This is a genomic window from Bacillus sp. JJ1562 (assembly GCF_036962705.1).
In the GTDB taxonomy this organism is placed as follows: domain Bacteria; phylum Bacillota; class Bacilli; order Bacillales; family Bacillaceae_L; genus Ferdinandcohnia.
Window position 1 is genome coordinate 47339 of the sequence record NZ_JBALOQ010000034.1, and the last position, 91558, is coordinate 138896.

Genomic DNA, 91558 nt, shown 5'->3' on the forward strand with positions numbered 1-91558 from the left:
CTATGATGGGTGGATTTGGCCCTCAGGGACCTGGTGGCGGACCTATGATGGGTGGTTTCCGGCCCTCAAGGTAGATAAGCAAATAAAGGTGTCTCAATAGAGGCACCTTTTATATTAAGCCATTAACCATCTCTGAAACTTATCGAATTGCTCACTTGCGTCCTTCAGCCCAAGTTCATAAAGATTGGTTAATTTTTCAGGATTTCTTTCAACACGTCCTACTTCAAGTGGTTCAGTTGGACTAAACAAAAAAATCCTCCCCGCCTTTTCTTCTTGATCTAAATACGCAAGTGTTTCATTATAACGCTTATATCGTGTCTCCATTGCTTTTACCAGATTAGGATATTGCTTAAAAGAGCGTCTGATAAACCAGGTCATATTTGATTTCTTTTTCGAATAACCACGATTTCGAGTTAAAATCACGACATTTTTTGAATAGCCATCCTGCTGTGCTTTTATCAATGGAATCGGATCCGTGATGCCACCATCTAATAATTTCTGCCCTTTAAATTCAATAATAGGTGCAACAAAAGGCAATGAGCTTGAAGCCCGAATTACTTTTAGCATGTCATTTCCATAATCCTCTTTTTTAAAATATGTCGGCTCCCCTGTTTCACAATCGGTTGTTCCCACCACAAATTCTTCTCTTGATTGATAAAAAGCATTATAGTCATATGGTACATGCTTATTAGGGATCTCATCAAAAATAAAATCCATCCCAAATAACTGCCTATGCTTTACAAAATTACGGAATGATAAATAGTTTGGATGATTAATAAAATCAATATTAACCGTACGATTTCTTCCCAATTGTCTGGAAAGATAAGACGCTGCCATACACGCTCCAGCAGATACGCCGATGACATATGGAAAATATAAATTCTGTTCCATGAAATGTTCAAGGATGCCTGCTGTGTACACGCCACGCATTCCCCCACCTTCTAAAACCAATCCTACATCTTTCACTTTTTTCTCTCCCTTTAAACTGAGGCTTATTAATTAACTATAAAAAAATTTACAAGGGTTGTCACATTTTTTACAAAAATTTATAATAGAATATCATTGAAAACGCTTTACACAAAAACAAAAGTAAGGCAAAATATAAAAAAATGGTTTTTTTGTAAAAAAAAGCACTTTGTGATCAATAATGAAGATTCATAGAATGCGATGGAGGGTGACATTATGAAAATTGCAGAAATTGGGGATATTATTGAGTTCAGAGAGGGCCTTAAAGGCATCGTGGAAAAGGTGAACGAAAACTCGGTTATTGTAGACTTAACATATATGGACAATTATAGAGATCTAGAATTAGAGAGTCGTACAGTTGTCAATCATAAAAACTATAGGATTGTCACAACAATCTAAATGAAAGGGAGCTGATTCAATAATCGGCTCCCTTGTTGTATCTATGCCCCTAATGATTTATTTTTCATATATTTAGGTTGAATCGATGTTAGAAATTTAGATTTTGAGAACGAGTAGATTAATAGTGACGTCCAGATACATAAGAAAGTAACGAAATGAACCTTTGAGAAATGCTCATGATATAAAAATACTCCCAATAAAAGATTGATTGTTGGAGAAATATATTGAAGAATTCCAACAACAGAAAGTGGAATTCTGTTTGCTCCAGCTGCAAACCAAAGTAATGGTAATGCTGTTATGACCCCTGCCCCCATTAGCAATAACTGCACATCAATGCTTGCTCCTGAAAAGGAATCGACTCCTCCCTTAAAAAGAACCGCCAAATAAATAAGTGCGATCGGCGCAACCACCATTGTTTCCATCGCTAAGCCAATCAACGAATCAAGCTTTGCAAGCTTCTTTGTTAACCCATAAAAACCAAAGCTTAATGCAAGTGTAATAGCAACCCATGGAAAACTTCCATATTGAAAAGTTAAAATAAGAACTCCAATACCGGCTAACGCAAATGAAATCCCTTGCCAAAACAATAGTCGTTCTTTAAGAACAATGATACCTAGTAGAACGCTGACCAAAGGGTTGATGTAATACCCAAGACTCGCATCTATAATATGGTTCGTATTGACCGCCCAAATATAAGTAGCCCAGTTGACTGTTATGAGGATGGATGAAGCCACAATCCCAATTAGTTTGAATTTGTTTTTAAAAATCTCTTTTAGGTTAGTTATGAATTGCTTCCCTTTTTTTGAAACAAGAATGATCATAAGCACAAAAGCAAGTGACCAAACAATCCGATGTGCAAGAATTTCGACTGCCGGCATATGGTCGATTAATTTCCAATAAAGAGGCAATACTCCCCATGCGATATAGGCAATCGTGGTGTACAGGATTCCTAGCTTATATTCCCTCATGTCATCTTGACCCATAATGATCCTTCTTTCCAATTCATTTTATGTCATTTCAAATACGCTTTGGCGTATTTACGCCCGATTTTTTTCGAGTTTGCTCGAAAAATTTCCTTTGAAAAATCGTGGCATCCACCGGAAGAATTAACTTTATTCGGTCGATCCATCGACTTAATAAAGTTAATTATATTTCGGTTACCGATATTTCACAATGAAAATGAATTAGAAATTTGGGCTTTTATGTACTACGAGACTTCTGGGAGACAACATATTCCATTTTTAGGAAATTGTTGGTGCTCCAAACCTTCTGGAAGGACACCTTATTACATTTTTTAGGAAATTGATGGTGCTCCAAACCTTCTGGAAGGACACCATATTCCATCTTTCAGGAGATTGATGGTGCTCCAAACCCTCTGGAGGGATAATGAATTCCATTTTTCAGGATGTTGTTGACACTCCAAACACTTTGGAGAGACACCACATCCCATTTTACAGGCGGTTGATGGTACTCATTGGAAAACACCCAACCATAAAAACGCACACACCCCAATCTAGAGTGTGTGCGCCAGCTTCTTGCTATTCCTTTGTATCCTTCCCTGCTTCATCAGCTAACTGTTCAAAGGATTTCACTTTCCCATGCGGATTTTGCGATTGCTTGCGAACTGTCCATTGACGCTCTTGTTGACGTTTTGACTGTGTCATACCTAATCTCTCCTTCTTTCAATTCATCATCATTAGGATGAGTCGTCGCCAGATATTTATTCTAAAAAAATTACCCTCATGATAAAATGAACAGCAACATAACTTAACAAAAGAGGCAGACACAAATGCAAAAAAACTTTATTCTACTTTTAATACTTGTACATTTATTACTAGCGGTAAGTTTTCTATCCGACCTTCTATTTTGGGTCATGTTTACGATTTCTTTTTTCCTGTTATCTTTAGCATCGCTCCGATACGGAAAATTTGAGTACCCAAACTTTTCAATTTCAAATATTGCGATCGCTATCCTTTCCGGACTTCTAATGTACAGTCTCTTTTATATTGGAAAAATAGGCTCCGCAATCCTTTTTCAAAATGAATTAACTAATGTTGCTACTTTATATATGAGGATTCAGCCCCAGCTCACTTGGCATTATGTTGCACTATTTCTTGTCATCATTCCAGGTGAGGAGCTATTTTGGAGAGGCTTTATCCAGAGGAATATTGAGGCAAAATTCGAGAATAAGCTACTTGTAATCGTTATTTCCTCTCTTCTATATATGTCTGCAAATATTTATACCCTTAATCCGCTTTTCTTGCTTGCGACATTTGCTGGTGGAGTGGTTTGGGGAGCATTATATATGTGGAATCGTAATATCTTGTTAACAATCCTATCTCACCTTGTGTTTAACCTATTTTTGCTCGTGCTTTTCCCTATCTTTTAGAAGAGGAGATCCCACATGAAAAGACATAAAACAAGGAGATCGAAGAATGGAAAGTATACCTTCTCCGATTTCCTGGCCGATGTATTTTTCGCGATTCCTGAAATCATCATTTTTCCATTTCGTATCATTTTTTACCTTATTAGAGGCCTTTTTAGGAATATATTTGATTTCTTAAATTAAACTATAGTGTTTATTTTTAATTGGTGGTTTAACATTTTCAGGTATTCCTGCAATATATGGCTTATCTTTTGATAAAAAGTAAAACTCTTCTTTTGCTCTTTCCAGTACATTATCTTTATTTAGTAATAAATCATACGCGGTTAATGCCATTGTTTGTGAGGCAAAATGCATTCCCTTGAAACCAATTGATGAACCAAAAGAAGCTGTTGCCTGCCATGAATGTAATTGTACTCCAACAGGCGCACATGTTGTGAAGATTGTCCCCACAGGTGTAATCCAGCTTACATCTCCAACATCAGTTGAACCAGGTAAAGTTTTACCCTTTGTTTGTTTATCATTTTGATAGGTTACTGGGAAGAGTTCATTGGTTCCACTTAGTGCAGTTTTTACGATGTTCAAATCTACTGTCTTAACTAATTCCTTAGCAAATTTCTCTTCTTCAACAGTAAACACTAAAGGGTCCGCTAGTTTCATATTTTCATGCATGAGGTCATTTAAAGCTTCGTTAGGAAGTGTGTCATATGCCAAAGCTTCAATTTCTGAGCTAACCTCTGTTTCTGTCATAAGAGCTGCCCCTTTAGCAATATTTTTAACCCTTCTAAGTATGTCCTCAACTTGTTCTTTTGTGGAAGCCCTTAAATAGTACCAAACACTTGCATGCTCTGGGACAATATTTGGAGCAAGACCCCCATTTGTAATAACATAATGAATTCTTGTACCGTCTACAACGTGCTCTCGTAAATAGTTTGTGCCGACATTCATTAATTCAACAGCATCAAGTGCACTTCTCCCAGCATGTGGCGAAGAAGCAGCATGTGCTGGAATACCTTTAAAATGAAACTTAATTGACACCATTGCTTGCATGCTCATATTTACCACCATGTTTGATGTCCATGGATGCCAAGTTAAAGCACAATCCAAATCGTCAAAGACGCCATCCTTTGCCATAAACGTTTTACCAGACAAAACTTCTTCAGCTGGACAGCCATAATAACGAATAGTACCAGTTAGTTTATATTCTTCCATTGCTTTTTTTAAAGCTACCACAACTTCTACACCTGCGGTTCCAAGTAAATTATGGCCGCAGCCGTGACCTGGGCCGTCTGGTTCAACTTGTTCTTGAACAGTTCTGACGGTTTGGGAAAGCCCAGGTAACGCATCGTATTCGCCTAATATCCCAATTATTGGTTTTCCTGAACCATATTCAGCAACAAAAGCTGTAGGAATTCCCCCAATCGAGGCTTTAATACGAAATCCTTCTTCTTTTAATTTTGAGGCTTGCAAATCACTAGCATAGCTTTCTTCGTAAGCAACTTCTGGATGCTCCCAGATCTTTTTTGCCATTTCAGTAAATTCAGACCGATCTTTTTTTATCCATTGTAATATATCTAGTTTACTCATCATTTACATCCATTAAATATGGATTTTCACCCCTTTCTCAAAATTCAACCTCTGCTAGATCGATAGCAACGCATTATTTATTTTTCTCTTGTTTCTTGATTTTCTCTAAAAGTATACAAAAAACAACTGTTCCGAGTATGCAGACAAATGTTTGTAAAGGACGGGGTACAGGACCAAGATTCACAAAAAGACCGAACGCAATTCCAATTACTCCAAATAATGGTTTCTTTATAGCGAATTGAGCAATAACTCCTCCAAAAATAGCCGGAAGGACTAAGCTTAGGTTATTAATAATTGATTCTGGCAATATAGTAAGGATGTATGAACCGCCTAGTATTGTTAAAATAACAACTATAACATTCACGATTGATGCCGTCCCAATTGCTAATGAAGCAGTGATCTCACCCTTTTTGGTTCCTGGTTCTGCACCAACTACACGTTGAGCAACCGATGCGCAAGGAAGACACATATTTCCAATATTACCTATTGTAAAGGCTTGATATGTTCCAGAAACACCTAAAACAGGATAATAGCTAATTGGTTCCAGCACCCAAACAAACATAATAATAGCTGCATACGCTGCCAAACCTGAAATAATAGGCGACCACCCAGGATGATATCCAAGAACGAAAGAAAGATAAAGGGGCACAATTACACTTAATGCAATGACTGCCCATATTGTTAGACGCCCCCAAAAATGAGACCTTAATTGGAAGGTGTCAAAATCCATTGCTGTAGCCTGTGTACCTGACATAGCTTGATTTAAGGATAAATTATTTTCCTCTCTATTAGCTTGCATTTAGTTCTCCTACCTTTCATTAAGAAATAATGACACCAGCAATCATACCGACAATAATAACCAGTCCTAATGACCATTCTTTTAACCATATCAATTGGGATTTATCACCTATCCAATTTATGATAGGCATCGTAATAAAGGCAACTATAAATACTATGAATTCCCTTAGACCTTTTACCATTTCTCCCCCACCTAGGTAACTAAAAGCCCCTATCATGGCAGCAACAGAAACTATACTTAACATCTTGACATTTTTTGGATTAGATTCTGCTTTTTTCTGTATTTTTCCCAGTGACTTTGTAAATAGAGCTACAAATAACATCCAGCCCATCCCGCCTACACACATTACCCATACAGCACTCGTAAAAGCTTGTAGCGTATAGTCAGGTGATCCTAAATCAACCCCAGCGGCTTGTGAACCAATACTTGCACCAACTGTTTCGATTGCGGCTGAACCAATAATAGCCATTCGTATTAATGTAATGGGATTTCCAATTAAAGCCATCATGGAAATAGCAATAACAAGGATTGCTATTGCTGGTCCAATAGCACTAATCGCACCGGCCCTTATCGCAGACTTTACCTCTGAAGAAGACATACCGACAGATTGACTTGTTTTTGTTGCAAGTCGAATAAAAGTGATACTTTGAAAGATGACGATACCAACTATTAGTACAGCGAAAATCCATAGTGGTAAGCTGTTTGCTGTTTTCATTACCGTTTCCAAATTCAAAATAATCTTCCTCCTTTTCAATTATTTTTCAATTAATAGACTAATCGCAAATCTTTCATACTACCTCCTCCTCAAAAAAGTAAGCGCATTCAAAAAATCTGAATTAAAAATTCTGTATTTTCTAATTTTTATAGTAATTTATTGAATCAACTATTACAATGTATTATATTACATATATAATTCAGAAAAGACGGAACTTTCTATACTTTCTATTATTGTGGAGGCTAATATGACTACAAATCAACTGCTTCTTACCTATTTAGAAAAAGGGTTTGATAAATCTTCTTATGAAATTTGGGTACAAAAACCACATGATACTTCCTTTCAACTTATGTACCAAAAAGGAAACTTGAAAAAAGAAAATATTAACCTCTTAAAATTGAATCGCAATGACAAATACAATATCTTTACAGATGATGCGTATTTATATATATCATTTTCTTATCTTAACGGGTATCAAGTGCTCCTTCGCTCCAACTGTATTACTTCTCCCTTTGATGAAAGAGATTTGGATTATTTATCTATTTGCTTCGAGCTTTTGGACGCTAAAAGCCAGATTCAATCAAAAGATGCGGAACTTGATGTTTTGATTGAGGGAATACGCTCTGTCTCTTCATCCCTTGTTCTTGATGATCTATTAGAGAAAATTATAAAAAATGCATTGTCAGTAATACCCGTGGCAAATGCAGGATATCTTCAACTTTATGATCCTAGTGAAAAGATCATTATTACGAAAACAAGTGTTGGATTTGAACCAATCATCGGGAAGCTTAAAATGAATGTTGGGGAATCTATTACAGGGATGGTTTTTAAGGAAGGGAAACCATTAATCTACCATTCTACGGAACAAATTTTTAAAAAAATGAGCGAAAACTCCATTTCTCCAGAAAACTTACAGATTATCAACGCTTCTTCAAAAGGAAAAATTATTCAAGCCATTGTTAGTGTACCCATTTCCATTGGGGACAGGCGGATCGGTGTGATGACCATTCATCAATTTGATAAGAAAGGGAAATTTACTGAAGGTGATGTACAACTTTTACAAGGATTTGCTTCACAGGTAGCAATTGCTATCCAAAATGCACGTCTATATACAGAAGTAAAGGAAAAATTACAAGAGCTTTCAAAAAGAAATGAAGTCCACAATACACTCATAAAATTTTCATTACAAAATAAAGGTTTAAAGACAATCGTAAAAGAAATAGGAAAAATGATAAATGGAAATGTTTCTTTTTATGATTATTTAGAAAATGATTGGTACCATAATCAAGCGGGGCAAAAGAATTATTTTAGCGTTGATGAAATTTCTAGAATATTTAAACACAGAAGATATGCCGCTTTTGTAGAAATGCGGAAGCCAATCGAAGAAAAATATTATTTATATCCAATCATCAATGGTACCATTTTTCTTGGTTGTTTTATTTTACCCTATTCTAATACTTTATCGGTTATCGAGCGGATTGTAATTGAGCAAGGAGGGGCAATACTCGCCCTTGAACTTGTTAAAAAACATACATTAGAAGAAATCTATTATAAGAAAACACATGAATTTTTTAATGAGGTCATTCGAACCAGGGAACCAGAGATACTCTTAGCAAAAAGAAAAGAATTCAACCTAAATCCTTCCAATACTTTTTTTGTCGTTGTTATTGAGCTTGTGAATTATAAGGATTTATATAAGCTTGGTGCAGATATTCATAGTATCATCTCATTGATTAAAAAGAATATTCTACAGGTGAGTCTCATCTATGGATTTCATAATAAAATCATTCTACTCGTTTCATTAGCTGACAGTTCTTTAATTGATGATTCAATAAAGAGACTGAAAACCATTATTCATGACTGGACCAAAAATAACGACTCATTCGTATGTGTGGGGATTGGTTCAAATAAACAGGGAGCCTATCACATAGGGAAAAGTTATGAAGAAGCAAAGAAATCAGTTGCATATCTAGTCAATAAAAAAGAAACAGGTATCATTACCTATGAAAGTATCGGGGTTAATCGTTTATTTATTAATCAGGACACAAATGAAATAAAGGAATTCATACATGGCTTTTTCCAACCCCTAAACACCGCAAGGTCAAGAAAAAATGACCTAGAACTGACATTGTTAACATATATAAAGCTAAATAAGTCCATTAACGAAACAGCGAAAAGTCTTCATATTCATATTAATACATTATATCAACGTCTTAAAAAAATAGAGGACATTCTAAACTTAAGTTTTAATGATCCAAAGGACTTTCTGAAAATCCAATTAGCCTGTCACCTAAAAGAATCATTTGCTTACTCTGAGGAGGTTCATTAATTAATTTTTGGTGAACAATAAAATAAAGAAATAAAGGGGTTTGCTTACTAACCTCTTTATTTCTTTGGAAGTCGTTTCATTGGTCTTGCCAATAGAACTAATAATATCAAACTCATATACCCAAACAATGGATATAAAAAGGAAATCAGTGATCCATATCCTAACTGGCTAATAACATAAGCGATAGATAAGATAATGAACACAATCAATATTGACGGTAATTTGATAATATTTATTAATTGACGCTCAAGCCCAAATAAATTCCCAATCACTGACGTAAAAATTTCTCCATAAATTACAAGGATATATAACCAAAAAAAGGCAGACATGAAGTTTTTCATAACTTCAGCCATTGGAATCTCGAAACTTTCTACGTTTGGTAGCGCCGACAAGGAAATATGACTCGTTATTAAAATTAGACACAGTGCGCCACCGCCAATCAACCCGCCCCATCTTAATGCTTTTTCATTATCCATTTCTTTAGCAAGTGGAACTAAAACTGGCATTGCCATTGCTAGGTTAAAAGCTGCATATAGGAATGGCGAAATCATCCATTTAAAGCTTTGTGACTCGATATCAGGTGTTCTTAATAGACTTGATGCATCCGTAATAATGACTTCTACTGCTAAAACAACACTAAAAAATATCATAATTGGCACAACAAACATGTTTACACCAAACAAACCTTTGACCCCATAAGTCAAAACAAAAATAGAAAGGGCACTTGTCACAACAATCCCGAGCTGGTAGGACAGCCCTAGTTGTTCGTGAAAGACTGCACCCGCTCCCGAAAGCATAACCGAAGTTACCCCAATTAACACAAGAAGCATAAGTGCATTCACAATGAATCCAATTTTTCTCCCAAATAAATATTCATTAAATTCCTTGTAAGAGTCAGCTTGAATCCGGTTGGCAATGATCATGATTCGAGTCCCCAACCATATAAACAAGAATCCGCTGATTCCGATTCCAATCAAACCGTACATACCGTATTGGGTAAAAAATTCAACAATTTCTCGACCTGTTGCAAAACCTGCTCCTACGATTGTTCCTACATAAACAGCACCGATTTGAAATGCTGCCCCCCAACTCCCTCGCACAAATAGCCACCTCATTCTTCTGTCTTACTTGATGTATATGTACAAGTTATACAATTAAGACGAGCTATTCTTTCGAAACCTGAGGAAAAAATTTCTAGTACTTTTTACTTGAAAGTCAAAATTGGTCAAAGTATAATATAGTCATAAGGTCAAAGATAGTCAAACAAACCACAAGACCTATTTTAATCAAATACGCCTTGGCGTATTTGCCGCCCGATTTTAGGCCCACAGGAAGTGGGTCATAAAGACGTTGCCACAGGATGTGGCGTTCTTAGTCTTTGATCTTACTGATCGAAAAATTTCCTTTGAAAAATCGTGGCATCCGCCGGAGGCTTTAACTTTATACAGTGGGGTCTAAACTCCACTGTATAAAGTTAATTTAATGGTCAAAGATAGTCAAAACCAAGGAGGTAGTTGTTTATGATTTGTCAAGCATGTAATAAAAATGAGGCTACAGTTCAGTTACACCTTCATGTGAACCATGACAAGCGACAAATTCAGCTTTGCAGTGAGTGCTTTGCGAAGGAGAAGAACAACATGAAAATACCTTCAGGAATGAACGGTTTCCCTAATTTCTCATTTGATGACTTATTTAAAGGCAATGCCTTTGGTCAACAAATGGGCATCAATCAACAACAAACACAACCAAAACACGGTGGAAATGGCGGAGGTCTTCTCGATCACTTTGGTCGTAACCTTACTCAAATGGCGAACGCTGGACTTATTGACCCAGTGATTGGCCGTGATGAAGAAATTAAGCGTGTTATTGAAATATTAAACCGCCGTAATAAAAACAACCCTGTTCTAATTGGGGAGCCGGGTGTAGGTAAAACTGCGATTGCTGAAGGATTAGCCCTACAAATTGCTGAAGGAAAAGCACCAAGTAAACTTTCTAATAAACAAGTATACTTACTTGATGTCGCATCGCTTGTTGCGAACACTGGTATTCGGGGTCAATTTGAAGATAGAATGAAGCAGCTCATTGCTGAGCTTCAAAAACGCAAAAACATTATCTTATTTATCGATGAAATTCACCTAATTGTTGGCGCAGGTTCTGCAGAAGGTTCAATGGATGCAGGTAATATCTTAAAACCAGCCCTTGCTCGTGGAGAGCTCCAACTCGTCGGTGCCACAACCCTAAAAGAATACCGACAAATTGAAAAAGATGCTGCATTAGAGCGTCGTTTCCAACCGGTTACTGTGGATGAACCAACTATTGATGAAGCCATTCAAATTCTTGAAGGTATAAAAGGAAGATATGAAGATTTCCATAGTGTAAAATATACAGATGAAGCAATTCGTGCCTGTGTAACATTATCACATCGATACATTCAGGACCGCTTCTTACCAGATAAAGCAATTGACTTACTTGATGAAGCTGGTTCAAAAATGAATCTTCAATCTAGTGGTTCAGATCCAAAAGATATCAAAGAAGAGCTTGCTAAAATTGCAACAGAAAAAGAAAAAGCTGCTGGGGAAGAAAACTATGAATTAGCAGCAAAATTAAGACATCAAGAAATTCTGCTTGAAAAGCAATTAAATAATCCAGAAAACAAAGAAGAGCATATTATTGATGTTGCTAACATCCAACAAATTATCGAAAAGAAAACAGGTATTCCTGTAGGTAAGCTACAAGAAAATGAACAACAAAAAATGAAGCATCTAGCTGAAAACCTTGCGAAAAAAGTCATTGGTCAAGAAGAAGCAGTATCGAAGGTTGCGAAAGCCGTTCGTCGTAGCCGTGCGGGTTTGAAGGCTAAAAATCGACCAATTGGTTCCTTCCTTTTCGTTGGACCAACTGGTGTCGGTAAAACAGAGTTAACTAAGACACTTGCTGAAGAATTGTTCGGTTCGAAGGATGCAATGATTAGACTCGACATGAGTGAGTACATGGAGAAACACTCAGTATCTAAAATCATTGGTTCACCTCCTGGTTATGTCGGCCATGAGGAAGCTGGTCAATTAACTGAAAAAGTTCGTCGTAACCCTTATAGCATCATCCTTTTAGATGAAATTGAAAAGGCACATCCAGATGTTCAGCATATGTTCCTCCAAATTTTAGAGGATGGCCGATTAACGGACAGTCAAGGTCGTACAGTAAGCTTTAAGGATTCAGTAATCATCATGACAAGTAATGCTGGTGTTGGTGGTCCTAAGAAAATCACTGTTGGCTTTGAAAAAGCCGAAACAGATGTTTATAAGGAATCATCCATCCTTGATTCACTTGGTTCCTTCTTTAAGCCAGAGTTCTTAAATAGATTTGATGCCATCATTGATTTCAAACAACTTCAAAAAGAACACTTACTACAAATTGTCGATCTTATGTTACAGGAACTTGAAACAACACTAAAAGAACAAGATGTAACAATCACTGTTGGCGATGAAGCGAAACAAAAATTAGCTGAACTTGGTTACCATCCGGCCTTTGGTGCACGTCCATTACGTCGTGTCATCCAAGAACAGCTTGAAGACCAAATCACAGATATTCTTTTAGAAAATGATGACCAAACAAGCTTAATCGTGACAGTCGAAGATAATAAGATTGTCGTAAAATAATTCTCCATAAAAATGCAGAGCCTCATTGAGCTCTGCATTTTTTTAAATCGATTTTGTATTCAATTCATTCACTTTTATTGATGTCTTTCGATTTGAGAACATGCTATGCAACACCATTCCACCTGAAATGATCAAAAGCCCAATGAAGGAATACATAGTTGGAATAGGTGCACTTAGTAAAAGAACCTCACCAAAGATTACAAATATAATCTGGGTTGCCTGAGTCGCTTCGACCGCTGCTAGTTTATTTTGATCATGCTTTACAAGCTCAGTTGCAAAAAAGAAAAGCACGGTCGCAATAATCCCAGAAGAAATCCCGACGATAAAGGATTGAAATACTTGAGATTTACTTGGGAGTCCAACTGTCGCAGCACCGAATCCGGCAATGATTAACCAAAACGGAGTCGATGCGAGAGTCATTCCAAGAACACGTTGAAAGGTATCAAAATCATTTTTACAATGCTCCATCATTTTTCGATTACCTAATGGATATGCAAAAGCAGCCACAACTACAGGAAGAATACCCACTAGAATCATCTCTAATCCAATACCTCCATCTGCTTCCTGAAGTTGGATTAAGACAATCCCCATAAAAATAAAACTAGAAAAAATAAGTCCCTTGACCGGGATTTGTTCACGGATTTTTCGCATACCATTTTCCGTTTCTACTGTTTTATAGAAAAAAGGAACAACAAGAAGACCAGCTATAATGACAAATTGCCATGTTCCTGCAACCAACCAACCTGGCCCAGAAGCAGCTGCAAATGTAAGTGGCGCATAAAATAAACCAAACCCAATCGTACTCCACAAAATCCATTTAACAGGATTCGTTTTTAGCTCACGAAGCAGTTCCTTCATATTCCCTCTTAAAAGAACGATCCCGATTAGAAACGGCAGCATAAAAAAATATCGCAATGAAGAGCTCCACAGCCAACTTCCACCTGAAAGTTCCATCGAGCGATTTAGAATAAACGTTACCGCAAAAAATAATGACGAGATGATTCCAATAAGTATCGCTTTCATTTCTTACCCCTTCCAAATTACAGTAACTCAAACTTTAAGACTATATACATCTTCATCGACAAAGCCTTTTATGATTTCGCCTGTTCTCGTAAATCCTGCGTTTGTATACACATGGATGGCTGCTTTATTTGTAGGAATAACCGATAAGTAAATCTCATCACAATAGGGCAATATCCTTATCATTTCTGAAATAATTTCCTTCACCGCTGCGGTTCCATAACCCTTTCCCTGATATTTATAATCAATCATAATCCTACATAGTTCAAAACGATTTCGTTCATTATCGAGGCCAAACATGGTAAATCCAATTAACAGAGTTCCATCATAAATTGCCTTCGTTACCCAACCAGGTTGGACTTTTGCTTGGGCAAGTGAAAAAACATTCGAGCTAACCCATTTTTCGAACAAAGAAAACTCTTTATCCTCTGATTTCAACTTAATGACATCAAGCAAATTTTCCATCGTGACATCACGTAAAATGATTCTTTTCATTTACCTCCCCCATTTTAGGCACCACGATTGGTAAAAATATTCTAATAATTCATTTTATCATAAAGACTTGCTCTGCTTTTACATTAAATCCTTCTTTTTCTAATAAATCACGCAAAATATTATTCGACACTGACATATTTGCTACGGTTCTTGCAACATGAAGACTTGTTTGACCAAATACCATTTTTAAAAGCTCCCTTACAATGTCTTCTTTTTGTTCATGCAATGGATCGGCCTCACATTGGAATAGAATAATAGATTGAAGCTCCCCTTCCTCATTAAACAGCCTTTTAAAAATTGCATAACCAACAATTGCTTCGTCTTCATCCAATGTAAGGATTAATTCACCGTCACGTGCATTATTCCACTGCGTTTGCCACGGAACCATTGCTGTATAGAATGGAACTTGTAAAGCGTCAATTGGAATTCCTTTTATGAAAGTAAATTGATTTTTTTCAGAAAGAAAGGCTTCCTTCGATAATTGACCTGTATGCTGTAAATGAACTAATTCATCTATAATTTTGTAGCCGACCTTTTCGTATAAGGAAATGGCTGTTTCATTTTCTTTAATAGCTTCAAGTGTAGCAATCTCTACACCTTCCTCTTCATAGATTACTAGAACAGCTTCGATTAGCTTCTTGCCAACACCCTTCCCACGGTATTCAGGGTCAACTCCTGTTCCACCATTCCAAGAAACCTTCTTGCCGTTAATGAGGCGAATCCCGTTTAAAATAAGACCTACTGGCCGATCCCCATCATAGGCAATGACTGAAAGGGTCGGAGAAAGCCCTTCCAAAATCAGTCTTCTTGTAAAAAGATCAGCCGTTGTAGTCATATCAAAATAATATCCTTCAAACCCCTTATTCCAAGCTACTACTGCATCCTCAAGCGTACATTCAGATAACCGTTTTATTGTAATCATGTGTATATCTCCTTTTCCAAAAAGAAGTAATTTAGTTGATTAATTTAATCATATTTTAGGCATGCATACAAGTAATTTTTGGAAGTTTTAATAATCACATCTTTCCCCTGGCTTTAAACCTTTTTAAGAAATATACATTAGTCAACACATATCAGGTCAAACCGTTCATTTCCTTCACAAAAATTCTCATGTCTGTCATCTACCATACCCGAACCTCATATATATTAATGAGGTGGAAAACATGTCCATTATTCCAAAAGTGTTCTTATTTATGTCCTTTTTCTTATTGTTTTTAAATGGGTCGTCATTGGGGTTTATTTTGTATAATCTAAGGTTTGACTCTTTATTTGGGTACGGCTTTTTCATTTTTACGAGTTTAGTGGGAGCTGTTTTTGCGTCAATCGCCGAAGAGCCAGGTACGCAAAAGAGGTTTTATTGTAGATACTGCTTATACGGAAACTTGCTTGTCATTCTTTTCCCACTTTATTTTCATTGGGTTGCGCATTCGGTTTTTCCCATACTAATTGAAACTTTTCTTTAACTAAAAAAGTGCCACAATTGATGTGACACTTTTTCATTCTTATGAATCCTGATCCGTTAAAATAAGTGGGCCGTCCTGTGTGATAGCTAATGTGTGTTCATATTGTGCGGATAAGCCGCCATCGATGGTACGTGCGGTCCAACCGTTTTTATCCATTTTCGATTGCCATTTACCGACATTCACCATCGGTTCAATTGTGAAAACCATACCTTCTTTTAAACGTAATCCTTTGTTTGGAAGACCATAGTGTAAAACCTGAGGCTCTTCATGCATTGTTGGTCCAATTCCATGTCCAATAAAATCACGAACTACTGAGAAGCCTTCACCCTCTGTATAGGATTGAATGGCGTGGCCAATGTCTCCAAGTCGGTTACCAATTACAGCTTGTTCAATCCCCTTATACATAGCTGTTTTGGTAACATCGAGAAGTTTCTCCGCTTTTGGAGAAATTTCACCGACACCATATGACCATGCAGAATCAGCAAGTGCGCCCCCAAGGTTCACCACCATATCGATTGTCACGATATCTCCACTCTTCAATGGAGCCTTTCTAGGGAATCCATGACAAATTTCATCGTTTATTGATGCACATGTTGCATATTTATAGCCCTTATAGCCTTTTTGTTCAGGCGTAGCACCATTCTTTTTAATAAAATCCTCAGCAAAGCTGTCAATCTCTAGACTCGTAATTCCAGGCTGAATCAATTTGCGAATTTCCTTATGGCATGCTGCCAAAATTTGTCCCGCTTCGCGCATTAATTCAATTTCTCTTTTTGTTTTTAAATGAATCATGAAAACACCCTCAATTTCAATTTGATGTTTTTATTATATCCTTAATAGCTCATTTTTGCATAAACTAGACTTTAAATTTATTCAGTCAGGCTAAAATCCCGACTGAATTTAATGAACTCAGACTAAAAACGTCAATTCCTGTGGCAACGTCTTTATGACCCACTTCATGTCGGCCTAAAATTCGGGCGCAAATACGTCAACGCGTATTTGATTTGTTCAATTTGCACAAAAAGGACTGTGGAAACACCCACAGTCCTTACGTTTTACAGTTGTTTGTCGTCTACACTATTTAGCCATGCTTCAATTTCACCAACTACAGATTGAACCGTACCTTCTTCAAATGGAGAAAGTAAATTTGCGACCTTCACTAGCTCTGTGAAAGGCTTACTTCCGCCTTGTTTGCATAGGTGAATATAATCTGCCCATGCTTCATCATGGTTTTCTCTTGATTTTTTCCAGAATTGGAACGCACAAATTTGTGCTAATGTATAGTCAATATAGTAGAATGCAGTTGTGTAAATATGGCTTTGACGCTGCCAGAAACCGCCTTCCTCGAGATACTCGTTGCCATCATAATCGCGAAGTGGCATATATTTTTTCTCGATTTCTCTCCATGCTTTATTGCGTTCAGTAGGTGTGCTTTGTGGATTTTCATACACAAAGTGTTGGAATTCATCCACTGCAACACCATATGGTAAGAATAATAATGCCTCACTTAAATGATTAAACTTGTATTTATCTGTATCTTCTTTAAAGAATAACTCCATCCATGGCCATGTGAAGAATTCCATACTCATCGAATGGATTTCTGCTGCTTCATATGTTGGCCAATTGTATTCAGGAACGTCGTAATGTCTGCTTGAATAGACTTGGAAAGCGTGTCCCGCCTCATGTGTTAACACATCGATATCTCCTGATGTTCCATTAAAGTTTGAGAAAATATATGGTGCTTGGTAATCGCTAATATACGTACAGTAGCCTCCACCAGCCTTCCCTTTTTTCGCTACAAGGTCCATTAAATTCGAGTCAATCATGTAATTGAAGAATTCTTTTGTTTCTTCAGATAGTTCTTCATACATTTTCTTCCCATTTTCGATGATCCATTCTGGGTCTCCCTTCGGTACAGCATTACCAGACTTAAAACTGAATGATTCATCGTAGTATTTTAAGCTATCAAGGCCAATGCGTTCTGCTTGGCGTTCTCTTAGTTTCACCGCTAATGGAACGATATGGTCCTTCACTTGCTTTCTGAAGTTTGCTACCATTTCTGCATTGTAATCGGTTCTTGATAATCTTACATATGCAAGCTCAACGAAGTTTTTATACCCTAATTTTTGTGCAATCCGAGTACGAACCTTAACAAGCTGGTCATAAATATCATCGAATTTTTCTTGATGCTCCTTGAAGAATGCGAAACGAACTTCATTTGCCTTTTTACGCATATCACGATCGGTTGATTCAGTAAATGGTTGTAGCTGTGCTAAAGTACGTTCTTCCCCTTCGAACATAATTTTCGCTGAGGCAACTAGTTTAGTATATTCAGATGAAAGCTTGTTTTCTAATTGTAGATCCTCAACTACCTCTGGCGAGAAAGTTTTAATCTGTGTCTCCGCAAAATCAAAGAGCTGCTTACCCCATTTGTTTTCTAAATCAGTTCGGAATTTTGAATTAACAAGAGCATCATAGTACTTAGTTATTAAGCCTTGCAACAATGGTTGAGTTTCATCAAGATAATCTTGTTCTTCCTTGTAAAATTCATCATTCGTATCAATTGTATGTCTGATATAGCAAATGTTAAAAGCTGTTTCAACTGTTCGTTGTATCGCAATGATTTCATTCATTGCATCATCTTGCTCGGCGTATGTTGCTGCACTCTTAAATTTTTCAAGTGCAACATGAAATGTTTGCTCCACTTCGTCCATCTTAGGACGTACATACTTAAAATCGTTAAAATTCATAATAGGCTCCCCATTTCAATAAGAGATTTGAAAATATGTATACTCTTTCATTGTAAACCACTTCTACATAATTTTTCCACAACGAAATCTTCGCGAGAAATTGATAAATTTCGCTAAAATTTTTACTTTGATTGTCGATATAAAGGATAGTAGAATTATAGATTCGATAAATATATGGACACTACTCTCGTAACATCCATGAAAGTACAGGTGATAAAAATTGGATAAATCGTCATTAATAGGTGTAATACTCGGTTTTATAGCCGTCTTTGTAGGTATGGTATTAAAAGGAGTCTCCTTTTCTGCCCTGCTCAATCCCGCTGCCATTTTAATTATTGTCATAGGAACCATTGCAGCCGTCACAATTGCCTTTCCAACCAGTGAATTAAAAAGAGTCCCACAATTATTTGGGGTACTTTTTAAAGAAAAAAAAATGTTATCTGTTGAGGAACTGATTCCGATGTTCTCAAATTGGGCCACCATTGCCCGTAAGGAAGGACTCTTAGCACTTGAAGTAAAAGTAGCTGAAGTCGAAGATCCATTTTTAAAAAACGGATTAAGTATGGCAGTTGATGGTCAAAGTGCAGAATTTATCCGTGATGTGATGTCGGAAGAAATTGAAGCAATGGAAGAACGTCATTTATCTGGGGCTGCTATTTTCTCGCAAGCAGGAACATATGCACCAACCTTAGGGGTTCTAGGTGCTGTTGTTGGGCTTATCGCAGCATTAAGTCATATGGATAATACCGATGAATTAGGAAAAGCAATATCAGCCGCGTTCATTGCAACAATGCTGGGGATTTTCACAGGATATGTGCTATGGCATCCATTCGCAAATAAGTTAAAACAAAAATCAAAGCAAGAAATAAAAATCAAGGAAGTAATGATTGAAGGCGTATTATCTGTTCTCGAAGGTCAATCACCACGTGCAATCGAACAAAAGCTTTCAATGTATCTATCGAAAAAAGACCGCGGGAAGGTTTTGACTGAAGGTGAAATGATAGATGGCTAGAAAAAAACGAAAAACAAAACACGATGAGCATGTGGATGAATCATGGTTGGTGCCTTATGCCGATATATTAACATTATTGCTCGCTCTGTTCATTGTTCTTTTTGCTGCAAGTAATGTGGATGCTCAGAAATTCCAACAGCTCGCAAGCTCCTTTAATAATGTTTTTAGCGGCGGTACATCATTTTTAGAATATGAGAGTCCGGTGCCTGTTGAAATTGATAATGCTGCAATCGATAATGAGAAAGAGAAAGAGAAAGAAAAAGAGAAAGAAAAACAAGAACAAGAAGAACTAAAGGAATTACAAAAAAAGATCAATGGCTATATCACCGATAATGGTTTAGATTTAAGTCTTAAAACCCGTTTAGCAGATGAAGGGTTACTCGTTACGATTCAGGATGGTGCTTTCTTTAATCCAGGAAGCGCAGAGGTCAGATCAGAGGATATTAAGCTAGCTCGTGAAATTTCAGAGCTTTTGGTGATGAACCCACCTCGTAATATCATTGTTAGTGGACATACCGATACTGTTCCAATGAATAATCATGAATTTAATAGCAACTGGCATTTAAGTGTCATGCGTGCGGTTAATTTTATGAGTCTTTTATTAGAAAATAAACAACTTGATCCGAGACTTTTTAGTGCTCGTGGTCTTGGTGAGTATGAGCCTGTTGCGACAAACGAAACAGCTGAAGGACGGAAACTTAATCGACGTGTTGAGGTTTTAATCCAGCCGAATGTAGAACAGCCAAAATAATTTAGATAAGCGCAAGTGGCCCGCTTATCGGCTTGTGACCTCGAGCCGATGGCTTCTGAAGCTAGACATATGAAGGCCCACGGAATTTTTCATCCGTGGGCTTTTTATTTACCAAATAACCTTCCAATTTTCATCAACAGTAGCTTCAATTGTTCCTCTTTCCAAAATGTAATTCGCGATAAGTTCAGACATATCAAGAGGGATATCCTTAATAATTGGCTTATCCTTGAACATGATATATTCCCCACCACCACCTGCCCGGTAGTTATTCATGACGACATCATATTCTTCATCATGTTGAATTGGATCGCCTTTTAAGGATAACTCTATGACACGCTTGCCAATGGGCTTTGAAATATCGAAAATATAATTAATTCCTTCCCACATATCATAATTGTAATGCTGTGGCTTTGGTGTTGTGAAGGATGGATTTACAGTCACATCGCCATTTTCAACCATAAAATAGCTGGCACTTCTTTCTAATGCTTCTTTGATGTCCTTACCGCTAATTCGAATCACAGTTAACGTGTTTGGATAAATATAATTGGAGACAATATCTCTCATCGTAATATTTGTTGGAAACCCTTTTGTGACATTATTAAAAAGGGCTGTATTTGAAATCGATACTTTTGCAACATCCATTTGTACTTTATTAATAAATTCAACGAGTGGATGATCCTTTATGCGAGCTTTTAGTGGATCCTCAATTGTCATATTACCGATTACCTTACCGATTGGTTGATCCAACCATTCCTGTGTCACAGCTTCATATTCTTTTACTAACTGAAGGGAGCTCTCGTCCATTTCTATTTCATTAACAAAAATGAGTTCAGGATTTGAATCGGAAATCGTCCACCTATCATTATTTTTCGTAAGTGTTAGCGTAACTTTACCAATTGCTTGGCCGTTAAAGCTCGGTTGCACAATCGGCACACCGTTTACTTTGCCAGCAAGTGACCGATGTTGGTGACCTGTTAATAATAGGTCAATACCCTCAATCTCCTCACAAATCCGATATCCCTGGTTCTCCCCCGTCTGCTTTTCAGTAGGTTGACCAGTTTCAAGATCTGCTTCAAATCCCCCATGATAGGAAACAATCATTACATCCGGATTTTCCTGTTTACGAATTTCTTCCACCCATTTTTTCGTCGATTCAAAGGCATCATCAAACGTAAACCCTTTAATATATTCAGGATTCTCCCAATTCGGGATATAGTGTGTGGTAACACCAAGAATCGCAGCCTTAACCCCATCTTCAAGCTCAACCAGAATATAAGGCTTTCCGATAAATGGCTCCCCTTTTTCATTTAAAATATTTGCAGAAAGCCATGGAAAATCGGATTCTTTTATGGCTTTTTGTAACACTTCCATTCCATAATTGAATTCATGATTTCCAATTACTGCTGCATCGTAATTTAGATCATTTAATAGTGTAATCATTGGATTTTGTTTATGATTATTTGAACGTACATAATGATAGGTTAAAGGTGTTCCTTGAATTAAGTCTCCATTATCGATAAGGATTGTGTTCCTATTCCGACTTCTCTCTTGTTTAATGACAGTCGCAATTTTACCAAGCCCAAGACCTACAGTCTCATTGCTCCCGTAATTAATCGGAAAAATATTGCCGTGAATATCACTGGTTTCAAGAATTGTAATTGTAATAGAGTTCATCTTCGTTACCTCTTTTGTATAGGGTCCATACTAGTATACACAAAAATTATTAATTTGAAGTGAAAGAAATTGTAAACTTCCCCATAACAAAACCCACTTTTGGGTAAAGTGGGTTTTGTTATTATTGAGTACTAAACTGTCAGAATCGCTTCCACTCTCTTAATCTCATCAAATCCAAGGACTAGCTCCGAACCTCTCGCATTTGCCTCAATTTGTTCCGGATTTGTTGCACCAACAAGAGTACTCGCGATATTATGCTGTCTTAAAATCCATGATAGGGCTAATTCAGGTAAGGTAACTCCTAGTTCATTTGAAAATTCCTCAAGCCGATCTAGCTTCGTTGAGACGATCCCATCAATGATGTTTTTCACCCATGAATTTAACTGGGAGTTTGCTCCCCTACTTCCACTAGGAATGGAGCCTCCTCTATATTTTCCTGTTAATACACCTTGTGCCAGCGGAGAATAGACCACCTGTGAAATACCATTCTTTTCACAAACTGGAATAATTTCATCCTCAATATCACGATGCAGCATATTGTATTGAGGTTGGTTGACAATGATTCGATCTAATAAATATTTATCCGCAATTGCAATCGCTTCTTGAATTTGAGCGGCAGTCCACTCACTTACACCTACATACAGAATTTTCCCCTGACGAATCAAATCGTCAATTGCGCGTAAGGTCTCATCCAGTGGAGTCTCCTCGTCATAACGATGACAGTAAAAGACATCCACATAATCCAAATCCATCCGTTTTAAACTTGCATGCACTTGCTCGATGACATGTTTTCTTGATAATCCCTTGTCGTTAGGTCCATCCCCCATCGCTCCAAATGCCTTTGTTGTTATACAATAGGATTCCCTTGGGTATTCTTTTAACGCACTTGCTAATATTCGCTCCGCTTCCCCACGCTCATATACATTTGCCGAATCAAAAAAATTTATCCCAAGTTCATATGCTTTATGAACGGTTTTCGCTGCCATTTTTTCATCTACAGTTTTACCAAAAGTTAACCAGCTTCCTAGACTGATTTCACTTACCTTAAGCCCCGAACGACCTAACCTTCTGTATTTCATGTCATGCCTCCTCCTTACTTCGCAAATACTGTCTTACTATTAAATTTATCAGAAATTTCTAACAAGGTAAAGTGAATGTAAGGAAAATTAATATTGCGTTTTCTGTCTTGATTTCCTACATTAATATTGAATTTTCACTTTACAAATATGGAAAAAAGGTTTTTCATAGAGGAAAGGATTAAAATGACCAAAAGGGAAGTCAACAAAGGGGAAGAAAATAATATGCTCGCAGCAAAAACACAGGCCACTCGTCCAGAAGCAGATGCGAACAAAACGCTTTACGGGATCTTATTCATTATTGGATTTTGTCATATGCTTAATGACTCGATTCAAGCCATCATCCCTGCGATGTTTCCAATTTTAGAACGTTCGATGGGGTTGTCGTTTACACAGCTTGGATTAATATCCTTCGCATTGCAGATTGTAGCATCAGTTGCTCAACCGGTTGTTGGGTGGTATACAGATAAGAAACCAATGCCCTATGCTTTACCAATCGGACTGACCTCCACCTTTTTCGGGGTAATTGGATTGGCATTTGCACCTAACTTTACAACCATTATTCTATCTGTCCTATTCATCGGGGTCGGATCTGCCGTTTTCCATCCTGAGGGCTCCCGCGTTGCCTACATGGCGGCTGGTGACAGACGTGGATTGGCACAATCCATTTATCAGGTTGGCGGAAACTCGGGGCAGGCTCTTGCACCTGTAATTACTGCATTGATTCTCGTCCCACTTGGACAATTTGGGGCAATTTGGTTTTCGTTAGTTGCAGCACTGGCAGTTGGTTTACTTGTATATATCGCAGGCTGGTATGCTCGAACTCTTAAAACAATTGAGATTCAAAAGAAAGTGAAAAAAGCTGTTTCAGCAGTACCACGAAACATGAAAGCTATTAAACTAGCATTGATTGTACTTGTATTATTCGTTTTTGCACGTACGTGGTATATGTCAAGCATCACTAACTTTTACTCATTTTATGTTATCGAAAAATATGGATATACCATTTCTCAAGCACAGATTTATATTTTCCTATTCTTAGCAACTGGCGCACTAGGAACCTTCTTTGGCGGACCACTTGCAGATAGATTTGGAAAGCGGAATGTCATAATCGTATCCCTATTGGGAACAGCACCGTTAGCCCTACTCTTGCCATTTGTCGGACCACATGTTGCGATTGTGCTCGTAACGGTGATCGGTTTCATCCTATTATCAAGCTTCTCCGTCTCTGTTGTGTACGCGCAGGAATTAATGCCAGGAAAAATTGGAATGATGTCAGGGTTAATCGTTGGGCTTGCCTTCGGTATGGGAGCTATCGGTGGTGTTGCAATTGGTTCAATTATTGATGCAATCGGTTTGACACCAACCATCATTATGATGGGCTTCCTACCATTGCTAGGATTCTTGGCCTTTTTATTGCCATCCGATCAAAAAATAAATGAATGGAACAATGCTTGATTTTATTTAGAAGGACGCTCCCCTGAGCGTCCTTTTTCTATGGACTATCTAGGTTCTTTCCCCTAAGACTTATACCACGTGACATCCCCAAAAAAATAAACAATCCACCTTGATGAATTGTTTGAGATTGACCATTTATGATTTGTAGCTGACTTTTTGAAGTGCGAAAAATAACATGACTCGTTTTAAAAACTGACGAAATAGTGAATGGTTTCGTTCTGCCGCTTCTGCTCGTTGATAGATATTTATAAGTTCATCAAGTTCTTGACTACATTCAATTGTTTCATTACTTGTAAACCCCGTACTATTAGCGATTGTGATCATTTCTTCTCTTTTTCTATTAATTTCCTCTAATAGTATCTGTTTGTAATCTACACGTATGGTTTCCAAAACTTTCACTCCTTTATTCACTCGTTAGAAAATTCTAACGCCGCATACAACTATCGTATGCCAACCAATACTACCATTGGTGCATCCCCCTAGTTGCTACTCTATGAATTATTACAAAATCTACTATTTATGTAAATAGATTCGCAAAAATAGACATTTTTTTCTTAAAAAATTTTACAAAAATGTGTACGTAACCGCTTTCATTTTATGTTTCGTGTTTTTTCGACAATCGAAATATACGCAAAACCGACATATAATATGTAATAAAAAAAACCTATAGGTAATAAACCTATAGGTCTAAACATTTTTTCATTTAATTCTGTCGATATGTGTGACGCGGAATTCCTTCGCTTCTAGTTTCCGTTTGATACTATGAATCTTTTCTTCTCCAAGAGAACCAGGTAGATTTAAAATAATTCGGCGGAGATATTTTTCACCATTATCTAGCGTGAGCATGCCGTCTATATTAATATCTTGAATCAGAGATACAAGCTCTTTAATTGCACCCTTATGTTCAATCGTAGCGATTGTTAACGTATATCCTCCTGTTTTCATACCAAAAGAATCCTCAAGAACATCCATTACATTCGCATGTGTGATGATCCCCTGAAACTCTTTTTCAGCATCCAACACCGCAATAAACGGCAAGCGACGAATCGTTAAAAACGTTTTAAAAAAGGAATCTTCCTCGTAAACAAACGCATCTCTGCTTTCAACAAGTGTAGATATATTCGCGTTTGCATCTCCATTTTTTTCATATAAATACTCTAAAATATCGACTTTATAGATTAACCCTTCAAATGCTACACCATTTTTCGATAATACTGGCACTGAACGATAACCCGTTTCATTTAAAAATTGAAGGGCTTGTTGAATTGTAAATTTGTCATCACAATATTTCACATCTAGTTTTTGGACAAAATTATAGCGAATTTTCATTTTCACCACTCCTCATTATAAGAAAGAATTCCTAATTACCTTTATTATATGCATTAAAAAGACAGTATTCCAATGAACAAAAATGTAACATATTTGCCTTTGAGTGTAAAGAATATTCTTAATATTTAAATTTAAAAAAGACTTTATGGAAAAGCTCCATAAAGCCCTATCATTCTTACTTAGTTTTGAGCGAATTCTGGGTCTTGGAATGGATGTGCTACCCAACCAGCTGGGTCAATAAATAAACGTACTGCAACCACTTCACGGTCGTCCATTAAAGTAAAGAAGTGAGGCGTGTCAACAGGTACAGAAATAACATCTCCTGCTTCAAGTTCTACATCAAAGTAGCCAGTGTCACCGCTGCCTTTAATAATAAAAATTCCATGACCGGCTACAATTGCACGAACTTCATCCTCTGTGTGAACATGGACTTGTTCAAATTTCTTTAGGAGTTCATCCAGGTTTGGAGTTGCATCAGATAATGCGATGACATCCCATTTTTGGTATCCATTGCGCTCGCCAAGGGATTTGATTTCTTCTTCATAGATGGACAGAATTTGCTCTTTTTGTTCATCATTGATTTTGCAGTTTCCTCTTAATTCTGCAGGTAGTTTACTAGTGTCCCAGTGCTCATAAAGAACACCTTGTTCTTGTAAGAATGCTGCAACACGCTCTTGACCCTCTAATCTTTCACCTGTATTACGGAATTTAATATTTGCCATTTTCTCCACCTCTTTATTTTATTTTCAAACCCTGATTTGCAAGGGGTTTAGTGCTAATAGTTTCAAATGATAGCTAAACAGGAATTCATATGCTTCTAAATGTTTTTTTGCATCGAATGCATTTTTTGCCCAGACTGTGATACCGTGATTTCGAATTAGGACTGCACCAAAGTCACCGTTAACATGCTCACTAAACTTTCGAGCAAGTGTCGGGATATCAGCGTTATTTTTGATGATTGGAATTCTTATTTCAGCATCCTCCTCCCATAATCCAAGAGCCTTAATAATTTCTTGACCTTTAAAAACAACCTCACCCTTATCAGCATATAGCTCAGAAATGACATTGTTATCAACGGTATGGACATGGAGGCTACAGCCTGCATTTGTTTTGTTATAGATTTCAACATGTAAAAGTGTTTCTGCTGAGGGCTTTAGATGAGTTGAAGTAACAGGGTATCCCGCCCCATCTACTAATAAAAAATCCTCGGCGGTTCTTTTCTTCTTATCCTTCCCACTTGCGGTTACAAGAAAGGTAATCGGATGATCGGAGACCTTGATTGCCAGATTTCCACTCGTCCCCATGAACCAATCACGGCTTGCAAGTTCATCCTTGATATCCGCAAGCTCTGCCCATTGTTTGATATTAAGCATTGGAGACAACCTCCTTTTTCAAAATCTCAATTACATCAAAAAAGGAATGGAAGGGTGAATATTCAATCCCCAATTCTTCACATTTTTCAATTAAAAAATCTCTAGCAATTACCTTATCCGCATGCTTTGCCGCCTGAAGATCAGTAATCGAATCGCCAATGACGATTTTATATTCATCTTGATTTGTAAGCTTACGAATCAAGCTTGGCTTACAGCAGCCACACTCATTTGTGCACTCATCATCGCAAGTATACGGCCATAAAATTTTAATTTTCTCATTCGAAAAATCAGATTTATTGCAGTAAATTTGCTCCTTCGCAATGAGACCTTCTAGCAATGGCTCAACAAAAAAGTCAATCCCACCACTGACGATGTAAAGCTGAATTCCTTGTTCTTTTGTATATGCAACAAACTCCTTAAAGCCTTCTCGAATTTCAGCGTGGTTTAGGATATACTCCGTAATCTCTCCCCTCCAGTCTGAAGGCAAAAGAGAAAACATTTTACTAACACCCTCTTGTATTGGGATTTCCTGTGTGAGCACTTGATCCTTGATTTTCTCCCAACCTGACGGGGCAAATTTTTTCATAATGGCTATAATGTTATCGGTATTTGTGATTGTGCCATCAAAATCACAGAAGATTATTGGTTTGTTCATAGCTGTACCTCTTTGTACCCCCATAAATCAATTGCTTGTTTTAGCTCAGGGGAATTTTGTGCAAATTCAACAAGTGACTTTCCTGTTAAGACTGCATCGACGGCGGCATTAAATGCTTTACCACCACCAACGGCACCGTCTGGATGTCCATGAACACCCCCACCTGCATTAATCACACTATCTTTTCCAAAATCATTGATAAGCAGTGGTACTAAGCCTGGATGAATGCCAGCTGATGGAACAGGAAATGAAGGCTTAAATGACTTATCAGTTTTTGTTAATTCTGATGCAATCGCTAGTGTCTGCTCTCTTTCAAGAGCAACGCTACCGTATGGTGAAGGGAATAAGACAAGGTCTGCCCCAGCATATCTAAGCAATTTTCCTAGTAATAGTTTATTTGAAAATCCATAAAACTCTGATGGTGTGAGTGTTCCACTTACGGCTGGGTGAGCCATAATTGGTATCGAAACTTGCGGATCCTCCACTAAACTTTGAAGCGCATCGATGCCATAAGCAAAAACGTTAAACAATAATAGGTCAGCGCCAAGCTCTACTGCCTTCCTTGCTTTTTCCTTTAGTTCGAAGGTTCTTCCTGTTAAGTTCACAGCATAAAGGGCTCGATGTCCGGTTTCAGCATAAACTTCCTCAAGCACTCTTTTTCCTTCTGTAATACGTAGTTCAAAAGGTGTTAAAGGATTCTCAAAGAGGATTTCATCATCCTTTATGATATTTACCCCACCAAGGGCTTGCTCCCGAAGTTGGTCCTTGAGGTACTCCATATCCCTTCCAATGATCCCTTTAAAAATGCTCATCACTAGTGGTCTATCAAACACTCCTAGTTTTTCTCGGATGCCATTAATTCCGAATTTTGGCCCTGGGAATGTGGATTTTAACTCATTAGAAAACTCTAAATCTAGCAACTTTACTTCTCCATCAAGGGAAAGTTTCCCGAAGGTAGTTGTTAAAATGGCTGGGAGATCTGTACTGAAGTTTGCTGATGGGTAGGCAATTTTGATAATGCCCCTTTTTACTTGTTTTCCTAGATATTGGCTTGCTCGGTTGTCGCTATCTAATTGTTTGATACTTTTTACTATACCTTTATGCTTTTTAAGCTGATCTTGTTCAATTTTAGGTAAATTCGTCCAAGAGCCGATTGTTAAGCCGAGTGCGATGCCTTCAGCTTTTTTCTCTAAGTTGTCACCGGTATCATGTACCAAATATGTAGCAATCACTTCACTCATTTTTTAACCCTCATTTCAAAAAGTGTTCCAATAAATTGAAAAAACCTCTTCATAAGAAGAGGTTAGCAAACTAACATCTTCTTATCTCTCAGCTTAACGCTGCAAGAATTAGCACCGTGCTTACGATTTGTAAGTCGGTTGCCGGGCTTCACTGGGCTAGTCCCTCCACCTGCTCTTAATAAGAAAATAGATTTTATTTTATATGTTGAGCCTCATAACGAGTTCAACCATTAATTTAATTTTCATGAAACTTAATTTAATTAGGATTATGACAGGAATTATTTTTCTTGTCAAACGTTTTTTATTTTTTGAACAAGTTCAATTTTTTGATTCGGTTTGCCGCTTCAACTAGTCTATCTTCATCCGTTAGAAGGCCAACGCGAACATAGCGATCACCATATTCGCCGAAGCCGATTCCTGGTGCAACAGCGACATGTGCTTTTTCTAGTAAAAGATCTGCAAAGCTAACTGATGTGTATCCTTCGGGCACCGGCAGCCATGCAAAAAATGAGCCTGCAGGTGCATTTACATCCCATCCGATATCTTTTAGTGCACTGATAAACGCGTCGCGTCTTGATTCATACTTATCAACTAATTCTTTTACACAGTCCTGAGACTCTGTCAGTGCAGCTGCAGCTGCAGCTTGAACGGGACTGAACAAACTCACATACATATGGTCTTGAATTAAATTTAGCGCCTCAATCACGCTTGGGTTTCCAACTGCAAAACCAACTCTCCAGCCTGCCATATTATAAGTCTTTGAAAGAGTGTATATTTCAATTCCGATATCCTTGGCACCATCAATTTCTAGAAAGCTTATCGGTTTTTTCCCTTCGAATCCAATTGCACCATATGCAAAATCATGTACTACACAAATATCATGCTCTTTTGCAAAGTTGATTGTCTCTTCAAAAAAATCCTTTGTAGCTACAGCACCGGTTGGGTTGTTTGGATAATTTAAAAACATGACCTTCGCTTTTTCAAGCTTTTCCGAATCAATCTCAGAGTAGTCAGGTAAAAAGGCATTTTCTTCTTTCAGTGGCATATAAGCCATTTCGGCTCTAGCAAGTTCAACCCCTGACCAATAATCGGGGTAACCAGGATCTGGGACCAATGCAACATCACCTGGATTTAAAAGGCATTGTGGAATTTCAACTAATCCTGCTTTTCCTCCAAAAAGAATAGCAACCTCCTTTTCTGGGTCAAGTTCAACTCCGTATTCACGTTGATAAAAATCTGCTGCTGCTTTTTTCAAAAATGAATGCCCGCGAAACGGAGAATATTTATGAAATTTCGGTTGGTCCGCAGCCTTTTTTAAGGCTTCTACAATATGTTGTGGCGTTGGCTGATCAGGATTTCCCTGACCTAAATTTATGACATCGTGCCCATCGGCAACGACATTGTTCACCTTTGCAACAAGTGAAGCGAAAAACTGTTTCGGTAAATTTTTCAGAATTTCTGATTGTTTGAAATTTTTCACATCTACACCTTCTTCAAAATACTTGAAATACTAGTCTAAAATCATATATTGTTAGAGTTAACTTGTAAAGTATCATTTCATAGGGAGGACCTTAAATGAATCTAAAAATTGCATGTATTCAGTATGATATTCAAATTGGAAAACCGCAAGAAAATTTTGACCTAATATCTAAAGAGATCAAAAAAACAATGACTACGGATAAACCCGATATTATTATCCTACCAGAGCTTTGGACAACGGGATATGACTTAACGAGACTAGATGAAATTGCGGATAATAATGGTGACGAAACGAAAGAATTTATGAAAAATTTAGCAAAACAATACTCTGTTAATATAGTAGCCGGCTCTATTGCCAAAAAGACTGAGCAAGGCGTTACAAACACTATGTTTGTCTTTAATCGAGATGGTGAAATGACTAGTGAATACAGTAAGCTTCATTTATTCCAGCTTATGGATGAGCATTTGTATTTAAAGGCTGGCGATGCAAAAGGTGATTTTACGATTGAAAATGTACCTGCTGCCGGGGTCATCTGCTATGACATTCGCTTCCCCGAATGGATTCGCGCACATACAACAAGTGGCGCAGAAATTTTATTCGTGGTAGCGGAATGGCCGCTCCCACGCCTTGAGCATTGGCGTACTCTCCTCCTAAGTCGTGCGATAGAAAATCAATGCTATGTTGTTGCTTGTAACAGTGTTGGAAGTAACCCAGATAACGTGTTTGGCGGGCATTCGATGATTATCGATCCTTGGGGAACCATTATTGCCGAAGCAGGTACTGATGCAACTACGTTAGTTGGTGAAATTGACCTTAGCAAGGTACAAGAAGTCAGAAAACAAATTCCTATTTTCCAAGATCGTCGTCCTAATTTTTATCATTCATAGAAATTAAAATCAAAAACACCTAGGAGTATTTGCACCCTGATTTTTTAGGCCCACACGAGGTGGGTCACAAAGACGTTGCCACAGGAAGTGGCGTTCTTAGTCTTTGATCCTAAGCGAGATACAGTGAATCTTCAATCGGTGAAATTTATTTTGCCGATTGTTAGTTGAACCAATCGGGCATTTACTGGTAGTTGTCCTCTATGAGGGCTTAGTACCAGTTAATGCGGGGAAAATTTCCTTTGAAAATCGCATGTCTCCGCCGGAGGCTTCACTTTATTTAGTCGGGATTTGAACCCCGCCTGAATAAAGTGAAAAATATATTGACAATTATGTGTATTCGTTGATATCATTCTTTTCAGTATTAACATATAATTAAATATCTTTAATATTGATCTCTTATCAAGAGTAGGCAGAGGGACTTGGCCCGATGATGCCCAGCAACCGACTGTAATTCCATCGTAAGGTGGGGCGCTTTTTATTAGCGCCGGGGAAACCCACAAGGCACGGTGCTAATTCCAACAGGAAGTATTGAACTTCTTGGCAGATAAGAGGTTTGATGCAGCGTCTTCAAGCCTCTTTCGAATGTGAAAGAGGCTTTTCTGTTTTAGAAAAGCCTCCAACGACTATAAAAATGTATTACTGGAGGTATATAAAATGTCAATTTCTTATCAATCAATTTATGAACCTTTAACAGAAAGTACTGCGGTGGCCTTAGCCAATCGACTTCGCTTGTTTGAAGAAGGAACAGTGCTACGATGCAAGGAAATCGGAGATGGAAATCTAAATTTAGTTTTTCATATTACCCCTGAAGATAACGCAAAAGGAATCATCATTAAGCAAGCATTACCTTATGCAAAGGTTGTTGGTGAGAGCTGGCCTCTATCCTTGAAGCGAGCAACCATTGAAGCTAATGCATTATTAACGGCTGCTGACCATGTTCCAGCACTTGTGCCAAAGGTTTATTATACGGATGAGCAATTAGCCGTTACTGTGATGGAAGACCTCTCCCGTTTACAAATTTCAAGAACTGGACTAATTGAGGGTAAAAACTTCCCTCTTTTATCAGAGCACATCGGGACATATTTAGCAAAAACTCTATTTTATTCATCAGACTTTGGACTAGAGCCAACAAAGAAAAAAGTACTTGTACAAAAATTTATTAACCCTGACCTTTGTAAAATTACAGAAGATCTTGTTTTCACAGATCCATTTTTTGATATTGATACAAACAGCTTTGAAGAGGAGCTACGAAATGATGTTGAGCAGATTTGGGCTGACCAACCACTTAAGCTTGAGGTTGCAAAGTTAAAGCAAAAGTTCTTAACTCAAGCAGATGCTCTATTACACGGCGATTTACACACAGGAAGTATTTTCGCAAGCGATGCAGAGACAAAAGTAATAGATCCTGAATTTGCTTATTTTGGACCACTTGGCTTTGACCTTGGTCAATTCATTGCAAATCTATTATTAAATGCGATTTCACGAGATTCTGAAAAACGTGAGCCACTCTATCAACATATTGAAAAAACATGGGATGTGTTTTCGGCAATATTTTCACAAGCTTGGAAAAATGAAGCTGTAGATCTATACCGTGATACTGAAGGCTATTTGGAATATGTTCTTGAGCATGCATTTGAAGATGCGATTGGATTTGCAGGCTGTGAATTAATTCGCAGAACAATCGGGCTAGCACATGTAGCCGATTTGGATGGAATTGAAAACTTTGAGCAAAGAATCTCAGCGAAACAACATGCTCTTCAATTAGGAAAAGAGTTGATTCGTGACCGAAAATCCATTAAAGAGCTTGGAATTCTACGAAACTATGTAGACAGAACAACTAAGGAGTGACACCATGACTTACACAAAAACAGTTCCACAATCTGTTGTTTGGAATGAAACCTCTATCAAACTATTAGATCAAACAAAGCTACCATTGGAAACTGTATTTATCGACCTTTTTACAACCCGGGATGTATGGGATAGCATTGTCTCTTTAAAAGTACGCGGAGCTCCTGCAATTGGAATTACCGCTGCCTTTGGCTTGGCTTTATCAGCAAAGAGCTATGATGAAACGAATCTACAAGAATTTAAGGAAAAATTGCTTGAAGATAAAGAATACTTGGCGAGCTCACGTCCAACTGCTGTCAATTTAATCTGGGCATTAAACCGTTTGGTTACAAGTATTGAAGATTCAACGTCCGTGAATGAAGCAAAGACCACTCTCATCCATGAGGCCATTCGTATTCAAGCTGAAGATGAAGCGGTTTGCCGGCTAATCGGTGAGCATGCCCTTGAACTCTTCAAGGATGGGTTTAAAGTATTAACAATTTGTAATGCCGGTTCCATCGCAACTGCCCGCTTTGGCACTGCACTAGCGCCATTTCATCTAGCAGCACAAAATGGCAAAAATCTTAAAGTCTTTGCTTCCGAGACACGTCCAGTTTTACAAGGGGCTCGGTTAACAACATGGGAACTCCTGCAGTCAGGCGTTGATGTAACTCTTATTACCGACAATATGGCTGCCCACACGATAGTAGAAAAAGAAATCGATGCAATCATCGTAGGGGCTGACCGGATTACAGCAAATGGCGATACAGCTAATAAAATTGGCACCTTTAATTTAGCCATATTAGCAAAAACATTCGGTATTCCGTTTTATGTTGCGGCACCATTGTCCACGTTTGACGTGTCCCTAGAAAGTGGTAAAGAAATTCCGATTGAGGAACGAAATTCGGAGGAAGTTACACATCTAGGTGGGGTTCGCATCGCACCAGAAGGTGTTCAAGTATACAATCCAGCGTTTGATGTCACACCGAATGAACTAATTACAGCCATTATTACGGAAAAAGGAATTTTACAAGGTGATCTTGAGGCAGAAATTAAGAGTTTGTTTGAAGAATAGGTAGTTTATGAGGAAATCCAGTGTGGGGCACACTGGATTTTTTCTGAATTTGCAGGTCTATCGGTTTTATTTTTGCTCTATCGATTTTATTTTGATTCTATCGGTTTTATTTTTGCTCTATCGATTTTATTTTGATTCTATCGATTTAATTTCAGTTCTATCGATTTTAGCAAGAAACCTAGAAGTCTACCCGCTCAAAGTACACCTTCTAATTCCAACAGTTTCTCTTTTAAGTCCGTTCTTGTGCCAGTGTATCCTGTTAGCGATTTGTCCTTTCCGATTACGCGATGGCATGGAACAACTATCGGGATTGGATTTTTCCGATTAGCTTGCCCAACTGCACGAACGGCTTTCGGGTTATCAATCGCATTTGCTACATCTGCATAACAACGGGTTTCCCCGTAAGGAATGTTTAAAAGTTCATTCCAGACCTCCTCTTGAAACGCAGTCCCACTAAACTTAATTGGGAAATTGAAAGTTTTGCGGTCACCATTAAAATATTCTTCTAACTGCCTTTTGATTTCCACGAGAACTGCATCATCCGGTGCATAAGTTACATCGTATTTTTTACTAGCCGCTACCCAGTCGTCTTCAGATAATGAGATATCAACTAGTTCAGTTTCGTTTGCGAGTATATAAATTGTTCCAAAAATATCTGTCTGCATTTCACTATATTTATACATCAAGCAACACTCCCTTCTCTTTCATTTATTTTACAAAACCTTTTCACATTTTGGTATGCCAATATTTTTAAAAAAGAGCCAGCACCCTCCAAGAGCACTAACTCATTTCTTTTAAAGCTTGAATTTACTAATCATTGTATTCAATCTGCTTGCTAAATCTGACAGTAGTTCTGAGTGATCAGAAATCGTTTCCATTGAACTATTCGTTTGCTGGATAGAGGCAGAGGTTTGCTCGATTCCTGCTGCAGATTGTTCGGAAACGGCTGCTATGTTATCAATTGACAAATTCATCTCAACTGTATTGCTCGCGATAGTATCAAGATTTTCGGAAATGCTCTGGATGTGTTCAACCATAATGGTAACCGCATCGTAAATATCCTTAAACGTTTGACCAGTCACTTGAATTTGCTTCGCCCCTTCATCCACCTGGCTATACCCATTAAGTAAACCTTGAACAACAGAATTTGATTCTTTTTGAATGCTGTTAACAATATCAGTTATGTCCTTAACGGAATGAGATACTTGCTCAGCAAGCTTTCGAACTTCATCAGCAACAACTGCGAATCCTCGCCCATGTTCCCCAGCACGAGCAGCTTCAATTGCAGCATTAAGTGCTAAAAGATTGGTTTGATCTGCAATATCGCGGATGACCTTAACAAGAGTGGAGATTTGCTTTGTTTGTTCATCGAGTCCTTTAACCTTTTCCACGGAATATTCCATGATGCTGTTAATTTTATTCATTTGCTCTGTTGAGGCATTCATGAATTCATGACCTTTTTTCGTCATTTCTAATACATTTTGTGATGATCCATTAATTTGGCTTCCATTTTGGTTAGCTGTTTGTATTTTGTCAGTATATTCCTCCATCATTTTTGCTAGTTGGGTTGACGAATATGCTTGTTCCTCTGCACCTGTTGACAGTTCTTGGACAGTCGAAGCAATTTGCTGGCTTGCTGCCTTCACTTCGCTTGATGAAATCATCAATTCAGAACTTTTTGATGCTACATTGTCAGAGACAGTTGATATTTCATGAATTATCGAACGAAGACTATTATTCATGACATTCAATGATTTGCTCAGCAACCCAATTTCATCCTGTCCATTAACTTTAATCTCATCGACCTTTAGGTTTCCATCAGCAATACGATTTGAAACAATAACCAAATTATTAAGCTGTTTACCAATATTACGACCTATAATGACTAGGCTCAAGATGGCGATAATTGTAGAAGCCACAATTGAAACGAGTAAAACGACAATCGTTCCGGATACGTTCGAATTCGCTGCTGAAACAGCACGTTCTGTATTAACCTTCATGATGGCTCTTAATTGATCTAATTGTTGAACAGTATTCTCAATTAATTTATCAGCTTCCTGACTAGCTTCAACAGAGCTTAATTTATTGGATGCTTTGACAGCAGGAAAAACTTTTTCATCAAATAGAGTGGTAAGTTGTTGTTTATTTTCACCCACTTTATTATAAAGCTGCTCAAGTTCGAATGTTGTGATAGCTGGCTTAAGTTGTTTTGATATCTCGTCATATTGTTTACTTAACTCTTGAAAGGCTGACACATGTTTTCCATTGCTATCTTGTATGTATATGCTTATCTCACTACCCAGTTGGTTAAAAACACTGGCCATTTCTGTAAGCAAGATCGTCTGCTCACCGTTATTTTTCATTTCTTTCATTTCGTTACTGATATTAAAGAGTTGTATGAATATGATGAAGGCTGATATACAAAATAGTAGTATCGTAAAGGTAAATGCCACTCCATATTTATAGCCAATCTTTAAGTTGTACCACCATGCAGTTAGTTTTAATGGTGATTTTTTGCGCACCGATTTTTCCCTTAATTTTCTTTTTGACCCCTTCAAATTACTTCCCCCTTGCTGACCACTCTCTCTATTTTTTAGACGTATTGATTATAAAACGTTTTCACTATTCACTATTATAGTGGAAATTGTCGAACTTTGAAATATATTCTGTGAATTAGTCAGGGAAAAACTTCCGGTATTTGGTGCAACTACCCTACTGTGGTAAAATATATAGGTTAATCGAAAGAATAAGGAGCAAGAGAATGAACATTGTTGTTAGTACACTAAATGCAAAGTATATCCATACAAGTCTGTCAATTAGGTATTTAAAGGCATATGCCGCGCCTGAATTTGATGTAAAACTGGCTGAATACACAATTAAAGATCCAGCCATGAACATCGTTACTGATTTGTATCAAAAAAAACCAGATGTAATTGGCTTCAGCTGTTACATTTGGAATATTGAAGAAACCATAAAAGTTATAAAAATGCTCAAAAAAATAAATCCGGAACTAGTCATCATCCTTGGTGGTCCTGAGGTAACCTATGATGTGCACGAATGGCTGGAACGCATACCAGAGGTTGATTACATTGTCATAGGTGAGGGTGAAGAAACCTTTAGGGATCTTCTTACGGCGATTCGTGATGGTGAGAGTACAGATGAAATTAGTGGTGTCGCATTTCGAAAAGAGGAACGATTGAAAATCAATCCACAGCGAAATAAACTTAACCTTAAGGATTTACCATCACCATTTCGTTTCGAAGAGGACCTTTCACATTTGTCAAAACGTGTGACTTATATTGAGACAAGCCGAGGTTGTCCTTTTAATTGCCAATTTTGTCTATCTTCTATTGAGGTAGGGGTTCGCTATTTTGATCGTGAAAAAATAAAAGAGGATATTCGCTTCTTAATGGACAATGGTGCCAAAACGATCAAATTCGTTGACCGCACCTTCAATATTAGCCGAAGCTATGCGATGGAGATGTTTCAATTTTTAATTGATGAACATCGACCAGGCACAGTCTTCCAGTTTGAAATAACTGCAGACATTATGCGACCTGAAGTCATCGTCTTTTTAAATAAAAACGCACCGGCTGGCTTGTTCCGCTTTGAAATTGGCGTTCAATCAACAAATGACCTGACTAATGAGTTGGTAATGCGAAAGCAAAACTTTTCAAAACTACAGCGAACAGTCATGATGGTAAAAGAAGGCGGGAAAATCGATCAGCATTTAGACTTAATTGCCGGTCTTCCAGAAGAGGATTATCACTCCTTCCGAAATACCTTTAATGATGTATTTGAGATGCGTCCTGAGGAACTTCAGCTTGGCTTTTTAAAAATGCTCCGTGGGACAGGGTTAAGAATTCGTGCAGCAGAACATGATTACAAATACATGGATCATTCTCCGTATGAGATTCTTGGGAACAATGTCTTGAGCTTTGATGATATTACTCGTATTAAACAGGTTGAGGATGTGCTTGAAAAGTATTGGAATGACCATAGAATGAATGAAACTGTGGAATATTTGGTGTCACATAGCTTCGAAACACCATTTGATTTCTTCCAAGACTTTGGGACGTATTGGGATGAACGTGGTTGGTCACGAATTGGTCACCAACTGGAGGATTTATTCAAGCGTCTTTACGAATTTCTTCAAGAAACTAGCAAGGAACAACTTCCAGTTATTGAAGCAATCATGAAGTATGATTACTTAAGAAATCAAAAGTACAAACCACGTAAACCATGGTGGGAGGATTTCGTAAGTAAACAAGATCGATCGATATTCTATCAGGAGATTGTGGAGCATCCTGAAGCTTTAGGTGAGGAATTTACTAAATTACAGCTTCAGGAAAAAGATTTATACAAGCATACAGTCCTTGAAAAAATTCCATTTGACCTTGAGACGTATAGACAAAGCGGTGAAATCAACTTTTCGGATACGTATTTGCTTGTTTATTTTGACCCTACCTCTCGACAGGCAAAGATATTTTCACGAAAGGTATCATAATGATTAGAGTCAGCCAAGCGCTGACTCTTTTTCATTATCTAGCTTTTAGGCACAGCTTTTCTTATTCCCCAGTACTATTGCCTTTTTTTGAATTACGATTTGCGCCCTTCATAGGATTTTCAGAATCCGCTTCTGCAGAAAATTCCGTGTCAGGCATGCTTTCTTTTGGTGTAAAATTATTCTTTTTCGCTGCATCAAACTTCACTTTTCGTTTCATGTTTTAACCCCCTTTTAAGCACTAGTTTTCACCACGAATGCTTCGTCCATAAATGGTAAAATTCACCTCAGCCACGAATTTGCTTCTCTGGCCAGATATTTGCGTCGGTATACTGGGAATTTGCTTCTCTGGCCAGATATTTGCGTCTATTCTTACAGGTTTGCTTCTCCCCCCAGATATTTGCGTCTATTTCCACATATTTGCGTCCTCACCACGATATTTGCGTCTAATCTCTCGGATTTGCTTCTCTGACCAGATATTTGCGTCTATTCTCGCAGATTTGCGTCTTATCCAATAGGATTTGCGTCACCAACCAATTATTTGCGTCGGTAAGCCATTTTATAAATTGCCTTATTGTTGCAAACACTAACGTAATAGAAAAAATGTGAGGTGTATTTGGATGACGAAAAAGAAAAAACAATCTGAAGAAATCGAATCACCGATTTTAGATGAAACAATGCCCCATCAAATTTCAGCCCCATCCTTTAAAGGAACCGGAATTAAAATGCAGGAGCCGTTTGTCAATGAACATGGAGTCGTGATTGGGGATAGCCTTTATAATTCACCAAACTCACCACTTAATAATTGGAGTGATGAAGTGAACCCAGAGATTATGGCCGGTGACCAGTGGGTCCATCCGACAAATGATATCGGCTGGAACACAACTGAAAACCGTGAGCTATTGGAAAGTAAAAAAAGGCCGAAAGGGGTTCCTTTCATGCATCCATCCAAGGATACAAGCTACGGAAATGACTGAAAAAAGAGCACCAGCCAAGGTGCTCTTTTCATTATCCAATAATTAATCTTTCTTTCGGGTAGTGGTAATTTACGTCCTTTCCTTTCTTTCCAATAATAAAGATAAAGTTCAAAATTCCAACCCTTCCGATAAACATGAGGAACATAATAATAAATTTCCCAAAGACACTTAAATCAGGGGTAATCCCCATCGATAAGCCACATGTTCCGAATGCAGACGCCACCTCAAAGAATATTTCAGTAAACGTAAAGTTTTCTGTAATCATTAATATGAAAATAGAGATAAAGCATGTAAAAAAAGCAAAGATCGTCACAATCAGTGATTTTTTAATGTCTTCCTCATGAATCTCACGTTTGAAGATTTTAATCGATTTATTTCCCCTTGCAAAATTGAATAAAAACAAAATATTTATCGCAAAGGTTGTCGTTCGAATTCCCCCACCAACAGAGCTTGGTGAAGCTCCAATAAACATCATTGCACCTAAAAACAGTAAAGTAGGCTCTGAAAACTGGTTTACATCCATCGTTGCAAGACCAGCGCTTCGTGTTGTAACAGATTGAAATAAGGAATAGAAAAAGGTTTCATGCCAGGCCATACCTTTAAAGAAATGATTGAATTCGATTAAAAAAATGATGAAGGTCCCAAAAACAACTAATGATAAAAACGTAACTGTTGTCAGCTTCGTAAATAAAGAAAAACGGTATCTTCCCTTTTTATGAAACAGAAAGTCTTTTATTTCAACTAATACTGGAAAGCCAATCGCACCTAAAATAATTAAAATGATCGTTATAAATTGGACGAAATAATCGTTTGCATACGGCACTAATGAATTACCTGTTATATCAAACCCTGCATTTGTTGTCGCACTAACGGCCGCAAAAATACCATGTATAAATGCTTCCTGCCATGTATCAAAAAACTGCATAAAATAAAGTCCTAAAATCAAACTACCGAAGACCTCGATCCCAACCATTATGATAATGATTTGCTTAAGCAGGTTTACCAATCCTGAAAGCTGAGATTGGTTTTGATCAACCATGATTAAACGTCTTTCTCGCAAACCAATTTTTCGGCGAAATATTAACCAGAAGAATGTACCCATTGTCATAATTCCAATTCCGCCAACCTGTAACACAAATATTAAAATAAAAATCCCTGCTACTGTGTATGTATCTTTAATAGATATAACGCTTAAACCAGTTACACTAACCGCACTTGCAGCTGTAAATAACGTATCAATAAAAGCAACATGAACACCTTCTTTGACAGCAAAAGGAAGGCTAAGTAAAATAACGGAAATCGTTACAGCCAAAAGATAGAACGCGAAAATTAATTGAGCCGGTGACAATTCATTAAAGTACAAATTAATTTTTTTCCACATTTTCTTACATCCTTATATCATTGTGAAATCTATTCCTCTATATTATATAATTCATTCTCATTTTGAAAGACTTTTTTCACTCAAAGTTTTTGATATCTAGCTCCAGCGCCTAGCCCCTCGAGGTCATAAGCAAATCCGTCAAGAAGGATAAACTGCATCCTTCCCGCCGGCTTTACTTATGCTTGTCGGGGCTGAGCAAGGCGCTTGCGCTTTTAATTTTAGTATGCATTTCCAGTATTGAAATTAATTATCTTCTTATACTAAGGATACAACGAGCTATACGTTGTTCTATAATTAATAAGGAGTGAGTGAAATGGCTAGAAGTAGTAATAAATTGCTTGTTCCTGGGATCGAACAGGCTTTAGATCAAATAAAATTTGAAATTGCCCAAGAATTTGGTGTTAAGCTTGGTTCAGATACAGCGTCTCGTTCAAATGGTTCAGTTGGTGGCGAAATTACGAAACGCCTAGTAGCACAAGCTCAGTCCCAATTAAGAGGCGAATAAAAACTTCATAAAATGGAAAAAAGCCGAGGTTGTCCCCTCGGCTTTACTGATTGTTTCCTTTATGGTTGTTGCCATTATTTTGATTCCCGTTATTGCCTTGATTGTTTTGGTTTTGTCCGTTATTGCCATTGTTTCCACGATTGTTGTTTTCTTTATTTTGTTTCTTGTCTTCTTGTTTCCGCTCTTTTTCTTCCTGCTTACGTTGTTTCTCTTCCCACTTTTGATCCATTTTTTCGAACTTTTTCTCTTTAATATGTTCCGGCATATTGGAATTTTCTACATTTTCTTTGACTTTATCTCTTATCTGTTCTTTTTTCTCTTTAAGTTCTTCTTGAACTTCTTCTGCTTTTTGTTTGTGAGTATTTTTAAACTCGTTCATATCTTTCTGATTGTTGGAAGTGTCCTGCTGGTTATTTATATTTTTATCTTGTCCTGCAGGCTCAGGTTTTTTTTCCTCAACTTTTTTTGGAACCTTGTTTTCTTTAATTAGAAGTTTCCCTGTAGAAATACCCTTTTCTTTAGCAGCATTCCTTGTTTCAAGCGTACTTGTTACAGAGGTAACAGCAATCTGTTCTTTTTCATACTCTTCTGTAATGACTTTAATTCCTTGCTGTAGTTCATGGTCCACATCTTTATTATGGGTGTCTGCCACAACAGTTGTAATGAGGATCTGCTTTCCATCTTCAAGATAGCCATTATCTTTACTTTGTTGAATGATTGTTTCCGTGATTGAATCTAGTGTGCGATCTTTCCAATCTGGAATAGATTCCAATAGTTTCTTTGCCTCATCATTTAAAGCTTCGAGACTGACGACGCGAAGTTTTTCATCAAATCCCACTTCAAAGCTTGGATTGATGTCAATGGACATATAGGCATACACTTCATTACGCGACGAAAAAGGAATAAATAAAGATAATAATAAAATTGCAACTAAAGAGCTTGCAAGTGCGTAACGCCATTTCTTCACCTGAAAGAAACTTTGCTTCGAAGTATTGCTTACACGTTCATTGATAGGAAAAAAAGTCATTTCCTCACCAATTTCATAGCTTTCCTTCGTGTGTTTGGCTTTTACGAATTCACCGTTAGGGGTAAGCATCGTAATATATTCATCGTTGACATCCATAACGATCCCCTTTTTCAACTTTCGAGCACCCCTTTAAGATAATCTTTTAAATAGACATAGTCGCCAGATAAAATGATGGCCATTGCAATAATGTACTTTCGATTTCTCTCAATCGTTTTTCGACTGACTGTTACTTTCGATTCAAGCTGCTTAATTGGAAGCTGTTTTTTCTCAAACAACGTCACCTTCAGCTCTTCATTTTCCACAACAGCCTTTGATACCATAATAGCATTTAGTCTCGCATCTGCGTGTTTTGGTGAAATTTCAAGCAACTCTTGAAATGACAATCCAAATTCCTGTAAAGCTGTATGGAAATGAAGGATTTCTTCTTTCCTTTGTTCCTGCTCCACTTTCCTTTGGTAATCATCGACAGAAAGATGGGCTTCAATTTTCGATTGTGCCCCTTCCTCATCTGCTTCACCATTCGAGATAAAATTAATATTTCTTACTCGTGCTTCTTTGCGGATGTAGTCAATCACTCGTCGTTTAATAAGTAATTCACTAAAGGATAAAAAGGAGCTCCCCTTTTCCATCGAGTATTTTTCTATGGCCTCATTAAATGCGATAAGTCCGATACTAAATTCATCATCCGATTCACTTATATATCGTTTACAAACTGCAGACACATTTTTTGCAATAAAGGGTTTATAGTCTTCAATTAGTTTATTTTGTAATTTTTGATTTCCATTTTGAATCTGGGTAACGGTTTCTTCCAGAGTGCTTTTTCTTTTTCCAATTTTAAACAATAGACTCAGCACTGGTTTCACCTCTCAATTCTCTTTACTATCTGTTAATAGTAGCAAGAGTTGAAAGCCAGATTCAATAACAATTTTTCACATTAATAGGCTTATGCAAAAAATATTACAAAAGTACTAATACGAAAGACTACTCTCTTATTGAAATCATGACAGGAATTGTAATATATATTTCTTTTACGTTACATTCCCGATTTTGTCTGTAATGTTTGACTCATTTACAGTTTACGTCATCAGTTTTCTTTTTGAGGGGGTAAATATAATTTTTACTCATTTTTTTGTAAATTTCTTCAGGTTTATATTACCATCATCCTAGCGTCAGTTTAAGGAAACAATAATCCTTAAAAAGGAAAGTAGGAAAACATATGCACACAATGTGGAAAGGCTCGATCAGCTTTGGACTAGTGAATATTCCAATAAAGCTATTTTCTGCAACTGAGGATAAAGATGTAAAACTTCGAAACCTTCATAAAGAATGTAACACACCCATTCAATATGAAAAAATCTGTCCAAATTGTGAAAAAGATATTGGAAATGAGGATATCGTAAAGGGCTATGAATATGTAAAAGGGAAATTTGTTATTTTGAATGATGAGGAATTAAAAGAACTGAAGGACGAACATGAGGATAAAAGCGTTGAAATCATTGATTTTGTAAAACTCGAGGAAATTGACCCAATCTATTTTAGCCGTTCTTATTTCATGGGACCCGGTGAAAATGGTAGTAAAGCATATGCACTACTTCGCGAGGCATTACAAAAATCAGGGAAAATTGGAATCGCTGAAATTACCATACGCACCAAGCAACAAATGGCAATTATCCGAGTCTATAAAAACAGTCTCGTCATGGAGACGATTCATTATCCTGATGAAGTTCGCAATGTAGCAGAGGTTCCTGGAGTACCGGAAAATGTGGATATTAATGAAAAAGAGCTCGATACGGCGATTATGCTAATTGATCAGTTAACAACAGAGTTCAATCCCGAAAAATATAAGGATGAATACCGAACCGCCCTCATGGAACTCATCGAATCGAAAATTAATAATAATGAAGGAACAACCTCTAAGGAAGCTCCTCGTACAAATGTTGTCGACCTAATGAGTGCCCTACAGGCAAGTATCGAACGGACAAAATCCAAGGAAACAACTACACCAAAGAAAGCAGCAGCTCCTAAAGGAACTACAAAACCGAAAGCAAAACAGGAGGCACCAACTGGTACTGACAAGGCTACATCCGTAAAACCAAAAACAAGAACAACCCGCAAAAAAGTGGGAACATAAAAAGGGGTCCTTTATAAAAGGAGCTCTTTAAGGAGTGAGACGATGCTTAAGCCAATGCTTCCAACCTTAATTTTCGAAGCCCCCGCTGGACCAAACTGGGTATACGAAATTAAATATGATGGATTCAGGGCAATGCTGCATTGGGAAAATAATCGCATCCAATTGATTAGCAGGAACGGGAACCTACTTAATGAGCAGTTTCCGGAAATTATTAAGCAATGTGAGGAACTTTCGGATGTAATCAAATCGTACCTGCCGATTGTATTTGATGGGGAGCTTTGCATATTAGAATCGCCTTTCAAAGCAAGCTTTGAGCTCATTCAGCAACGAGGCAGGTTAAGAAGTGAGGATAAAATTGCTCAAGCATCTTTGGCTAAACCTGCTCATTATTTAGTCTTTGATCTATTAGAGCTTGGTGGCAAAAAACTCATGGAAAGAAAATTCCAAGACCGGAAAGCGCAAATTTTTAAGCTTTTTTCTGAAGTAAAACTTCCCGGTTTTGTGGACCCAAATAATCGAGAACTCATTCAATTAGTCACATATGAACAAGATGTTAATTCACTTTGGACAAAAGCAACCGGGTCTAACGCTGAAGGGATTATTGCGAAAAAGATTGATAGTACGTGGGATGAAGGCAAGCGCACAACAAATTGGTATAAAATTAAAAATTGGCAAGTTGGTGTTTTTTTTATTCTCGGCTATGACAAAAAGAATACATTTTTTCATGTCGGTGTTATGAGAAAAAATCAAATTTATGAGATTGGCTTGTTTTCACACGGCCTTTCTCCTGATGAGCGACAGGCCCTTCTCGGTGTTATTCAAGCAAATGCAATAGAAGAAACGTCCGGCTTTATAAAAGTAAAGCCAGGTATTTGTGTTGAGCTTTTTTATTTGGAATTGTATAAAGAACAACTGAGGCAGCCTAGTTTTTCAAAATTTCGGTTTGATGTAGATTGGCAGAACTGTACATGGGAAAAACTTGTCCGGAAATCCCCCCTTCTTCCTGAAGAGATCGAGATTACTCATCCCGACAAACCACTTTGGAAAGATAAATCCATAACAAAGCTTGAATATATCCAATATTTAGTTGATGTTTCTCCTTATATGCTACCGTTTTTAAACGATCGTTTATTAACCGTCATTCGTTATCCACACGGTATGTATGGTGAAAAGTTTTACCAAAAAAATTGCCCAGAGTATGCACCTGACTTTATCCAAACCTCGATGTCCGAAGGGATTGAATATATTGTTTGTAATGATCTAAAAACACTAACGTGGTTAGGGAATCAACTGAGTTTCGAGTTTCATATCCCGTTTCAAACGATTTATTCAAAAGGGCCATCTGAGATTGTTTTTGATTTGGATCCTCCGTCCCGTGATGCTTTTCCATTAGCCAAAAAAGCTGCGATGATTTTAAAAGATGTATTTGACGGTCTTAAATTGATTTCATTTGTAAAGACATCAGGTAATAAGGGATTACAGATTTATATTCCGCTTCCAGAAAATCGGTTTACGTATGATGAGACACGCCAATTCACTGAGTTTATTGCAAACTATTTGGTAACAATGGAACCCGATCATTTTACAACGGAGAGACTTAAAAAGAACCGTGGCAACCGATTGTATGTGGATTATGTGCAGCATGCTGAGGGAAAAACAATTGTTGCTCCGTATTCGGTTCGTGGGAATGATGGGGCATATGTAGCCACTCCACTTTATTGGGACGAGATAACGGATGATCTGATGATTGAAAATTTTCCATTGGAGACGATTATTGAAAGAATCAATGAAAAAGGCTGCCCCTTTACGCATTATTTTGATGCGAAAGATCAACAGCCATTTGAGCCAGTATTGGAGTTTTTGAGGCAGAGCTAGGTGTGTTACTGGGTTGGCGTAGCTAGGATGTGGATTGCTAAAAAAAGGATCGGATGAAAAGGATTTGACGTTAGTTTCTTGCTTGAAATGCTCTTCATCTGGCTTATGAAGAGCATTTAGCGGTCATATTGTTGTTTGAATTCCTCTTCATCTGGCTTATGAAGGGTATATAGCATTCGTTTCTTGCTTGAGTTCCTCTTCATTCGGGCTTTTGAAGGGCATTTGATGTCGTGTTTCCGCTTAAAATGTTCTTCATCAACCACTTATGACAATGCTTTTTCCATTACTATCCAAAAGTCAACCCATATCCGACACTTTTGTTACATTCTTTTCCAATAATATCCAAAATTCCATTCATATCCGGCACTTTTGTTATAACCATTTCCAACAATATCCAAAACCAAACTCTTATCCAACACTTATGTTATTACTTTTTCCAACAATGTCCAAAACTCTACTCATATCCGACACCTTATTTTATAGAAAAAACTGTACACCCATCAAAAGAGTGTACAGTTTCAGTAAGTTAAATGCTTATTCTTTTAAGTCTTCGATTGAATCAATATCCATGTAAGCTGGTACGACTAAGCCGATTTTTGTGCCTACAAGGTTTGGACCAAGGTCCTCGAGTTTTCCGTCAAACTTTTCTACATAATCAGCATGGGTAACTGGTAACCATCCCGAAACATGTGCATCAACAGACCCGTCTGCTACACCAGTCCACATTGGGCCAGCTTCAACTTGACTCATTTTTACTTTATAACCCAAATCAGTCAAAACTTTAGCAACAATATTTGTACTTGCAATTTCGCTATCCCACGCTACGTATGCTAATCGTACATCTTCACCATTTCCTTCTTGTACACCCTCAGTCCATTCTGCTACTTTATCAGGATTCGCTTCAATCCATTTTGCAGCTGCTTCTTCAGGTTTTGTTCCTTCATTAATATCTACCATTACATTCTCCATTTCCTCTGCCGTCCAATTGAATTGGTCAAGTAGTGTATGAACTCCTGGTAAATCGTCTTTTAACCCAAGTCGTGCAATACTATGAATGTTTTCTTCCCCACCATATACTCCTTTTGGATCTTCAAGATATTTTAAATCAAAAGCAGAAAATTTCCAGTGTGGAGTCCAACCTGTAATGATAATTGGATCTTCCTTGTTAATTGCTTTTTTAAGTGCTGCTGTCATTGCTGCACCAGACCCCTCTACTAGTGTCCAATCATCAAGACCGTACTCTTCAAGTGCTGAACCTGTTGCCTTCATGATGCCTGCACCTGGGTCGATTCCAATAATCTCATAATCTACACTTTCCCCTACTGATCCAGAAGAAGAACTAGTAGTTCCTGCTTCCTTAGATTCGCCACCACATGCGGCAAGTGCTAATGTTAATCCTATTGTTAATGATGCTGTTAATGCTTTTTTAAACATTATACGGTTCCTCCTTGTTTCTTTTTTCCTAAATTTTGAGTAATTCGGTCTAGGATGATTGCTACAATAACAATCGCTAAGCCAGCTTCAAAACCTGTTCCTGTTTGTAGCTGTGTTACTGCTCGGTATACATCTGCTCCTAAACCTGGTGCACCTACCATTGAAGCAATAACCACCATGGATAGTGCAAGCATAATGCTTTGGTTAATTCCAGCCATAATCGTAGGCATGGCTAATGGAATTTGAACTTTTAATAATCTTTGTTTAGTTGTTGATCCAAAGGCTTCGGTTGCTTCAATTAAATCCTTTGGCACCTGAGTAATACCTAGAATCGTTAAGCGAATCGTTGGTGGCATCGCGAAAATAACAGATGCCACTACCCCAGGTACAACACCGATATTGAAGAAAAAGATCGCCGGTAACAAATACACAAAGGCTGGCATTGTTTGCATGAAATCTAGAATCGGAATGACGATATTACCAACTGTTTTACTTTGAGAAGCCCATATTCCTAAAGGAATTCCAATGATAACTGATATTCCGACAGAAGTTATTACAAGGGCGATTGTTTGAAGCATATTGTCCCAGTAACCTAAATTATCAATAAGGAGTAATCCTATTAAACTAAAAAGAGCAATTTTCCAATTACAAATTTTCCAAGCTACTACACCCAAAATAAGTGTTAATAAAATCGAAGGAATAAATCCTAATCCTAAAACAATTCCTTCTACAAATCCTTCTAACCCAAATGTAATTCCTTCAAATAAAAATTCAAAGTTTGAAATTAGCCAGTCTACAAATGAATCAATCCAGTCAGCTATTGGCAGTTTCGGTAATAAACCATCCATTATAACGCCTCCCTTTCATCACTTAGAGGGAGTTGACTAGCCCCAAAGTCATTTATATATGTGTTATTTCCGGCAAGTGCACCAATTACCGCACCACGAATGACAATACCCTTGAGACGATTTTGTTCATCAACTACAGCAACTGGAATCGTCGCTTGTGATACATCATCAAATAAATCAACAAGTAATGTACCCGTTTCTACAGTTTTAAGATTTGTTTCCATGGCATCTGCTAAAGTCAGACTTTGCTCAACTGCCTTTGAAGCATCCACAGCACTGATTGCACCAAGAAGCTTATTCTGTTTATCTACAACATAAACGGTTGATAAACCATGATCCTTCATAATTTTAAGGGCAAGTCTTGCACCTTTATCAACCTGAACTGTTTCAGCACGTTTAACAATATGTCCAGCAGTTAGCACCTTGGACAAATCAACATCCTCGACAAATCTTTCTACATATTCATTAGATGGATTCATAAGAATCTCTTCTGGGGTTCCGATTTGGACGATGTTACCATCTTTCATAAGTGCAATACGGTCGCCGATTCGCAATGCTTCATCAAGGTCATGAGTGATAAAGACGATTGTTTTTTCCATCGTTCCCTGTAATTCAATCAGTTCATCCTGCATGTCCTTTCGAATCAATGGATCCAAGGCACTAAATGCTTCATCCATTAATAAAATATCCGGGTCATTTGCAAGAGCTCTAGCTAATCCTACACGTTGCTGCATACCACCACTAAGCTGGTCAGGATATTGATTTTCATAGCCTTCTAGACCAACTAGTTTAAGAGCTTCAAATGCTTTTTGTGAACGTTCTTGCTTGGCTACACCTTGGATTTCCAAGCCATATTCAGTGTTTTGAAGAACGGTTTTATGTGGGAACAAAGCGAAGCGTTGAAACACCATGCTCATTTTTTTCCGACGAACTTCACGAATTTCTTCTTTATTCATGGAGACGACTTCTTTTCCATCGATAAACACTTGACCAGAAGTTGGTTCTATTAATCTATTTAACAGACGAACCAAGGTCGATTTTCCACTTCCAGATAAGCCCATAATTACAAAAATTTCACCTGGATATACCTCAAAGCTCGCTTGATTCACACCAACTGTTGATCCTGTACTCTTTAAGATTTCTTGCTTAGTTTTTCCTTCCTTTAATAGTTGAATTGCTTTTTTTGATGAGCGTCCAAATATTTTCGTTACATTGGAAACCTTTATTTTTGCTTGTTTTTCACTTTCCATACTGTCACCTCAATTTTCTTGATGATTTAACCCGAATCATTATTTGATATTCTTTCAAACCCAATAAAATACCGATGTAGGAAGCATTTAGTAACTATGACCTATTAATTGTAGTAATGATTTCTAAATTACACAAAGCGGATATAAAGGGATATACCTCCATAAAGTTTGTAAAGTAAAAACTGTACGCACTATACATTCTTTATCCTTAAAATTCCTCCCATATCCTCCATAATCCTTTAAGCAGCTCCCCTTTACATTCGATGAGCAAATATGTAGGCTATAGATATTAAACACTTTTGTTGTAGGATGTGAATCTATTTGCAAGGCGTAGACAAACTAGAAAAAGCCCGAGAACGTGTAATAGATGCGATTGCTCAAAATATGAATTTATATGGGGTAACTCCTTCAGTTGGGCGACTTTGGGGGCTCATGTATTTTCATGAAGAGCCAATGACACTTGATGAAATGAAACAAGAGTTAGGTATGAGCAAAACAAGTATGAGTACTTCGGTACGCAACTTAATGGAATTAAAAATGGTTGATAAGGTGTGGAAAAAAGGAATCCGAAAGGACCTTTATGAGGTTGAAGAAGATTGGTATCAAACCTTTATTGATTTTTTTACGATAAAATGGAGAAATGGTATTTCCATGAATGTCAGTGCGATTCAAAAATCTTTAGCTGAACTAAAGGAGCTATTAAAGGACGACCAAGTTAGCGATGAAATTAAAGTAGAAGCAGAAAGTGATATTGTGAAGTTGAATAATGCGTTAGAATATTATTTCTGGCTCAACCGGCTAGTAGACAGCTTCGAATCTCATGAAATCTTTACATTTGTTCCAAAAAAGTAACGTTTATGAACGTTGCTTTTCTTTATTTAAAAATACTTTACGATTCACTTGTACACTTCATCGATTTTGTCCTAATTGCATACCCTACAATATGGGGGTGAAAATATGCCACTATGGGGCTGGCTGTTAATCTTTTTTGGCGGGTTACTCCTCGTTGGTTTTATAGCTGACCGGATTTCAAAAAAGAATCGTTCTACCGACTCCCACGAAATTCAAAAACAAGTCGATGAAGTTAAGAACAACCAAAGAGATTACCATCACTTTTTATAGACATGGAAAAAGCAGCCCGGTTGAATCTGGGCTGCTTTCTTCATTGCCTAGCTCCATGCGCCATCGGCTCGAGGTCACAAGCCAATCGCTTCTGAAGGCAGATGGCGCCTTCTGCCAGCACTAGTCTTGTGCTTGTTGCCGATGAACGGGCGCCTTGCACTTTTCTAATTTATACCTGTACTTCTTGCGATTCTGGGTAGTCATTGTCTACCCATGCCACGCCTTCCGTTAATTGATAACCCGCAATTGTTACTAGTCCTAGCATGAATAACAGCATTAATTTTTTCATCTTCCCATCTCCTTTTATTGATTTAAATGACTATGTTTTTTCAAAGATGAAATAGCCTTTGAAAAATAATAGCTTGCTAACTTATATTTATGATTTTCTTGATAGATTTTTCCAAGTTCCTCCGCATAATAAGCGACGTGGAGGTGATGGTCAATGCCTTCAAAATACGGCAATGCATCTTTTTCAATAAATTTCAGTAGGGTTTCAGACTTTTGAAGTAAATAATCATAATAGATGAAATGTATGTTGAATTCAGTAAGATCTTGATATTTCTCTACGATTGCGAACCCTTCCATCAACCAATTTCTGCACCCATCATAATCTCCGATTTTATAATATTCTTCGATTAAACCATGGATAGAGCGCAGTCGGCCGATGACCGAATGTTCTTCCTTATGTTCAAGGCTATTTTTAAATTGTTCGATGGCTTTATTGGACTTTCCAAGCTTCGAATAAAGGACGCCTTGATTATGATAAATCAATCCTAAAAGATCTGGATCTTTTATTCCTTCGGCTATCCTTGTTGCTAGTAAATAATTCTCTTCTGCCATCTCAAACTCATCAATTTTTTCATAGCAAATACCTAATAATATTTGACATTCAGCACTTCTTTTTAAATCGTAAAGAGATTGATAGATAGCGAGTGCCTTCTGAATGTACACGATACTTAAGGCTAATTTCCCCATTCGATTATTATTTAGCCCTTTATAGTAATACAGATCAGCCGTTTCCCAGCCTTCAAAGTGGACACTGCTAGTTAAAATCTCTTCCGCTATCTTAAAATGCTTCATTGCAACGGAAAACTGGCTTTTAAAATAATAATATTGACCAACAATTTTTTCATAAAAATAATTCATGCGGATATCAAATATATCTTTATACAAATCAATTTTCTTAATTTGGGCTTCAGCTTTGTCTAATTGCTTGATAAATATAAAATATCTTAGCTCAAAGAGAACGAAGAAAATGGCAACCCTTGAATCATTCGTATTTTTACATTCATAGGATTCGTAAAAAGTCATGGCTGGCTCCCGTTTTCGGGCAACCATTAAGTGGTACCATTCATTAAGCTCCTTTAATTGTTCATATTCTTCGCTTTCAATCAGCTTGATTCCTAATCGTTCACATAATAATTCAAGTACCTCTATACTTGCCGAGGTTTGGTTATTTTCAATTTTTGAAAGATAAGAAATTGAGATAATCTCCTGTGCCAGTTCTTCTTGTGTCATGTTATTTTGAATTCGAAAGAAACGTATTCTGCTTCCTATCTCCATATTTCATACCCTCTCATTGACTGTTATATATTCTTTTCTAGAAAAAGGGTAAAAATCCTTTTTTTATCATTAGGTAAAAAGACTCATTTTTCTATTTTCATAGAACTAATCCACTAAAATCCTATGCACTACATCTCCTACATATGTAAAAACATGGCTAAATAATCAATAAGTACTATATGAAAAAACGATCCCATAATCGGGATCGCTTTCTTATTTTTTCTTTACTTTTGCAAGTTCAGTTGAGCCGGCTGTTGCCTCGCCACTTCCAATCTTCTCAAATGTTTCAACTGCATCAAAATTAGTAATGACGATTGGAGTAATAGTACTTGCAGCTTTTTCTTTCACTAAATCTAAATCAAAGGTAACTAGATTAGTCCCAACATTAACCTTGTCTCCTTCTTTTACATGAGTGGTGAAGCCTTCACCTTTCATGTTCACTGTTTCAAGACCGATATGTATAAGGAGTTCCAAACCAATTTCAGTTTTGATTCCAATTGCATGTTTCGTTGGGAAAACTTGAATAATTTCACCATTAACAGGTGAAACAATTTTTCCTTCTGACGGATCGATTGCAAGTCCATCTCCCATCATTTTTTGAGAAAATACTGGATCTGGCACCTCTTCTAAAGCAAGAATTTTACCATTCGCTGGAGCAATTAAAATTTCCTCTACTTTTTTATCTTTACTACCAAATAATTTTTTAAACATAATAAACCTCCAAAAATTAAAGATATGTTTAGTTGTATCATACCCAGAACAAGAAAAAAAGAATTATGAATCGAATAAAATACTTTTACATTTTTCCGAAATATTATTCAATATGTCAGTATCAAGATGAAGGATTATTGGTGATTATGTCGAATTAAAAGAAGTAGTATTCGGAAAATTTAGATTAATGGGGGTGTCTCTTGAAATGATTGATCATATTGGACATGTTCTCTATCATGTGCTCATTGTTATCTTTCCTATTCTTCTATATTATTTACTTGTTATTCAAGACAATGGCTCTACACCAAAGCTCCACTTGAATAAATTACTTGGAATGATTGTCATTATCCTTCTATTAACAATGTCGTTTCCGGTAATTTATGCGGAGGGTTTTACATATGATTTACGGGTTATCCCTATATTCGTTGCATTTCTTTATATTGGATTTTTTCGAGGAATAGCCATTATTTTAATTATGCTTGTTTATTCACAAGTTCTTGGGAGTTCTAACTTTTTCATGCTCTTAATGAACTACACAGTTATTACAATCATTTTTTATTTTCTTATAAAAAAATATCATTCTTTTCTATTAAATAGGAAGCTATTGATTCTTTCTTTCATTTACTTTTTTATTGTCATAACGAGAACGATCACCCTAGTAAAAAATAATCTGACTGAGCAAATCATAGAGATGTTCATCTTTTCAATTGTTACATGGATTACACTCCTTTTGGTTGTTCTACTGATTGAAAACTTAAACCATCAAATCCTATTACAAAGGGAATTAAGACGTTCTGAAAAAATGAATGTGATTAGCCAGTTAGCAGCTTCGGTTGCCCATGAAGTTCGAAATCCATTGACAACAGTAAATGGGTTCTTACAGTTAATTATACGCGATGATAATATTACTGAAAAACAACGAAATTATATTGATATTACCCTTTCTGAATTAAATCGCGCGCAATCAATTATTAATGATTATTTATCACTTGCAAAGCCAAATAATAATAGTACGCAATTAGTTAACATAAGCGAAGAAATTGCAAAGACCGTTGAACTCATGACATCCTATACAAATATTCAAAATATCGAGGTCGAAACCCTTATCGAAGATACCTTGTTTATTAACGGAAATAAGGATGAAATTAAGCAAGTTCTGATTAATCTAATAAAAAATGCCATTGAGGCAATTGGAAATGATGGATTACTAACAATTGACGCCTTTTCAAAAGATCATGACATCATCGTAAAAATAACCGATAATGGACCAGGTATGACAAAGGAACAGCTCGCCAAAATAGGAACACCCTTTTATTCAACAAAAGACAAAGGAACTGGTGTAGGACTAACGATTTGTTTTCAAATCATTGAACAATTAAAAGGCTCAATTGAGGTTGAAAGTACTGTTGGCATAGGCACATCCTTTATTATTAAGCTACCAACTTATCAACCACCTTCTACGCAAGATTAAAAAGTGAGGTGAAACATGGAATGTGTGGACGATTTACACTATTTGCAGAGTTCGATGACATTCTAAATCGATTTGATATTGAAGCTGCGATTGAACAGGATTTATTTATACCAAGCTATAATATTGCCCCTTCTCATTCTGTTCTATCTGTAATAAATGATGGTAGGCGTAATCGCCTTGGGTATTTGCGCTGGGGCTTCGTTCCCTCATGGGCGAAGGATGAGAAAATTGGCTATAAAATGATCAATGCCCGCGCAGAAACGTTGGCCGAAAAACCAAGCTTTCGCCAAGCGTTTAAGCATAGACGCTGCCTCGTTATTGCGGATAGCTTTTATGAATGGAAAAAAGGTGCAGACAAATCGAAAACACCGATGCGGATCAAATTAAAATCGGATGAGCTATTTGCAATGGCTGGAATCTGGGAGCGATGGAAATCCCCTGAAGGAAATACCCTGTTTTCTTGTTCAATCATCACCACAACTCCAAATGAGATAATGGCTGATATACATGACCGAATGCCTGTTATTCTACAAAAAGAGGATGAACAAGCATGGCTTGACCCGTCATTGGATGATGTTTCAAAAGTATCACATTTACTCAAACCTTTTGCTACCGATCGGATGGAAGCATTTGAGGTCCCAGCCCTTGTGAACTCACCGCGTAATAACTCACCGAATTTGATACAAAAAATATGTTAAAGAAAGAACGACGACTGTGATCCAACTGGATACAGTCGTTTTTTTATGCTAGCCCCTACTCATATTGTGAAACTTCAATCTGTGTTATTTTTCTGTCCGTTAATGCGGGATAAATCGCCTTTATTTGGAGAAAAATAAGATGATTTACCAAAAGGGATTGGAGAAAGATGAAATGAAGTTTGGGCATTTAACATTCGAACTTATCCTAGGCTTCTTCCTTCTATTCATCATCGTAAAGATTGTTGGGAGAAAAATTATCAACCAAATATCACCATTTACGTTTATTTCAGGAATTGTATTAGGTGAATTATTAGGAAATGCATTATATGATGAAAAAATCAGTGCCATTTATATTGTTTTCTCCATGTGCTTATGGGGATTATTAATATTTATCGTTGAAATCATTGGTCAAAAAATTCTGTTTTTACGTGGACTATTTGAAGGAAAACCGATTGCTCTTATCAAAAATGGAGCCATTGATAAACAAGCCCTAAGAAAAGCTCGGATGAATATTAACCAATTGCAGAGCCTCCTTCGCCAGAGCGAAACATTCTCTGTTCGTGAGGTAGCCTTCTGTTATCTCGAAGCAAATGGATCCATTAGTATTTTAAAGAAGACAAAATATCAAAAAACAACGGTAGAGGATTTCAATCTACCCGATAAACCTGTTTTCGTACCCGTCACCCTTATTCGAGATGGAAAAGTTTTATGGGATGAGATACGGGATTTAGGATTTAATGAAGCATGGTTAATGAATCAACTTCACTCACAAAACGTATCAGATTATAAAGATGTCTTCTTAGCTGAATGGCAAGAAGGCGACGGAATTTTTGTTCAAACCTTTTTGTAAAAACAGCCTGGAGGGATTTTTTTGAAAAAAACATTGATGTCTTTATTGACTATTTTCTTATTAGGAACATTAATAGGCTGTGCGCCGCCAAAAGATAAATCAAATCATGAGAATACGAATCAATCGGAAAAGAAAAAAGATGATAAAAAAATTAAAATAAAGGTCGCGAACGAAGAAGATGATAAAAAGGAAAAAAAGCATAAATAACAATTCGAGGTGATAATTCATGGATTTCCCTACTATACATACAAATTTTTGGGATGCAGTAATTGCAGTACCGCTCGTAATGATCATCACACAAATTGTAAAGAACATTTTTAAAATACCCAAAAAATATGTTCCGGCTGTAGCACTTATTATTGGATTGCTAATTTCTGTTTTTTACAGTCACAAACATAACTTACCTGCTGGTTTATTCATGGGCTGGTTTTATGGTTCTGCTGCAATTGGCTCTTATGCTTCACTCAAAACAACTATATTAGCATATCGGAAAAACAGTGAATAAATGGTAATGATTTAACTCTACATGAAACTGATAAAAAGCAGAATGTTTATGTTAGAATATAGTCTATGCTCAACCTTGGGCTATAGGCTTTTTTTATGTGAATTCTTTAGTACCATTGAGCAGTTTCGAATTAGCAGAAACATTTTTTTACTATAAGAATTTCCATCTTTTAAAATTTATTCACAATTGACAATTTTCGTGTTAAACTTACCAATATTATATTTTTCTTATAATATTCATACAAGCAGCAAAGGATGTAGACAACTATGAAAAAGGGGGAAGAATATGAAAAACATGTTTCACAAATGGAATCAAATCAGCCTTGTTAAACGAATACTTGCCGGTATTATCATAGGTATTCTTTTGGCTTTAGTAGTTCCTGACGGAGCCAATTGGGTTTCCATCTTCGGTACTTTATTTGTAGGTGCATTAAAAGCAGTTGCACCGATTCTGGTCTTATTCTTAGTTATTGACGCTATTGCAAAACATCGAAGTGGAACCAAAACAAATATCAAATTAATTATTGGTTTATACGCTATTAGTACATTCTTAGCTGGACTAATAGCTGTTGTGGCAAGCTTTATCTTTCCAGTTACATTGACGCTCGTTTCAAGTTCAGAAGACCTTTCACCACCTAGTGGAATCGTAGAAGTACTCGAAACATTGTTATTTAATGTAGTTGACAACCCAATCAGTGCTCTAATGAATGCAAATTATATTGGAATACTTGCTTGGGCAATTGTGCTTGGAATTGCTTTAAAAAATGCCAACGACACTACAAAAAACTTGCTTTCCAATGTTTCTGATGCGATTACTAGAATTGTAAAATGGGTAATCAGCCTAGCCCCTATCGGAATCATGGGCTTAGTGTTCAATGCAATTGTAACAAGTGGGGTTTCGGCTCTAATGGAATATGGAAAAATCCTAGCACTTCTACTAGGTTGTATGTTTTTTATTGCATTAGTTGTGAATCCATTGATTGTTTTTTTCTATACTCGTCAAAATCCATATCCGCTTGTCTTACGATGCTTAAGAGAAAGTGGAATTACAGCATTCTTTACTCGTAGTTCAGCTGCAAACATTCCAGTAAACATGAACCTATGTGAGAAACTTGGGTTAGATAAAGATACTTATTCAGTGTCAATCCCTTTAGGTGGTACGGTTAATATGGCTGGTGCAGCGGTAACGATTTCTGTCCTAACACTTGCAACAGTTCATACACTTGGCATTGAAGTGGATTTTGGAACAGCTCTTATTCTTAGTGTAATATCAGCTATATCAGCTGCAGGTGCTTCAGGTGTTGCTGGCGGATCATTATTACTTATTCCTCTGGCATCTAGCTTATTCGGAATTCCAAACGATGTCGCCATGCAAGTAGTTGGTGTTGGCTTTATCATTGGAGTCCTACAAGATTCTTGTGAAACTGCCCTTAACTCATCATCAGACGTACTATTTACAGCAACTGCTGAATACGCAAAAAAGCGTAAAGAAAAGAAGAAAGTTTTTAGTAAATCGGCTTAATTGCTAACCTAAAAAAGACAAAGGGAAATACAATCCCTTTGTCTTTTTTAGTATAAACTCCATTATTTCGAAATTGGATCTAACCTAACATAATAATTCATAAAAATAGCACTTGAGAAGTCTCAAGTGCTTGCTTGATGATTCCGATTGGGTTCGAACCAACGACCTCTACCCTGTCAAGGTAGCGCTCTCCCAGCTGAGCTACGGAATCACTATATATGAATAATTTATAATATACATCCGTTTGGGAAGTTTGTCAATTAGTTTCTATTAATTTTATTGAATTTTCATCCTAAGAAAATGTTAATATGGTAAAAATTATACAAAAGTAGTATTTCATAATGGCAAATTATAAGATATAAATATAATATTGAGGAGAATTTTAACTTAATATTCGCTGAATTCCCAATTTTTATGGGGAACGGGGGAACCATTAACGTGCAAAAGGGCACTTGGGGTGAATCCTTTATTAATAAAGGTAGGAGATACTCTTCATCCGAATCCGACAGCTAACCTCGTAAGCATCCGGAGAGAGCATTGTTGCACAAATCAACTTCACGGCCACGAGCCATACTCTCGTGGCTTTTTGTGTCTCTTTAAGAAGTATGCTTTTCACCCCAATTCTCATATCCCTTTTGATCCCGAGACATTCAACTACATCTTCGAGGAGGGTTTTTTATGTCTTTAACTAAAAAGATTTTATTAGGTTTAGGTTTAGGTGCGATTGTTGGTCTTATTTTGAATTTAACTTCACCGGCCGCTTTTGACATCGTTAATACCTACTTATTTGTTCCACTAGGTCAAATTTTCTTGAATTTAATTAAAATGCTTGTTGTTCCAATCGTCTTAATTTCTATTACTCTAGGTGTTGCAGGTCTTGGTGACCCTAAGAAGCTTGGACGAATTGGTGGAAAGACGATTACTTACTTTTTAGCAACAACTACGATTGCCATTACAATCGCAATCGTACTTGCCTCAATTTTCAAGCCTGGTGCGGGTGGAGGATTTGATACAGAGGGCGCTACCTACGATGGGGCAACTGAAGCTCCTCCTGTTATGGAGACATTAATAAATATTATCCCAACGAATCCTATTACAGCGATGAATAATGCAGATATGCTTCAAATTATTGCATTTGCTATTTTTATAGGTTTAGCTTTAACGGTTTTAGGTGAAAAAACAAAAGGTATTTTAAATTTATTTGAACAAGCAAATGAAATCATGATGTATCTTGTTAATCTCGTCATGAAAACGGCTCCATACGGAACGTTTGGTTTAATTGCAACTGCAATTGGGGGCCAAGGTTATGCTGCAATTAAAGCAATGCTCGGTTATTTCTTGATTGTACTTGCGGGCTTACTCATCCATTCAGTTGTCACATATGGTGGTACGATTGCATTTATGGCAAAACGAAGTCCTATCGAGTTCTTTAAAGGTTTCGCGCCAGCAATGACAGTAGCATTTAGTACCTCGAGTAGTAATGCAACACTACCAGTTTCAATGGAAACTGCTCAAAAGAATCTAAAGGTTCCTGAACAAATTAGTAGCTTTGTTCAACCATTAGGTGCAACAATCAATATGGATGGAACAGCTATTATGCAAGGTGTTGCGACTATCTTTATTGCACAGGTATATGGCTTTGACCTCACATTTTCTCAAATTTTAGTGGTAATCTTAACTGCAGTACTTGCAAGTATTGGCACAGCAGGTGTTCCAGGCGTTGGTTTAATCATGCTTGCGATGGTACTTCAAGCGGTTGGTTTGCCACCAGAAGGTATTGGGTTAATCATCGGTATAGACCGGTTACTTGATATGACACGTACAGCAGTTAATATTACGGGTGATGCCGCATGTGCAGTATATGTTACAGAATCTGAAAAGAAACATATGGATAAAGTATCTGCTTAATTAGTTATGTGCGCGACAGGATTTTTCCTGTCGCTTTCCTTTTTTAAAAGATATAATAAGTTTGTAAATTCTTTGCTGGGAGGATTATTAAGATGACGGTTAATAAGGGTACAGTTAGGGAAATGACTATACATAGTAAGATATTAAATGAGAAGATTGAGCTTATTGTTTATTTGCCAGCAGCCTTCTCTCCCCTCTATAAATACAATGTTCTAATCGCTCAGGATGGGCGAGATTATTTTAATCTTGGCAGGGTTGCACGAGTTGCTGATAAGCTATTAGAAACAGGTGAAATCAGCAATACCATTATTGTGGGGGTTCCTTATAAAAGTGTTGCAGATCGCCGTAAGAAGTATCACCCTGATGGTGAGCAGCATCATTTATATAAGCGTTTTTTAGGGGGAGAACTTGTACCATTTCTTGATCAGGAATTTCCAACCTATCAAATGGGCCAAGGTCGCGCACTAATTGGGGATTCACTGGCAGCAACTATTTCCCTCTTAACAGCGCTGGAATACCCTCATACTTTTGGAAAGGTGATTATGCAATCACCTCTAGTAAATGAACAGGTTATCCAGATGGTTGAAAATTTTGAAGAACCACATCTACTTGAGTTGTACCATGTCATTGGAACAGGTGAAACTGAAGTGAAAACGACAACAGGTGATATTGAAGATTTTTTAACACCAAACCGAGAATTGCATAACATCATTGTGAAAAAGGGCTATCCCTATTTTTATGAGGAATTTAATGGAAACCACACATGGAAGTATTGGCAGCCTGATTTACCAAGAGCCCTTTCAAAAATGTTTAAATAAACTTTTTCTCGCATTAACGGGCAGGAAAACCCCCAATGATTAAAGTTTCACTTTTTGTATACTATCATTTTCAGATATTTGATATAATTGTGTTATTATTTTCGTAAAATGCGCATCAGGTACTTCACGTTTTCAATAATTAAACTATTAGGAGGGCAAAAGAAATGAAATATGGCATTGTTATCTTCCCGTCCAAAAAACTTCAAGACACAGCTAATTCGTATCGCAAACGTTATGACCCACATTATGCATTAATTCCACCACATATAACGGTTAAAAATGCATTTGAAGCATCCGATGAAGAAATTAAGGATATTACAAGGGAATTGGAAAAAGCCTCCAAACAGGTCGAACCATTTCAATTAAAGGTCCTAAAGGTTGGCTCCTTTTCCCCTGTTAATAATGTAATTTATATGAAAGTAGACCCTAATGAAGAGTTACAAAAACTACATAATGCACTTCACTCTGGTTATTTTGCAGGAAAACCTGAGTATGCGTTTGTTCCGCATATTACAATTGGGCAAAAGCTATCCAGTGATGAGCATTCAGATGTTTATGGTCAATTACGCATGTTAAAAATGAACCATGAGGAGCAAATTGATCGCATACATCTTCTTTATCAGCTAGAAAATGGTTCATGGACCGTTTATGAAACAATTCGTTTAGGAAAGGAAAATTAAATACAACATGGAAGCAAGAATAGTCACGAACAACAAAGAACTAGACGATGCATTCACTGTCAGAAAAGTGGTCTTCGTCGATGAACAAAATGTTCCACTAGAAGAAGAAATTGATCAATTTGAAGATGAAGCTACACATATTGTCCTTTATGATAACAATGAGCCTGTTGGAGCTGGACGTTTTCGTGTCCTAGACGGATACGGAAAAGTAGAACGTATTTGTGTCCTCGCTTCACACCGTAAAAAAGGTGCAGGTAATGTGATTATGCAAAGGATGGAAGATATTTCGAAAGAGCGAGGTATTTCAAAATTAAAGCTCAATGCTCAAACACACGCAGAAAACTTCTATAAAAAACTAGGATATGAAACCGTATCATGTCTTTTTATGGATGCTGGAATCCCTCATGTTACGATGATTAAAAAATTATAAGTTTAGAAAGGATGTCAAAAAAGACATCCTTTTTTTGATGGATAAAATACGTAAAACCTGCTCATTCTACCATAGAGGGGTGAGCATGTTGGAATATTTTAGAATTACATTTGATTTAGTGGTTGGTCTTTTAGGGTTACTGATTCTTACAAAAATACTAGGAAAAACACAAATAACCCAAATTACAGCTTTTGATTTTATCTCCGCACTAGTACTAGGTGAATTGGTTGGAAATGCCGTTTTCGACCAGAAAATTGGGATCTTCCAAATTCTCTTTGCCATCCTTGTTTGGGGAGTTTTAGTTTATGTGATTGAAATAATAACACAGAAAATTCGAAGGACCAGGCCATTTCTTGAGGGGAAGCCATCGATTATTATTCACAAAGGTAAAATTATTAGAGATCATTTAAAGAAAAACAAACTGGATATTAACCAACTACAGCATCTTCTTCGTTCGAAGGGTGTTTTTTCAATTAGAGAGGCTGAGTATGCCATTTTAGAAACAGATGGCTCAATCAGCGTCCTTAAAAAATCTTCGTATGAGCCACCAACACGTCAGGATTATTATATGGTGGAACAAAAGGTGCGACTCCCGATTACATTGGTGAGTGATGGTGTACTAATTAAGGAAAATTTAAAGGAAAGTGGCTTTTCTGAAAGCTGGCTACAATCTGAATTGAACAGCCAAGGTGTAGTCACGTATAAGGATTTACTATATGCGGAATGGCGTGAAGAGGAAGGCTTGTACGTTCAAGAATTCTAGCCTTCCCTTTATTTATATAGAGTCGTTGAAGAGCAAACCTTCGCCAGTATATTGGGCACGGATGTTTTCGAAATATTGGCTTTGTTTTTTCGTCATTGTTTTTCGTTCAATCTGGTGTAAATCGTATGAACGCTGATTAAAGTTCAATGAAATTGGGTTCACTGGATGTAGCGTCATCTGGTTAGTTTTATAGGTCGTAGTTCGGTGTACATATTGATTGTATTGTTCATTGTTGATTGGTAATATATAGCCCATGTAATACCCCTCCATCCCTTTTTATCGTTTTATATGTATTATTTGTTTTAAAGAATTATGATTTATTATTGAAAGAATTCGAAGGAAGCCTTTTATTTGTTGGGGTCATGATAGAAAAAGGCCTGACAATTGCGTCAGACCCCTTTCCTTATTTTTTGTTAATCATTTTAGAAATGGTGCCAAAGTCCATTTTTTCGTCACCATTTACAATACTGTTTACAATTTTGTCCTCTAGTTGTTTTGATACTGGCTTATTTGCAATCTGTGAAACCCTTCTAATGACAGAGCGAACTGTTTTTTCATCCTTAAAATTCGCATTTTGCAAAGAGTTTGCTAGCTTGAATACCTCCTGCATATCTACGCCTGTTTTCTTTTCGATATTCTTAAAAAAGTTATTATCCATTTCGAAGCCTCCTTACATTGTGTTATATCGTATGAGACCCGCCTAAAAGTGGTGCGCAAGATGGTGAAAAAACTATTTCTTGTTAATTAAATGTAGAAAGTACGAGTCAATTAACTCGTACTTCCATTGGGGGAATGTTGTGTTTAAAAGAAAGAAGCACCTACAATAATCAATAGGATGAACAATACGACGATTAATACAAAAGTAGATCCATGGCCGAATCCGCCATAACCGTAGCCACCAAAGCCACAACCACCAAAGCCGCAACCACCAAAGCCCATATTTAGCACCTCCTCATAAAAAGAGTACATTATAAAGTATGTTTTGAAGGTCAATTATGTGAGGACAGGAGCACAGGGCAAATGCGGAAATTAGTATTTTTACCCCTCCAAATTCTTATCTAACTCCTGCTGTTTTCTTGCCAACCATTGATTTAGTTTTTCCATCCTTGCTTCAAGCTCTTTTTCAAATTTTCTCGCCTCTGTATCTAACTGTCTTAACCCTTTTTCATTTTCTGTAGCCCATTTGTCCAGCTTCCCTTTTGCTTCATCATGGTCTTTGTTGTAATCCGCAACAAAGCGCTCGATTTCTTTTTCAAATTTACTCAAAGCGCACACCTCCGCTCTTCTCTTTTATTTAATGATAAAAACAGGCTCCATGAGCCTGTTTTTGCATAAAAATTACTTAATTGAATTTCTTGCAATAATATATCCTGCACCATACGGATTGTAATCAATGCCTTTCCATTTTACTGTTTTCGTTTAGGCAGTTTTATCAATTATCTTTTTTATAGGCATTCATACAGACTGCCATTAGGAAAATTCCATAGACTAATCCAAGACATGACGTTTGTCTATTATTTTTCAATTGAATGGTGGGAATAAATGTGAATGATTCAAGATCAAAGATTTGGCTCTCCGAAAGTGTGAAACCATCCCAACCAAACAAAATACAAAACCATCAAAAGCATCAAAATAATCCAGGTCAAATAGGGAATAAGAGTAATACACGAGGCGATGTGTGGGATCAAATTAACCTTAAAGAAATGCTGAAATCCGAGCATAAAAAATTATATCAGAGAAGGAGCAAGTTTCAAAAAATCCATGTTTTAGAGGCAAAAGAAATTAGAATGTTTTTAGATGAGCAACTACAATTTAGTTCATTAGATGAACGAATTTATCATGAAGCATTTGTTCACATCCCTATGGCGCTCACAAAGTCACGTGATCGTATTTTAATTTTAGGAGGCGGTGACGGTCTTGCATTAAGGGAAGTATTAAAATATTCAGATGTTAAACATGTCGATCTTGTTGACATCGACCCTGAAGTCTTAAGTATAGCTCGAAATGTACCTGAAATTGTTTCTCTAAATGAACGATCGTTGTTTGATCAACGTGTCAATATTCATGCTGAAGATGCACGTGATTTTTTAAAGACGAACAAAGGGACATATGATCTTATGATCATTGATTTTCCAGATCCTGCAGATCCTGAGCTTGCAAGCTTATATTCACTTGAATTGTTTCAAATGTTAAGCAGATATTTAGCGAAAGACGGTAAAATTGTCTGCCAGGCAATTTCTCCTGAGGATACACCTATAGTATTTTGGAGCATTGGTTTAACAATGGAACGTGCCGGTTTTTATACAGAAAGCTATCATACGATTGTCCCTTCCTTTGGTGATTGGGGGTTTCAATTAGCATCTAAAGTACCTTTCTCTACTCAATTTAAAAAAATAACAGTACCTTATCGAACACTTCCTACAAACTTAGCTAGCTTATTTCATTTTAAAAGTGAAATTTTAGCTTACAAAACCGGTGCGATTGTAAATAATTTGAGTAATCCACAACTGCATACAATCTATAGAGAAGAAATCGTTGATCCCTACTGAATTATAGCGAAAAAACTACTAATTTTCGTTATCTCTTTTTTGTGAATTATTACAACCATGAAGTTATAATTAGAAAAATCCATAATTCTCATAACTGATATTGATTTTGTTTCGATTCAAAAATCAGATAGAATACGATAACGTTTAATCTTAAAACACTCTATTTGTGATATCAACCAAAACCGTGTTTTGATCTGTTTGAACATTACCTATATTCTTTGAGATTTTATAATAAAATGGCAAACTGAACATTTCTCTTAATTCTTTCGTTGACAAATACTTTGCTTTTACAAGCATGTTAAAATTATTAATATTAATATTTGATGTTGTAGCAAGACAAAATAACCAATCCTCACCATCATCTGCTTCGAAGTTGTGATAAGGCTGTACATTGAAACCAACTATTCTAAGAGTTTCATATATACTCCAAAGGTATTCCGCCGTCGAATCACCATTAGAACAAGCTATACTAATTGCACCCCCTGGTTCTAAACGGTTTTTCAATAGGCTGTAAAACTCCTTACTATAGAGACGGGATAGCTGAGTAAATTTACCAATGGGCTCTGGAAGATCCACAATTATAACATCCCATTTTGCTGAGTTCTTCTCTAAAAACCCTCTCCCGTCTTCAATTACAGTCTTAACTTTAGGATTATTCAATGACCCATTATTAAATTGGACCATAGGCTTTAGTTTTTTACCGAAATTAACCATTTCTTCGTCGATGTCTAAGGTAACTACTTTTTCTACATCTTTATAACGAAGAACCTCACGAGTTGTTACCCCACCACCACCTCCGATAATTAAAACACGCTTTCGTTTACGTGCAGCAACCATTGGAACGTGTGCTATCACTTCTGAATATCTATCTTCATCAGGCGCCGTGCTAAACATGACGTAACCATTACTATATATCAGAAAATCACCATTATAACTAACGAGAGCAATATTCTGGGTAGGAGTTTTGTACGTGCGTAAAATTTGATAATCCCCTTCAGGCTCTTCATCATAGCTAATATAATCACTTATTGAATCATACCCAGAGTCTCTAAAACTACTCATAAATATCACTCCTTATTTGTGGATACCCTTTTTAAATCCTATTCCATGTATATTATGGATGTTCGAAAAATCCGCATTTATATCACCTAAAGGAGCCTACTAGAAATGCTTCGTCCATTTAGGGTTTGGTTAATTCGCTTTCATACTAATCTCCATATTCTGTTGCCTGTTTACCTATTAAGTTATGATATGTAAACAGTAGCTAATTGCTTGGACGATTCTCCATATTAATTGCTTATTAATTCATACTACAATTAGCTGCACCCCTACAAAGGACTATTTTCAAAAAATAAGGACTACTGTACAATCTATTTTTTCAGTAAGCAATAACATATATTAATAAAGGATTATTGAGGGGAACGATGAGATTTTGAAAATAGAAGGAAAGCATATTATAATTGACGCATTCGAGTGTGATTCATCGTATTTAAACGACATTATAAAAATAGAAAAAATGTGTATAAAAGCTGCTAAAGATGCCGATATGGAGGTTTTATCTTCACATTTCCACCAATTCGAGCCGCAAGGATTAACAGGCATACTAGTTTTATCCACTTCTCATTTGTCTATTCATACCTGGCCTGAGGAAAGATATGCTTCATTAGATTTTTATACATGTGGCGATCAAGACCTTAATGGTCAAGTTGAATATCTATTAAAAGAATTGTCTTCAAAGAAAGCCATGGTTAGCTCAATTTCCCGTGGTGTATTCAATCCTCAACTGATAAAGTTTGATGAAATATCAGCTGTTCATAATTTTAAGAGTGAAGAAACATGAGAACCAGAATCGTTGTTAAAAATAACAAAAAGCAGATTTCCTTTATAAGGTAATCTGCTTTTTACTTCTATTTTGATGATGTAATTTGAATTTTGTGCATTATTATCATTGTGCATAAAATTATTACCGAATTGCCCTTTACATTCCATCTATACTTACATATGAATATATGAAATTCAATACTTTCGAAAGGAAGGAGAAAATTGGGTGATTTAAATATTTTACTTTCATTCGGAGCAGGTTTATTATCGTTTATTTCTCCTTGCTGCTTACCCTTATACCCTGCATTCTTATCATATATTACGGGGGTATCCATAGAAGAATTAAAGGAAAATAACGGATTACTAAAAAAACGAGTAATACTTCACACATTGTTTTTCTTAGTGGGATTTTCAATCATCTTTGTTGTCTTAGGCCTTTCAACCTCTCTCATTAGTCAACTTTTTCACCAATATAACGATCTTATAAGGCAAATCGGGGCAATTCTAATTATTTTTTTAGGTCTTTTACTAAGTGGTTTTTTAAATTTCGATTTTATCACAAAAGAAAGAAGGTTCACTTTTAAAAACCGTCCGTCAGGCTATTTTGGTTCAGTATTAATTGGTTTTGTTTATGCCACCGGCTGGACTCCCTGTGTTGGGCCCGTTCTAGCAGCAGTAATTGGTATGAGTTTATATACAGGTAATGGTCTACTGTACATGATTGCCTACTTTTTAGGATTTGCTATACCATTCTTTGTATTGTCATTTTTTATCGGTAAATCAAATTGGATTAAGAAATTCAGTAGCAAAATCATGAATATCAGTGGGTATTTTATGGTTGTTATGGGGATCTTTCTTTATTTTGATTGGTTAACGAAAATCACTACTTATTTAACAACATACGTATTTAATGGATTTACAGGTTTTTAAACGAATCTAGTCGCACGTATATCAGTCAACTAAACTAAAAGTAACATGGGCAACCAAACTATTAATGGTTGCCCTTTGCTATACCCTCTATTAAAATTTTCACTACCTCAGGTCGACTGAATTCCTTAGGAGGTATTTGGCCGTCGCGAAGCATTTCTCTTACCTTAGTTCCTGATAAGATGAGATGATCCTCAGAAGAATGAGGGCAAGTTTTGTAAGAGGCCATACTTAAACATTTTTTACAATAAAAACTGTGTTCGAAAAACATAGGGGAAATTCCTAGTTCATCATTAGAAAACTGTAAGAAAATCTTCTGTGCATCATATGTTCCATAAAAATTTCCAACCCCTGCATGATCTCGCCCTACAATAAAATGGGTGCATCCATAATTTTTCCGAACAATCGCATGGAAAATGGCTTCCCTTGGTCCCGCATATCTCATCGCAGCAGGAAATACGGAAAGATGTACTCTATCCTTTGGATAATATAAACTCAATAATTTAAGATAGCTTTCCATTCTTACTTTAGCTGGAATATCATCAGCCTTTGTTTCCCCTACTAATGGATTCAAAAACAAACCATCAACAGTTTCCAATGCACATTTTTGGATATATTCATGTGCACGATGGATTGGATTTCGTGTTTGAAATCCAACGACTGTTTTCCAGCCTCTATTTGAAAATTCTTCTCTTGTTTGGTGGGGATCCATGTAGTAAGAAGATGCATGCTCTTTTTCTGGATGTTTTACTAAAGTGATAGGTCCTGCTAAATAGACATTTCCCCTGTTAAATAGCTTCTTTACTCCTGGATGCGTAAGGTCCGTCGTACCATATACTTTCTCTGCTTCAATTGTTTTATCTGGAATAAACTTTTCTTGTAGCTCTATAACCCCATATACAGCCTCTTCGTAGATTAGCTTTATGGTATCACCAATTTGGAGTTTCTTCGCAGCTTCTTCTGTAATTGGTAAGGTAATTGGTATACTCCATACTAAGCCGTTTGACAGCCTCATATTGTGTAAAATACTTTGATAATCGTTTGATCCAACAAACCCCTGTATCGGACTATACGCACCATTTGCAATTAATTCAAGATCTGATAATGAGGTACGATCAATCTCCACCTCCTGATGGTACAATGAATCATTTAAATCATAACTCATTCGATTCACTAAAGTACCACCATGAGGTATGTTATAATACAAATTCATCACTTCCTTTACAATTATATACTAGGAGAAAACGAGTTGCTTTTTTAAAAACAACTCGTCAACATGAGAAATTCAGCTTAGGCTATTCTTATTCTTTGGCTTCGGCTGTTTTTGCTTGTTTCTCAGCACGCTTTTCCTATTTCTTCGCTTTATCTTTTTGCTTCTTTCCCTTCTTTTTATTTACCTCTTTCTTTTCTTTCGCCATTTCTTCATCCCCCCTTCCTAACCACAATATATTCATTCTGGTTAGGAAGGGACTAGACGTAGATATCATTTTTCAATAAATATACTATTTCATTACTAGATTATTGTACCGGGAAATAGCCAAACTTCCCTAAATTATGATCATCCGTGTGGAAATCAGATCCCCCAGTCATTATTAAATCCAACTTCTTGGCGATTTCAATAAATTTTATTGCATCCTCTTTGCTATGATTCCTGTGCCAAACTTCAATTCCATCAAAGGGGAAATGAAGTAAATCATCAATCATGTTACCTTTTAAATAAACTGGATGAGCTAACACAGCAAGTCCCCCTGCATTTTGGATAAGCTTAATTCCCTCTTCAGGGATAATAATCTTTTTATCGATTGAGCATGGCTTTCCATCAGCTAAAAACTCATCAAAAACAGTTTGATAATGTTCTACATAGCCTTTTTCAACGATCGCCTTCGCAATATGAGGTCTTGAAATGACCTCACCCTTGCTGTACCTAAATACATCTTCAATCGTTATTGGCATCCCTATGGCCTTAAACTTTTCAATTATTTTAATAGCCCGAGTTTCTCTTTCTTCCCTAAGTTGTTTTAACACTTGTGAAAGTTCAGTAGTAGGTGACACATTATATCCTAAGATATCAACTGTTTTTCCGTTGAATTTTGTACTTAATTCGATGCCTGGTATCACCGTTACGCCATATTTTTTTCCCGCCTCGATTGCTTCATGTAAACCATCTAATGTATCATGGTCAGTGATTGCAATAGTATTCAAGCCTATGCTTGATGCTTTTTTCAAAATATCCTTCGGTGAATGATCTCCATCTGATGCAGTTGTATGAATGTGGAGGTCAAAACTTCCCGACCGGACAATATCCATAAGGTTCATCATCAATTTCCCTTCCTTTTCCATCGAATAAAAAGACTGTCGAACTAATCACGACAGCCCTGGTTATTGAAAATCATTTCTGTTCATTTAAAAACGCGAGTAGTTGTTCTTTTTCCTTTTTGGTTAGAGTTTTAAGTTTTCGTTCAAAAAGCTCTTTAGCAAACTTGTAAAGCTCGATGTCAAGTTGGTTTTGTTGTTTGATATATGAGATTATTTCTTCAGGGAGTTCTTGTGTAGAGGCTCTTTTTTTAGTAATATTACGAGTTTCATATGATAAGGAAGGGAAATTATATTCTTTTTGCATAAGAAAAATAGACTCTTTAAACCTTTCCGTAATACCTACAAAAGAAAATTCCTCCAATAAATGTTTTTTTGCTAATTCTAAATCCACCTTATCTCCTGCAATTCTTCTAGTTTGATAATTACAGGTTTTGGCTTGATATTCATCCATGAACTCCTTTATATCCATTTTGCTTATACGTCTATCTACTCCTTCTTTTTTTTCTTTTACAAAATAATAATAGGACAAGACACGGTCTACAGGTTCACGAAGCATGGTGACATAAGTATAAGGAAGATTAAAATTTTCATGTACCCCATATGCAAAATGACCACCAATACATTGCAAATCTCTTGTCTTTTTGATTTCTTTTACCCGAGATGACCTATCAAACCAAATTTGATCTTTGTTAAATTGATTTTTTAAGAATGTTTTAAACGAACTTCCTGCAGTTTTTTGAATATGCAAAAAGATTAATAACTCCTCTTTACTCCTCATTAATTTGATTTCCCCTTTTGGATTTCAAAATAATCCGGTGCCAAAGCCTTCCATTCTAAATAAATTGATTTATCGATATCCCGCACCTGTTTTAAAAATGATTGCAACTTATTGTATCGTCTTAATCTATTGAAGAGCCTCGCTGGATATGGTTGATGTTTAGACATTGAATTCTCATGATCAATTAATTTAAAGTCTCCTTTGGCTGTAATAATTAAATGGCTTGCAGTAACATCCAGCCTCGAAAATCCTAACCTTTTCATTTCTTTCATCATTTCGATAACCTTTTTAACAATGGATGAGGGCAATTGTTCTACCTCTTCATCAAGAATCATGTCATTTAATGAACGACCTGGAATATATTCCATCACGATATAATTATCTCCTACCTGATAAATACGAGGTAAAAGGTTTGATTCCCCCACGTTTTTATACACATCTGATTCTTTTTTTGCTAGTCCGTCTCTATAAAATACTTTTACACACTTTTTTGAAGATAGCTTAAATACTGCACCATGTTTTCCTTTTCCAATAAGGGGATAATTAGTGGGGTTATCTACCGAAACTTCAGAATCACCAATTTTGCTTATACCTATTTTATCGATACCCTTGATATCCTTCATCATGAACCCTCTTTCATTAGTAGTTATATTCTATCCTATGAATAAAAAAATGAGATGTACAGGCTAATCCCCTATTTTTTACTAGGTTTTCATTTCATTTTTATAATTGTCTCAAAAGTTTAGTTTTTGCATATTCATAGATTTCAAGATCCATTTGATTTAATTCTTCTAATTGTTTAATAACTTTCCTCGAAACATCCTCCACTGCTGGGCGCTTTTTTGTAACATTTGCCTTCTGATACGAAATATCACCCCATGCAAATAAATCTTTCATTACGGTTATTGACTCATCAAACATCTCTGAAAGTCCAACAACTGCAAAATCTGCTTCTATATTTCTTTTTGCAACCTCCAAATCTGGTTTATGAATATTTCCTGATAATCGTCTGGTTTGCTGATTTGATGACTTTATTGGAAACCGATGAATAAACTGTTCCAAATTCATATTCTTAACTTCTAGATAAGCTTTATGGCTTGGTCTTTCCAAAATGTAATAATACTCCGAGATGACACGATCGATTGGATTTCGTAGCATCGTAAAATACTTATAAGGTCTATCAAAATGGGCATGAATTCCATGCCAGCAATGTCCACCTACACATTTTAATTGTTCGATGTTTTTTTGCTCCATTTTTGGGTTCATGTCCTTTTCCATATGAAGCCAAACATCTTGTTTTCTATATTGTTTTTGAATTATATTTTTTAACGTAGTACCACCAGTTTTGGGGATATGCATATAAATTAATAGCTCTTCGCTGTTGGTCATTTACTTTCTATCCTTCCTGTTATTACGCTTATATTCCTCCAACGCTTTCTTTGTTCGCCTAGGCAATTGATTAATATTTTCAACTAGTAACTTTTTCGCGTATTGATACAATTCCAAGTCTAACTGATTTTTTTCTGCGATAAGCGCAATTGTGTTCTGAGGTAAATCTGCTTGTTTTGGCCAATTTGATGTTACATTTTCTTTTTCATAACTGATATCTTCCCAGTCTAGATATTCCTTCATTAGAAAAATCGATTCATCAAACATTTCCATAATCCCTACAACCGAATAGGATTCATGGATGTTTTCAATTGCCTTTTCAAGGTCTGGTTTCTTTTCGCCTGAAACAAATCTTGTTTGATGATTTTCAAATGCTGGATTGTTTTGGCTTAATTCCCACTCAATAAATTCTTTAAAATCATAGGTATTTGCACTTTCATACATCCGATTCTGTGGCCTTCTTTTTGCGAAGTAATACGTTGATATGATTCTTTCGATAGGGTCTCTGAGCATGGTAATATACTTATAAGATCCCGTAAACTCCTTATGAATGCCAAATCTACAATGTCCGTAAATAACCTCTAGTTCCTCATACTGCTGTTCAGACAATGTATTTAATTTTTGATGGCCAATGATATTATTTTTATTATATTATTTATCAATAATTTTTCGGATCGTTGAGCCTGTAGTCTTTGGGATATGGCTAAAAATTAATATTTCTTTCGGGTGATGAACGAACCTCTCCATTTACATCCTTCCTTTACAATAAAATTTCAAAGCTTCCGTTTAGCTTAACGGCAAGTCCTTCGGTAGGGAAAAATACATATCCTGTTAACAAATGTTCCCCTTTTGGTAGAAGGTTTTGGCTAGTTACAGTTCTCCAGCCTGCAATCAAAAATTGTTGGTTATTAAATTTTTCCGCAATATCAACCCTTTTTCTATCAATCTTTGTATGGGCAATTACATAATCTTCTTGATTCGCCACAATTATTTCCATTCTTTTATCTGGGTCGTTTTCGTTGATTGCCCACCCGAATAGTTCTATTTGTATATCTTGCAGCTTTCCATTCATTCGCCCTTTAATGGCATTTTCTTCAATGACTTCTTTTACAAACTCGCTCATCTTAATTGCTTCGTTCAGTTTTAATGCAATTGCAAAATCGCCGTTACTTAACTCAAGATTTTCATTATAAAATGGATCGTTGTTAATATAGTTTCTCCATCGCTCCCTGAGGATGCCTGCTTCCACTTTACTTCTTTCTATTCTTTCTGGTGATCGTGCAATTCCACGAGACTTAGACTCATGATGATATAACACGACCTGAGGTAATAAAATATTGTAGTATCCATGTTTATATAGGCTGATGCAAAGGTCTACATCATTGAATTCAATAGCAAGCTCCTCATCAAGTCCACTTACTTCTTCAAATAATGATTTTCTCACCATCAAACATGCTCCAGTAACCGCTGAAAAATTAGAGGGCCCTAGTAATCTCCCAAAATATCCTGGGTATTCGGAATCCTTGCCCTTATAACAATGGTCACAAAGACCTTGTACCCCAAGGACCACTCCGGCATGTTGGATCGTATCATCAAAATAGAGTAATTTTGCACCTACCGCACCTATCTGAGATCGAAGTGCCTGACCTGCCATCTCCTCCAACCAATTCGGAGAAATAACTTCCACATCATTATTTAAAAATAATAGTAATTCTCCGTTTGCTATCAACGCTGCTTCATTATTTAAATAAGACCAATTGTACGGTTCGTCAATTCGTTCGATTTTAATTTTATTTGGGTACAAAGTCTTCCATTTTTTAAATAATGTAATTGTTTCTTCTTCTGTACTTCCGTTATCGATGATAATAATTTCAAAATTTGTGTATGTTGTTTTATTAAAAATTGATTCAAGACATCTTTCAAGAACTTGAGCATAATCCCTTGTTGGAATAATAATTGAAATAAGTGGATTCCCGACAGGATGATAGGTAATCGGGAAATGATTTTCTGAATGAGGGCTTACCGTTACTGTTGCTGATTCTCCTTTTCGTTCTAATGCTTTATTAATTGCTTTCATGTATTTCCTTCCTATGAAACTATTATCATTCGTAGCTTTTTCACGTTTGTGATAAAGAACCTGTGGAATATGATAAATGTGCTTTGTATTTTCACTCAATCGTAAAATGAGTTCCTGGTTTTCTACCCCGATATACCGTTTTTCAAACCCTCCGAGCACCTTTATAAGGGAAGTTCGAAAAACAACAAAATCTTGTACAAACGGATATGTCAAGAATGTATCGGGTGACCAATCGGGCTTGAAGAACGGTCTAAATCTTTGTCCATCAGAGCTGATTACATCTTCATCACAATAGATCATATCTGCTTCTGGTTGCTTGTTTAATAATGCAGCTACCTGAAAGAGAGCATCTTCTTGAATCTCATCCTCTAAATCCAGTAGGACGATGAATTCACCACGTGCAACCTGTAAGCTTCTATTTTTACCAGCAGGTATGCTGTGATTCCACAAGGAATTAATGTTAATTCGGCTATCATCTGTAGTTAAATCCTGTAAATCCTTACCTATTCCCTTACTTCCCCAAGGAGCTGCAATAATCCATTCAAATAATGGATAAATTTGATTCTTCACTGATGCAATACATTTTTTAATATGCTCTAGGTTTCCATCCTGAACTGATGTAATAATGGTGAATAAAGGGCTATAAGTAAAATTATTCAATTTCGCTTTCATTTCTTCTCTTTTTAGTTCTGTTAATGCATTATATTTCTGCCAAATCTCATATTCATTCAAGATTCTCCCCTCCTTTAAAATATATTTTATTTTATGCAAAAAGGAAGGCTGTCGGAATAAAGCAACAGCCTACATTATAGATGACCTTTTCGAACTAAATAGTCTGTTAATGAATTCCGCCAGCTTTTCATTTGGTAAATATTATTTATTTTAGTGTTGTCTAAAACACTGTAAGAAGGCCTTTTGGCTTTTGTTGGAAAAGCTGTGTGAGGAACTGGCGTCACGTTAACATTCATATATAATTGTTCAAAAATCTCTGCAGCAAATTCATACCAACTGCACTCACCTTCACCAGAACAATGGTAAACTCCATATTCCTCTATATTTTCCTCGATAAATTTTACAATGGTTATTGCAATCTCTAGCGTATGGGTAGGTGACATTACTTGATCGTCTACTACCGTTAATTTCTTTCCTTGCTTTCCAAGCTGAATCATTGTTTCAACAAAGTTATTACCTTTGCCACTTGGACCAGCCAACCCAAATAATGAGGAGACCCGAAAAATGAAAAATTTATCATGGTAGCTCTTTATAAATTGTTCTCCAGTGAGCTTACTAACCCCATACACATTTAGTGGATTTGTACAATCATTTTCCACATATGGTTGGTTTTTCTCACCGTCAAATACAAAATCCGTTGTAAAATGAATGAATAATTTGTTATGAAGATTACAAAACTTTGCCATTTCCCTGACAGCTATTCCATTCACAATAAAAGATTTTAAAGGAAAATCTTCACATTCATCTGTTTTATGGTAGGAGGTGCAATTAATGAGAACATCAAAATCTATTTGTTTAAGAAACTGGTAGATATCGTCTTTCTCTAAGTCAAGGTCTTTACGAAAAACATTAATGAGTTCGTATTGGGGATAAAAGGAGAAAATATATTGAATGTCTGTTCCAAGCTGCCCATTCGCACCTAAAAGAAGTATTTTTTTCATGTTGTCATTTCACCCTTATTTCTAAAGATCAAGAATTCCTCCATACATTTCAATATTTTTAATAATTTTGTGCCACTTAACTAAATCCTTATACCAATCAAGAGTAATGGTTTGCTCTGATTTTGTTAATTCTCCACTATTTAGCTTTGAATAGATTTCAATTGCACCATCAGCACCCGACTTTTTCGCCTTCCACCCTAACAATTTTTCAATCTTATCAAAACTTACACGGTATGAACGGTAATCAGGATCTCCATACCAATCTATTTGAACATCTGTTGGTAAGGCGTTTGCAATCTCATTTGCAAGGTTTCCAAGCTGATAATTATTCGAATTTGAACCTACGTTAAAAATTTGACCATTTATTAAAGTAGGGTCAGTTTCGAGTAAAAGGCACATGATATCTGTTGTATCCTCGATATGCACAAAAGGTCGCCATTGGCTTCCATCGCGCATTAATGGAATAACACCATCTTTCCATGCACCATATGTCATGCCATTTATTGCTAAGTCAAATCTCATTCGAGGTGAGTAACCAAAAACAGTCGCTTGCCTTAAAACGGTAACAGTAAAATCCTCATCTGCTAGCGGAAGAATATGCTGTTCAGCCTTTTCATTCGCCTTTGCATATACGGTTATTGGATTTGTCGGTGATTGTTCATCCACTATTGTGTCCTTATCCTGAAATCCATATAAACTACAGGAAGATGGTAAAATGTATTGCTTAACTCCTAGCCATTTAGCCAAACATGCAGTGTTAACCCTCGAAATATAATTAATTTCATTTGTTGCCTTCATAAAGAGCTCGCCACTTGGATCATTCGAAACAGCAACAAGATCTATTACTGCATCTACTCCCGCAAAATACTCTGGTTTCATTCTTCTTGTATCCTCTTGAATGACTTCTAAGTTCTTATGTTCTGAAATTTTATCTATCCCAAAAAAATATCGATCAACTGCTTTAACTTTGTATCCCTTTTTTAATAATTTTGGAACTAAAATACTTCCAATATATCCTCCAGCACCTGTAACTAAAATTTCCTTCATTTATGAGTCCCTCCATTCATTATTTATTTTTCCTTGTTGTTTTTTACAAATTTCATCCACCACATAGCTTGCAAATGGAATTGAACAAGTGAAACCAGGTGATACCGCGTTTAGCACGTGGATTGATTGCCCGTCACCTTCAAATACAAAATCCTGTACAAGCTCCATTGTTTCTTTATTTAAAAGCTGGGCACGTATACCTGGGCGAATCGATTTATCAAATGCTTTTACATCTATTTTATTTACGAGGCTTTTTGCTAAATGAACAAAGTACTTTTTCCGATACTTTTTCATTTCTGTAAAAGCAAGTTTTCTAAAATTAAATGCATTTTTAACAAATAATTTTGTCTCATAATATNNATATAGTATTCTAATAAATTCATTAAAACGAAAACGGTCGATACCCTTGTAATTTTCACGCCAAAAAGCTGGTATGGCTGTTGGACCAATTTTTATTGTGCCATCAACGGTTTTTGTGAAATGGACACCTAAAAATGGATTATTTAAATTTGGAACTGGGTAGATATTAGTTGTGACATTTTCCTGGTCGATATTGTATTTTAGATAGATTCCTTTGAAAGGAATAATTGTATATTTTGTACCAAAACCAAATTCCTTCGAAATCTGATCAGCGTATAAACCCGCAGCATTTATAAAATAATCAAAGTAAAAATCACCCTTGTTTGTGACTATTTTATTATCTACTTTTCTTCTATATTGTGTTTGAAAATAAAATTGTACTCCTTTTTCAACCAGTTCATTCTTCATCGTCTGACATACTAAGTTTGGATCAACAGATGCGGTTGAGGGTGAATGGAGTGCTTTTTTATAGGTTTTTGCATTTTTATCATACTTGTAAATTTCATCCTCAGCTACCCATTCTAAGTCCACACCATTAAGGTCCCCTCTTCGCTTAAGCTCCTTTAGTCCATCCAGTTCTGCCTCATTTGTAGCTACAACAAGTTTTCCACATTCATTTATAGGTAAATGATGAACCCGACAATATTCTTTCATTGCCAAATTACCTTCTTTTGTAAACTTTGCTTTTAAACTATCCGCGCTATAATAAAAACCTGCATGGAGGACTCCACTATTTCTACCGCTAGAATGGAAAGCAACATCTTCCTCTTTTTCTAAAATACATACCGATTTCATTGGCATCCTAGATTTTAGTTCACGTGCAATTGTTAGACCAATGATGCCCCCTCCTACTATCACGTAATCAAATTTCTGCATGTCTTCACCCCGTTAAAAACCTAGTTAATTTTGTAACGATTTAATAGGAGGTTTAATTGCCTCTTAGATCTCTTATCTAGGCTAGATAATTGTTTTTCTAATCGTTCCTTTTCAGCATTATACAGTGTTATATCAATTTGATTATTTTCTCTTATAGCTTGAATGCATTCATCTGAAATTCCATTCCTGTTTTGAGTAACATTTTTTCTTGAATAGGTAATGGTATCCCAATTAAATTTTTTCTTCATTAGATACACTGATTCTGTAAAAAGCTCTGTGATACCCACAAAAGCAAAGTGTTCTTTGATTATTTCGGATGCCTTTTTGTGTTCATTCTCTTCTAACGCTTCCTCCAACGGCTTCCCACAGATAATCTTACATTGTTTATTCATATTAACTTGTTCACCTTGAAACTCTAACAAGTTCATTTTCTTTACCTTGTTATGGAGATGGTGATTTGCATGTCTAAGAATAAAAAAATACTCCGAAATAATTCTATCTACAGGATCCCTGAGAAAAGTGATATATGTTGAGGGTATCTCTACATATTTGTGAATTCCAAAGGATAAGTGACAATTAAGCCATTCCACAACATCAAGCTGTATGTTTTTTAACCTTTCAACTACCTCTTTATGATTCTGAAATGACTCATATACATCTAGAATTTCTTCATCACTGTAGTTTTTACTTAAAATACTTTTAAAAGTAGTTCCCGCTGTTTTTGGCATATGAAGATGAATTTTTAGTAACTGCTCCATCATAATTACATCCTTTGCAATAATAAATATTTTTTATAGTTTATGAGAAAACGCTCTATTATGTACGGTACAAAAAACTATTTTCCTCGAAATAGGTAATTAATTAGGCTCCTTTAGCAAAAAAAAGTAGACCCTTATAGCAGAGCCTACCTTTCGTTAGAACGCCTTCTTCTACCACACCCACAGCCACGTCTTTTCTTTGTCGCTTTTTTTTCTGTTTCCCGCTTATCACTTGTAGCTTTTATTTCGTTTTTATATTCATCTCTCATAAATGATTCCTCCATTATTTTTGGACCTTTTTCTTACTAGTTTATGTTTTTTCTTAATGTCTGGTTCACCTTTACCAAAAAACAGGCTTTTAATCTAGTAATTTTGTATTGATTGTTTCGATTAATGCTGCAATCCCCGCAATTGCTAAAACAGCAATAATAAATTCAGTACCAATCGGCCATATTATCCAGCCCGCATATAAGAATGCAGAAATCCAAATCCCTGTACACCAATAGCAGCTAATTAATTCACCTATCCATGCTCGTAATCCTTTCCCCTTGACCTCAACATAAGTAGCAGTTGTACCGTCGGGATCAGTCTCTTCATATTCATGGATAAACGGCTTACGGATAAATGCTGTTATTTTATCAAAGACAATTAAGCGAGTTAAGCGAAAGCTTGCTAAACCAAATAGTGCGAACTCTAACCACCCCTCAAACATGAACATACCTCATTTCCATTTATTTATTTTCACGCTATATCTTATGCTTTCACCATTTGATAAGGAACTTTGATAAAAGCTTTTCCATGTAGGCAAGGATGGATTTTTCGACAGCAAGGGAATCGTACATGCGTGAGTTGCTACAATCTCATAAACTATCATGACATTTTTAAAGTGAGGGGATATGAAGGGGACATCAATACAAATACCGCAATCAGAACAAAAAAAATATGCAAATGTAGATTCCACTGTCCTTCCTTATGTCATTGTGATTCCTTCTTGTAAACCGTGCCATTGTCGTCCAATTTGTGGGAATCGACATGACTTCCACCATTGCTGTTAATTCAAGCTGTGCGAACAAGAATTTTCTTGTTCGCAATTCAGGCATTTGTACCTTTCACAAGTCTTCCATTTACATAAACTAAAATAAGGGGAAAAGTTAGGACGAGATGAATTGTCACATAATTTCGATCAACATTGTAATTGCCATGAAGATGGTTTTGATCATCAACATTCATTCGGTCACCAAAACTATAAACACTCCCATGATCATGGTCGTTTCAACAATTACAGAGATGAAAATAAAGAAGACCGCTTTAATGCTAACAATATGAATCGTCGTCATTTTAATCAAATTCACCATTCAGCTAGTAATCATAACAATAGTAGAAATCGTGGGAAAATCCCACCACTACGCAAGCGAATCGAAAACGATCGGTTAGATGATCGACTTGACGACTTACGTAATCAGGACCTTAAGAGAATCCTAGATTTAGACGACTTACGAAATTTACGAGATTTACAGGATTTGCAAAAACGTCTTTACAAACTTAATAGGAAAGACGATGACGATAAAAAGAATATAGTTATCATATTTTAAAGGAGGGGAAAAAATAACATGAGTCATTTTTATTGTGATAAATGTGGAAAAGTAAAGCGTGGTCAATTCCATCACTTTGATCATCATGGACATAATGATTTCCACCATCATGATAATTTCCATAATTGTGATTGTGATGACTGTCGCAACAAGCACCGCCATGATTTTATCTGTGATCGTATTATTTGTGACGATGATTTTCGCTTACGTCTTGGTGGACTACAGGGTGGACTAAATTTCCGATTACGACAGCATGTAGGTTGTAAAGTAAAACTAGAATTAGAAGGAGGAAGAAAGATTCAGGCTAAAATTTGCTTCGTAGGATCCGATTTTATTGAAGCCGAGGTTATTGAACCTAGAGGAGCCACAGAGCAAAGAAATAATGAGAATAACGATAATCACCAGGACCGAGAAGATCATGAAAATATTGAAAATCGCAGACAACAAAGAAATAACCGAAATAAGCGCAGACAAAATAATCGTGATAAAGCATTAATTGTTCCATTTTCTGGAATTAAATCCGTTGAACTAAGGGACGATTGTAATTGTGGCCCTGATGTGGAATGTAACTGCCACGATTAATCAAAACAATAAAGGAAAAACACGGGATTATTGCCCGTGTTTTTTCGTTCCTTTAAGATTTAATTTTCCTTTAATATATTGATAAACCTGGTTTGTAGATTCTGATAAAGAAGAATTTACTGAATCAACTATTATTTCGGGTGACTCCGGTTCTTCATATGGTTGGGAAATTCCAGTAAAGTTCTGAATCTCACCTGTTCTTGCCTTTTTATAAAGTCCCTTTGGATCACGTGCTTCGCATTCATTCAACGGGCAATTTACGAATACCTCAATAAATTCATCTTTACCAAAAATATTTCTTGCTGCAGCCCTATCTTCGGCATAAGGTGAAATAACTGCCACTAACACGATGATTCCTGCATCAACGAATAGTTTCCCCACTTCAGCAATTCTACGAATATTTTCCTTCCGATCCTGTGAACTGAATCCTAGATTATTATTAATACCATGTCTAATGTTATCCCCATCTAGCAAGTATGTGCGTATACCTTCTGAATATAATATTTTTTCTACTGCATTCGCAAGTGTTGATTTACCGGATCCGGAAAGACCCGTAAACCAAATGATTAAGCTTTTATGGTCATTTAACGATTGTCTATCATTTTTTGTGATAGACCCTTTATGCCAAATTATGTGTTCATTGGATTGTGTAGATTCCATCGTCTCCACCTTTCTTGGATTTAGTTACTGAAAATGAAATTAATATAAAAAGCTATTTTCTGCGTCTTTTAATAATGGTAGACTTTGATCCTTCTCTGATAAAATCGGATTTTTTACAGGCCATTCAATATTTAAAGTTGGATCATTCCAAACAATACCGCGATCATGTTCTGGTGAATAATATTCATCAACCTTATACATGATTTGAGTATTTTCAACTAAAGTACAAATTCCATGCGCAAACCCCTTCGGTACAAGAATTTGCCTTTTATTACTCTCGCTTAAAATAACACCTACCCATTCTCCGTATGTTGGAGAGCCTTTTCGAATATCAACGACAACATCGTAAATTGCTCCAGTAAGGGCTCTTACAAGCTTCGTTTGAGCTTTATCGGGTAATTGATAATGAAGTCCACGTATCGTTCCTGCTTCCTTAGAAAGGGAGTGATTATCCTGTTTAAAATCAAAATCTATACCTAATTTTGTAAATTTATTAAGGTTATAGCTTTCCATAAAGAATCCACGATGATCACCATATACATCTGGTTCTAAAATAAACACATCTTTAAGCTTTGTTGGTATCTTCCTCATTTGTTCCATCCTCTCTCTGTAGCTTTTCTTCACAATAGACTAGATGACTTGATAGATACAAAGATTTAGGAGTACCTGCATCAATCCACCAGCCACTTAAAATGTCGTACTTTAATTGATTACTTATTATGAACGAGTTATTAACGTCTGTAACTTCTAATTCACCACGTTCAGAGGGTTTTAATACCTTTATAAAGTCAAATACTTCAGGACCGTACATATAAATGCCTGTTACACAATAATCTGATGAGGGATTCTCAGGCTTCTCCTCAATTGACACAATCCGTTTATTCGACTCATCCAAGGTAGCTATCCCATATCTGGCAGGATCGTGTACACGTTTTAATAAAACCCTTGCTCCTTCAGATTGCTTTTTAAATGACTGAATATACGGTGTCAAGCAATCTTGAAAAATATTGTCTCCTAGTAAGACTATAAATTTTTCATTATTCACAAATCCTTCTGCTAGGTTTAATGCTTCTGCTATTCCACCAGCGTTTTTTTGAATTTTGTAGGTTAATGAAACACCCAACTCTTCACCTGTTCCCAGAACCTTCTTAAAAGCATCTAAATCATGCTCATTTGTAATTAGTAATATATCCAAGATACCAGCTTCTTTTAGTTTTTTAATGGGCCAATAAATCATCGGATATGGGCCTACCGGGAGCAGATGCTTATTCATAATTCGTGTAATTGGCCTAAGCCTACTTCCTGTTCCACCTGCTAGTATTACTCCTTTCATCCATAAACCTCTCCTTACTTTTTTGAACAACCTCCTCTAGTAAGATATGAGAAAGGGATTAAAATTGTATTAATTCAAAAATCTATTTTTTGACCATTTCTTGCCTAAAGAAACATGCATTTGTACCTTTCGGAATGGCCTATAAACTAATAAGTTGTTATAAGTATCACGGGTTGGGCTAACGTTATGTATCCTTAAAGCCAGCATCCGCACCGTCCGATGTTAGTACATCATAATCCACTTCCTGAAAATGCATACCGGTTGAAAAAGGTAATTTATTTTCAAAAAAATCTCTACGATATCACCCACATTCGCACGAATGACAAGTGGCTGGACTAGGTCCACTGGAGTAAAAGGATTTTTACGAACAAGTTCCTTTACTTTTCGTTCATTTTCTTTTAAGACATACATATTTCCATCTGGATCATGCTCGCAGAAATTATTAACTACGATTCTGATTGGAATGGCGACGACATGATAGGGGCGTTTCATTCTTTTTCCTCCTTCGATTGATTCTAAAAAAGGCTATTTGATATAAAAGGCTGCACCATGGTGCAACCCTTTTAAGCTAGTACAGTGATAAAACAAATATTGTTAAGCGGAATTTCACGGTGATTATCTTTCATATTAATTGTGAGTGATTCCTCATGAAACTCACTAATTACTCCCACCATACTCTCACCATCAATATCAATTTCCACTTTTTTTCCAACGAGTACAAGAATATAGATTGTAAACCGGAGCCTAAAGAAAATTTGGATTAGCTCTGGAGAGGAAGCAACCTTTTCACCGAAGTTAAATGTAATGCCTCTTCTAAGACAAGGTTCGATATCAAGGAGTTGTGGCTTATCGATTGGTTCTGCAAAACGACCTTTATTCAATTTTATCAGTTTTATTTTTTCAAACTGGATGATGACCTCGCGATCATTCCTATTTCGAATAACAACAAAATCGAAACCAACGAGAAAAACTCTTCCTGTTCTGATAGTATTTTTTTCAGAATTTTGTTCTAAAGGATAGTCTATTTCGATACTTACTTTTTGACCTACAAGTCCATCAAACGCTCTTTGAAATATTTCATTTGGTTCTCTCTGCTCAGACAGTGCAAGATCAAGCAGAAAATTGTTTGCCAAAGCAATTCTTGCTTCTAACTCCTCCAGCTCGTCTAATGGTAAACAACTGTTTGGGGAAGGGAACTTTGGTTGCTTTTTTCGGCGTGGACAGCAATCCTCAGGGATACAAAAATCATCAGGAGCATTTGCTGGTACAAATTCAGGACAACGAAAATCTACACACTCATTTTTTTTTGTCAATTATGGTTTCACCACCTTGTTTAAAATGGGGGCTTTATGCCCCCGTATTTTTCCTAATTATTTAATGGAGGGAAATGTTTCTGTTGTTTATCGTGTACTCGAATAATCCCCCACATTCCTTGTTCAATATCCCAAAGCATGTTTCCTGAACGATACATATAGTCACCAGGGAATTTATATAATCCTCCTGCTCCATAAAATAACTCAAGATTCCTTGAGTTACCAATTACATTAAATCCGACAAACGATTCAACCCTTGATTCAATGTCTTTCACATCAAACCGGAAATAGTGACCGTGGATATGGAACGTATGCGAACGCCTTCTCTCTGCCGGAACGACCAGTCTAACAGTTACTGGATCCCCAGCATATGCTTCAAATACGGGAGTAGCTGGGTCACCAAATACGTCTGAGCTAAATAAATCATCTAAATCTGGATGCACGTTGAAACGATTAATGAGTCTTTCTGTCCGATAGTTAAATCCACGAGATCCCTCATCATACGTATCCACTTCAATTTCAGCATCTGGTGGTGGTAATAATACACCATCCGGTGGATCAAGAATAACTTCGTCAAATTTGTTTAAAAGTCTTACGCCATCATGCATTAATAAAGTAAATTCTCGTATTTCTGGTAGGAATGGATTTCGTAGAATTACATTGGCACCTGTTTGCACAGGCATTAACGAATAAGGATCCAAATATTCGGTTCCACGCGGTTCAGCAATAAATGCACCAAATGCGCCCTGTGAACGGTGGTTCCGAATATCAGCCATATCCCATATTGGACATACACCCACCTGAGAATCTACGTACCAGCGATACGTAATCGTTTCACCCGGTCCCACGGTTTGGTCTGGATTAAAACCAACAGTCTCCCCGCTAGAGGTCTTTACATCGTAATCTAGTAACTGGGGATGTAAGGAAATTCGTAGTGATGGTGGATAAAATGCCTGTACCTTTACGCGTGGATAAGGATAAATACCATCTTTAAATGGAAACTTTTCAAATTCTAATAAACTAGTAAGTGTAACTTCAATTAAATCTCCTTGGTTTCCACGAAGAATTAGTGGTTCTGGATTTTTCTTGCCAGATAAAATATCCTTCATATCTTCTTTTAACGCGAACACGATACCAAATGGATCATGGTCTCCAAATGAGTTATAAACTATATTTGTTTGAAATGCGACTACATCATACCGACGAATTGGTGCACTCTCTGGGACGATTTCTAGTATTCTGTCTTGCTCTTTTGGTGGACCCGGCGGGTTTCCAGTGCATTCCGGTAATGATTTTGTTCGTTTTGGCGGTGGCTCGCGATCTGGTAATGGGATTAAATCTTCTACTTCCTCATCAAAGGCGCGAATCAAACCCCATAATCCTAGCCAAAGATCTTCTTCGGTTTCAAATGTCCACAAATAGTCTCCTGATCTAGGAATAAAGGTTTCCATCGTAAATGACTCTGATATTCCGATATGCTGCTGGGAATCTAGTCTGGAATTTAAATCCCCACGTTCAAGAAGCCAGCGTAAACCGTGGACATTAAAACTATGTGATTCCTCCTGTGCACCTTGTAATAATCTGATACGGATTGGATCTCCCTCATATGCTTTGAAAATAGGTGTAACTGGATCACCTGCAACAAATGAACTAAAAGAATAAGCTGGATCATTATCTTTACCCAAACGAAATTGTAACGGCTCATTTTTATAGTTCACTCCAAACACACCTGGATCATCCTCCGAGCCTGGGAATGCAGCTGGTTCAAGTGGATTACCATTTTTGTCAAAAAGGAGAGAGAAATCCTGTGCGAACAATGCATAGTCTCGGTAGTCTGGAATCAGTGGGTTAATTGCTGTTACTTCAGTTCCACGTCTCGTCTGTTTACCTGTTTTGGAATCCAATACTTTTGTAAAACGCGGGTGTATAACTCCAGAACCAAAGATTCCGTGTTGTTGATGAGAATTAGGGAACAGATGGTCATGGATGAACCATGCTTTTAGTTCTACATCTGCAAAATATTCATAGCGAATTGTTTCATTAGGAAGCACGCCTGAATCGTAGTTCCAGCCAACATTTGCACCATCACATACAAGAACATCAAATTTAACAAAGTGGATGTGCATTCCGGTTTCATACGTTCTCGTAACGAGCTGGAAGGCATCCCCACCCAAAAGGTGTGGAAGACGATTTGTAAAATTAATTCGGAGACAGGTGTTTGCAGGGGCATGGAAGACGAGTGGTTCAGGTTCTTTTTTACCACTGCAAACATCATCAATATCCTCATCTAATATCATGATTCTGCCATTAGGATCATGCCAGCCTTGTCGGTTGTATATTATAGGTAATTCAATCATTGATACATTAAATTCTAAAATATTCGGATTTTTCAAACACGGATCAGCAAACACTGCCCCAGGTCTCGCATTTCGAACGGCTGCATTTTTCTCAAGCTTTGTCAGTTCCCTTCCGCCAACAATACCTAATGGTGGTCTTGGAGCTTTACACCCAACCTTCCCTGGAATAAAGTTTGGAAACCCTGGACGTTTCTTTGTTGGTTTTGGTGGTGCAGGTCGATCTGGCAATGGTTGAAGTGCAGCGATTGGAACGCCATTTGGATAGCATTGACTACCATCCTGTAACGTATTGAAAATCCGGTTCATTCCCCACATTCCCCCAGCAAAATGTGGATACAGGTGACAGTGAATAACGACATCGCCAAATGCTCCTTGAAGACTACCAAGACCGTATAATGGTTGAATATTATAATGTGATTGTGGACTTATCGCTTGCGCATCAAATATTTCTGAGTCTAAGTTTTTCGGGTCACTAAACCACTGATGGACATGATAATGGAATACATGAGTTTCCTTTTCACCACCGTGGATTAATCGAACCATCGCTGGGTCACCTACATATCCTCTTAATATCGGAGTAGCTGGGTCACCAAACACCCATGAGTCATGATGAACTTCTTCTCCTTCACAATCTGGACAAACCACTCCTTCTTCTATTAATCTTACACGGTTATATTCTGGTTCAAACCGATAATTAACTCCCTGAAAAGACTCTGCATCCTGATTCGTTACAGGATTAATTGGTCGGTTACCTGTTAAATCATCTACTTCTAACTCATCATGAAAAAACCAAGCATATTCTCGAAATGAAGGTAATAGAGAGTTGTGTACATCAGCATAAATACCACTATTCAAGGGACCTCCTGTAATAGGATCTGTCCATGTGGAACCTCGCTTTTCAACAAGTAATGCACCAAAAAGACCATGAATATTTGACCCATTTTCACCGCTTGACGGATTTCCTAAATCTGTAAATTTACTAATTCCCTCGATTGTTGTTTGTAGTCGATATAAAATGGTCTCTCCTGTTTGAACTGTTGTATCAGGATTAAAGCCAACATCTGCTCCATCTGACGTTAGGACATCATAATCAACATCTTGAAAGTGCATTCCTGTGGCAAATGGCATTTTATTTTCAAACAATATTTCTACTGTATCACCTGCATTTGCACGGATAACGAGAGGTTGCACAAGGTCTACTGTAGTGAAGGGATTCTTGCGAACAAGATCTTTAACCTTTGACTCGTTTTCTTTTAATACATACATATTTCCATCTGGATCATGCTCGCCGAAGTTATTCACAACGATACGAATCGGAATAGCGACGACATGATAAGAACGTTTCATTCATTCTCCTCCTTTTTTATGGAATGTCTTTTAATTCTGGAATTTGTGGACCATCTTCGCGCTCGATGAAAAAAACTTCAATATTATGAATGTGAATGTGCCAAATTCGATCTTCTAACTGGGCTACTTGTGTAGTTTCAACATCAATCTCGACAAGATCATCAATTACATCTAGAATCGTACCTATAAACAGAAATGGAAAAGCTGGTGATAAAATCAAAACTCTTTGACCTATTCCATCTTCAAAATGATCAACGATTGCTTGATCACGCATTACATTTATATCTGGAATAGACTCCTTTTTTTGCCTATTGTTATTACTTTTTGGCATCGTAAATTTCCTCCTTATTATGTTAATGGGAATACAGTATCACAATCAAAATCAGTAGTAAGAGCGACAATTTTTTCAATTGGAATACTTAGTGGTATTGGAAACTGAAAAAAAGGTGCATTAACCATTTTTATTGTTACAGGATTTAATGTAATATGGCCTCCTTCTACTTCTGCAATTGTTCCACAGAAAATCGGCCGAAACGTTTGACCAAGAATATTGAGCTGAGTTGATTCTGTAATAATGAGAATATCTTGACCAAGCATATCCTCTAAATCTCTAAAAAAATCTTCTCCATTTCCATTTTTCATTGAACTTCCTCCTTTGATTAAAGGTAATTATTGGTAATATATTCCATACAAGTATTCTTGCATAAGCAATCAAACTATTTTTTTCAATTAGGTCCCTATTTGAATAGTCTTATAAGAATTTGTAAGAATCGAAGGGTTTCAATATATAAGATTTCTTTCAAAGGGATTTCAATCTTCTTATTTAACAATGATAATGTTAAATTTTCATCGTTCGTATCCGTTATTTTCCCAGAAATACTCTCCTTTTCTAAAAATACTTCCACCCAGGAACCTTTCCAAGATTTTAAACTTGTTCGTAATGACTCCTCGTAAAATTGCTGAACTAGAGTATCCCTGGATGCAACTGTTGCTCCAAAATTTGTAATCAATTTTGTGCGTAAATCATTATCAAATAAATAATGCTGGTGTGAGTTCGAATAAGAAGGTATTCCATAAGGAATATTTGCCGAATCAATTGCTGTATATGGAATCCAAATACGGTCCTTTAAGTTTGTAATCATTACAAAATCTCTTCCAATCGCAGCAACTTTTCCTATTGTTAGCTTTGTTTGCTCACCTATTGCTGAATACACTTCAACCTGTTGATTTCGTTTCATTTTAAAAAACTTTTTTAATACTAAAATCTTTTTCTTATGGGGTTGGGATTTAGATGTGTTAAATAAGTTTTTTTGCATAATATGTTCCATTAATATTCTTGTTTCTTCTGTAGAAACTGCACTTGTTGGGGATGTTAGACCTATCCCTTTTGCGATATTTTCTTCATTAATTGGATCTCTTTTGATAACTTCTTTTTCTCTTTCTTCAAGTAATTTTTTTGTATATTCATCAAGACGAATATTATCTGTCATCTGACTCTCCCTCCTTTATGACAGACTGTTATTACATAAGGTATGCGGCTTCATAAAAATGGTATCAATAAAAGGAAAATATATCCAATCCCTGTGCGAACGCCCTTTCTTTTAAAGATAGACGACAGCCCATACATTATATATGTCTACTTCATACCTTATAAGAGACTAGATAAAGTCTAATTAATAATAAATAGATGAAATCTTTATGAGTCATAATGACAAAGACAGAAATTGCGTATGTGATGCTGTTGAATCTATTCTAGATGCTCAAGAAGCTGTTGAAGACAGATGTGCAACTTATTAGATCCTGTTGTGAAACCAGGCAGAGATACAAATCCTTTCCTTCTTTTCACTGAAAAAAATGTGATGTGTTCAGTGAATTCGGCAATGATGGGTTTACGACAAGATTGCCTCCGCAGCCCATTCTTCCGAGTAGAAAGTCTTCGTGGTTGCTGTGCTACTTTACCCGTGCTAGAACCAGACCGTGAAGTATGCCTGAAACTGGAGAATGCGATGTATGTGGAGCTCAGAAAAACTGACTTCTGTATCGAAGTTGACCTAAATTGCTACTGCGCAATCCAATGCTTATCCCCAGATTTGGTAGTTCGTGCGTTTTCAAAAGGCAGAGGAAACTAGCAAAAAAAAGGACTGCCATATTATTGAACTATGACCCGAATAATGGACACTTAATAAAAAGTGACCGTTATTCGGGTTTTTCTATGTCCTAAGTGAGAAAACCCGTTTATAATTAAAGAATTATTACGGACGGAGAATTTTACACTATGAGTAAACATTTATATACCCAATCTCAAATTGAAGAGCTAGAGAATAACCCTTACGTATTACGTGTATCGGAACGTTCAATTACTTATCATCCAGACTTTAAAATTAAAGCTGTAATGGAATATGAAAGCGGAAAGTCGCCCTCTCAGATTTTT

91 protein-coding genes, 1 tRNA gene, 3 pseudogenes and 3 riboswitches are annotated in these 91558 nt (G+C 36.7%); of the genes and pseudogenes, 34 read left to right on the forward strand and 61 right to left on the reverse strand.

The window, feature by feature from the left end; translation table 11 throughout:
• Positions 1–114 precede the first annotated feature (114 nt).
• Positions 115–966 (reverse strand): patatin-like phospholipase family protein, encoded by an 852-nt coding sequence (locus V7097_RS18820; protein ID WP_335705183.1) that lies wholly within the window; start codon positions 964–966, stop codon positions 115–117.
• A 216-nt stretch (positions 967–1182) separates the two neighbouring features.
• Here V7097_RS18820 and V7097_RS18825 point away from each other — a divergent pair, with 216 nt between their 5' ends.
• Complete coding sequence (locus tag V7097_RS18825) at positions 1183–1365, forward strand: YkvS family protein (protein ID WP_335705184.1); 183 nt, start codon at positions 1183–1185, stop codon at positions 1363–1365.
• Positions 1366–1406: 41 nt separating this feature from the next.
• Here V7097_RS18825 and rarD read toward each other — a convergent pair whose 3' ends face one another.
• Both rarD and V7097_RS18835 read right to left on the reverse strand, forming a co-directional pair.
• The gene (gene rarD, locus V7097_RS18830; protein ID WP_335705185.1) at positions 1407–2348 is read right to left on the reverse strand and encodes an EamA family transporter RarD; all 942 of its coding nucleotides are present in this window, start codon (positions 2346–2348) and stop codon (positions 1407–1409) included.
• 555 nt (positions 2349–2903) lie between these two features.
• Complete coding sequence (locus V7097_RS18835) at positions 2904–3029, reverse strand: DUF6254 family protein (RefSeq protein ID WP_335705186.1); 126 nt, start codon at positions 3027–3029, stop codon at positions 2904–2906.
• Positions 3030–3154: 125 nt separating this feature from the next.
• On the opposite strand from V7097_RS18835, the gene V7097_RS18840 reads away from it, so the two are divergent.
• A complete protein-coding gene (locus V7097_RS18840; protein ID WP_335705187.1) occupies positions 3155–3754 on the forward strand; it encodes a CPBP family intramembrane glutamic endopeptidase in 600 nt (199 codons plus the stop codon).
• 171 nt (positions 3755–3925) lie between these two features.
• Here V7097_RS18840 and V7097_RS18845 read toward each other — a convergent pair whose 3' ends face one another.
• The 3 genes from V7097_RS18845 to V7097_RS18855 all read right to left on the reverse strand — a co-directional run bounded on the left by V7097_RS18845 (position 3926) and on the right by V7097_RS18855 (position 6867).
• The gene (locus tag V7097_RS18845) at positions 3926–5335 is read right to left on the reverse strand and encodes a M20 family metallopeptidase (protein ID WP_335705188.1); all 1410 of its coding nucleotides are present in this window, start codon (positions 5333–5335) and stop codon (positions 3926–3928) included.
• A 73-nt stretch (positions 5336–5408) separates the two neighbouring features.
• The gene (locus tag V7097_RS18850; RefSeq protein WP_335705189.1) at positions 5409–6134 is read right to left on the reverse strand and encodes a small-conductance mechanosensitive channel; all 726 of its coding nucleotides are present in this window, start codon (positions 6132–6134) and stop codon (positions 5409–5411) included.
• Positions 6135–6153: 19 nt separating this feature from the next.
• Entirely contained in the window at positions 6154–6867 is a 714-nt protein-coding gene (locus tag V7097_RS18855; RefSeq protein ID WP_335705190.1) for a DUF5058 family protein, read from the reverse strand.
• A 229-nt stretch (positions 6868–7096) separates the two neighbouring features.
• On the opposite strand from V7097_RS18855, the gene V7097_RS18860 reads away from it, so the two are divergent.
• Positions 7097–9178: a helix-turn-helix domain-containing protein gene (locus V7097_RS18860; protein ID WP_335705191.1), complete on the forward strand. Its 2082-nt coding sequence runs from the start codon at positions 7097–7099 to the stop codon at positions 9176–9178.
• Between the two features lie 56 nt (positions 9179–9234).
• Here V7097_RS18860 and V7097_RS18865 read toward each other — a convergent pair whose 3' ends face one another.
• Positions 9235–10278: a YkvI family membrane protein gene (locus V7097_RS18865; RefSeq protein ID WP_335705192.1), complete on the reverse strand. Its 1044-nt coding sequence runs from the start codon at positions 10276–10278 to the stop codon at positions 9235–9237.
• A 420-nt stretch (positions 10279–10698) separates the two neighbouring features.
• Here V7097_RS18865 and V7097_RS18870 point away from each other — a divergent pair, with 420 nt between their 5' ends.
• A complete protein-coding gene (locus tag V7097_RS18870; protein ID WP_335705193.1) occupies positions 10699–12834 on the forward strand; it encodes an ATP-dependent Clp protease ATP-binding subunit in 2136 nt (711 codons plus the stop codon).
• A 42-nt stretch (positions 12835–12876) separates the two neighbouring features.
• On the opposite strand, the gene V7097_RS18875 is transcribed toward V7097_RS18870, so the two are convergent.
• The 5 genes from V7097_RS18875 to V7097_RS18895 all read right to left on the reverse strand — a co-directional run bounded on the left by V7097_RS18875 (position 12877) and on the right by V7097_RS18895 (position 18562).
• Positions 12877–13857, reverse strand: a complete 981-nt coding sequence (locus tag V7097_RS18875; RefSeq protein ID WP_335705194.1) for a DMT family transporter — start codon at positions 13855–13857, stop codon at positions 12877–12879.
• Between the two features lie 27 nt (positions 13858–13884).
• Positions 13885–14349: a GNAT family N-acetyltransferase gene (locus V7097_RS18880; RefSeq protein WP_335705195.1), complete on the reverse strand. Its 465-nt coding sequence runs from the start codon at positions 14347–14349 to the stop codon at positions 13885–13887.
• Positions 14350–14398: 49 nt separating this feature from the next.
• Complete coding sequence (locus V7097_RS18885; protein WP_335705196.1) at positions 14399–15271, reverse strand: GNAT family N-acetyltransferase; 873 nt, start codon at positions 15269–15271, stop codon at positions 14399–14401.
• 580 nt (positions 15272–15851) lie between these two features.
• Complete coding sequence (map, locus tag V7097_RS18890; RefSeq protein WP_335705197.1) at positions 15852–16604, reverse strand: type I methionyl aminopeptidase; 753 nt, start codon at positions 16602–16604, stop codon at positions 15852–15854.
• 263 nt (positions 16605–16867) lie between these two features.
• Positions 16868–18562, reverse strand: coding sequence for a M3 family oligoendopeptidase (locus tag V7097_RS18895; RefSeq protein ID WP_335705198.1), 1695 nt, complete (start codon positions 18560–18562; stop codon positions 16868–16870).
• Between the two features lie 220 nt (positions 18563–18782).
• Here V7097_RS18895 and motA point away from each other — a divergent pair, with 220 nt between their 5' ends.
• Positions 18783–19574 carry a flagellar motor stator protein MotA gene (gene motA / locus V7097_RS18900; protein ID WP_335705199.1) on the forward strand — a complete coding sequence of 264 codons (792 nt, stop codon included), beginning with the start codon at positions 18783–18785 and terminating at the stop codon, positions 19572–19574.
• The gene (gene motB, locus V7097_RS18905) at positions 19567–20325 is read left to right on the forward strand and encodes a flagellar motor protein MotB (protein WP_335705200.1); all 759 of its coding nucleotides are present in this window, start codon (positions 19567–19569) and stop codon (positions 20323–20325) included. Before motA ends, motB begins: the two co-directional genes overlap by 8 nt.
• Before the next feature lie 108 nt (positions 20326–20433).
• On the opposite strand, the gene V7097_RS18910 is transcribed toward motB, so the two are convergent.
• Both V7097_RS18910 and V7097_RS18915 read right to left on the reverse strand, forming a co-directional pair.
• Positions 20434–21999, reverse strand: a complete 1566-nt coding sequence (locus V7097_RS18910) for a bifunctional metallophosphatase/5'-nucleotidase (RefSeq protein ID WP_335705201.1) — start codon at positions 21997–21999, stop codon at positions 20434–20436.
• A 131-nt stretch (positions 22000–22130) separates the two neighbouring features.
• Positions 22131–23078, reverse strand: a complete 948-nt coding sequence (locus tag V7097_RS18915; protein WP_335705202.1) for an aldo/keto reductase family protein — start codon at positions 23076–23078, stop codon at positions 22131–22133.
• A 222-nt stretch (positions 23079–23300) separates the two neighbouring features.
• On the opposite strand from V7097_RS18915, the gene V7097_RS18920 reads away from it, so the two are divergent.
• Entirely contained in the window at positions 23301–24533 is a 1233-nt protein-coding gene (locus tag V7097_RS18920) for an MFS transporter (RefSeq protein ID WP_335705273.1), read from the forward strand.
• A 135-nt stretch (positions 24534–24668) separates the two neighbouring features.
• On the opposite strand, the gene V7097_RS18925 is transcribed toward V7097_RS18920, so the two are convergent.
• The 7 genes from V7097_RS18925 to V7097_RS18955 all read right to left on the reverse strand — a co-directional run bounded on the left by V7097_RS18925 (position 24669) and on the right by V7097_RS18955 (position 30611).
• Positions 24669–24923, reverse strand: coding sequence for an aspartyl-phosphate phosphatase Spo0E family protein (locus V7097_RS18925; RefSeq protein WP_335705203.1), 255 nt, complete (start codon positions 24921–24923; stop codon positions 24669–24671).
• Positions 24924–25232: 309 nt separating this feature from the next.
• Positions 25233–25862, reverse strand: a complete 630-nt coding sequence (gene cbpA, locus V7097_RS18930) for a cyclic di-AMP binding protein CbpA (protein WP_335705204.1) — start codon at positions 25860–25862, stop codon at positions 25233–25235.
• A 179-nt stretch (positions 25863–26041) separates the two neighbouring features.
• On the reverse strand, positions 26042–26584 hold the full coding sequence (locus V7097_RS18935; RefSeq protein ID WP_335705205.1) for a 1,2-dihydroxy-3-keto-5-methylthiopentene dioxygenase: 543 nt from the start codon (positions 26582–26584) through the stop codon (positions 26042–26044).
• Between the two features lie 24 nt (positions 26585–26608).
• Positions 26609–27235 carry a methylthioribulose 1-phosphate dehydratase gene (locus V7097_RS18940; RefSeq protein WP_335705206.1) on the reverse strand — a complete coding sequence of 209 codons (627 nt, stop codon included), beginning with the start codon at positions 27233–27235 and terminating at the stop codon, positions 26609–26611.
• Positions 27228–27890, reverse strand: a complete 663-nt coding sequence (locus V7097_RS18945) for a 2-hydroxy-3-keto-5-methylthiopentenyl-1-phosphate phosphatase (RefSeq protein WP_335705207.1) — start codon at positions 27888–27890, stop codon at positions 27228–27230. The genes V7097_RS18940 and V7097_RS18945 overlap by 8 nt, the downstream gene beginning before the upstream one ends.
• Positions 27887–29131, reverse strand: a complete 1245-nt coding sequence (mtnW, locus tag V7097_RS18950; protein WP_335705208.1) for a 2,3-diketo-5-methylthiopentyl-1-phosphate enolase — start codon at positions 29129–29131, stop codon at positions 27887–27889. The genes V7097_RS18945 and mtnW overlap by 4 nt, the downstream gene beginning before the upstream one ends.
• Before the next feature lie 78 nt (positions 29132–29209).
• A riboswitch (SAM riboswitch) is annotated at positions 29210–29316 on the reverse strand.
• A gap of 116 nt (positions 29317–29432) precedes the next feature.
• Entirely contained in the window at positions 29433–30611 is a 1179-nt protein-coding gene (locus V7097_RS18955) for a pyridoxal phosphate-dependent aminotransferase (protein WP_335705209.1), read from the reverse strand.
• A 95-nt stretch (positions 30612–30706) separates the two neighbouring features.
• On the opposite strand from V7097_RS18955, the gene V7097_RS18960 reads away from it, so the two are divergent.
• The 3 genes from V7097_RS18960 to mtnA all read left to right on the forward strand — a co-directional run bounded on the left by V7097_RS18960 (position 30707) and on the right by mtnA (position 34400).
• Positions 30707–31498: a carbon-nitrogen family hydrolase gene (locus V7097_RS18960; RefSeq protein WP_335705210.1), complete on the forward strand. Its 792-nt coding sequence runs from the start codon at positions 30707–30709 to the stop codon at positions 31496–31498.
• Between the two features lie 393 nt (positions 31499–31891).
• Positions 31892–32049, forward strand: a riboswitch (SAM riboswitch).
• Between the two features lie 103 nt (positions 32050–32152).
• Positions 32153–33346, forward strand: a complete 1194-nt coding sequence (gene mtnK / locus V7097_RS18965) for an S-methyl-5-thioribose kinase (protein ID WP_335705211.1) — start codon at positions 32153–32155, stop codon at positions 33344–33346.
• A 4-nt stretch (positions 33347–33350) separates the two neighbouring features.
• Positions 33351–34400, forward strand: coding sequence for an S-methyl-5-thioribose-1-phosphate isomerase (gene mtnA / locus V7097_RS18970; protein ID WP_335705212.1), 1050 nt, complete (start codon positions 33351–33353; stop codon positions 34398–34400).
• A gap of 194 nt (positions 34401–34594) precedes the next feature.
• Here mtnA and V7097_RS18975 read toward each other — a convergent pair whose 3' ends face one another.
• The 3 genes and pseudogenes from V7097_RS18975 to V7097_RS26050 all read right to left on the reverse strand — a co-directional run.
• Positions 34595–35083, reverse strand: a complete 489-nt coding sequence (locus tag V7097_RS18975; protein ID WP_335705213.1) for a methylated-DNA--[protein]-cysteine S-methyltransferase — start codon at positions 35081–35083, stop codon at positions 34595–34597.
• Between the two features lie 111 nt (positions 35084–35194).
• Positions 35195–36142: a methyl-accepting chemotaxis protein gene (locus V7097_RS26045; protein WP_438824254.1), complete on the reverse strand. Its 948-nt coding sequence runs from the start codon at positions 36140–36142 to the stop codon at positions 35195–35197.
• A 6-nt stretch (positions 36143–36148) separates the two neighbouring features.
• Positions 36149–36772, reverse strand: a pseudogene (locus tag V7097_RS26050) (HAMP domain-containing protein); the annotation flags it as partial.
• Between the two features lie 389 nt (positions 36773–37161).
• Here V7097_RS26050 and V7097_RS18985 point away from each other — a divergent pair.
• Entirely contained in the window at positions 37162–38907 is a 1746-nt protein-coding gene (locus V7097_RS18985; RefSeq protein ID WP_335705215.1) for a B12-binding domain-containing radical SAM protein, read from the forward strand.
• Between the two features lie 61 nt (positions 38908–38968).
• On the opposite strand, the gene V7097_RS18990 is transcribed toward V7097_RS18985, so the two are convergent.
• Positions 38969–39124: a hypothetical protein gene (locus V7097_RS18990; protein WP_335705216.1), complete on the reverse strand. Its 156-nt coding sequence runs from the start codon at positions 39122–39124 to the stop codon at positions 38969–38971.
• Positions 39125–39524: 400 nt separating this feature from the next.
• Between V7097_RS18990 and V7097_RS18995 the strand changes: the two genes are divergently transcribed.
• Positions 39525–39881 carry a DUF3905 domain-containing protein gene (locus tag V7097_RS18995; RefSeq protein WP_335705217.1) on the forward strand — a complete coding sequence of 119 codons (357 nt, stop codon included), beginning with the start codon at positions 39525–39527 and terminating at the stop codon, positions 39879–39881.
• A 31-nt stretch (positions 39882–39912) separates the two neighbouring features.
• Here the strand turns inward: V7097_RS18995 and V7097_RS19000 are convergent, their stop codons facing one another.
• A complete protein-coding gene (locus V7097_RS19000; protein ID WP_335705218.1) occupies positions 39913–41262 on the reverse strand; it encodes a TrkH family potassium uptake protein in 1350 nt (449 codons plus the stop codon).
• Positions 41263–41575: 313 nt separating this feature from the next.
• Between V7097_RS19000 and V7097_RS19005 the strand changes: the two genes are divergently transcribed.
• On the forward strand, positions 41576–41767 hold the full coding sequence (locus V7097_RS19005) for an alpha/beta-type small acid-soluble spore protein (RefSeq protein ID WP_335705219.1): 192 nt from the start codon (positions 41576–41578) through the stop codon (positions 41765–41767).
• A gap of 43 nt (positions 41768–41810) precedes the next feature.
• Here V7097_RS19005 and V7097_RS19010 read toward each other — a convergent pair whose 3' ends face one another.
• Both V7097_RS19010 and sigI read right to left on the reverse strand, forming a co-directional pair.
• Positions 41811–42908 carry an anti-sigma factor domain-containing protein gene (locus V7097_RS19010; protein ID WP_335705220.1) on the reverse strand — a complete coding sequence of 366 codons (1098 nt, stop codon included), beginning with the start codon at positions 42906–42908 and terminating at the stop codon, positions 41811–41813.
• Complete coding sequence (sigI, locus tag V7097_RS19015; RefSeq protein ID WP_335705221.1) at positions 42905–43657, reverse strand: RNA polymerase sigma factor SigI; 753 nt, start codon at positions 43655–43657, stop codon at positions 42905–42907. Before sigI ends, V7097_RS19010 begins: the two co-directional genes overlap by 4 nt.
• Before the next feature lie 353 nt (positions 43658–44010).
• Between sigI and V7097_RS19020 the strand changes: the two genes are divergently transcribed.
• Positions 44011–44925 (forward strand): Ku protein, encoded by a 915-nt coding sequence (locus V7097_RS19020; RefSeq protein ID WP_335705222.1) that lies wholly within the window; start codon positions 44011–44013, stop codon positions 44923–44925.
• Between the two features lie 42 nt (positions 44926–44967).
• Positions 44968–46800, forward strand: coding sequence for a DNA ligase D (locus V7097_RS19025; protein WP_335705223.1), 1833 nt, complete (start codon positions 44968–44970; stop codon positions 46798–46800).
• 534 nt (positions 46801–47334) lie between these two features.
• Here the strand turns inward: V7097_RS19025 and V7097_RS19030 are convergent.
• From V7097_RS19030 to proV, 3 genes are read right to left on the reverse strand one after another with little or no spacing between them, the layout of a single operon-like run.
• On the reverse strand, positions 47335–48234 hold the full coding sequence (locus V7097_RS19030) for a glycine betaine ABC transporter substrate-binding protein (protein ID WP_335705224.1): 900 nt from the start codon (positions 48232–48234) through the stop codon (positions 47335–47337).
• On the reverse strand, positions 48234–49082 hold the full coding sequence (locus V7097_RS19035) for an ABC transporter permease (RefSeq protein ID WP_335705225.1): 849 nt from the start codon (positions 49080–49082) through the stop codon (positions 48234–48236). The genes V7097_RS19030 and V7097_RS19035 overlap by 1 nt, the downstream gene beginning before the upstream one ends.
• Positions 49082–50332, reverse strand: a complete 1251-nt coding sequence (gene proV / locus V7097_RS19040; RefSeq protein ID WP_335705226.1) for a glycine betaine/L-proline ABC transporter ATP-binding protein ProV — start codon at positions 50330–50332, stop codon at positions 49082–49084. Before proV ends, V7097_RS19035 begins: the two co-directional genes overlap by 1 nt.
• Before the next feature lie 321 nt (positions 50333–50653).
• Here proV and cudC point away from each other — a divergent pair, with 321 nt between their 5' ends.
• Positions 50654–51184 carry a choline uptake/conversion transcriptional regulator CudC gene (gene cudC, locus V7097_RS19045; RefSeq protein WP_335705227.1) on the forward strand — a complete coding sequence of 177 codons (531 nt, stop codon included), beginning with the start codon at positions 50654–50656 and terminating at the stop codon, positions 51182–51184.
• Positions 51185–51289: 105 nt separating this feature from the next.
• Positions 51290–51454 (forward strand): hypothetical protein, encoded by a 165-nt coding sequence (locus V7097_RS19050; RefSeq protein ID WP_335705228.1) that lies wholly within the window; start codon positions 51290–51292, stop codon positions 51452–51454.
• Between the two features lie 303 nt (positions 51455–51757).
• On the opposite strand, the gene V7097_RS19055 is transcribed toward V7097_RS19050, so the two are convergent.
• On the reverse strand, positions 51758–53017 hold the full coding sequence (locus V7097_RS19055; protein WP_335705229.1) for a helix-turn-helix transcriptional regulator: 1260 nt from the start codon (positions 53015–53017) through the stop codon (positions 51758–51760).
• Between the two features lie 213 nt (positions 53018–53230).
• Positions 53231–53728, reverse strand: a complete 498-nt coding sequence (locus V7097_RS19060) for a PTS sugar transporter subunit IIA (RefSeq protein WP_335705230.1) — start codon at positions 53726–53728, stop codon at positions 53231–53233.
• A 205-nt stretch (positions 53729–53933) separates the two neighbouring features.
• On the opposite strand from V7097_RS19060, the gene V7097_RS19065 reads away from it, so the two are divergent.
• From V7097_RS19065 to sstT, 6 genes are all read left to right on the forward strand, one after another.
• Positions 53934–55199: an ATP-binding protein gene (locus V7097_RS19065; RefSeq protein WP_335705231.1), complete on the forward strand. Its 1266-nt coding sequence runs from the start codon at positions 53934–53936 to the stop codon at positions 55197–55199.
• A gap of 20 nt (positions 55200–55219) precedes the next feature.
• Positions 55220–55897 (forward strand): SOS response-associated peptidase, encoded by a 678-nt coding sequence (locus tag V7097_RS19070; protein ID WP_335705232.1) that lies wholly within the window; start codon positions 55220–55222, stop codon positions 55895–55897.
• 172 nt (positions 55898–56069) lie between these two features.
• Positions 56070–56747 carry a DUF421 domain-containing protein gene (locus tag V7097_RS19075; RefSeq protein WP_335705274.1) on the forward strand — a complete coding sequence of 226 codons (678 nt, stop codon included), beginning with the start codon at positions 56070–56072 and terminating at the stop codon, positions 56745–56747.
• 21 nt (positions 56748–56768) lie between these two features.
• Entirely contained in the window at positions 56769–56954 is a 186-nt protein-coding gene (locus V7097_RS19080; protein WP_335705233.1) for a hypothetical protein, read from the forward strand.
• 19 nt (positions 56955–56973) lie between these two features.
• The gene (locus V7097_RS19085; protein WP_335705234.1) at positions 56974–57252 is read left to right on the forward strand and encodes a hypothetical protein; all 279 of its coding nucleotides are present in this window, start codon (positions 56974–56976) and stop codon (positions 57250–57252) included.
• 285 nt (positions 57253–57537) lie between these two features.
• Positions 57538–58773: a serine/threonine transporter SstT gene (gene sstT / locus V7097_RS19090; protein ID WP_335705235.1), complete on the forward strand. Its 1236-nt coding sequence runs from the start codon at positions 57538–57540 to the stop codon at positions 58771–58773.
• Between the two features lie 138 nt (positions 58774–58911).
• Here sstT and V7097_RS19095 read toward each other — a convergent pair.
• Positions 58912–58984, reverse strand: a tRNA-Val gene (locus V7097_RS19095).
• A 174-nt stretch (positions 58985–59158) separates the two neighbouring features.
• Positions 59159–59313: riboswitch (cyclic di-AMP (ydaO/yuaA leader) on the forward strand.
• Positions 59314–59451: 138 nt separating this feature from the next.
• Here V7097_RS19095 and V7097_RS19100 point away from each other — a divergent pair.
• The 5 genes from V7097_RS19100 to V7097_RS19120 all read left to right on the forward strand — a co-directional run bounded on the left by V7097_RS19100 (position 59452) and on the right by V7097_RS19120 (position 63372).
• Entirely contained in the window at positions 59452–60681 is a 1230-nt protein-coding gene (locus V7097_RS19100) for a dicarboxylate/amino acid:cation symporter (protein WP_335705236.1), read from the forward strand.
• Positions 60682–60773: 92 nt separating this feature from the next.
• Positions 60774–61499, forward strand: coding sequence for an alpha/beta hydrolase (locus tag V7097_RS19105; RefSeq protein WP_335705237.1), 726 nt, complete (start codon positions 60774–60776; stop codon positions 61497–61499).
• A 164-nt stretch (positions 61500–61663) separates the two neighbouring features.
• Positions 61664–62179 carry a YjcG family protein gene (locus V7097_RS19110; protein WP_335705238.1) on the forward strand — a complete coding sequence of 172 codons (516 nt, stop codon included), beginning with the start codon at positions 61664–61666 and terminating at the stop codon, positions 62177–62179.
• Between the two features lie 7 nt (positions 62180–62186).
• A complete protein-coding gene (locus V7097_RS19115; protein ID WP_335705239.1) occupies positions 62187–62609 on the forward strand; it encodes a GNAT family N-acetyltransferase in 423 nt (140 codons plus the stop codon).
• An 88-nt stretch (positions 62610–62697) separates the two neighbouring features.
• Positions 62698–63372 carry a DUF421 domain-containing protein gene (locus V7097_RS19120; protein ID WP_335705240.1) on the forward strand — a complete coding sequence of 225 codons (675 nt, stop codon included), beginning with the start codon at positions 62698–62700 and terminating at the stop codon, positions 63370–63372.
• A 12-nt stretch (positions 63373–63384) separates the two neighbouring features.
• Here V7097_RS19120 and V7097_RS19125 read toward each other — a convergent pair whose 3' ends face one another.
• From V7097_RS19125 to V7097_RS19140, 4 genes are all read right to left on the reverse strand, one after another.
• A complete protein-coding gene (locus V7097_RS19125) occupies positions 63385–63627 on the reverse strand; it encodes a hypothetical protein (protein WP_335705241.1) in 243 nt (80 codons plus the stop codon).
• Between the two features lie 148 nt (positions 63628–63775).
• Entirely contained in the window at positions 63776–64030 is a 255-nt protein-coding gene (locus tag V7097_RS19130; RefSeq protein WP_335705242.1) for a stage VI sporulation protein F, read from the reverse strand.
• Between the two features lie 143 nt (positions 64031–64173).
• Positions 64174–64311 (reverse strand): YjcZ family sporulation protein, encoded by a 138-nt coding sequence (locus V7097_RS19135; protein WP_335705243.1) that lies wholly within the window; start codon positions 64309–64311, stop codon positions 64174–64176.
• A 99-nt stretch (positions 64312–64410) separates the two neighbouring features.
• Positions 64411–64638 (reverse strand): hypothetical protein, encoded by a 228-nt coding sequence (locus V7097_RS19140; protein WP_335705244.1) that lies wholly within the window; start codon positions 64636–64638, stop codon positions 64411–64413.
• A gap of 278 nt (positions 64639–64916) precedes the next feature.
• On the opposite strand from V7097_RS19140, the gene V7097_RS19145 reads away from it, so the two are divergent.
• Entirely contained in the window at positions 64917–65921 is a 1005-nt protein-coding gene (locus V7097_RS19145; protein WP_335705245.1) for a spermidine synthase, read from the forward strand.
• 150 nt (positions 65922–66071) lie between these two features.
• On the opposite strand, the gene V7097_RS19150 is transcribed toward V7097_RS19145, so the two are convergent.
• Positions 66072–66983 (reverse strand): spermidine synthase, encoded by a 912-nt coding sequence (locus V7097_RS19150; protein ID WP_335705246.1) that lies wholly within the window; start codon positions 66981–66983, stop codon positions 66072–66074.
• 370 nt (positions 66984–67353) lie between these two features.
• On the opposite strand from V7097_RS19150, the gene speD reads away from it, so the two are divergent.
• Both speD and V7097_RS19160 read left to right on the forward strand, forming a co-directional pair.
• Entirely contained in the window at positions 67354–67761 is a 408-nt protein-coding gene (gene speD, locus V7097_RS19155) for an adenosylmethionine decarboxylase (protein ID WP_335705247.1), read from the forward strand.
• Between the two features lie 203 nt (positions 67762–67964).
• Entirely contained in the window at positions 67965–68672 is a 708-nt protein-coding gene (locus V7097_RS19160; RefSeq protein ID WP_335705248.1) for a cytochrome c biogenesis CcdA family protein, read from the forward strand.
• 61 nt (positions 68673–68733) lie between these two features.
• On the opposite strand, the gene sat is transcribed toward V7097_RS19160, so the two are convergent.
• The 13 genes from sat to V7097_RS19225 all read right to left on the reverse strand — a co-directional run bounded on the left by sat (position 68734) and on the right by V7097_RS19225 (position 80655).
• Entirely contained in the window at positions 68734–69882 is a 1149-nt protein-coding gene (sat, locus tag V7097_RS19165; RefSeq protein ID WP_438824253.1) for a sulfate adenylyltransferase, read from the reverse strand.
• A 305-nt stretch (positions 69883–70187) separates the two neighbouring features.
• Positions 70188–70988: a PHP domain-containing protein gene (locus V7097_RS19170; protein ID WP_335705250.1), complete on the reverse strand. Its 801-nt coding sequence runs from the start codon at positions 70986–70988 to the stop codon at positions 70188–70190.
• 70 nt (positions 70989–71058) lie between these two features.
• Positions 71059–71763, reverse strand: a complete 705-nt coding sequence (locus tag V7097_RS19175) for a sulfotransferase family 2 domain-containing protein (protein ID WP_335705251.1) — start codon at positions 71761–71763, stop codon at positions 71059–71061.
• Positions 71763–72386: an AarF/UbiB family protein gene (locus tag V7097_RS19180; RefSeq protein WP_335705252.1), complete on the reverse strand. Its 624-nt coding sequence runs from the start codon at positions 72384–72386 to the stop codon at positions 71763–71765. The genes V7097_RS19175 and V7097_RS19180 overlap by 1 nt, the downstream gene beginning before the upstream one ends.
• Before the next feature lie 100 nt (positions 72387–72486).
• Positions 72487–73152: a sulfotransferase family 2 domain-containing protein gene (locus V7097_RS19185; protein WP_335705253.1), complete on the reverse strand. Its 666-nt coding sequence runs from the start codon at positions 73150–73152 to the stop codon at positions 72487–72489.
• On the reverse strand, positions 73153–73761 hold the full coding sequence (locus V7097_RS19190; protein ID WP_335705254.1) for a sulfotransferase family 2 domain-containing protein: 609 nt from the start codon (positions 73759–73761) through the stop codon (positions 73153–73155).
• A 151-nt stretch (positions 73762–73912) separates the two neighbouring features.
• Positions 73913–75961 carry a glycosyltransferase family 2 protein gene (locus V7097_RS19195; protein ID WP_335705255.1) on the reverse strand — a complete coding sequence of 683 codons (2049 nt, stop codon included), beginning with the start codon at positions 75959–75961 and terminating at the stop codon, positions 73913–73915.
• 74 nt (positions 75962–76035) lie between these two features.
• Positions 76036–76902 (reverse strand): dTDP-4-dehydrorhamnose reductase, encoded by an 867-nt coding sequence (gene rfbD, locus V7097_RS19200; protein WP_335705256.1) that lies wholly within the window; start codon positions 76900–76902, stop codon positions 76036–76038.
• A gap of 21 nt (positions 76903–76923) precedes the next feature.
• Positions 76924–77949, reverse strand: a complete 1026-nt coding sequence (locus V7097_RS19205) for an NAD-dependent epimerase/dehydratase family protein (RefSeq protein WP_335705257.1) — start codon at positions 77947–77949, stop codon at positions 76924–76926.
• Positions 77950–79185, reverse strand: coding sequence for an L-2-hydroxyglutarate oxidase (gene lhgO / locus V7097_RS19210; RefSeq protein WP_335705258.1), 1236 nt, complete (start codon positions 79183–79185; stop codon positions 77950–77952).
• A gap of 20 nt (positions 79186–79205) precedes the next feature.
• A complete protein-coding gene (locus V7097_RS19215; RefSeq protein WP_335705259.1) occupies positions 79206–79943 on the reverse strand; it encodes a sulfotransferase family 2 domain-containing protein in 738 nt (245 codons plus the stop codon).
• Positions 79944–80089: 146 nt separating this feature from the next.
• Positions 80090–80212 (reverse strand): hypothetical protein, encoded by a 123-nt coding sequence (locus V7097_RS19220; protein WP_335705260.1) that lies wholly within the window; start codon positions 80210–80212, stop codon positions 80090–80092.
• An 89-nt stretch (positions 80213–80301) separates the two neighbouring features.
• On the reverse strand, positions 80302–80655 hold the full coding sequence (locus V7097_RS19225) for a DUF1360 domain-containing protein (protein ID WP_335705261.1): 354 nt from the start codon (positions 80653–80655) through the stop codon (positions 80302–80304).
• 454 nt (positions 80656–81109) lie between these two features.
• On the opposite strand from V7097_RS19225, the gene V7097_RS19230 reads away from it, so the two are divergent.
• Both V7097_RS19230 and V7097_RS19235 read left to right on the forward strand, forming a co-directional pair.
• Entirely contained in the window at positions 81110–81535 is a 426-nt protein-coding gene (locus V7097_RS19230; protein WP_335705262.1) for a hypothetical protein, read from the forward strand.
• Between the two features lie 18 nt (positions 81536–81553).
• The gene (locus V7097_RS19235; protein WP_335705263.1) at positions 81554–82117 is read left to right on the forward strand and encodes a hypothetical protein; all 564 of its coding nucleotides are present in this window, start codon (positions 81554–81556) and stop codon (positions 82115–82117) included.
• Between the two features lie 27 nt (positions 82118–82144).
• On the opposite strand, the gene cysC is transcribed toward V7097_RS19235, so the two are convergent.
• The 9 genes and pseudogenes from cysC to V7097_RS19280 form a co-directional block, all read right to left on the reverse strand.
• On the reverse strand, positions 82145–82777 hold the full coding sequence (cysC, locus tag V7097_RS19240; RefSeq protein WP_335705264.1) for an adenylyl-sulfate kinase: 633 nt from the start codon (positions 82775–82777) through the stop codon (positions 82145–82147).
• Between the two features lie 39 nt (positions 82778–82816).
• Positions 82817–83368, reverse strand: coding sequence for a dTDP-4-dehydrorhamnose 3,5-epimerase (rfbC, locus tag V7097_RS19245; protein ID WP_335705265.1), 552 nt, complete (start codon positions 83366–83368; stop codon positions 82817–82819).
• Positions 83343–84110: a sugar phosphate nucleotidyltransferase gene (locus V7097_RS19250; protein WP_335705266.1), complete on the reverse strand. Its 768-nt coding sequence runs from the start codon at positions 84108–84110 to the stop codon at positions 83343–83345. Before V7097_RS19250 ends, rfbC begins: the two co-directional genes overlap by 26 nt.
• A 196-nt stretch (positions 84111–84306) precedes the next feature.
• Positions 84307–84602 (reverse strand): annotated as a pseudogene (locus tag V7097_RS19255) (hypothetical protein); the annotation flags it as partial.
• 71 nt (positions 84603–84673) lie between these two features.
• Positions 84674–85423, reverse strand: a complete 750-nt coding sequence (locus V7097_RS19260; protein WP_335705268.1) for a hypothetical protein — start codon at positions 85421–85423, stop codon at positions 84674–84676.
• A gap of 53 nt (positions 85424–85476) precedes the next feature.
• Complete coding sequence (locus V7097_RS19265) at positions 85477–89127, reverse strand: copper oxidase (RefSeq protein WP_335705269.1); 3651 nt, start codon at positions 89125–89127, stop codon at positions 85477–85479.
• Positions 89128–89143: 16 nt separating this feature from the next.
• Positions 89144–89458: a hypothetical protein gene (locus V7097_RS19270; protein WP_335705270.1), complete on the reverse strand. Its 315-nt coding sequence runs from the start codon at positions 89456–89458 to the stop codon at positions 89144–89146.
• Positions 89459–89475: 17 nt separating this feature from the next.
• Entirely contained in the window at positions 89476–89769 is a 294-nt protein-coding gene (locus tag V7097_RS19275) for a hypothetical protein (RefSeq protein ID WP_335705271.1), read from the reverse strand.
• Positions 89770–89864: 95 nt separating this feature from the next.
• On the reverse strand, positions 89865–90617 hold the full coding sequence (locus tag V7097_RS19280; protein ID WP_335705272.1) for a hypothetical protein: 753 nt from the start codon (positions 90615–90617) through the stop codon (positions 89865–89867).
• A 208-nt stretch (positions 90618–90825) separates the two neighbouring features.
• Here V7097_RS19280 and V7097_RS19285 point away from each other — a divergent pair.
• Positions 90826–91256: pseudogene (locus V7097_RS19285) on the forward strand (CotY/CotZ family spore coat protein).
• The last annotated feature ends 302 nt before the right edge of the window (positions 91257–91558 follow it).

What these genes read in the sequence shown, in the direction of transcription:
- V7097_RS18825 (WP_335705184.1), top strand. Translation starts at nt 1,183, where the DNA reads ATGAAAATTGCAGAAATTGGGGATATTATTGAGTTCAGAGAGGGCCTT.
- rarD (WP_335705185.1), bottom strand. Translation starts at nt 2,348, where the DNA reads ATGGGTCAAGATGACATGAGGGAATATAAGCTAGGAATCCTGTACACC.
- V7097_RS18835 (WP_335705186.1), bottom strand. Translation starts at nt 3,029, where the DNA reads ATGACACAGTCAAAACGTCAACAAGAGCGTCAATGGACAGTTCGCAAG.
- V7097_RS18840 (WP_335705187.1), top strand. Translation starts at nt 3,155, where the DNA reads ATGCAAAAAAACTTTATTCTACTTTTAATACTTGTACATTTATTACTA.
- V7097_RS18845 (WP_335705188.1), bottom strand. Translation starts at nt 5,335, where the DNA reads ATGAGTAAACTAGATATATTACAATGGATAAAAAAAGATCGGTCTGAA.
- V7097_RS18850 (WP_335705189.1), bottom strand. Translation starts at nt 6,134, where the DNA reads ATGCAAGCTAATAGAGAGGAAAATAATTTATCCTTAAATCAAGCTATG.
- V7097_RS18860 (WP_335705191.1), top strand. Translation starts at nt 7,097, where the DNA reads ATGACTACAAATCAACTGCTTCTTACCTATTTAGAAAAAGGGTTTGAT.
- V7097_RS18870 (WP_335705193.1), top strand. Translation starts at nt 10,699, where the DNA reads ATGATTTGTCAAGCATGTAATAAAAATGAGGCTACAGTTCAGTTACAC.
- V7097_RS18875 (WP_335705194.1), bottom strand. Translation starts at nt 13,857, where the DNA reads ATGAAAGCGATACTTATTGGAATCATCTCGTCATTATTTTTTGCGGTA.
- V7097_RS18880 (WP_335705195.1), bottom strand. Translation starts at nt 14,349, where the DNA reads ATGAAAAGAATCATTTTACGTGATGTCACGATGGAAAATTTGCTTGAT.
- V7097_RS18885 (WP_335705196.1), bottom strand. Translation starts at nt 15,271, where the DNA reads ATGATTACAATAAAACGGTTATCTGAATGTACGCTTGAGGATGCAGTA.
- map (WP_335705197.1), bottom strand. Translation starts at nt 16,604, where the DNA reads ATGATTCATTTAAAAACAAAAAGAGAAATTGAATTAATGCGCGAAGCG.
- V7097_RS18895 (WP_335705198.1), bottom strand. Translation starts at nt 18,562, where the DNA reads ATGAATTTTAACGATTTTAAGTATGTACGTCCTAAGATGGACGAAGTG.
- motB (WP_335705200.1), top strand. Translation starts at nt 19,567, where the DNA reads ATGGCTAGAAAAAAACGAAAAACAAAACACGATGAGCATGTGGATGAA.
- V7097_RS18910 (WP_335705201.1), bottom strand. Translation starts at nt 21,999, where the DNA reads ATGAACTCTATTACAATTACAATTCTTGAAACCAGTGATATTCACGGC.
- V7097_RS18915 (WP_335705202.1), bottom strand. Translation starts at nt 23,078, where the DNA reads ATGAAATACAGAAGGTTAGGTCGTTCGGGGCTTAAGGTAAGTGAAATC.
- V7097_RS18920 (WP_335705273.1), top strand. Translation starts at nt 23,301, where the DNA reads ATGCTCGCAGCAAAAACACAGGCCACTCGTCCAGAAGCAGATGCGAAC.
- cbpA (WP_335705204.1), bottom strand. Translation starts at nt 25,862, where the DNA reads ATGAAAATTCGCTATAATTTTGTCCAAAAACTAGATGTGAAATATTGT.
- V7097_RS18935 (WP_335705205.1), bottom strand. Translation starts at nt 26,584, where the DNA reads ATGGCAAATATTAAATTCCGTAATACAGGTGAAAGATTAGAGGGTCAA.
- V7097_RS18940 (WP_335705206.1), bottom strand. Translation starts at nt 27,235, where the DNA reads ATGCTTAATATCAAACAATGGGCAGAGCTTGCGGATATCAAGGATGAA.
- V7097_RS18945 (WP_335705207.1), bottom strand. Translation starts at nt 27,890, where the DNA reads ATGAACAAACCAATAATCTTCTGTGATTTTGATGGCACAATCACAAAT.
- mtnW (WP_335705208.1), bottom strand. Translation starts at nt 29,131, where the DNA reads ATGAGTGAAGTGATTGCTACATATTTGGTACATGATACCGGTGACAAC.
- V7097_RS18960 (WP_335705210.1), top strand. Translation starts at nt 30,707, where the DNA reads ATGAATCTAAAAATTGCATGTATTCAGTATGATATTCAAATTGGAAAA.
- mtnK (WP_335705211.1), top strand. Translation starts at nt 32,153, where the DNA reads ATGTCAATTTCTTATCAATCAATTTATGAACCTTTAACAGAAAGTACT.
- mtnA (WP_335705212.1), top strand. Translation starts at nt 33,351, where the DNA reads ATGACTTACACAAAAACAGTTCCACAATCTGTTGTTTGGAATGAAACC.
- V7097_RS18975 (WP_335705213.1), bottom strand. Translation starts at nt 35,083, where the DNA reads ATGTATAAATATAGTGAAATGCAGACAGATATTTTTGGAACAATTTAT.
- V7097_RS26045 (WP_438824254.1), bottom strand. Translation starts at nt 36,142, where the DNA reads ATGAATAATAGTCTTCGTTCGATAATTCATGAAATATCAACTGTCTCT.
- V7097_RS18985 (WP_335705215.1), top strand. Translation starts at nt 37,162, where the DNA reads ATGAACATTGTTGTTAGTACACTAAATGCAAAGTATATCCATACAAGT.
- V7097_RS18990 (WP_335705216.1), bottom strand. Translation starts at nt 39,124, where the DNA reads ATGAAACGAAAAGTGAAGTTTGATGCAGCGAAAAAGAATAATTTTACA.
- V7097_RS18995 (WP_335705217.1), top strand. Translation starts at nt 39,525, where the DNA reads ATGACGAAAAAGAAAAAACAATCTGAAGAAATCGAATCACCGATTTTA.
- V7097_RS19000 (WP_335705218.1), bottom strand. Translation starts at nt 41,262, where the DNA reads ATGTGGAAAAAAATTAATTTGTACTTTAATGAATTGTCACCGGCTCAA.
- V7097_RS19005 (WP_335705219.1), top strand. Translation starts at nt 41,576, where the DNA reads ATGGCTAGAAGTAGTAATAAATTGCTTGTTCCTGGGATCGAACAGGCT.
- V7097_RS19020 (WP_335705222.1), top strand. Translation starts at nt 44,011, where the DNA reads ATGCACACAATGTGGAAAGGCTCGATCAGCTTTGGACTAGTGAATATT.
- V7097_RS19025 (WP_335705223.1), top strand. Translation starts at nt 44,968, where the DNA reads ATGCTTAAGCCAATGCTTCCAACCTTAATTTTCGAAGCCCCCGCTGGA.
- V7097_RS19030 (WP_335705224.1), bottom strand. Translation starts at nt 48,234, where the DNA reads ATGTTTAAAAAAGCATTAACAGCATCATTAACAATAGGATTAACATTA.
- V7097_RS19035 (WP_335705225.1), bottom strand. Translation starts at nt 49,082, where the DNA reads ATGGATGGTTTATTACCGAAACTGCCAATAGCTGACTGGATTGATTCA.
- proV (WP_335705226.1), bottom strand. Translation starts at nt 50,332, where the DNA reads ATGGAAAGTGAAAAACAAGCAAAAATAAAGGTTTCCAATGTAACGAAA.
- V7097_RS19050 (WP_335705228.1), top strand. Translation starts at nt 51,290, where the DNA reads ATGCCACTATGGGGCTGGCTGTTAATCTTTTTTGGCGGGTTACTCCTC.
- V7097_RS19055 (WP_335705229.1), bottom strand. Translation starts at nt 53,017, where the DNA reads ATGGAGATAGGAAGCAGAATACGTTTCTTTCGAATTCAAAATAACATG.
- V7097_RS19060 (WP_335705230.1), bottom strand. Translation starts at nt 53,728, where the DNA reads ATGTTTAAAAAATTATTTGGTAGTAAAGATAAAAAAGTAGAGGAAATT.
- V7097_RS19065 (WP_335705231.1), top strand. Translation starts at nt 53,934, where the DNA reads ATGATTGATCATATTGGACATGTTCTCTATCATGTGCTCATTGTTATC.
- V7097_RS19070 (WP_335705232.1), top strand. Translation starts at nt 55,220, where the DNA reads ATGTGTGGACGATTTACACTATTTGCAGAGTTCGATGACATTCTAAAT.
- V7097_RS19075 (WP_335705274.1), top strand. Translation starts at nt 56,070, where the DNA reads ATGAAGTTTGGGCATTTAACATTCGAACTTATCCTAGGCTTCTTCCTT.
- V7097_RS19085 (WP_335705234.1), top strand. Translation starts at nt 56,974, where the DNA reads ATGGATTTCCCTACTATACATACAAATTTTTGGGATGCAGTAATTGCA.
- sstT (WP_335705235.1), top strand. Translation starts at nt 57,538, where the DNA reads ATGAAAAACATGTTTCACAAATGGAATCAAATCAGCCTTGTTAAACGA.
- V7097_RS19100 (WP_335705236.1), top strand. Translation starts at nt 59,452, where the DNA reads ATGTCTTTAACTAAAAAGATTTTATTAGGTTTAGGTTTAGGTGCGATT.
- V7097_RS19105 (WP_335705237.1), top strand. Translation starts at nt 60,774, where the DNA reads ATGACGGTTAATAAGGGTACAGTTAGGGAAATGACTATACATAGTAAG.
- V7097_RS19110 (WP_335705238.1), top strand. Translation starts at nt 61,664, where the DNA reads ATGAAATATGGCATTGTTATCTTCCCGTCCAAAAAACTTCAAGACACA.
- V7097_RS19115 (WP_335705239.1), top strand. Translation starts at nt 62,187, where the DNA reads ATGGAAGCAAGAATAGTCACGAACAACAAAGAACTAGACGATGCATTC.
- V7097_RS19125 (WP_335705241.1), bottom strand. Translation starts at nt 63,627, where the DNA reads ATGGGCTATATATTACCAATCAACAATGAACAATACAATCAATATGTA.
- V7097_RS19130 (WP_335705242.1), bottom strand. Translation starts at nt 64,030, where the DNA reads ATGGATAATAACTTTTTTAAGAATATCGAAAAGAAAACAGGCGTAGAT.
- V7097_RS19135 (WP_335705243.1), bottom strand. Translation starts at nt 64,311, where the DNA reads ATGGGCTTTGGTGGTTGCGGCTTTGGTGGTTGTGGCTTTGGTGGCTAC.
- V7097_RS19150 (WP_335705246.1), bottom strand. Translation starts at nt 66,983, where the DNA reads ATGAGTAGTTTTAGAGACTCTGGGTATGATTCAATAAGTGATTATATT.
- sat (WP_438824253.1), bottom strand. Translation starts at nt 69,882, where the DNA reads ATGAATTTGTATTATAACATACCTCATGGTGGTACTTTAGTGAATCGA.
- V7097_RS19170 (WP_335705250.1), bottom strand. Translation starts at nt 70,988, where the DNA reads ATGATGAACCTTATGGATATTGTCCGGTCGGGAAGTTTTGACCTCCAC.
- V7097_RS19175 (WP_335705251.1), bottom strand. Translation starts at nt 71,763, where the DNA reads ATGAGGAGTAAAGAGGAGTTATTAATCTTTTTGCATATTCAAAAAACT.
- V7097_RS19180 (WP_335705252.1), bottom strand. Translation starts at nt 72,386, where the DNA reads ATGAAGGATATCAAGGGTATCGATAAAATAGGTATAAGCAAAATTGGT.
- V7097_RS19185 (WP_335705253.1), bottom strand. Translation starts at nt 73,152, where the DNA reads ATGACCAACAGCGAAGAGCTATTAATTTATATGCATATCCCCAAAACT.
- rfbD (WP_335705256.1), bottom strand. Translation starts at nt 76,902, where the DNA reads ATGAAAAAAATACTTCTTTTAGGTGCGAATGGGCAGCTTGGAACAGAC.
- V7097_RS19205 (WP_335705257.1), bottom strand. Translation starts at nt 77,949, where the DNA reads ATGAAGGAAATTTTAGTTACAGGTGCTGGAGGATATATTGGAAGTATT.
- V7097_RS19215 (WP_335705259.1), bottom strand. Translation starts at nt 79,943, where the DNA reads ATGGAGCAGTTACTAAAAATTCATCTTCATATGCCAAAAACAGCGGGA.
- V7097_RS19220 (WP_335705260.1), bottom strand. Translation starts at nt 80,212, where the DNA reads ATGAGAGATGAATATAAAAACGAAATAAAAGCTACAAGTGATAAGCGG.
- V7097_RS19225 (WP_335705261.1), bottom strand. Translation starts at nt 80,655, where the DNA reads ATGTTTGAGGGGTGGTTAGAGTTCGCACTATTTGGTTTAGCAAGCTTT.
- V7097_RS19235 (WP_335705263.1), top strand. Translation starts at nt 81,554, where the DNA reads ATGAGTCATTTTTATTGTGATAAATGTGGAAAAGTAAAGCGTGGTCAA.
- cysC (WP_335705264.1), bottom strand. Translation starts at nt 82,777, where the DNA reads ATGGAATCTACACAATCCAATGAACACATAATTTGGCATAAAGGGTCT.
- rfbC (WP_335705265.1), bottom strand. Translation starts at nt 83,368, where the DNA reads ATGAGGAAGATACCAACAAAGCTTAAAGATGTGTTTATTTTAGAACCA.
- V7097_RS19250 (WP_335705266.1), bottom strand. Translation starts at nt 84,110, where the DNA reads ATGAAAGGAGTAATACTAGCAGGTGGAACAGGAAGTAGGCTTAGGCCA.
- V7097_RS19265 (WP_335705269.1), bottom strand. Translation starts at nt 89,127, where the DNA reads ATGAAACGTTCTTATCATGTCGTCGCTATTCCGATTCGTATCGTTGTG.
- V7097_RS19270 (WP_335705270.1), bottom strand. Translation starts at nt 89,458, where the DNA reads ATGCCAAAAAGTAATAACAATAGGCAAAAAAAGGAGTCTATTCCAGAT.
- V7097_RS19275 (WP_335705271.1), bottom strand. Translation starts at nt 89,769, where the DNA reads ATGAAAAATGGAAATGGAGAAGATTTTTTTAGAGATTTAGAGGATATG.
- V7097_RS19280 (WP_335705272.1), bottom strand. Translation starts at nt 90,617, where the DNA reads ATGACAGATAATATTCGTCTTGATGAATATACAAAAAAATTACTTGAA.